This window comes from Lysinibacillus sp. OL1 (genome assembly GCF_004332175.1).
Lineage (GTDB): Bacteria > Bacillota > Bacilli > Bacillales_A > Planococcaceae > Lysinibacillus > Lysinibacillus capsici.
The window spans coordinates 1-115,343 of record NZ_SJDS01000008.1; the positions used below are offsets into that span (position 1 = coordinate 1).

Genomic DNA, 115,343 nt, shown 5'->3' on the forward strand with positions numbered 1-115,343 from the left:
ATAAACAACAATAAAAAAATAAGGTAGGATGTATCATTAAATACTATACATCCTACCTATAATTATACTATTGATTACATCGTTCCTCTATCTCTTATCATTTTTTCCACTCCTTATGCTAAATGCCCGCCCACTAAGCGATTCCGTGAAATAGCTGTACCAGCGCTGGTATAGGAGGCTGCGCGTAATAAGGCCACCACTCCATATTTTCTACGAATCGCATCCATGACATGACCAATGACCTGTCGCTGGTCCTTACGCTCATCAAATAAATCAAGCTGAATGCTACGCTCTGCCTCTAAATTTGTCAGTCTAACAGATAATTGACGCGCTGGCTCACCCGCAAAATGCTCATCTAGTAAGTCCAGACAAGTCTGATACATAACAAGGGTCTCATTGGTTGGACTTTCGATGGTTCTTGAGCGATGGAACCCCTTCGTCATCGCATTGCGACTGTAAGAGAGCCCCAAGCTAACAGTCCGCCCGACATAGCCTGCTTCTCGTGTACGTCGCATCACATCCTCACACATTTCTAGGAGTACAACCGCAATATCCTTTCGTGTGTGATAATCCTTCATGAGCATTTGGCCCTTCCCAAAGCTTAATGCCGCATTGTTCACCAATGGCTCACCTAATGTGGAGAGATCAATGCCCCATGCATGGTAATAGTATTGATTACCCATAATACCAAAGCGCTTTTCTAATTCGGCTAAATCGGCATGGGCTAATCCACCGACTGTTTGAATGCCCATCGCATTTAAATTGGCTGCCATCTGTTTCCCAATCCCCCACATATCAGATAAAGGACGCACTGGCCAAAGCTTTGTTGGGACATCGGCATAGGTCCATTTGGCAAAGCCTGTTTTTTTTGCCTCTAAATCTAATGCTAATTTAGCCATCAACATGTTTGGTCCCATGCCAATGGCGGACGGAATGCGAAACTTTTCATAGATGTCTTCCTGAATCAATTTGGCTACCTGCTCAGGCGAACCCCAAAGTTGCTCCGTGCCTGTTAGATCTATAAAGCTTTCATCCACACTATAAACATGGATCGCCTCTGGAGGGACATATTGTGCAATCAGACGCGTAATGGCCATGGACATCTCTAGAAAAAAGGACATTTTTGGTTCAAACAACTTAATATCTGGATGTTTGGGAATTTCATAACGCCGATTCCCTGTTTTAATGTTAAATTTTTCTTTCATCACTGGTGATGCAGCCAGCACAATACTACCAGGTTGTTCAAAATTACCGATGATAGCAATTGGATCTGTCAGCACATCTAGCCCTTCTAGCATGGCAATACAGCTTGCATAAAAGCACTTCATATCAATACAAAAAATATCTTTCTGTGGGAAGTCGTTGTAATTCATATCACCTCAGACTCCCGTTGGAGAATGGGCAGAAGTGCTAGAACATTGTTAATATGAAACGTACGCTTCGCTAGCCTTGTAAAACAAAAGGCGGTAAAGGAATCACCTTTAATGTGGATAATTTTCACGCGCCTTTTCGTAATGGCACCTGATTTCGCTATATACATCATGTGAACGATTTGGTGACGATGCATGGCTTTTATCAACTGTTCTTTCATGTTGAATGCTCCTTTACTGACTCTGTTTGCGTTCATGTTGAACAGAGTTTTTGATAACTAAGAACAAACGTTTGTGTTTTTATTATACGCACGTATGTTCTGAAATAGAAGTGGTAATTTTAGCTAATTTTTTTCCAGACAGAGGCTGACTGTAGCTAGGCATTTGTGTAAGTCTAGAAGTACCTAAAACATAATCTATGATGATGAATAGCTCAATTTATATGAGAAAGGATGTAAGTATCAGCTCAAATATCGATTATAACTCCCCTTCTGCAGCGTTCACTTTTGATGTCAATAAAAGTACGCTTTTTAAAAAAGACTCCCGAAATTACATTAATATTCTCGGTGTGGAACAATTAAATACATTAGAAAATACATCTTTGCTTGATATTTTTTTAAGTAAAGACAATGTCATCGAGCCACATTACCATCAAAATGCTGCAGAGCTTGTCTATTGTATTGCAGGAGCAGCAACGGTTTCTATATTGAATCCCTTTACCAAGAAAATTCAAAACTATCCTATCAAGCCTGGGCAGGTTGCGAATGTACCACAGGGCTGGTGGCATTATGAAGTAGCCACAGAAGATGACACGCATCTACTTGCTATTTTTGATGCGCCAACGCCAGAGGTCATTTTAGGCTCTGATATCTTAAAATTCACACCAGCCAATATTATGGCCCATACGTATTGTTTAGATGAAGAACAATGGAAGAAAACGATTGCACCGATTGTTCCTACGACTTATATCGGACCAGCAAAAGGCTGCAATCGTGTCCAATCAGCAACCGATCAAGCCCCTTATAAACCAACCATGCCACAGCAATATATGAAACCATGTCCATACCCTTATCCCTATCGTTACCCTCCTATGTACCCTTATGGCACCTACTATTAGCGACCTCTTATACATTTTTTATTGTAAAAGATGAATAGAATGTCATTTACTGCTACATCCTAATCTTAAATCAACCTAAGAGTTAGGAAGTGTCAGGATGACAATGATAAATGAAAATCTAGCATCGCTACGATTTAAGGAGGTTTTCAAGCTTTGGTCACAGCTTGGGATCAATCAAGGCTATATTGCTTCCAGTCATGCTTTTTTTAAGCATACGCGTGATAAAAACTTAAAAATCCTTACATTGGAATTTATTCAATGTTTAAAAGAGGAAAATAAACAGCTAACACTGCTATTAAAGGAAAACGGTGTGCTGGCACCAACAGCATCAATAGAATACAGTAAAATGAAAATAACGGATATTCGTGGGAAATCTTTCATTAATGATGGCGAAATAAGTGCTATTTTATCGATGAATATTGCCTCTTCTTTGATTGCCGTAAGCCAAGCTTTAGAGCTGGCAGTAAAGAAAACACATCTAACCAAATATAGTGAACTCCATATGCGTTATGCGCTACTTGGAGCGAGATTGATTGACCTAAGTAAGAGTAAAGGCTGGTTATTAGCCTCTACACACTAAAAAGAAGCCTCCGTTTTAATAACTAACGGAAGCTTCTTTTTTTAATCTTTATCGATTTCTCACGAACAGTAGCTTATACCATTGATTGACTAGGAATGGTAACACCGATAGGCTATAAATAAAGCCTAGCTGTGCTGGTGTTAATGGAGCTACCTCAAAGACCGTTGTAAGCATCGGCATAAATAAGACCATGTGTAAACTTAGCACACCAATGATAAAGGCGAACCACGTATATTTATTCGAAAATACACCAATCGCAAAGATGGATTGTTTGGATCGAGAATTAAAGCCATGCACTAACCTTGACAAGCATAGTGTTGTAAAGGCCATCGTGCTTGCTGTTAACGTATCGCCTGTCGATAAACCGATTTGAAACGCAATAATGGTGGAGATGGCGATTAATATGCCTTCAAGCACAACTTGTGTGGTAAATTTTTTATTTAATAAAGGAGTATGAATGTTTCTAGGCTTGTCCTTCATTGTCTTCTTATTATTTGGCTCTAAACCGATGGCAATAGCAGGCAGACTATCTGTTAATAAGTTGATGAATAGAAGATGGACAGGTGCAAAAGGAACAGGTAAGCCCAGAACCGTTGCATATAACACGACAAAAATAGCGCCTGCATTTCCAGATAATAAGAACAGAATGGCATTTTTAATATTTGTATAGATGCTACGGCCATTGGCGATTGCTTTAACAATTGTTGAAAAATTGTCATCCGTTAAAATCATGGATGAGGCATCTTTTGCAACCTCTGTGCCTGTTACGCCCATAGCCACCCCAATATCTGCTTGCTTCAAAGCAGGTCCATCATTGACACCGTCTCCTGTCATGGCAACCACATGTCCTTTATCCTGCCATGCTTTAACAATTCGAATTTTTTGGGCTGGTGTAACACGGGCATAAACAGAATAATCCTGTACTTTCTCTTGCAGCTCTTGATCAGTTAAGCCTTCGAGTGCATGTCCCTCTATAGCTTCAGCTGGATTTTGCAAAATACCAATTTGTTCGGCAATCGCGGTTGCTGTAATTTTATGGTCTCCTGTAATCATGACGGGTTTAATACCTGCCTTTATACAGCTTTCCACAGCCTCTTTCGACTCTTTTCTCGGAGGGTCCATCATCGCTACTAAGCCGACAAAGATTAAATCTCGTTCCGCTCGTGGATCGACTTTTTGTAGAGGCAATACCTCCTTATAAGCAATGGCTAACACCCTTAAACCATTCATAGAAAAATCACGATTCACCGCCTCGATTTTCTGGCGATGCTGCGGGGTTATCTCAAAAATACCTGTTGATGTTTTGATTCGTGTCACTTTTGGTAAGAGTACATCCAGAGCCCCTTTGGTAATCATGATGGGCTGCTTGTCCATCTGATTGACAGTGCTCATAAGCTTCCTCGTCGAATCAAATGGAATTTCAGCCAATCGTGGATATTGCTCACGTATCTTCAATTCATCTAACCCATACTGTTTCCCCAATTTCACGAGCGCAATTTCTGTAGGATCACCAATTTCTTTGTGGTCACGCTCGACAGCGTCACTACATAAAAGCGCTTTTACCATTAGTTCTTTTTCCACTGGATTTATTGGATTGAGCCAATCATGAGGAATTTTCTTCTGGTCCACAAAAACTTCCTGTACTACCATTTTATTTTCTGTTAAAGTACCTGTTTTATCAGAACAGATGACCGATACACTCCCCAAACTTTCCACAGCATAAAGCTTGCGGATGATCGCATTTTCCTTTGCCATCTTTTGGGTGCCAAAAGCTAATACGATGGTCACGATAGAACTTAAAGCCTCGGGGATAGCCGCCACAGCAAGAGATACAGCAAACATAAAGGATTCCACTAAGGCTCGTCCTCGGATAAGATCAATCGTAAAGATTGCTAAACAAATCAGCGTAATCCCTAAGGCTAATTTTTCACCGAATTGATCGAGACTAATTTGTAATGGCGTTTTCTTTTCCTTTGCTGTATCGAGTAAATTCGCAATTTTTCCGATTTCCGTCTGCATCCCAATTGCCGTAACCATCACGATGCCACGTCCATTGGTCACAAAACTTCCTGAGTACACCATATTTTTCTTATCCGCAATGGTGATATTCTGCTTCCGAATGGGGTCTGTACTTTTTGCCACAGCAATTGATTCGCCTGTAAGAGAGCTTTCGTTGATGTGTAAATTATGGCTTTCTAGTAGTCTTCCATCCGCATTAATATAATCTCCCGCCTCCAACATCAGAAGGTCCCCTACTACAATTTCTTCAGAAGGAATTTCTACTAGTTGATTATGACGCATGACCTTGGCAATGGGAGAGGTCAATGCTTTTAGATTATCTAATGATTGTTCGGCCTTCACATGCTGCACTGTACCTAAAATGGCATTTAAAATAACCACGATCATGATCACAATAGTACTTTCTACTTCTCCTAGTAGAAAGGAAACGAAGGCAGCAACGAGTAAAATGATGACCAATAAATCTTTGAATTGGCCCATAAAAACAGCCAACGTACTTGTCTTTTTCCCTTCCTCTAATACATTATAGCCATAGACTTGTTGCCTCTTTTGGACGTCATCATCAGTCAAACCTTGCGTGGTGACGTTCAATATCTTCATGACTTCAGCAGATGATTGTTGATGATATTCAGTCATTGAGTTCTCCTTCCATTTACAAGATTTGAAAGTCTCCTACTATTTTTCTTAAAAATAATATTCGCTCTTAAAATCTCAAACTCCTCAAATCTGTAAATTCATTAACTACAACAATCTATTCCATAGGTAATTAGAGTATGCTAAGAAACCATAGAGAATTTAATTTTGGGAAGTGTACGAAAATAGATTCATGCAAACCAATTAAAAAGGTATTGGGATGGCTTTCCCAATACCTTTCAGGGCTATCGTTCGATTATGAATGATGATGTGCTGACTGATAATCTACGTGCTGCTCCTGTCCAAGAGGTGCCCTTTTAATAGAAAAGATCGCGCAGCCTAATGCACAAAGAACTAGAATCGTACCAAAGCTAGCTAGGTGCATAACAGAACCTGTCCAAGCAAACATTGCGCCACCAACTGCTGATCCGATAGAAATACCAATTTGCAGGGCAGCTGTATTTAGGCTTTGCTGAATATCCGATGATTGAGGATCCGCCTGAATTAAGTAATTTTGTAATGGCGGTGTCAGTGCCCAGCTCAACGCACCCCATAAAACCGTAAATACTAAAAACAGTGGAAGGGCAATAATTGTATAAGGAATACTAAATAAGACAATGGCAAAGGCTGAGACAATTAAAATAATGGCTTTACTTGTGCCAATTTTATCACTCACCCATCCACCTACAGCATTTCCACTAACAGAGGCAATACCAAAAATTAAGTAACAAATACTAATCCATGAAGCTTTCATATCAAATGCCTCTACTAAAAATGGTGTTAAATAGGCGTAGAGCATGTAATGGCCCGCTAGCATAAATAAGGTAGTTAACTGTGCTGTCAGGATTTTTAAATTCGCCAGCGATTTAATTTGCGCCTTGAGTGGCACTACTTCTCCAATTGGCATTTTTTCAAGTAATAAAGCAATTAATATCATTGAAATCGTTGATAGGATACTAATACCTAAAAATATGGCTCGCCAGCCAAACGCTTCTGTAATAAAAATACCCATTGGCACACCGATCACCAACGCAGAACTTACCCCCATAAAAACAAGCCCCAGTGCTTTAGCACGATGGCGAGGCTCTACGATTTTAGTTGTAATCGTTAATGATAAAACAATCACTAACGCTGTACTCATAGCTGTGAAAATACGTGCGATTAGCACAATGATAAACGTTGTACTAAAGAAGGTCATTAGATTTCCTAACGTAAAAATAAATAAAGAAATAAGGAATAAGCGCTTGCGTTCCACCTTGGCTGTCAAGGATAGTAGGACAGGCGCAGAAATCGCATAAACAAGTGCAAAAATAGTAATTAATTGTCCCGCTGTCGCTAAAGACACATCTAAATCCTCTGCAATATTTGGCAGGATTCCACCAACAATTAATTCAACTAACCCTACTGCAAAGGTAGTCACAGCAAGAATATAAACTCTCCAATTCATCGTAATCTCCCCTTCGATACCGTTCATTTTTGTAGGAGATTGTTTTAAAACAAACTAAAAAAATCCTGACTACAAAAATGAAGCAAAGTTTTGTAGTCAGGATTTTATGGTTCCTGGTAGAGACCCTCAATCCATATTATTGAGGTTATACAGATCAAATATTTACTTTAGCTATAGTAGCACATCAAAATTTCATTGACAATAGCTTTTTTCATAGAATTCATTGCCTCTAAAAATCTTTTTGGCAAGAGAAAATTTCGATTTTCTGCTTATATTTCGACGAATTTGACCATATATATAAACATACAATAACTATTTTACGAGGTGATTGTTTGCGTATAGTAGGATTTGTCTGCTATTTTTTAATACTATTTTATGGCGTAGAATTAGTAGAAGAAGCGTTCACAAATGAAGAACCAGCAATGCAATCGCCCATGAAAAGTAAGCCATCGCCCATCAAGGAAACCGTTGAAAATTCAAGGATTTGTGTCTATTATCCCACTTATAAAAGCTGTACCGATTTACCCCAACAATAAAAAAGAGGCTACTCAATGGAGTGACCTCTTTTTTCATCATTTTGAGCCAATATGAAAATGACTAAATGGATATAGTATTAATTTCGATTCACCATATACAGCATCCTCTGAAATTAAACCATAATGGCGACTGTCACTACTTTTTAGGCGATTGTCACCAAGCACAAAATACATGCCCTCTGGCACTTCTTTTTCATTCACTAATTGTTCCAATGTAAAGTTTTCCGTAATGCGTAATTGATTAGGATCATCCGTTTGACGGTTCACATAATCTTCTTTATATGCTTTGCCATTGACGTACAATACATCATCTTTCATTTCCACTTTATCCCCTGGAAGACCAATGACACGTTTAATATATAACTCATCTTCGACAGGAGATTGGAAAACAATTTGATCAAAACGCTCGATTTTACTTGTTTTGCTTACAATAATAATATCCTTATCGTGATAAGTAGGATACATAGATGCTCCCTGTACTTTAATCGGCGCAAATAAGAATTGCTTACAGCCAAAAACAACAACAGCTGTAATGACAATAATTTTGATGTAGGATAATATTTCTTTTTTAAGATTGGATGTTTTTTCCGCTTGCATGCTCATTCCCCGATACTGTTTTTTTAATAGTATAACATTTTCTCACTATTATTGACGAATGAATCACACAAATTGTTTCCTATTCATAGAAAAATAGACAAGGCTACAAAGTAACATTGTCTAGAAATTGATATTTTACTGTTTCAACGTTATGAATGGTTAGTTTGTGTAGCAGAGTGATGCTGCTCGTTTAATAAATCTACTGCTAATACGATACCCACTGGTAATGCAAATGCTAATAAAATTGTGCCTACAATCATCACAATCACTCCTTTAACCATTTCTAATGTCAGTATACACTTAATTTTCTGATATTTCAAGAAATATCGAAAAATGATGAATAACAGCAAAAAAATCATTCAACTAGGCATGCACCCTACCTGAATGATTTTTTATCCCTTACATAAATAATTTTAAACATAATACTTGTAGGCCTCTTATTGCTGATTGGACTGGATTTTTTCGCACTTTACGTTTAGGTACATAGCTTTGCATGCAATGATTCAGCGCTGTATACCTCAGCACCTGGGTCCTCCCATTCATTCATCTCCCTCCCTTCGTGGCCAAAAAGTTTACAGCTAGTATGCGACATTTGTAAGCAACTTGCTTACTTACTTTTGTAAATGGTTTTTTAAATCTGTTTGTATTTTTTGAAGCTCTGCCTCATTCGGAATATAGTACCAAATGCGGTTAATCCTTTCACCGTCTCCCTGTTCGAACGATAACTGCTCAATATCCTTATCCATTTTTTTATAAATACTTTGCAGCTGAATAAGGTCCTTCACTGAAAAGTTCATGCGAACATTGTCGCCTAGTACATTCAACATATCAGTTGCTTTTAATAATGTTGATGGTGTGGAGGCTTTTTTCATCACCGCTTCAATGATTTGACGTTGTCGAATTTGGCGTCCAAAATCACCGCGAGGATCTTCATAACGAATACGAGAAAAAATAAGGGCCTCATTACCATCTAATGTGATTTCTCCCTTTGGATAATGGTATTCGTCAAAGGTTAAATCCATATCATTATCGATTGTTACGCCACCCAGCGTGTCAATAATTTGTAAAAAGCCCTCCATATTAATAAATACATAATAATCAATGGGTATATCTAAAAAATTTTCGACCGTATCCACAGCCATAGGGACGCCTCCAAAGGCATAGGCATGATTAATCTTATCTACCGTATCATGACCAACGATTTCTGTTCGAGTATCACGGGGTATACTAAGCATTTTCATCGTCTGCTTTTCAGGATTTACAGTGATTACAATCATGGTATCGGAACGTCCACTATCATCTTTACGTTCATCGACCCCAAGCATTAGAACCGAAAAGGGATCTTTTTTAATCACTGTTTTTTCTTCTGGTTGTGCTGCATCTGTTGTTTGAATAAGTGGTGTATTTATTTTATTCATAGTTTTTTGGATGGTAAAGTAGGCAGTACCTATAAAAATTAAAAAAATTGCTAATAGGCTACCAACAATCCACAGCCATAATTTTTTCTTGCTCTTTTTCTCTTTTGAGCGTTTCATGTTTTTTTCCATACATAAGTCCTTTCTTGCTTAACAATTTTGCCCCTCTTTTTGACGTATTAAGTTGGAAAAAAGTTTATCTAGTCTACTTATATGCATAATGAACGAAAAAAAGACGTACACTAGTATTTACTAAATTTACAACATACTATTCCCTCATTTGTCAATTATCTTCCTTTTACATTCATTGCCCTCTATCAAAATGGTGCTATCTTAATTTATTGAAAATTCATTATTGTTGATATATACTATTTTTCAGATACAACGTCTCTATAATAGAAACGTTTTTAGGAGGAATCACTCGATGTTTCAAAAAAGAAGAGAGCAGCTCGTTTCCCGTATGCAGCAACAGTCAATTGATGTAGCAGTGCTAGTGCCAGGGTCAAATATGTATTATTTTACAGGTCTTCAGTTAAAGCAAAGTGAACGCCTAACAGTAGTCGCTATTACTGCTCATCATCAATTATACTTTCTCGTTCCACAAGTAGAATTAACAAAAGTTGACTTGGGTAATGGAGGGACAATCTTATCCTATTCGGATGAGGAAGGACCGTCACAGGCCATCCAGCAACTAAAAAAAGAACTAGGAACAGCGCAGACACTTGCCGTTGAGTTTGACACCATGCACGTGAAGGAACAGAAAGCTATCGAAAACCTTACATATGACACTTTATGTGATATCGGTGAAACCATTCGTGATATACGTATGGAAAAAGATGAACACGAAATAGCCCTCATGCGTCAGGCTGTACAGATCGTCGAAGAAAGTCTTGCAGCCACATTACCGATTATTCAAGCTGGTATTTCAGAGATGGAAGTCGCAGCCCAATTAGAATATGAAATGAGACGACGTGGATCAGAGGGAACACCTTTTGGAACCATTGTTGCTTCTGGTTATCGAGGTGCACTTCCTCATGGTAGAGCGAGCACAAAGAAAATAGAGACAGGTGAATTAATTGTCATAGATTTTGGCGCGATTTATAAGGGCTATGTGGCGGATATGACTAGAACAGTTGCTTTAGGAGAAGTTTCTCCAACGCTCAAAACAATTTATAGCATTGTGAAGCAAGCAAATGAAACAGCCATAGCAGCCATAAAACCAGGTATGACAGCTCATGCCATTGATGATCTGGCAAGAGGCATTATTCGCGATGCCGGCTATGGCAATTATTTCACACACCGACTTGGCCATGGCATTGGTTTAAGTGCACATGAAGAGCCTTATATGATGCAGCGTAATCAGCTAGTGTTAAAGCCAGGCATGGCCTTTACCGTGGAGCCAGGTATCTATGTGCAGGATGTTGGTGGTGTTCGTATCGAGGATAATTTAATCGTCACAGAAAATGGTTACGAAAATTTAATGACCTATTCGAAAGAATTAATCATTTTATAAGGTTGGTGTGTACAATGATCGATATGAGGAAAATACAACAGGATATGCCGCTACTTGAACACTATATTTATCTAAACACAGCTGCTGCATCTGCCATGCCACAGCCAGTAGTGGATGAAATGACTAGCTATCTCCAAAAACAAGCAAGTATTGGTCCCTACTTGCCCTCTTTTCGTCAAGAAACGTATGCGCAAGTAGAGCGTATTCGAAAAAAAGCAGCATTGTTCATCGGCGCAACAAAAGAGGAGATTGCCTTTGTGCCAAACGGTTCAATGGCGATTAATTATGTCGCAGGTGGCTTGCAATGGAAACGGGGAGATGAGGTCATAGTGCTCGACACAGAAATGTTGAGTAACTATGTGCCTTGGCTTGCCCTTCAGCAACAAGGGGTTCAGCTGAAAGTGTTAAAAACCAATGATGAATATATGGTAGATTTATATGCACTTGAGAAACTCATCACACCACAAACAAAATTGATTGCCTTTGCCCATATGTCCAATGCTGCTGGGGCACTCCAGCCTGCCAAAGAAATATGTCAGCTCGCCCAGCAACACCATGTACTCACATTGATGAATGCCAATCAAACACTTGGTTTAACACCAATGAATGTTGCCGAACTTGGCTGTGACTTTCTAGTTGCATGTGGACGAAAATGGCTACGCGGCCCTGAAGGATCAGGTATTTTATACGTACGAGAAGCACTCATTCCAACATTGACACCTATTATGATTGGCTGGGGCAGCACCCAGTGGGATTATCAAAACAATGCCTATTCTTTTGTAGAAACCGCTAAACGTTTTGAACCAGGTTGTCCGATCATTCCAAGTATTTTCGGCTTAGGGGCAGCTATTGATTATGCGAACAATATCGGTATCCATCACATATATGATCGTGTAAAGCAGCTAACAAACTATTTAATTGAACAGCTTGCAACCATTCCAAACATTGTCTTATATGGTCCTCAAAATAGTGCTCATCGATTATCAATTACGCCGTTTAACATTGAAGGGCTGTCACCAGATGAGCTAACCAATGCTTTAGCCGAACATGGGGTCATCATTGAAGCTGGCACATTTATGGCAAATACCATTATGGAACGCAATCAAATTTCTAAAATGGCCCGTTTTTCACCACACTATTTTAATACGTTTGAAGAAATTGACAAGGCCGTATCCATCATGAAAAAAATCCAAGCAAAGGCTCAAGATAGTTAATGTCTATCTTGAGCCTCTTTTTCATGCTTATTCATGATATAATTTAAAGCTGTATTGATCGAAATACCGTTGAATATTCATCGCTCCATATTGAAGAACATTCACCATATCAGGTAACTTCTCCTCTGTTGGCTTACGATAAATAGGGCCAGCAATTGTTAAAGAGGCAATGACTTCTTTTTTACTATTAAAAAGAGGTACACCTAGCCCAAATACTGAATGAGAGTACTCTCCTGTTGAAAAGCACCAGCCTTGCTGTTGTATTTTTTCTAAATCGGCTAACATTTCAGCAGGGTCAGTAATGGTTTCAGGAGTTAATCTTTTCATCCCATGCTCCATAATCTCCTTTTTTCTCTCTTCAGGTAGATAAGCCATGATGACTTTACAAGATGCCCCGATATGTAGTGGTGTCCGCGTGCCAATCGACACTGAAAACTTAATGGTTTGAGAGCTCTCAGCTATTTCTACTGTGACACCATCTGTTCCATCCAGCCATGTTAAAAATACGGATTCTTTGATGGTATCTGCAAGGTTGATCATAATTGGTAAAACAAAGTCAGAAAGATTTAATTTATCTTTAACCATCTGGCCATATTCTAGAAAGCGAAGCCCTAATTCATATTTTTTTGTCTCAGGATTTTGAATAAGAAAGCCTTGTTTTTCGAAGGTTGCTAAAATCCGATAAATAATAGAGTGACTAATATCCATCTCTTTTGCTAGCTCACGAACACCCCATGTAGGATTTTCCTTATTAAAATATTTCAGTACCTCCAATGAGTTATCTAATGTTTTTAATGTCATTTCACACCTCAAATGTCTCTATAATAGAACCGTATTTTGATTATAAAATGAAGACGGACAATTTTCAATAAATTCAACTATTTTACAATTAGATTTTAAATGAACTATTTCATTTCAAGCAGTTCCTATGGACATTCTATCATGCAAAAAAGGAAGGCTATCCGCCAGATTCCTCTTTTTATCCGTCACATTTTGAGTTTTATCCACCAGTTTGGGCATTCTATCCACTTAGAGACATTCTATCACGCAAAAAAGGAAGGCTATCCGCCTGAATCCTCTTTTTATCCGTCACATTTTGAGTTTTATCCACCAGTTTGGACATTCTATCCACTTAGAGACATTCTATCACGCAAAAAAGGAAGGCTATCCGCCAGATTCCTATTTTTATCCGTCACATTTTGAGTTTTATCCACCAGTTTACGTACCCAATCCGCCTCAACAATGAAAAATCAACCCACCTCTTAAAAGGTAGGTTGATTTTTTTACATGGTTATTTCTGCTGGATACCCTGTACTAATTTTTCTTGAATCCGCAAGTATTGGGCAATTTCCTCATCATCTAATACTTCAAAAAGCTGTACAAAGACCTCTTTTCCGATAGATTGAGCCTTTGCTAAAGCGCTTTGACCCTCGTCTGTAATTTGTAAGCGAATGGTGCGACGGTCGGATGGATCATATAGTCTTTCTGCTAATCCAAGCTTGACCAGCTTTTCGGCAATGCTCGTCATAGCACCTTTTGTATAGCCGATTGTCTCAGCTAATTCGGCTTGTTTTTGAGGGCCTTTGACATGTAGCTCATTTAAAACTAAAATTGGTGAAATTCCTAAAGGATATGGGAACGCTTTTGTAAAACGTATAATATTCGCATTGTTCACCTGTTCAATCATATGAATCAGTTTAAAAATATTTGTCTGTTTCAAAAAAATCCTCCTCAAACGCTGAGAATTAATGAAGCATTAGTGAGCCTCCATCCACCATAATCGTTTGACCTGTAATGTATTGAGAATCGTCAGAAGCTAAGAAAACAGCTACTCGACCAATATCTTGCTCAATATCACCAAAACGGCCTAACGGGATTTTACTTCTCACCGCTTCATAATACTCTGGCTGTGCTTTTGCCCATGCTTGTACACCTGGTGAATCAGCAAGCGGACTAATGATATTGACATTAATACCAAAACGTCCCCATTCATTTGCGGCAACACGGGAAATACCACGAATGGCTTCCTTGGCAGCGGCATAAGCAGCCTGTGTTTCATGACCTTGAATGCCTGCTCCAGATGCAAAGTTAATAATATTACCCTTAGTTTCTTTTAAATGCGGTAGGGCTGCTTGCATTAAATAGAAGGTTGGATAAAAACCTGTTCCAAATGACAAATCAAGATCTGCTTGTGTAGTTTCTTCTATTGTAACTTGTTTAGCAGCATGAGCGTTATTAACTAGCACATCTAGTTTACCGTATTTTTCTACGACTGTATCAATAATTTTTGGTAATTGGTCGCGTTCCATTAGATTAGCCTGTAAAAACATAGACTTCGGAGACATTTCTTGTAATTCTTTTGCCATTGCCTCGCCTGCTTCTGCATTTAAGTCAACAATTGTAACAATCGCTCCTTCCTTTACCATAGCTTTTGCCATTCCACTACCAATACCACCTGCACCACCAGTAATGATGACCACTTTGTTTTGTAGTTTACCCATTGCAACAACATCTCCTTCTTGTTTATCTGTTAATAGTTTAACATTAAACTATTTAATTTTAAACTAAATTGTTTCCGATAAAAGAGCCTATTCTGGAGAAGGGTTCATCCAAAATAAGCTTTTCTAAAATTGATCTTTCTACATGTTTGTGCCGATTACTCTTTTCCTTCGCTCTATTTCTGATTTGATATTACACCAAATGTAGACCCTTTAATGTAGGTTTGTCCTTGTAAAGACTGCAATTGCTCTGGAGTACCAGTTACGACAGCCCCAGTTATTTTCACATCACTTTTCTCCAGGGTTCCATTTTCCCCTACTAAAGCTTGATAAACCTGGTTTGTTTTCCAATCAAAGTTCTTGCTTTTACGCAGAAGCTCAATGTTTCGAATAAAGGTCTCAACCTCATCATTTGAAGTGCGTCGGGGTTTTGGTTTGGATTGCTCTGATTGGAAGCCATAAATGTATGGATCATTGGCTGAAATCGTATTCTGTCCTTGTTTAAAAAAATCTAGTGTATCATCTGTATAGGCATCCACCCACCACCAATCTACTTGTACTTCAGAAGGTAGCTTGCTTTTAATTTCCCTAAAACTATAGGCATCATTAAAGGAAATAGCTAATTCTACTAAAGTATTTTTCTCCAATTGATGCAGTTCACTAATATTATCTTGATAATGGTCGTAGGAAATCCTTGGATGATAAAAAAACATTTCTCGGTCACCTGTGTAGTCATTAAACCGTTCGAATTGATATGTTTCAGCCAGTGATTCTGAACCTTCTATTTGGATGGGGCTAGAAATGGCCGTTCGTGTAAGCGTTCCAAATAAATTATAATCGCTTTTGATAGGCTTCCAAATATATGGCCGATGCTGCTCTCCAAGCACCTTATAGGTTGTTGTTGTTATTTTCCCTCCCAGCAAATAATCGTCATAAACCTGATTACTAATTTGGACATTGGGCGCACTTATTTCGTTAAATAAATGAATATCATCCATTACTTTTTGCGCACTATTTAACGATAAAGCCCTCAGCCCATACCATAATGCTATTAGCACAATTGGTATAACGACCAATGTAATCCCAATCATTTTGACTGTTGACCAAAACCTTGCCTTTCTCATTATTTTTTTCGTTTGTTTATCATCAAACAAAAATTCATTTTCTTCCTTATTCATCATGAACATCCTCCTTAAATCGTTCAGTAAATTCTTCCCTAGCACGTCTGACATGTGTTTTTAGTGTGTTTTCATTCTTATTCATCAGGGCTGAAATTTCCTTATACGATAATCCCAGCTCATATTTCAGGATTAATAATTCCTGATGTAAAATGGATAGTGTTTCGAGTGTATTGTGGATATCCTTTAATTTTTCTTTCTTTAGCATCTGGATCTCAGGAATATGAATAAATGAAGTCAATTGAACTTCCTCTAATTCTGTTGTGGGATGACGTGTTTCTTTTCTCTTGAGATCATAAAATTGATTGGTTGCTACACGATATAACCAGCTCATTACTTTGTCTGACTGAATTCCATTTTTATGTAATAAAAATTTATAACATGTATCTTGGACGATATCTTCTGCATCCTCATGGGCTAATCCCCGTTTTCTCAAATAACGATATAGCAGCGTTCCCGCCTGCTGTAGAAATGCATTCATTGATTGCTTTACCATGTCCACCTCCCTTCTGCCTATACAACGCAGAACTCCATGAAAAGTTTACATATTACAAAAAGTTCCCATTAAATATTTTAGTTTAATGAAAACCAACAACATTTATTTTCAAATACATACAAGCATCTTTTTAATTTGACAAGAATATACTGTAGCAGCTAGCTAAAATCACTTTCAAGAAAGGAGTTGTGGATAATGGGTGCTAAATGGATAAAGGTTTCAGTCTTTTATTTATTGATTGTTTTTGCTTTTGGCCTGTTTATGCATTATACGGTTCAACTTCAATGGAAAGCGACACATGCTCATATTGGTGTGGTAGGTTGGCTGACTACTGGATTCATTGGTTTAATTTATTCGACTTATAAAAATGCTGCGGAGACAGGTCTCGCCAAAGCACAGTTCTGGCTTTACAATCTCGGTTTACCCTTCCTTTTTGTTGGCATGATGATGGTGTATTGGGATGTACCACGCTGGTTATTTGAGCTTTTCGTGTCTGGTGGTGGAATTGCTGTAGCGCTGTCTGTCCTGTTATTCTTTATCAATGTCTTCAAATATGTAAGATAAATAGAAAAGCCCCGCTTCACAGTTGAAGTGGGGCTTTTAAGCTATTATTGTATGGAGTTCGCCTGCATTTGATACATCTTGTCATAAATTCCGCCAAGCGCTAGCAGTTCATCATGCGTGCCGTTTTCTACAATTTTTCCTCGATCAAGTACAAGAATACGATCTGCATTTTTAATGGTAGAAAGTCGATGGGCAATAATAAACGTTGTTCGTCCTTTTTTCAGGACATCCATCGCATGCTGAATAATTTCTTCCGTTTCCGTATCAATATTCGATGTCGCTTCATCCAATATTAAAATGGCTGGATCAAACGCCAGGGCGCGTGCAAATGAAATCAACTGACGTTGTCCTGAAGATAATGTGCTGCCCTTCTCAATAACTGGCTCCTCATAGCCATTTGGTAAATTAGCTAAAACACGTTCCCCCCCGACAGCATTTAAGGAAGCTTCTATTTTCTCGTGAGAGATGCGCGGATTGTTTAAGCTAACATTGGATGCAATCGTACCCGTAAATAAGTAAGGGTCCTGTAGCACAATACCCATATGTTCACGCATCGTTTGACGTGGAACAGAAGTAATATCAATGCCATCAATAGTTATCTTGCCTTTTGATGGGTCGTAGAAGCGGAATAACAAGTTCATAATGGAACTTTTCCCTGAACCTGTATGACCAACTAAGGCAATTGTTTCACCTTGATGTGCTTCAAATGACAGGTTTTTCAGCACATAGTCATTATCTTTATAGGCAAAGGAAACATCTTCGAAAACCACATTTCCTTTATATCGTGGGATGCTCTTTTCAGAAACAGGCTCACCATTCGTATCTAGCACCTCAAAGACACGTTTACCTGCAATGAGTGAACGCTCAAGCTGTGAAAACTGGTTCACAATATTCGTGATCGGATTAAATAGCTTTGTTAAGTAATCAACAAATGCATACAATGTCCCTGCTGTAATCACTTCAGTTGCTGTGAATGAGCGTGTACCAAAGTAGAAAATAAAGACCGTAAACATGATAAGTCTTAGCGTATTCACAAGGTTAAAGGATGTAGCTGAATCTAGCACCAGCAGCTTACGTTCATACGCATAATGCTCATTATTCATGTCATCAAATTCCTTCGTCATTTGCTGCTCACGACGGAACGCCTGAATAATTGTCATGCCCTGAATAGATTCGTTAATCATGGCATTAATATCTGCAATTTTTGTACGAATGACATCGTTATATTTAGAGGCAAATTTTCGATATAAAATCATCCACACATAAACAATTGGAATCATGGTTAAAGCAAGCATTGCCATTTTCCAATTTAAAATAAAGAGCGCTATATACACCCCAAAAATAGAAATGAAGCTCGTCACAAAATTGGATAGTACCTGTACATATAAATTCCGAACTGCCTCTGTATCATTTGTTACTCGCGCAACAATTTTACCTGCTGGTAAATTGTCAAAGTATTGGATTGGTAAAGTTTGAATATGTTCAAAGACATCTTTACGTAATTTTTGGATGACGCGGTTCGCGCCAATTTGTAAATAAATATACATAAAATAACGTAATATGGCTGTTGCAATGGCTAATAGTAAATAAACAATGAGCAACCATGTAATCGGTTTGATTTCTATATGACCGATTGTCATGTAATTATCAATAATATGTTTCGCAATAAACGGTCCAACAAGCTCCGTGAATACGGCAATTGTTAGGAAGAATAAGCCTAATAGTATCGGCTTTTTAAAATACATCGCATAGCGCATTAAACGTTGACTCGTACTCATGAGGCACCTCCTTCTAGCTGCTGACGGTCAAATTGCTCTTTATACCATCCTTGTTGCGCAAGAAGTTCCTCATGTGTTCCCTGCTCTACAATTTGCCCATCATCCAGTACGATGATGACATCGGCATGCTGAATACCAGACAAGCGATGTGTCGTAATAATCGTCGTTTTACCTTGACGTTCACGCTGAATATTTTCAATAATTCTTGCCTCTGTCTTCGCGTCGACAGCGGAGAGTGAATCATCCAGCATTAAAATTTCAGGATCTTTAATTAAAGCACGAGCAATAGATACACGTTGTTTTTGACCACCTGAAAGAGAGACGCCCTTTTCTCCAACAAGTGTTTCAAGGCCCATTGGTAGATTGTCTAAATCCTTTTCAAAATACGCGGCACGTATCGCCTGCTGCAACTCTGCTTGTGTTGCATCTTCTTTCCCAAATAATATATTTTCACGAATAGTTCGTGAGAATAACACATGATCTTGTGGCACATAACCAATCCAATCGAGGATCTGCTCCTTCGTTTGAGCGGTAATATCGATACCGTCAATGGAAAGCTGTCCCTGACCGATTGGGTATTCTCGCAATAATTGGCGTAGGAAGGTTGTTTTACCTGCTCCCGTTTTACCAACAATGCCAAGCGTTTGGCCTTTTTTCAAGGAAAGTGAAATCTGCTGTAGGTTTTTCACCTGACTCATCGGATATTGGAATGTTAAGGCATCAAAGCCAATCGCATTTGGTGTCGCAATCATTTGTGGATTCGGAATATTTTGAACATCTGCCTCGTAGTTCAATGTTTCCTGCACGCGATCTAGTGAGGCATTCCCCTGCTGCATAACATTGATGAGCTCACCAATTGCAAATATTGGCCAAACAGCCAATCCTAAATAAACATTAAACGTGACCAGTTGCCCAACCGTCATCGCCTCAGTTGCCACTAAATGAGCCCCGTAACCAAGTGCTACAACATAGCTAATGCCTGTTCCGACTTTTGTAATCGGGCCAAATAAAGCATTGATTTTCGCTGTATGAATATTTTTCGCATACACAACTTCACTCATATCTGCAAAATTAGCCTCATCCTTTTTTTCCTGCACATAGGCACGCACCACTCGCACTCCTGCTACAGATTCTAGCACACTATCATTTAGTTCCCCAAAAGCATCTTGTGCCTTCATATATCGCTCATGAACAATTTTCCCTAAATATTGAATGAGGATCGCCATAATAGGAACTGGTAACATAGCAAAAAATGTAAGCTTCCACGAAATCATATAGCCCATCGCAAAAATGATAAAGCCCATATAAATCGTTGAATCAATCAACGTCATAATGCCAAAACCTGCTGTCGTGGATACGGCATTCAAGTCATTTGTTGCACGCGCCATCAGGTCACCGGTACGGTTTTTTTCATAAAATGTTGGGGTCATACGTAAAAAATGCTGCATTAAATTACGACGTAAAATTTTCTCAAGGTTGATAGCTCCTTCAAATAGTCGGAATTGCCACACAAAATTTAATAAATAGCCCCCAATAATAATCCCAATAAAAATCAAGACATATTTTGTTAAAATAGCTGGTGTCATTTCTCCTGCAGTCAATAGATCTATAATAGAACCGAGTAAATAGGGAGGGACAACCTCTAATCCACTGGCAACCATTAGTAGAACAATGGCCACCGTATATTGCTTCCAGTATTTTTTAAAGAACCAGCCTAATTTACTTAACACATCAAACATACATCATAACCTTCTTTCCTCCGTGCTGTTGTGGATGACTACCCACTTTCTAGAAATTCCTTTTTGAAAATCATTCTTCTAACTGTTTTTGTCATATACATACACTCCTTTTTTGTTTGCACTACAACCTTTTTTGCACAAAAAAAGACACATACCCTAAAAGAGTAAGTGTCTCTTATAAAAGGCAGGATAATTCCATACCTAGTTCTGCAATAGTAAATAAAGCGTTAGGCACGGACAATGTATGTAACTGTGATTGAATTTGATACTGATAAAATTAACATTGTCATGCCCTCCTTTAGTTTATTTGTTATAGTGTTCTTGAAGATTATCACACTATAGAAATATTTGTCAACTATCACCCTGTTATTTTTTATCATTTTCAGGAAATAGTTAGCGCTTTAAAGCATTGAAATGCTCTAAGGAATCAAGGGGAGAACATGCTTAAAATTACAGAGTTGTCTATAACCTTACAATAATTCTACGGCACAAACATTAACCTAAAGACTGAAATCCAAGGCTAGAGATTTTGATACCCAGTAGTAGACAAGAGAATATTCTTTTTGCGTCTGTTGCACTCCTTCCATATGCTTATCTCATCATCTTTATTTAGTTAATTATTATTTAGTTATTTATTATTTAGTAGTGTCGGGTTTTCCGTCAACGGCTTCACATAAGAGGAACAAAGAATTGTCCTTATAATAAAAGATATTTCATTTTCCACATATAATATTTCGAAATATTATTTCATGCGCATCTATAACTTTCTATACATTATATACATTTTAACAATCGATTTTGGGACATAACTTGAATTGAAATATTTCTAAAATTTTTGTCTCATGATACACTTTCATTATAGTCATTTTCAGTAAGGGGTTTTTATGTTGAGGTCATTTCTAGCCGTGGGAATTGGTGGAATTCTTGGTGCCATCTGTCGATATAGTCTGAGTCTCGCCGTTCCCAATACAGAAATATTTCCATTCACAACACTGTTTATTAATTTACTGGGCTGCTTTTGCTTAGCATGGCTTTTTACTTCATTTATAAAACGCACACCTATTGTACTAGGAGTAGGTACAGGGTTTTGTGGAGCTTTTACTACCTTTTCGACATTTTCCTTAGAGACACTATTACTCCTAGAAAATAGCGAGTGGCTACAGGCTGTACTCTATGTTACAGTGAGTGTTTTAGGTGGATTAGTTTGCACATGGCTGGGAATACGACTTGCTAGGGGGCGTATTGCATGATTTTAGTTGGAATTGGTGGATTTTTTGGCGCTCTTTCTAGATTTTATTTAGGAAAATTACTTGTACATCCCTATCCATGGGCGACTTTTATGATTAATTGTACAGGCTCCTTTGCGCTTGGTTTCTTATTTGCCCTACATCTTAGTGATTGGTTATGGCAATTAATGGGCATAGGTTTTTTAGGAGCCTACACAACTTTTTCTACTTTTGGATTTGAATGTCTACAGCTTATAGAACAACAAAAATGGAGACAAGCCATTAGCTATATTGCCAGTACCTTGCTAATTGGCGTACTTTGTGCAGCTATTGGTTATCTAGTCGTATAAAAGAGGGTGAACTAGTGACACAGCCGTCAAAAGAGTTATTGGAGGAATTAGAAGTTGAAATAGAGCAAACGCTCTATGCATTGATTGACCTAGAATTAGAGGAAAATTACGCTACCATGAATACACAATTTGCGCAATTACTTGCCAAGGTTCAGACAGCCCAGTTAATTAATTACAAGCTGGATGTTCTCGTTGAACCTCAAGCTTTTGCAACTGAAACTTGTATTCTTTTACAGAGCCTCATAGAAGCAAAGGCGAGACCAAATAAAAGGCATAAACTGTTAACACATCGCATGATTTTGAAGATATGGTTACGAAAAAATCAACGATTCATGAGGGAATTTCTACCTCAAATGTTTTAGGCGCCACTTGAAATTGCCAGGGCGCCTTTTTTAAATTTGAAGTTTTTGCAACACTTCTTTTATTTTCCCCTCACTGTCAGATCAAATGTTGGTTTGAATATAAGATGATTATTCATAGCGTTGACTTCAGTAGAAGAACATTCTATTACAACATCGGAAAGACAAGAGACATATTTGGAACCTTTCCTTTTAAATGCAATATACATTAACCTAGGAATACGCCATTTTACACCTAAAATAAGCATTTTTTATATATAAAAAGGAGACGACATCTAAAAAATTAGATGTCGTTTTAATTTTCCCATATTAAATTTTTGGATTTTGATTAATTTATCTTTACCAGTTATTTTGGGGTATGGCAAGAACTTTTTCTATTTTGAGCAACTCACAAACTTGAATATAACCGTATCTTTTACGAAGAAAATAACTCTTTCGGATAACCCCTTCGTTAGATAAGTTTTTATTCTACTCCCTGTAAAATAGCCTTTAGTAAACCTGGAAAACGAGTATTTAAATCGTCATATCTAATTGAAATGAACCGTTGAGTTCCTTCTATTCTTGTGTTTATAACCCCTGACTCTCTAAGCACCTTAAAGTGATGCGAGAGGGTTGATTTTGCAACAGGAATTTCAAGATTACTACAAGATTGTTCCCCATTTGCAGCTAAACTCTTAATTATATCTAGCCTTATTTGATCACTAAGTGCATAAAGTACAGTTGATAGATTGATTTCATTAAAACTTGGATGGTAAAGCGTTCTCATATTAGTCACCTACCTAAAAATAATTATTAATTTAATAATTGCAATATATCATAGTTGGTGATATATTTCTATTGTTCGATTATATTCGAACAATAGAAATATAGGAGATTTGCTATGAAAAAAATATTAACTTTATTTTTCTTTATCATGTTTATTATCGGAACTGACACGTTTATTGTCTCTCCTTTATTACCAACACTACGTGATGTTTTTGACATTTCTATTGAAAAGTCAGGTTGGATTGTATCTGCCTATGCTTTGGGATATGCATTATTTGCGTTAATTTCTGGACCTCTTTCAGATAGCTGGAATCGCAAAAAAGTGATGCTGGTTGGCATACTTAGTTTTGGTATATTCACCTTGCTATGTGGGTATGCTACGGGCTTTTGGAGTATGTTTTTATTTCGATTTTTAGCAGGGGTTAGTGCTGCGTTTACTTCGCCTCAAGTCTGGGCAGCTATTCCCCAGTTAGTTCCATCTAACAAAATACTAAAAGCTATGGGTATAGCCACTGCAGGACTAGCTGTTTCTCAAATGTTAGGTGTGCCAATCGGTAGTTATCTAGCTACTTTCGGTTGGCCAACCCCGTTTATCATTATTGGAATTTGCTCTTTCTTTCTAGCCATTCTTATTGCGGTTTTATTGCCATCTATGCCATCAGTTCATTCACACGAGAAAGATTCTTCTATTTTAGGACGTTACCGTGCTCTACTGGGTGAATCAAGATCAAAGTTAGCTTTTCTCGGCTACTTTATTTTTCAACTAGGAAATTTTGCTGCATTCTCCTTTATCGGCACATGGCTTTCTGACAAATTTCAGCTCAGCATAGCAAGTATTGGAACTGTGTTTTTATTCCTTGGCTTAGGTAATACAATTAGCAGTTTCTTTGGAAGTAGCTTGGTTAAAAAAATGGGTATAAAAACCTCTCTCTCTTTTGGAGTAATGCTACTCGTTTTGCTTTATCTAGTCCTTCCTTTTTTACCAGGTTTACCATATATTAAAGCTGCTTATTTTTTAATTTTTCTGTGCGTAGGAATTGTTTTTCCACTTATGATGAGTTTATTGCAAACACTCTCTTTTACAGCACGCGGAACGATCGCATCACTTGCAAATGCATCAATGTATTTCGGCACAACGTTAGGATCGTTTGTAGCTGGAATGCTTTACGCAAACATCGGCGGTTTTATTGCTGTTAGTATCTTTACAGGAATTTGTTTTACTTTTTCATTGATTTTATTCATAAAAAGTGGAGTTCTACCTACTAATCAGCAAATCAATTCAAAAAATACAACTGCTTAAAAATTTATCATGCCGATACTTACTAGGATTAATAATTTACCCTATATATCTAGTTGCTGAAAATCATGCAGTTAAAATACTAATACTAAAAAGCCAACTACTTAAAGTACAAGTAGCTGACTTTTTAGTGTCTGAAATATGTTTTTTATGAGTAACTCAATATTTTGCAGTTAGGGGATGCTTATCTTGATTACGTTTATCAAGATTAATTCTTTATAAAATTGAATGCCTACTTTTCTTGTTTCGCTTCACTTTCTTTTTCTTTTATATAAAAAATTAGCACTATGTTAAAATCTAAAAGCTACTCCAAAGATAACATCCTTGAAGTAGCTCTTTATTATAACTTTCTATACTTTTCGGGTACTCTGGAAGTAAAAATAGGAACTTCTTTTCTGATTTGTGGTACTTTTTCTAAATTCAATATAGCCCGTATACCTCCAACCTCTTGATCTAATTTCTGAACGATATCTCCCCAAGGGTCTATAATTTGCGAGTTACCTGCAAATATTTCTCCTAGATTTGTCCCAGTTACATTTGATCCAACAACAAACATTTGGTTCTCAATTGCACGTGCACGAAGTAAGGTATTCCAATGTGTTTCTCTTACTAATGGCCATTCTGCTACGACGTGTAGTACTTGAATACCTTGTAATGCTAAGTCACGAATAATTTCAGGAAATCTTAAATCATAACAAGTTATTACGCCCATCTTCACTCCTTCAAGCTCAAATACTTCAACTTGATTTAGTCCACCTGTTAAAAAATTTGGCTCATCTAACATCGGAACAAGGTGTATCTTATCATACGTATGAACAATTTCACCCTTTCGATTTACAACAATTGCTCGATTAAAGATATCTCGACCTTCTAAAAAAGCAATTGAGCCCCCCACCAAATTTACATTAAACTTCTTAGCAAGTAATTGTAAAAATTCAATAGATTGATTGCCATCCACACTACATATTTCTTTTAATTCTTTCAATGCATAGCCCGTCGACCACATTTCTGGAAGAACTACAATATCTAAGTCCTCATAGTAGTTAACTTCTAACCACTGTTCAATGATATTTCTATTCTTTTCTGGGTTTCCTACTTCTAGCTCCATTTGAAATACTAAGTAATTCATATAGCTCACTCCTCAAGTCTATTTAGTAATGAAATATCTGGTTTCACTAACAACCATAAGATAGCTGCAATGAATACAGGAATTACAGTCATTCCTAATGTGATATTCCAGCCAAAATTTTCTGCTAACCAACCACATAACAATGGTGATACAAATGCTCCTAAATTTCCCCACAAATTCATCCAACCCGAAACAGAGCCTGAAAAGTTTCTTCCTAAGTCTGTAGCAGAGGCCCATGAACATACTACAGTGAAACCTAGTGATCCCAAGCACAATGATAGCCAGAATACATTCATATAAGGTGATACTGTCATAACAGCAAAGTACATTGAAATAATAAATACTATTAAACCTGATATAGCTAAAAAGGATCTTGATATTTGCTTTGAAAAACCTTTACGTACTAGGTAGTCAGAAAGAATACCACCAGTCATTACAGTTATCAATATAGCTAGCCAAGGTAGGCTCGCAGCAAATCCCATTTTACTTAGTGAAAATCCTCTATCTTCTAATAAGTAAGTAGGTAACCAAACTAAAAAGAACGTAATGATATACAAAACAACAAAATATTGCAGACCTATTGCCCAAAATCTATAATTTTTCAAAAATGTATTCCAAGGTGCTCTAGCTTTAGCCGTATTAACAATTTCTCTGCCTTCTAATATATATTCTTTTTCTTTTTCGTTAACCAATTTATGAATCTCTGGATAGTCTCTAGCTATAACCCACCATACGGCAGCTATAATAATTCCTAACAATCCAAAAATGTAAAACACAGCTTGCCAACCAAAATATTGATAGATATAAACGGTGACGATTGGAGCTATAACTGGTCCAAAATAGGAACCTGCTAATAAAGCACTAGATGCTCTTGCCTTTTCATCTCGTCTAAACCAATTTGTATTAAATACAGCGTTTGCCGGAAACATGGGTCCTTCTCCTACTCCAAATAAGAATCTCACTGCATACAGTAGACCATGAGATTTAACTAATCCAGTTAAACCAGTAAATACTGACCACCATACTAATGCAAAAGTGACCATTTTTCTTGGACCGAATTTTTCCGCCAATAAGCCCGCCGGAATTTGAACTAACGCGTAACCTAATGAGAATAATGATGCAAGCATCCCGAACTGAACTTTATCTAGACCTAAATCATCCATCATTGGCTTTGCTATTATTGATATGTTTGACCTATCCATGTAAGCGATTACACCGATGATAAAGAAAAAGAATGCTAGTCCCCATCTAACCTTTGTTGGTTTTTCTTTCAAAAAAGCGCCCCCTTACTTAATTGACAATAGTATAATGATGTTTTATTTTCCTGTTTAGCTTTGGCTGTTCAACTTCATATTCAAATTTTTCACCAAAGACAAAACCATTTTTTGTAGGTACAGTACCTGAATAAATCACGGTATGTTCTAAATCTATCTCCCCCAGCTTGTTCAGTTTTTCTAATAAAATATCCACCTCTAAAAGTGCTTCCAAAGTGTCTTCTTGATATAAAAACCTTTCACTATTAGAAGTAACATACGATCGCAAAATGATAGTATCCCAATCTTCTATTAAGTCCTTCAGTCTCCAAAAATCGGATGCTAGAGGTTTATCACATACTAATTTAGACTTTAAAATATTATCTTTTTCAACCTCTCTATCCGTATGATCACTGCCTAGAGTAAACAACCATTCTTGTCCATCATGGAATAATACATATTCAGCCTCTCCAGAAGAAAATTTGCTACCATGACATTCATTAGAAAAGTTAAGTTGTTCAATATTTTGTGGATATATCATAGGAACACTTGGTGGGGGTGCAATTCCCAATTCTTTTAATTCATCTATGTGTTCTTGGATTTTATCGACATTCCTTCCACCATAACCCACTACAATTACTTTTTTAATGTCAATTTCATGTTTTCTCACCTCACTATTGATAAGGTGTAAATTGATTGTTTTCTTCATTTAAATTGCTCCTTAATTGATTAATCACTTCTTTTTTAGTATTTTCAACGTGGCTATTTGATGCTAATAAAAGTTGATTTATATCTTGTGATTTTAAAGCTTTTATAATTTCTTTATGTTCAGTAATTGTTTCTTCAATACGTGATTTTTCAGTAATGGCTTTTAACCCAAACCATCTTATCTTATCGCCAATTTCCTCAAACCACTTTTCTATTTGCTCATTTTTAGTTAATGATACGATTTGAGCATGGAACTCCTTATCCAACTCAATAAATTTTTGCTGATCTGTTCTATTATTTTCTTGTTCTTTAACATACTCCTCTAAAGTATTTATTTGTTCTAAAGTAATCGTCCCACATATTTTTTCAAGTGCAAAACGGTCAAAAATCATCCTTATTTCCATTACTTCAATAACATCTTCTTCTGTAATTTCTTTTATAAAAGTACCTACTCGTGGCTTTGAAACTATCCATTTTTCCCTTTCTAGCAACGACAGAGATTCTCTTATAGGCGTTCTGCTTATTCCTAATTTTTCACTCAATTCTCTCTCATAGATTGCTTGTCCTGGCAATAATTCATAGTTCAAAATGGATTTCTTAATTTCCTTAAAAGCTATATCTCTAAGTGCCATACCTGTCTCTATTTTTTTCATTGGAAGCCCCCCTCGTGGTATGTGGTATACCAGAGATTTTACAACAATTCTAAAGTTCAGTCAATTTTAAATTGATATTTTATATTTTAGTTGTATTTTGCTCTATTGCGACCTTACCTTCCCAAAATCGAAAAGAATTTTTTTACGTAGTAATATATATAAAAAAACGCCATTACAATATTTCAATTGTTAATGGCGTTTTATCATACATCTTTTTTTATTTTTAAATCTATTTGATAACAAAATGCAAAAAATAATTACTGCAAATATTTAAGTACTATATTAATTTAGGGAATTTTATTTTCAACTAATTTCCATACACTTTCAAAACTCTCCTTATAAAACTCATTATCCCAGCGATCTGCAAAATATGGATTATGGAAATATACAAATGCTGTAATAATGGCAGATCCTGCTTCTTTTAATCCACTAATGGATTCTGCTTTTTGTGCTAATACTTTTAAATGCTCTTTAACAAGGATTTGAGTGCCTTCTAAGTAATCCGTATATAACCTAAACATACGTTCGTCGTCATGATAAAGCTTTTTTTTGGTAGTTGCTAGAAGCCAAAGCCAATCATGAAGTGCAGCAGCAGGACTTAGATCTTTAGGAGCTTCCCATTCTAATAATTCTTTAGAAGTAATTTTTAACCACCTAAGTGCAAGTTGCTGCATTAGGTCCTCTTTATTTTTGTAATGTTTATAAAATGCCGCATGTGTAACTCCAAGTTCTTTTGCAATATCAGAAAGAGTTGTTTTTTGTACACCCTTTCTCATAATAATGTCTTCTGCAACAGAAAAAATCTTCTCTTTTGTTAGTATTGCCATTATGGAACCCCCTAGTTTTACTAAGTTACATTATACAGTATAACAACCAAGTTACAAAATGTTGACTTTGTAACTAAACGATGTATAATAGTGGTGTTGATAGGTTACAAATTAAAATAATCGTAACCTACTTCAACTATTTAAGAGCAAAGGAGTTAATATCATGACAAAAAAAATTATTGAAACACAAGATTTACGAGTTGCACTTGTTACAGGCGGCTCTGGTGGAATTGGACAAGCTGTAGTAAAAAAACTAGCTAAAAATGGATTTGCTGTTGCTGTTCATTATTCTGGTAATAAGCTCAAAGCAGAAACTCTAGTGAATGAGATTGTAAAACAAGGTGGAAAAGCAATTAGTATTGGTGGAGATGTAGCAGATGAAAAAGCTATGCAAAAAGCTTTCGATATAATTGAAGAAAAATTTGGTGGTATTGATGTTGTAATCAATACAGCAGGTATTATGTTACTCGGTTCTATCGCTGAGTTGAACTTAGCCGATTTAGATAAAATGCACCGCACAAATATTCGAGGAGCTTTCGTAATATCCCAACAAGCTGCGCGACGAGTTCGCAAAGGTGGTGCAATTATTAATATTTCTACTTCGGTTACTCGTACACAATTTCCAACATACGGGGCTTACGTAGCAAGTAAAGCAGCGGTTGAATCAATGACAATGATATTGGCACGCGAATTACGTGGTAAAGATATCACCGTTAATGCAGTGGCTCCAGGTCCAACTGCAACATCATTATTTTTAGATGGAAAAGATAAGCAAACAATCGATAATCTTTCTAAAGCAGCACCACTTGAACGTCTTGGTACACCAGAGGACATTGCAGACACAGTAACATATTTAGCAACTTCAGGACGATGGATTAATGGACAAGTTATCTTTTCAAATGGTGGTCTTGCTTAATTTTTCACATTAGGAGGAATAAATAATGAAGAGTGAAGAACAAAAGAAAGTCATAGTTATAACAGGAGCTTCAAGTGGATTTGGTGCTCTAACTGCTAGAACACTTTCAAAAGCTGGACATATTGTCTATGCAGGTATGCGGGAAACAAATGGTCGTAATGCTCATCAAGTAACAGCGGTTATCGATTATTCGACTAAACATATGGTAAATATTAACGCAATTGAAATGGATGTGAATTCACAAAATTCTATTGATTCTGCAGTGAGAGAGATTTTAACAAAACATACTCATATCGACGTCTTAATCCATAATGCTGGACATATGGTTGTTGGTCCAGCAGAAGCGTTTACACCTGAGCAACTAGCCGAAATGTACAATATCAATGTGTTATCGACTCAACGTGTTAATCGTGCTGTGCTCCCTAACATGCGGAAACGTGGTCAAGGTCTAATTATTTGGGTGTCTAGCTCAAGTGTTAAAGGTGGAACACCACCCTACTTGGCCCCTTATTTTGCCGCAAAAGCTGGTATGGACTCATTGGCAGTTTCTTATGCTGCTGAACTTGCCCGATTTGGAATAGAAACTTCAATCGTAGTACCAGGTTCTTTTACTAGTGGAACGAATCATTTTATTAACGCTGGTCAACCACAAGACAAACAAGTACAAGCTGAATACGATGCTAAGTACAATGGTTTAATAGATCAAATAGGCGAAAAGCTAGCTGCTATTTCTCCTGAGGATGCTGATGTATCTATGGTATCTGATGAAATTGCACGTATTGTTTCTCTACCAGAAGGTGAAAGACCATACCGAGTACACATTGATCCAGTGGATGATGGCTCAGAGGAGGTCTCAATTGTTGCTGATCGTGTTAGAACAGAATTCCTCACTAGAATAGGCTTAGATGATCTACTTCAAAAAAACAAGTGAACGAGCTACTTTTTAGAAATGTAGGCCGAAATGAGATAATAGTACCAAGTAATAAGTAGAATAAACCAAAGAACGTTTGCAATACTAACGAGAGAAGGATTACCACCCTTATAATGAATGGTATATATTGAGCTTTTTAATGGTGAGCAACGAACTAGATTTTACAAAAACTGCAGTGAAGGTTTTTATAGAGTACTGCAATTTTAATGTAAAAAAGCATTCCATTATTACTTTAAAAGGGATCATTCGATAGAAAATTTCTATAATTATTATAGAAATTATCAAATAGATAAATGATAAATACTCTTTTACAATAAAGAAGCCTTTATCGAAAGGCAATTTTAAAAAGAAAGGTGTTTTAATGATGCTTAATGAAGTAGCCGGTATTAAAATTCCAGATTCTAAATTAGCAAAAGATGCACAAGATATTTTGAGGGAAAATGGAAATGATTTACTATGGAACCATTCAAATCGTGTATTTTTATTTAGTGCCATTAAGGGAAAAGAAGCAAATAAGAAGTTCGATTTAGAATTACTATATATCAGCGCATTATTCCATGATTTAGGATTAACAAAAGAGTATAGCAGTCCAGATTTACGATTTGAAGTAGATGGTGCAAATGCTGCAAGAAGCTTTTTGCAACAATATCAAGTTCCAGAAGAGTCAATTCGTCTTGTCTGGGATGCAATAGCATTGCATACAACAGTTGGTATTGCAGAACATAAAGAATCTGAAGTATCATTACTGAATTCAGGTATATCTTTAGATGTTATAGGGAAAGGTTTTGAACAATTTCCAGCTGAATTGAGAGAAGAAATTGTACAAGCATTCCCACGTAATAATTTCAAACAAGACATTATTCCAGCTTTTTATGAAGGTTTTAAGCACAAACCCGAAACTACCTATGGTAATATGAATGCTGATGTCGTTAAATTCTTTGAACCGAACTATAAACAAAAAAATTTCTGTGAATGTATATTACATTCACCTTGGAAAAATTAGCAAATCAATATTTAATTTTAAAGGTTTAGAACCTCTTTATAATATCATTTTTAATCACAGGGAGATATAAAAATTCATTTATATGTATCCCTTCTTAATAAGTTATTTAAACATTTAATTAGAAATAGTGCATAACCATTTTATTTAGTTTGTCTAGCTTTTGTCATAATGGCAAGACATACTATTAATTATTGTAGTAAAAGCATATTGGTTAATTTCCAATATATCCACTCAAGTAAAACATTGTAATAATAAAAATGTATTAAGCGGCTTGAGCTTAGAATTCTAAAGGGCTCAAGCCGCTTAATCATTTCTGTTAGCAATAGCGATTAAAACAATGAATATTGTCTTCAATCGCCAGTTTTATCCCTTCATACGACTCGTGCTTATGTAAATAATACTTCTTACACTTCAAAGTGCCCTAAAAGGATTCAATGGTTCCGTTAATAATACATCGACCAACACCTGATATACTTAGTGGCATATTGGCTGTCCACACTTCGCTTAAATTCCTTTGATTTATGTTGATTTTATAAAAAGTTTGATGCTCTCCTGAGTAGTTTTTTTATTTTTTAACCACTCTTTCTGTTGAAGCTCCTCAATTTTTCCAATGGCCCAATGTGTAGAATGTAGAAGGGACATTACTAAACTTGCACTAATTTAATATCCATAATCTTATGAATTGAATTATTTTTGCTTTATTAATTGTTCAACAAGTAGTTGAGATTTTAACCCTTCTAACCCATCCACGAGTGGTTGCTCATCATTTTGAATACAATAAATGAAATGCTTTACAGCATCTTCAAAGCCTCGTTGTTTTAATATTGTATCCCATGAAGAAGAAACGGTTGTAGAAATTACATTTCCTTCTTCGATTTCTGTTGTATTCATGTTTTTTACACGGATAATTGCTCCGTCTGTAATCAATTCTATTTGTTCTAAATTCGTTCCTGCTTTTCTATGCATAGCTGTGGAGAAAGATATATTTTGAGAGGATTCATACATATGCTGCGCATATAAAAGTTGATTTTCATCGTTCGTATGAACAGTTCCATACAACACATTAAGATCTCCATCACCCAGCCAACGTACTGTATCGACTAAGTGGAGATAATCATCTAACATTGTGAACCCATAAGAATAAGGACCCACACTATCTGTTCTGTGCTTTTCAACACGTACCCAAGCTATATTATTTGCTTTTTCCTTTGCTTTTACATACATAGGAGCAAAACGACGATTAAATCCAACCATAAGCTTTCTTCCCAATTTTCCACTTAATTCGACTAATTTTTCTGATTCCGAAATAGATGCTGCCAATGGTTTATCAACATATACATCTATTCCTTTGTAAAGTAGTTCCGAAACCACATTAAAATGTGATTCAGTGGAACTGTGTACAAACACGGCATCACACTCTTGAGCCAATGCTGGTAAGCTATCGAAATCTTTTATACGATACTGATTACAGATTACCTTTCTCTTCTCTCTACTGGGTGAAAATGCACCCGCAAATGTCCAATCTATTTCTTTAGAAAGAATTGGCAAATATGCTTTCTGAGCGATGCCACCCAGTCCTACCATTCCGATTCTAGGTTTCATCGAATTAATCATCCTTTATCATATTTTAATTTGGTATCAAAGCTATTTTAATAATTTTTCAAAGTATACATAACTCTTAATTTGGACCTGAAAATCTTGAAGAGTTTTATACTTATAATCCACACATTTAGAATAGGGCGCAATCCTTAGGTCAGTTGTTTACAATTAGTTTCTACACATCTTCAAAGCTCTCCTTTTAAAACTAATTATTCCTAAGGTCCCAACTTCTGAATAACTGGTTTAGGATCACCTGTATTTAATGAAGAGGGTAACGTTTTACTGTATTTATTTTCGGTCCCTACAGTTCAATTTACACGTAAGTGAAATAGAAAAGATTAAAATCAAATTAATCACGCATGCTATTCCCCAGTTAATTCCCTCTAACAAAATACAAAAGATGGGTATAGCCACTACAGGATTAGCTGTTTCTCAAATGCTAGGTGTGCCAATCGGTAGTTAAGTCGCCGAGTATCTATCGGTTTTGAAACTACATAGATCTGTTTTCCTATCTTGCGAGAAAAGTTATAAAAAAAGAAAGCCTAGTACAATAGAGCCAACTACATAAAGTACAAGTAGTTGGCTTTTTAGTGTCTGAAATTTGTTTTCTATGAGCATGCTAATATTTACCATAATTCTACCTTCCAGCAAGAAAATAAAATCTTAATTTTCTTTCCTAGAAGTAAAATTTTACTTTCTAAGAACAATAAAACTTATTTTTAAAGTGGGAAGCCCTCTTTAAAAATGAGGGCTTTATATGCTAGTACGTATGGTCAATGTTACAGGTGACCGTAACGCTTTTTTAATTTTATAAATTATTTTTCACCTTTTCTCTCTCAATCAACATTGTACCTTTTTCTTTTAGGTTTGTATGGAAAGAGAAAGCTTTTTCAAGAATGTGTGGAGTATGACCACCAACTTTCTCTTTTGCTTCTAAAAAGTAATCACGTAATTGTGGTCTGTACTTAGGATGTGCAATTTCGATAAGCTTTTCTGCTCTTTTCACTGGTGGAAGTCCTCGAAGATCAGCATATCCTTGTTCTGTTACAATTACGTCTACATCGTGCTCTGTATGGTCAACATGAGATACAAAAGGAACGATTGTTGAGATAGCTCCGTCTTTTGCTAGGGAAGAAGTTACAAAAATTGTAATTCTAGCGTTACGTGCAAAGTCCCCAGATCCACCAATTCCATTCATTACTTTTGTTCCGCTAACATGAGTTGAATTTACGTTTCCGTAAATATCTACTTCAATTGCTGTGTTAAATGAAATAACTCCTAGGCGACGAATAATTTCTGGATGGTTAGAAATTTCCTGAGGTCTGAACAAAACTTTATCTTTGTATTTCTCTAAATCTGCAGATAGTGAATCAACACGTTTCTTTGAAAGGGAGAATGATGTACCAGCTGCAAATTTAACTACACCAGCATCTATTAAGTCAAAGATCCCATCCTGTAATACTTCAGAAAAAACCTCGATATCTTTAAATTGAGAATTTTTCATACCATTTAGAACTGCATTAGCAACAGAACCTACTCCAGATTGTAATGGAGCTAATGATTCAGTTAAACGTCCTGCTTTTACTTCACCAGCTAAGAACTCTAATAAATTATTTGCAATTTGCTGTGTTTCTTCATTTGGCTCGAATAATGGTGAAGGAATATCTGGCTGTTCTGATAAAACAATTCCTTTCACTTTATCTGGATCAACCTTAATTCCAATTTCTCCAATTCGATCTGAAACTTTGTACATAGGAATCTCTCTACGCTCACCTTGATTCCCTAGTACAAGGATATCATGAAGTCCCTCGTACGCTTTAGGAGCAGTTGTGTTTAATTCAATGATAACATTTTCAGATTTTTCCACAAAAATAGGTGAATTTCCAACAGAACCAGTTGGAATAATATAACCTTCTTCAGTGATTGCAGCTGCTTCAATAATTGCATAATCAATTTTTCCTAATGACCCTTTTCTTATCTCTTCTGCAGTATGTGATACATGTTGATCAATATAGTATATTTCACCAGTATTGATTTTCTTACGCATTACAGGGTTACCTTGATACGGAACACGTAAGTTAATGATCCCAGCTTCAGCCATTGATTGGTCAGCAGCAGGTCCTAATGAAGCTCCAGTATATAGATTGATTTTGAAGTCTTCTGTCTCACCGCGCTTAGAAAGTGCAAGTGGAAATTCTTTCGGTTCACCAAAAAGTGTAAATCCACTCATTCCAATGTTCATTCCGTCTTCAATCCAAGAAGCTGCCTCCTCCGCAGAAACAACTTTGTCCAAAAACACTTTATTTCTGATAAATTGGCTTAAATCTTTTTCCATTAACAATCACCTCTAAATAGTTATTTAATTTGATAGTAAAAATATCAAAAATGACTATTGCATTCATGATTGTTCTTAATTGTAAAAAGGATTCCATTATTCGTCTATCATATCCTTTCTATGATAATGATAGAAAAAAACTATAATATAAAACTTCGCAAGGAATTAATGTCATCTTTGTTTGTGTGAAAATAAAGCTTTTCGATTTCACGTACTAATAACTTAATATATTCACGTGCTGCATAATTAATAAAACAGTTCTTTTTCATTACGAGATAAACAGTGCTGGTTAAAGTTGGGTTTTCAATTTTTTGAAAAAACAAATCCTCTGTATCATAAAATTCATATAATGTTCGGGATACAATACTACAACCAACTCCACTTCTAACTAAACTCAAGATAGACTTAATACTTGACGTTTCAACAATAGGCTCTATTTGCTTTCCAAGCTCATAGCTAGTTTTATCTATTATTTTTCTACATTGATGCATACTAGGAAATAAAATAAGAGGACTATCTAAAACAGAAGAAAATGAAACTTTTTGTTCATCATTACTTTGATTACCTATTAGATAAAATTCTTCATCATATAATTTAGTCACTTGCAATAAATCATTAGTATTAATTTGGAAATCAATACCGAAATCAGCTCGATTTTCTAAAACAGCCTTTTCCACTTGATCAGTCGTTTGAATGAACACTTTAATGTTAGGATATAACTGGTTAAATAGAATACACAAAGTAGATACTAAATCAGTTATTTCTCCTGGAAGCACAGCGATTCTCAATTCCCCGATTTCTACTTCCGTAAATTCTGTAATTTGTGAAAACAAACTTTGTAAGGAACCTTGAATATTTAATGCTTCTTTTTGTACAATTTCCCCTACTTGTGTAAGTTCAATTTTCTTTCCAATACGGTTAAATAGTGAATATCCAATCTCTTTTTCAAGAATCTTAATTTGATGACTTAATGTGGGTTGAGAGATTCCTAACTTTTCAGCTGCTTTTGTAAAATGTAGTTCTTTACTAACCATTAAAAAATATTCTAAATGGCGTAATTCCATCAATTTCAATCCTTTCTAATTAAACTTTATCTATTTTTACATGTTTTATGGTCAGATAATAATCTGGTATAAAGTAATTTTATTACTAAAAGAATTATTCTACAATATGGTCCGATTATTGAACATGGAGAACAATGTTCTCTTACTCAAAATTGTAAACCGAATAAAGTTTAACACGAAAAAAAGCTAACTACTTATTCTTAAGTAGTTGGCTTTTTTGTTTTATCCTATCATTTTTTATTATAGATACTTGAGAGCATGTTCTACTCTTGTTGTTTTACTATTTATTATCCCCTTATATCAAATAAAAACGAAATAAAATGAATAAATTCTCTAAATATCTCCCTTGGATTAAAGCTGATGGTATAAACCCCACCTAGAACAAACAATTGTGATTGATGTTTTGATTAACTTTTCCAAGGTGAATGTAAAATACATTCACAGAAATTCTTTGGTTTAAAGTTCGGTTTACAGAATTCAACGACATCAGATTTAATATTACCAAAGGTAGTTTCTGGTTTATGCTTAAAACCTTCATAAAAAGCTGGAATAATGTCTTGTTTGAAATTATTACGTGGGAATGCTTGTACAATTTCTTCTCTCAATTCAGCTGGAAATTGTTTAAAACCATCCCCCATAACGTCTAACCCTACACCTGAGTACAATAATGATACTTCAGATTCTTTATGTTCTGCTATTCCAATTGTCGTATGCAATGCTATTGCATCCCAGACAAGACGAATTGACTCTTCTGGAACTTGATATTGTTGCAAAAAGCTTCTTGCAGCATTTGCACCATCTACTTCAAATCGTAAATCTGGACTGCTATACTCTTTTGTTAATCCTAAATCGTGGAATAATGCACTGATATACAGTAACTCTAGATCATAATTCTTTTTTGCCTCTTTTCCCATAATGGCACCAAATAGAAATACACGGTTCGAATGATTCCAAAGTAAATCATTTCCGTAGTCTCTTAAAATATCTCGTGCATCCCTTGCTAAAATAGAATCTGGAATTTTAATACCTGCTACTTCATTAAGCATAATCTAAAACACCTTTCCAATCTAATAGTCCTCATTTTCATAAGGCCATCTTCATTTTAAAAAAGTTTACATCATTTATCTATTAAATCATTTCTATGATAATCATAGTTTTTTTCTATATTAGATATTATTTTTAAAGTAAGGTAATTACATTGGAAACTACTTGTTTTTAGCTATAAATTTTGTATCGTTAATTGATTTTACTTTTCAAAATGTGCTGACCCAAAAAAGTTAGACATATTTAGTTAAGCTACTTCTAAGACCTGAGTTTCGGTACTCCACCTGGCTTAGGTCTTTTAATTTTGCCTTCACTCGTTTGTGATTGTAATAGTGAATATAGTGATGTAATTCCTGTTCATAATGCCATGGATTCAAATTCTTGTAGATACAGGAAAACTCTTTGGAATCCCTCGCATAGCAAAGGGTCTACAAAAGACACAAAAAATTCCCATAAAAGTAAGATTGGAGTCAAACTTTTACAGGGCAGTTCGTTTCGACAATCAACCTATTTTTCCTCTGCATTCTTATAGGAATGTTTAAAAGGAAGCTTCCATCTTAATTTATTATTCACCGATAACATGCGAATCACTACTATAAAAATAACAATGACTGACAATTCAAGCGGGCTGTCCCACCCTAACCATATACAAAGGGCACATACAAATGTGAGGACAGCATGGATTTCTTCTCTTAATGCAAGCGGTGTTCTACCAGCTAACAAATCTCGAACCATCCCTCCACCAACACCAGTAAACATCGACGCTATAATAATGATACCTAGGTCGTGATGTAAGCTTTTTGCTAACAATCCGCCTTGTATTGCGAAAGAAGCTAGGCCAATTGAATCAAAGAAATAGCCCCAGCGGTTCCAATGATGAATCCAGTTCCTTTTGACAAATAAAATGGTCGTCAGCGTGACTAAAACGACTAATAAGGATTGCCGTTCCCATATATCTGACACAGGGATATCCAGTACAACATTGCGGATAATGGAACCACCATAAGACGTTGTCAGACCAAGCACAAATATGCCAATAAAAGAATAGTTGGCCTGTAACGCAACAAATGCTCCACTAATGGCGTAGGCAATAATGCCAATGATATGTAATACTGACCATGTCACATCATCCATCTCCTTTTTACTATACAAAAAAGCCCACCATAAAATAGTTGCGCATTGAGTACGCAAGCTATTTTATGGTGGGCTAATATCCTAGCAGTAGTACCTACTAATTTATCCATCTCACCATTTATCATAAAAAATATAGCTGCTGTGCCATACTAATTGACACAACGACCATAAAATTTCCTAGTTAGAATTGTAATTGATTTTTTTATTAAACTCAATATGAATTTTTGATTATAGCGTTTCATACATGACTTGGCCCATTAAAGAGATGTCATAATCTCCTAATGCAGCTACTTCAGATTGGAAATCAGGTGTATTTAAAATCTCCTTCACCATATCGATGAGCGGTTGATTTTCTGGTGTTTTTAATAACACAATATCGTAACGTTCAGTGACCATCGGTATAAAATCGACCTGAATAAGCTTGGCGATTTTTTCAATGCCAATCCCAACATCTGCACGTCCATTGGCAACTGCAGAGGCGACATCGAGGTGGCTCATTTCTTCATGGGTATAGCCTGCAATCGTGGATGGAGCGATACCGTGAATGCGCAATTGCTCATCTAACAGAGTACGAGCACCTGAGCCTTTCTCACGGTTGATGAATGTGAATGTCTTTGTTTGGAAATCTTCAAATGTGCGTATCTCCAGCGGATTCCCCTTTTGAACATAGAAACCTGCTTTACGTGATACAACATTGATGAGAACAAAGGCATGGCTGACAAAGATTTTTTTTACATAAGGAGTATTATAATCTCCTGTATCCCCATCAAACATATGTAAACTCGCAATATCACAGTCTCCGTGATACAACGCCATTACACCATTAAAACTACCTTCATGTGAGCGTAATACTTTCGTAGATCGTCGTTTCTCGATATATTTTGCTAAAATATCTAATACTAAATCTTGCCCACTCACTATAATTTTCGCGTGATTTTTAGTCGGAGTGGCTATGGAAGCCTGTGCCAAAGCTGGCATACTACCTGTTTTTCGATTTTGTATATAGGTTTGCAAGTCAGCACGATCTACCCGCATTTGTCGCCCTACGCGGAAAACTGGCAAATCACCCTTTTTCACTAAATCATAAATTGTTAATTTTGAAACCTTTAATAATTGTGCAACCTCTTCAATCGTATAGGATTGTTCTTGTGACATGTAAAAGTTCTCCTCCTATAAGCCTCTATTTTACATGGTAACGTATTTATAGCCTTATGAACATCTTGACATTTTCTACCCTTACTAACTTTCTTTTTTATTTATATCTGATTATAATTAGTTATGTCTTGTTATAACGAGTAATAAAAGGAGTATACTCATCGTGAAAAAATATTATCGTTTATTTGCGACACTGTTAGTACTAGTTGGACTATTAGCAGCCTGTGGTAACCAAGAGGCGGCAACAAACGAACCAGTTGAACTAACAATTTCTGCGGCAGCTAGTCTACAGGATGCCTTAGAAGAACTGAAAACAACTTATGAACAACAACACGATACAATCAAAATCCTCTATAACTTTGGAGGTTCAGGTGCTTTACAGCAACAAATTTTACAAGGGGCTCCTGCAGACCTTTTCTTTTCAGCAGCAAAGGATAAATTTGATGCGCTTGTAGAGAAAGAAATGATCGATCAAAAGCTAGGAACGGATCTTTTAGCCAATGATTTAGTATTAATCGTGCCTAAAAGCAATGAAAAGCAAATTCAATCCTTTGAAGATTTACAACAAGCAGGAAAAATTGCACTCGGTACGCCCGAAACGGTTCCTGCCGGACAGTATGGTGTGGACACATTAAAAAATATGCAACTGTGGGATTCACTCGAATCAAAAGTAGTGTATACAAAAGATGTACGTCAAGTACTTACTTATACAGAAACAGAAAATGTGGATGCAGGTATGGTCTATAAAACAGATGCCCTTGTCTCTGATAAGGTCAATGTCGTGGCAACTGCCGATGATGCTATGCACGCACCGATTATTTATCCTGTAGGTGTTCTAAAAGCTAGTAAACATGCACAAGAGGCGGAGGATTTTTATCACTTCTTACAAAGTGATGAAGCTATGGATGTCTTTGAAAAGTATGGATTTAAAGGGGCTCAATAAAAGATGAGTACCGATTTTTGGTCTCCACTTAGGCTTTCGATCGAAATTGCTTTTGTTGCAGGGATCATCGCTATTATAGCAGGTATTTTAATGGGTAAATGGATGGCAACCCATGATTTCAAAGGCAAAATAGTGCTAGAAACGGTATTGCTGTTACCATTGGTATTACCTCCTACAGTAGTCGGTTTCCTGCTTATCGTCATTTTCGGGAAAAATAGTATGTTAGGAGATATCATTATCTGGCTATTCGATCAACCTATCATGTTCACATGGTGGGCGGCCGTCATCGCTTCTACAATCGTTGCCTTTCCATTAATGTATCAATCAGCTAAAACTGGCTTTGCCTCTGTCGATCGAGATATTGAAAATGCAGCACGTGTGGATGGAGCGAATGAATGGCAGGTCTTTCTTTATGTGTCCATTCCCCTTGCATTAAAGGCACTTGTTTCTGGTGGGATTCTAAGCTTCACACGAGCTTTGGGTGAGTTTGGAGCGACACTTATGTTTGCGGGAAATATTCCAGGGAAAACACAAACAACACCGCTAGCAATATATATGGCCATCGATTCTGGAAACATGACCCTTGCCTGGACATGGGTTCTGTGTATGATCGCCATTTCCTTCCTTTTACTTCTTAGTATCCATATCCTGAAAGTATAAAAGAGGTAGTTGGCTCTAGCCAACTACCTCTTTTTGCTTATCCCCCACTGATCGGTGGAATAAAGGCGATTGTGTCGCCAGATTTGACAATCGTCGTATCCGTTGCAAATTCTTCATTAACCGCTGTCATGATCTGTTGTAATGATAGCTGAGGGTAGCGCATTTCCATCCACTCTTTTAACTGCGCAACTGTCACATCTGACAGCTCTACTGATAGCTTTGATTCACCTAGTGCTTCCTGTAGGTGGGCAAATAATAAAATGTTAATCACAGGTTTTCCTCCTCCTGAATGGCTGGTTTCCCTTGCGGATAGGGAACATTTTCTAATTGATCACCAATCCACTCTGTCCCGTCCTCCCAATGTTCTTTTTTCCATATGGGCACGATTTGTTTTATGCGATCAATTGCATATTCATTCGCCATGTAAGCTATTTTACGATGCGGTGATGACACAGCAATCACTACGGCAATATCGGAAATAGCTAAATGACCGACACGATGGGTGATGGCTACTTTTGCTTCTGGCCACTCTTCTTGTATTTCCTTGGCAATCTGTTCAAACATTTTAATCGCCATTGCTGGATAGGCTTGATATTCCAAATGCATCGTTTTTTTACCATTTGTCATTTCACGCACTGTACCGATGAATAATGTGATGGCTCCAGCATTTCGACTAAGGACTTTTTGTCTTACTTCCTCCACATCTATTGGTTGATCGATAACTTCAAATAACGCTGTCGTCATAGTTTTTCCCTCATTTCTGTCAACAAAAATTCCATATATTGTGATTCTTCATGAATCGAAAAAGCAGGGATTGCAAGGGATAGATCAAGCGGACAGCTTGGCCAATAAATCACACAGAGGATATTGGTTACTTGCTGTAGTAGTACTTGATCCTGTGCAGTGCGCAGCAGCACAACCTTCGGATAATGTTCATTTTTATACCCTTCAATTAGCATGATATCCAGTGGAAGGGACTCATAAATCGCTAGTATATCAGCCAATTGCCAGCTATTTTGGTGGATACTCATACGTAAAGTACCCGCCCCCTCCACTGCTGTAACAACCGCACCTGCTTGCTCATGCCGACTACTATCCTTGGAAGTTTCGATCGTCGGTACTCCACCATGTCCATGATGCTTAATGGTTCCTACCCTTAGCCCTTCCATTGTAGCCTGCTTGATCAATTGCTCCATCAATGTTGTTTTCCCACTATTTTGATAGCCAACTATCTGTAAGATTTTTCGATATTGTCCCAAGGCCACTCACTTCCTTGCAGATCTTCTAGCAAAAGGACATCCACTTGCATACCCTTTTCATAGCCTCTAGAGCCACCTGGTAAAACAATGAATGCATTGGCTGTCGCTAAAGATGAAACTGCACTCGATTTATCGAACCCAGATGGGACAGTTACGAGCTTCCCTTTTTCATATTCGATACAAGCTCGTACAAAGCGTGTAAAGGGATTTGGCTTTGTAAAATCAGCCCCTAAAATAGCTTGCTCTCTGCGTAAATGTGGTTGAGTATGCCCATATGCAGAACGTATAATCGGACGTACAAATAGCTCAAAGCCAACATAGCAGGCTGAAGGATTACCAGAAAGACCAAATAATAATTTGTCGTTGCGAGCAGCAACCGTTGTCACACTACCTGGACGCATCGCTATTTTATTAAACAATACCTTTGCATCGATCGCCTCATAAATAGCTGGTAAATAATCATAATCACCTACGGAAACGCCACCCGTTGTAATTAAAATATCTACTTCCTGTAAGGCTTTTTCTACGTTTTCAATACATAATGTAAGATCATCGCTCAACTTGCCGAAATATTTCACTTCTGCCCCAGCACGCTCAATTTGCGCCATCATCATATAGGCATTACTATTGCGAATCTTACCTGGCTGTAAAGCTTCACCTGGCTCTAGTAATTCGCTACCAGTGGCAAGCACACCAATAACTGTTTTACGATAAACAGGTACTTGCTCGTAGCCAAAAGTAGCAAGTAAGGCCATCACACCCGGGTTAATATATTGGCCTTGTTCAATGAGGACTGCGCCTTGCTGCACATCTTCCCCTTTATAGGAAATATTAGTACCTGCTTCAAAAGGTCGTTTAATCGACATGTACTTTTGGTGATTTTCTTCGAATGTTTGGGTTAATTCTAGCATGACCACTGCATCACATCCTTGCGGTATCGGGGCCCCGGTCATAATGCGGACTGCTTGATAATCGCCAACTACGTCTTCATAGACATAGCCTGCGCCAATTTCTCCAACGACTTGAAAGCGGACTGGACGCTGTGAAGATGCCTCTTGGCTATCGACGGAACGAATGGCATAGCCATCATACGGTGAACGATCAAAAGCAGGTACATCATGATCGGCTCTAATAGCTTGTGCTATAAAGCGTCCATGTGCTTGCGTTAATGACACATGCTCCTTTTTTGCTTGAAAGGCATAGTCCATTACACGATGAACGGCTTCTGCCACAGGAATTGGTTGTCTTTTTTCTACCATTTGGTACACTCCCTTAACCTAATAAACGATAATAAATGCTTTTGGCTTTCTGTATATCTTGTATACCATGTATCACAACTCGCCCATCTTGGAAAATAACGATTCGGTAATCGTCCGCTTGGCAAGATAGCAAATAAGGATTAACCTGGACTTCTCCGTGGGAACGGAGCTGATTTGCCAGCTGATCAAGCGAATAGTAAATGGGCTTTGGTGGTCGAATTTGTACCGCGTCTCGGCCACAAAGGATCTGTAATTTCGTTTGATTTTCATAGGATAGGTAAGGATAGGTCGGCTTGTCGCCACAAGATGGACAATCACCTTGCCTTATTTTCTCCACATTGATTTCATAGTGTTGATTTTGCCAAACATCAAACGTTAAGTAGCTTTTTCGTAAGGCTTTGTCATCTCCAACAAGCAGCTTGAAAACCTCTGCCACCTGATAAGCAGCAACAATTTGAACTGCTGGACTAATAATGCCAACGGTATCACAAGTCATCCCTGTATGGGGCATCACCTTTAATAAGCAATGCAAACAAGGCGTTTTACCTGGTACAACCGTGTAAGTCGCACCATAACTACCAACACAAGAGCCATATACCCAAGGAATACGATATTTTTGCGCAAGGTCATTCATGACAAAACGAACATCAAAATTATCGGTCGCATCGACCATCACATCAACATCTTCTAGTAATGGTAGCAAGGTCTCTGTACAAGCATCCATAATGCCGACATGAATTTCTACCTCTGTGTTTATTTGTTGGAGACGCTTTTTAGCTGCGATAACTTTGGGCATTTTTTCTTGTGCATCTAGCTCTGTATATAATTGCTGTCTTTGTAAATTACTCCACTCTACATAATCACGATCAATGAGTGTCAGCCTGCCAATACCTGCTCGCACAAGCGCTTCTGCACTAGCACTCCCCAATGCCCCCGCACCTATAATAAGGACGTGTTTTTGCTGAAGGGATTGTTGCCCAGTTTGTCCGATAGGGTGAAATAATTGTTGTCTAGAATATCTATTTTGCATACGTATGTGGCCTTTCTTTCTATGAATTTTCGTTTGACCTTTTCATTTATAGCATTATAATAAAAGCAATGTTTTTTAGCAAAAACGCATTTGAAGGAGGTCTTACTGTGCATCCCACACATCAGCAGCAACCAATTCAAGTTGCCATTTTAACGGTCAGTGATACACGCACAAAGGCAGATGATCATGCTGGTCAGCGTATTCAGTCCTTACTACAAAAAGCTGCATTTGAAGTTATAGACTACCAACTAACAAAGGATGAACCGCTCGATATCGCTCATCATGTTAAAAATTGGTGCAGCGATCCAACAATTAATACCATTATCGTTACTGGTGGAACAGGATTTACACCAAGAGACCAAACCTATGACACCATTCTGCCTCTGTTTGAAAAAGAAATGATGGGGTTTGGTGAATTATTTCGAATGCTCAGCTATGAAGAAATTGGCCCAAAGGCGATGTTTAGTCGTGCCACGGCAGGAAGTCTCCAGCAAACAGCCATTTATGTTTTACCAGGCTCCACAAATGCGGTGACTTTAGCTATGACGAAGCTCATAGTACCTACAGTCCAACATTTTGTTGGTGAGTTGAAGCGCTTATGAAAATTGCAGGTATAGTGTTAGCTGGCGGTCAATCCTCTCGCTATGGACAGCCAAAAATGTTTGAGAAGTTTGCTGGACTGCCATTATATAAACATAGTCTCATAGCCCTGCAAAAAAATCAGCTAAACCCTCTTATTATCGCTACAAATGCGCACTTACAACATCAGTTTGGACAGGAAAATGTCCACTGGGTTATTGAAAAGCAGCCACATCAAGGCCCTCTTTTTGCTTTGCATCATATCATGACAGCCTATCCTGATGTGGAATGGTTTTTTGTCGTAGCAAGCGATATGCCTTATATGAATGCAGAATTTATCCAAAAAATGGTAGGCTTGATTAATGACACGTATGATGCTATTGTTCCGACACAAGCGCTACGCGATCAGCCATTAGCTGCATTATATCGACGTACTGCTTTACCAAAGGCGACACAATTAACGACACAAAATAAACGGAGTATGAAAGTGCTTTTAGAGCAACTTCGTGTTTGTTATGTCCCTTTTGATGACAATAGCTCAACATTTATCAATATCAACGCACAACAAGACTGGTCACAAACAAGTAAAAAGGAGTTTAATAATGAATAATTTTACACACTGGAACGAAGAAGGTCGTCCTAAAATGGTCGATATCTCCGCAAAAGAAATCACAACACGTACAGCCATTGCGCGCAGTACGATTCTTTTATCCGATGCGGTCTATGAAGCCATCCAACAAGGTGGCATTAAAAAAGGTGATCCGACGCAAGTTGCGCAAATTGCAGGGATTATGGGCGCTAAAAAAACAGCTGATATCATTCCCATGTGCCATCCCATCATGCTACAGGGTACGGATTTCCAGTTTGACTATGAAAAAGCAGAGAATGGCTATGAGCTCCATATTCAAGCCACTGTTAAATGCAGTGGAAAAACGGGTGTTGAAATGGAAGCTCTCACTGCTGTGTCTGTCGCAGCACTAACTTTTTATGATATGTGCAAAGCCGTTGATAAGACGATGGTCATCAAAGAAACTTACCTTGTTGAAAAAACAGGTGGGAAAAGTGGCACTTTTGTGCATAAATAAACAGAAAAAATTCGGCATTATTGTGCCGATTTTTTTCTGTTTTTTACACCCTACCCCCCAATATGAGACATTTCAATTTTTGACGTTTTCCTTTTTGCCATCGTTTGTTCATTGCGTTCATCTGAATAACGATCATTTCTTGTTTCCCAAACGTTCGTTATGCACTTGATGATGGCAGCATCATCTTGCCCTGAACGTAACAATTCCCTTAAATCCGTGCCTTCTGTTGCAAATAAACAAGTGTATAATGAACCTTCTGCAGAGAGACGAGCACGTGAGCAATTGGAGCAAAATGAATCCGTTACAGATGAAATTATACCAATCTCACCTTGAGCATCTTGATACTGATAACGCGTTGCCACCTCTCCTTTATAATTGGGCGCTACTGGTTGTAACGGCGTAAACTGATGGATTTGCTCAATAATCTCTTTTTTGGACACCACATCATCCAAGCGCCAGCCGTTCGAATTCCCTACATCCATATATTCAATAAAGCGTAGAATATGCTGTTTTTCTTTAAAAAACTGCGCCATGGTAACAATATCTTGTTCGTTTTTTCCTTTTTGAACAACCATATTAATTTTTACTTGTAAGCCCGCTTCTGCAGCCTTTTCAATTCCCTCTAACACTGGCAATACCTTGCCTCTATGACCATTCATCTCGAAAAAACGCTCATCATCAAGCGAGTCTAAACTAACAGAAACTCGGGCTAAGCCTGCCTGTGCCAATGAGTGTGCATATTTTTTTAATAACGAGCCATTGGTTGTTAAAGCAATATCTTCTACACCTTTTATGCGGTGAATACGGGCAATTAATTCGGGCAAATCACGACGTAGTAAGGGTTCCCCACCTGTAATCCGTATTTTTTTCACGCCCAATGAAACAAAGATTTTTACTAATCGTTCAATTTCATCAAAACTTAATATTTTATCAGACGGTAAAAATGCGTAATCTGGACCAAATACTTCTGCTGGCATACAATAGCGACAGCGAAAATTACAACGATCTGTCACGGATATTCTTAAATCTCTTAACGGTCTGTGTAATTGGTCTTGTAGATTCGTCATCTAATCTCCTTCTTTCAATTCATTAGCTGGTAATAGGATGCGTTGTGGGTGTGTATAAATATTCAATGTCTGTTGCCGAATAAAGCCAACCGTCGTAATACCAAGCTGCTCTGCTAATTGCAATGCTAATTCTGTGGGTGCTGATTTAGACAGCACGATGGCACAGCCTATTTTGGAAACCTTTAGTAAAATCTCCGATGATATTCGTCCGCTAAAGACGATAATTTTATCTTCCATAAGGATGTTGTTGCGTAGGCAATAGCCGTAAATTTTATCCAAAGCATTATGACGTCCAATATCCATGCGACTTAGGACGATGCCATTTACATCACATAGTGCAGCATTATGCACCCCACCCGTTTTCTTAAAAATATCGGCACTATCCTGCATCGCATGCATTAAACGGAAGCAATCTTCGGTCGTTATTTGCACATGGACTTGATTCATTTTTTTCGCTACTAATGCATCGTTCGTAAACACAAAGCCTTGTCGACTCATCCCACAGCAAGACGTAATATAGCGCTTGTTTTGCGTCTGTTGGTAATAAGGATTAATATGCTTTGTTTTAATATGCACAAAACCCTCTTTCTCTTGGTGCCAAATTTCCTCAATATCCTCAAAACTACGAATCACTCGTTCAGAAGCTAAGTAGCCAATAACCATATCTTCTACATACTCGGGTGTACAGACCATCGTGACAAATTCCTGCTGATTAATTTTTACGGTAACAGCGTATTCTGAAACAATTAAATCAACCATTTCTGTCACTCGTTGTCCTTCAACACGCACAATTTTTCTTGTCATTGCTCGATCCATAAGGCATCCCCTTTATTCACTGATATGCTTTTCAAAAACAAAGACGGAAATCGCAAAATCCTCTTCAATTTTAATATCTGAAAATAAGTGAAGTAATTTGCTACCCATCAATTCTTCCATACCCTCTGGTGGCGATTGTCTATATAAATCTTGAATCATACTCGTCCTTGCAGCATGCACCATTTTCAGCCCTTCTGGTGTACTGGCAATAAATTTTTCTGTCGGAGTGATATTTCCGTATAAGGTAGATACAGCCATATTCTCGACAAAAACAGTATGAATACGTTCAGGACCTTTACCAAATACTTCCTTTCTTAACTTTCGAATCATGTCATTAAATTCGTGGATTTTTTTAGACATAGCAACGATTCTCCCATCATAATTAAACTTTTTTAGGCAAATGGTTATGTAGGCCACCCTTACAGTTTGTTAATGATATAGCAACTTTTAAAAAAATAAAAGAGAAAATACTTTTTGATAATAATTCTCATTTAATAAATTTTATGATAAATATTGTTCATTTTGAAGGAAAGGGCTATACTATTCATATCACAAATGGAATTAATTTATTTTGAACCCTATGTTACGATGTTGCATAGTGTTTTTAATAGTTGAATTCTATTGTAATTAAAAAATAAAAGTAGATTGAGTTTTTAGCAAGACCTGCTAAGAATTTTATCCACCATGAATTATTAGCATGTCTCGGACATGTAATTTCATGGTGGATTTTTTTATTTTTTCAAAACCGAGACATGGATAACATGTTATGATCTAGCAATTTACCTATTTTGAGGTAGCTTCAAGAACCATTGGGAATTACAATGATAACAAGACAATCTTTTCAACAATCACCAACTCGATTTGTTATTCCCTTTTGTCTTAAGCTGTACCATGTTATCCGATTCGTCTCAAAGTGCAAAAGGAGGAAGTTACCTTGACTCAAATTAATATTAATGGCGTACCGTATGAAGTAAAAGAAGGAGCTACAATCCTTGATACCATTAATCAACATGACATTCCGCATCCACAGATTTGTCATGTGCCCGCTGTTGACCCCATTGAAACATGTGATACATGTATCGTGGAAGTGAATGGCCAATTAGTTCGTTCCTGCTCTACAAAGGCAGTAGACGGCATGAATGTACTCCTAACTTCTGACAAAGCAAAAGCGGCACAAACAGAAGCGATGGACCGTCTACTCGAAAATCATTTACTGTATTGTACAGTTTGTGATAACAACAATGGCAATTGTGCTTTACACAACACTGCCGAAATGATGGAAATCGAGCATCAAAAATATCCCTACCAGCCAAAAGTTGAACCTCATGAAGTAGATATGTCACATCCGTTTTATCGATATGATCCTAACCAATGTATCGCTTGTGGTCAGTGCGTAGAGGTTTGTCAGAATCTACAGGTAAATGAAACATTATCCCTTGATTGGGAAGCAGAAAGACCACGTGTCATTTGGGATACGGGCGTTGCTATCAATGATTCTTCCTGTGTAAGTTGTGGTCAATGCGTAACCGTATGTCCATGTAATGCCTTAATGGAAAAATCCATGCTTGGAGAGGCTGGATTTATGACTGGCCTCAAACAGGATATGTTAGATCCGATGATCAGTTTGATTAAGGAAGTTGAACCAGGCTATAGCGGTATTTTCGCCGTTTCTGAAGTGGAAGCAGCCATGCGTAGTAAGCGCACCAAAAAAACAAAAACAGTATGTACTTTCTGTGGTGTAGGCTGCTCGTTCGAAGTTTGGACAAAGGGTCGTAAAATTTTAAAAGTACAGCCTTCCGATGGTCCAGTAAATGCGATTTCTACATGTGTCAAAGGGAAATTTGGCTGGGATTTTATCAATTCTGAGGAACGTATTACAAAACCACTCATTCGTAAAAATAATGAGTTTGTGGAATCATCGTGGGATGAAGCACTTGATTTAATTGCAACAAAACTAGGTGGCATTCAACAACAATATGGTCCAGGTTCTGTTGGCTTTATCTCCTCTTCTAAAATTACAAATGAAGAGAATTACTTAATTCAAAAAATGGCCCGTCAATTATTTGGAACAAACGATGTCGATAATTGTTCTCGTTATTGCCAATCTCCTGCAACTGATGGTTTATTACGTACAGTTGGCATGGGAGGAGATGCTGGTACGATCAAAGATATTGCTAAGGCTGGACTTGTCATTATTGTTGGGGCTAATCCAGCTGAGGGACATCCTGTTTTAGCAACACGTGTGAAACGTGCACATAAATTACATGGTCAGAAATTAATTGTTGCTGATATTCGTAAGCATGAAATGGCAGAGCGTTCCGACATCTTTATGCGTCCAAAGCAAGGTACTGACCAAGTTTGGTTAATGGCTGTTACCAAATATATCATTGATCAAGGTTGGCATGATGAAGCGTTTATTCAAGAAAACGTCCTTCATTATGATGATTTTAAACAAGTACTTGCAACCTATACACTTGATTATGCACAAGAAATGACTGGTATTAGTAAGGAAACATTGATCGAAGTAGCTGAAATGATTCGTGATGCAGATGGTACATGTGTTCTTTGGGGCATGGGGGTAACACAAAATACTGGTGGCTCCTATACATCCGCAGCGATTTCAAATTTACTTTTAGCAACTGGGAACTATCGTCGTCCAGGTGCTGGTGCCTACCCACTCCGCGGCCATAACAATGTGCAAGGTGCCTGCGATATGGGGACACTTCCAAATCTATTGCCAGGCTATCAAAGAGTCACAGATGACGAGGCACGTGCAAAATTCGAAAAAGCCTATGGTGTCCCTATTCAACCACAGCCTGGTCGAAATAATATGCAAATGTTAGATGCGATCATGGAAGGGAAAATGAAAGCGATGTATTTAGTGGGCGAAGATATGGCACTTGTTGACTGTAATGCCAACCATGTAGATGAGGTGCTCTCACAGCTTGACTTTTTCGTTGTCCAAGATTGTTTCCTATCACGCACAGCACAATATGCAGATGTGATTTTACCTGCTGCACCTTCGCTTGAAAAAGAAGGTACATTTACGAATACGGAACGTCGTGTTCAACGCCTGTATCAAGTATTACCAACACTTGGTGAGTCGAAAGCAGATTGGGAAATATTGCAAGCGGTTGCTCGTCGTTTAGGGGCAGATTGGCATTATGATCACCCAAGCGACATTTTTGATGAAATGGCGAGCCTGTCTCCCCTCTTCTCACAAGCCAACTATGATGTTCTTGAAGGCTGGGGAAGCTTCTGTTGGGGTAGCCATGATGGTAAAGATACACCATTATTATATGAAGATGGCTTTAACTTCCCTGATAAGAAGGCTCGTTTTGCTTTAAATGATTGGGTGCAGCCTGTTGAGTTTGAAGCACAATACGATTGTCATATTAATAATGGCCGTATGCTTGAACACTTCCATGAAGGAAATCTAACAAATAAATCGAAAGGTATTCAATCGAAAGTACCTGAAATTTTCGTTGAAGTATCACCAGAATTGGCGAAAGAACGAGGCATTGCAGATGGAGCCCTACTTCGTTTAGTGTCTCCATATGGTGCCTTGAAGCTAAATGCTCTTGTTACAGATCGCGTACAAGGAAACGAATTATTCTTACCAATGAACTCTGTTAGCAAAGATTCAGCCATCAACTTCCTAACTGGCCCTGCAGCAGATGTGAATACGTCAACACCAGCTTATAAACAAACAAAAGTACGAGTAGAAGTGCTAAAAGCAAAAGGTAAATCACCACTTCCTCGCACAAACCCACGCTATAAAAAGCGTCATCCTCAAAATGGTGTTGAGGTACAACGAAAATGGAATCGTCCTGGCTACGTTCACTTAACAACCATAAACGAAAGAGAGTGAGAGCATGGCTGTACCCATTACAGGCATTAAAAAACAACAATTAACAGAAGAACAACTAAAAGAACAAAAATTAGATAATCTAAAAGAACTGCTTTCTGAAAATGAAGAAGCCGTCAATCAGGTGTTTAGTATTATGGCTGAATTAAATGATATCGGTGCACTAGAAGCAGCAATGAAGCTACTTGAAGCCAAAGAGGAAGTGGCACATATTGCACTTGGACAATTAACACGTAAGCCTGTAACCAATATCATTAACAATTTAATGGGTGTTGCGGGAGCATTGACGGCGCTCAATCCTGAAACAACGACTAAGCTGATTGAAGGCTTAAATACAGGCGTAGATGAAGCAAGTAAAGCACTTGAATCGAATGAAAAGGTCAGTGCCTTTAAGCTCATGAAAATGATAAACGATCCAGATGTTAATCGTGCGCTCAATTTTGGGGTTCATTTCTTAAAGGGACTCGGCAAAGGCTTAAAAGAATAAGGTGGTTCCTAAATGTTAACAAAAGAAAATGTTGTAAACGCATTGAAACAGGTAAATGATCCTGAGCTACATCAGAGTATTGTAGATTTGAATATGGTGCGAAACATTCAAATACATGACAACCATATAGCGCTGGATATTATTTTGACCATACCAGGATGTCCGTTAAAGGCGAAAATACAGCAAGATGTGGAGGAGGCCTTACAAGCGCTTGGTGCCTCCACTGTTACCATTAGCTTTGGCGCTATGACAGACCAGGAGCGTCGCACTTTAACCGCCTCTCTACAGGCAAAGAATGTGACTGATCAAGGAATGCCAAACATGCTATTGCCTAATTCTGGTGTTCAATTCATTGCCATTACAAGTGGTAAAGGCGGTGTTGGAAAGTCTACAGTGACCATTAATTTAGCGGTTGCACTTGCTCGTCTTGGCAAACGTGTAGGTATTTTAGATGCTGATATCTATGGTTTCAGTATCCCTGCCATGATGAAGATTGATCAAAAGCCTACCATGCTTGATCAAACGGCGATTCCAGTAGAACGTAACGGCGTAAAAATAATGTCGATGGGCTTTTTTACAAATGACAACCAGCCTGTTATGTGGCGTGGTCCTATGCTCAATAAGTGGATTCGCAATTTCCTTGTCAACACGCTATGGGGAGATTTAGATTACCTCCTCATCGATTTACCACCTGGTACAGGAGATGTTGCAATTGATATGGCTGCGATGATTCCACAAGCCCAAGAAATCATCGTGACAACACCGCATCTTGCCGCTTCTCATGTTGCATCTCGTGCAGGCTTGATGGCGCAACATACGAAACACACGATTCTTGGTGTTGTTGAAAACATGGCCTATTTTGAAGGCGCTGACGGTCAAAAAAACTATCTATTTGGACAAGGCGGAGCCGAACAATTAGCAGATTTATTGCAGACCGATGTAATCGCTCAAATTCCTTTTGCTCAACCTGAGGAAAATACAGGTTCCTCGGTCTATGATGAAGTGTCGATAATCGGTGAAGTGTTTACTCATTTAGCAGAAGATCTACTCTATAAATAATTTAAAACCCTTGATTTGTTTTTACGCAAATCAAGGGTTTTTTTTCGATCACTTATAACCAGCCTTTTGTAACACCTGCATGAAATAAAAACGATACGTATTTTTTACAAATGTCTCTAGAGGTAGCCCTACATTCACTTGATATTTTGTAAATATAAAATAAAATCGTTTATCCCACTTTAGGCGTAATAACTCGCCTGCTTCTTCGCCATACTTCATCGTAAATTCTTCCATCAAAGGTTCGATCATCTCATAACAATAATCTTTTAAATGGGCCAGTGCTTCAATATCCTTATCCCTTTGAAAGCGTATAATCCAATCTACTAATTGTTCATTCATATTTGCACGCCGTCCTTTTAATAAGAGTTTCTTCCTATTAAATTATACTCCTTTTTTGGCGAATCAAAAAAAGAACGATTTTTCCAATAGATTTCACTCATCAATAGGACGATTCCAACGTAGATGATAGTGAACAGACCTCTTTTTCGTTTCTTTATCGAATACTAGTAATCTATCACCAGCTTGAATGACGTAGCTATTCTCTAATGTCCGAACAGTGGGCTGTTGTTGTTGGGAATTAATGATGCCAATATTGCGTTCCCACAATACCTGATGTTTGTTCATATCATAGAGCAATAACATGTGTTCAGCACTTTCTCGCTGTGTTTGTCGATATGAAACAAGAGCCGTTTTTTCTATGATATCTACATCCACCACTTTTGGTTGTAAATTTTCATAGACTTGAATGGCTGGCTCGGTTAGGACAGCTTGACTAAAATCGCGAATGGCCTGATAATCCTCTACGGGCTGTGGATGTGTAGCAAAATAGCCCGGCAACTCTGTCTCGATGAAAAAACGGGCAGATAGGTAATCTTGAGCTTTCGCATCCTCACTTAATGTTTTACCATCAAAGCGATAGAATTTGCCATCGACCCCTTCCAAATATAAATGGTTCTCTAGGACAGCCATTTGATGTGCATTATTGCTCAATATCGCTATTAATGACGGATGTTGCGTTCGAAAATCTTTTTCAGAAAGTAGTTCTTTGCCTGTTTCCATATCTACCAAGGATAATTGACCAAACTCATCATCACGATGATGGACAAGAACACCCCCCATAAATTCCCCAAGCAGTGTTTCTTTATAGGAAGCTGATTTTGTCCATTGCTTTTCACCTGTTTGTAAATTCACAGCTACTAGGAGATGGTGTGCGATTAAATGCGTAATTCCATTCGATGTCCCATTATTTTCTGAGCCTTGCACCATTTGAACAGCAATGCTTTGTGAATCATCTGTATAAATCGGCGAATCGGATTTGATGGGAAAGCCTCTCCCCGCTAAGCCAAAAACAATCATTAATAGATTACTGACGAATAAAAAGGCAATGAGCAAAATGCTAGAAATAACGAGTCGTTTTCGTTTCATGACGATAAACAAAAATAGTAGAAGTCCCGTACCTAGCACGATGCAGAAAAAAATATCGTGGATAAGCCAACCATTTAAACGCCATGAATAGATATATCGTTGTAGAAATTGTTCCACTTCTCTACCCCCCTCAAACAACGACTAACTAAAATCTGAATAAAGGACATAACGGTCACATTCCAAGCATTGAAATAAATAGCCTTGATGATGACCATTGTTCATTAAGGATGCAGAAAGTTCTTCTTTTGAAAAGCCGGTATAATTATCAAATTGATCCTCAATTCCTAGCTCTACTAAATCACGCCAACCAACATAGCCGATAAACGCACAATAGTCAGAGCAATGTGCCACCCAATTATTGCCCTGCCAGCTTACATAGCCAGGCGTCCGAAAGAGTACTTCCTCAGCAAACTTGGGGTTCGTAACCTGTTCATCATCCATTAAGTCTTGCTGGAAAGAACCATCATATTTTTGAGCTGCTTCCCCGCTATGGATGCAGGAAGGACAAAGATAATCTACGTCCTCAATTGCATAAATACCACCAGTATAATAGACATCCACTTCTTGCTCGCAACAATCACATACAACGATTTCATCTGTTTCAAAAATTCCAGCCTCTAGAGGGTTTGGTAGATATTTAAACGTAGGAATTTTCGTTTTGAGCTGCTGATGGTCTCTAATTTTTCTTGGCAGCAGAGGATTCACCGAATTTGGTTTATCTATGTAGGTCTGGAGAACGCCATACTTTTTTCGATCCTTTTTATCGTCTTTATTCATAATGACAGTAAATAACTGATATGCCTCAGGATACATCCTAAGTAAACAGTAAACCTCTACTAATATCCTTAATGTTTCTTCTGATTGTTGAACCTGCTTTAATTGATCTTTAAACATATGCATTTGATTAATGGTTATTGGATTGGAAGGATTAAATTTTTGTCTTAGTTCGTGCCATTCTTCCGCAATCGTCATAAAAAATAGGCCTCCTTCTCACTTGCTATTTGGCAAATGAATACTCCTTTATCATTTGACAGATTTCCACTTTATAGTTTGTGTACCATTTGTCTTTACCCAATTGTTGTGCTGTTAAATGCTTGGCATTGTCTTTCCATGCTTGGATAGCCTCTAGCGATTCCCAATAAGATACCGTTATGCCCTTTCCTTCCTCATTTCTAACACTTTCAACACGAATGAAACCAGGCTGTTGCTGTGCTAAGGCATCAATTAGGTCAGCCATCTTGCCATAGCCATCCCCATCTTGCTCAGTTCTTTGCGATGTAAAAATCACTGCATAATATGTTTCCATTTATTTCTCCTCCTCTATTACTTTTATTGTAAACCATAATGACTTTGACTAAAATCTAAATATAGGACACTGAAAGGATTGTGACAGAATGGGAATTAATCCAAACATGGCAGAAATAGCGGCACTTCTTGGTGAAACGTCAAGGGCAACCATACTTGCTAGTATGATGGACGGTCGTTTTCATACGGCTAGTGAACTAGCATATATGGCTGCCATCAAACCACAAACTGCTAGCTTTCATCTTGCTAAATTAGTAGAAGGAAAGCTGATAAAAGTTGAAAAGCAGGGACGTCATCGTTATTTTCAATTGGCTGGTGAGGACATTGCTCAATTTTTAGAGTCATTCCTAGCCATCTCTCCACCACCTGAAGTACGTTCATTAAAGCAATCGAGCCAAATCAAGTTATTACAGGATGCTAGAACTTGCTATGATCATCTTGCTGGTAAATTGGGTGTCCAATTAACGGAATCGATGCTGAAGGCAGGCTATCTTACATTGGAGGGTAAACAATTTGTCCTGACAGATGAGGGCATATTATTTTTTACGACATTCGGAATCGATTTAACTGCTTTAAAGAGAAAACGACGATCCTTTTCTCATGCCTGTTTAGATTGGAGTGAACGGCGTTATCATTTAGCTGGTGCACTAGGCTGTGAGCTATTAAATCAATTTTTCAACCTTGGTTGGCTTTTACGAGTTCCCTCTATTCGCGCCATTAAAGTGACGGAGAAAGGGAAAATAGGCTTTAAAGAGGTCTTTCATTTAGATTTGTAAAATAGGAAAGGGCACGGGGTTATCTCCTAGCCTTTTCTCCACTAAAAGTTCGGTTTACTAAATAAATGCCCATGATGATGAATAAGCCGCCAACCATTAGTGATGGTTTTAACGGTTCTTCCAATAACACCCAGCCTGTTAATACGCCAAAAAAAGGAGCTAAAAATAAATAGGCACTTGTTTTTCCTGGATCACTATTTTGCAGAAGATAATACCACCCTGCAAATTGTATGATCGAGGAAAAAATACTAAGCCACAACAGAATCAATAACGATTGTGGATTCACAATAAAAAATGGCTGTTCTAACAATGCGCTTCCTAGTAATAAGAGTAAGCCACCAAATAGCATCTGATATGCAGATAAAACCCACGTATCAAATAACACGCCCCATTTTTTCACTAACAGGGTGGCAGTAGCCCAAAAAACAGCTGATAGCAAGCCAAAAAGGATACCTACTTTCCATTCAACTTGTGCCCCCATCGTAATTATCACCCCGATTAAGCCAAACAAAACCCCGATCCATTGATAGAAACGATAGGACACTTTCATGAAAATGGTGGCAAAAATTACAACTAGTAATGGGTTTGTAAATGTTAAAATAGAAGACTCACTTGCCGTGATGGTGCGGAGACTTAAAAAAATACACCCCATCACACCTGCTGTTTGAAAGAGCCCGATCATGCATAACTTGAACCACTCACTCCTTGTACTAGGATGAGGTCTCTTCAAGATAATAACAACGATAGCCATGATTATACCAGCCAATATAAAGCGAAGTGCAGCTAATAATAAAGGCGAGGCATACGGTAAGCCTAATTTAACAATGGCAAATGATGAACCCATTAAAAAGGTCGTTACTACTAATAAAGCAATAAATTGATAATTTTTCATCCATTAGCTCCTTACCTGATAGAATAATTGTTCTACGTACATTATAATCAGGAAGTATTTCAATGCTCATCGAAGTATGGATTACAACTCAATTGAAAGATTTTATAAAATTTCGTAAGGAAGAGGATAGTATTAAAAAATCTTACCTCCAACAGCAAAGAGGTAAGAAACTATGGATTATTTATTTTGCATAAACGATCTGACGTTGTCTGCGATTTCCTCCGATTTTGTATGGTGTAAGTAATGATCCCCATCCAGTGTGATTACTTTGCCGTATACGGAATGTTTGACTTGTTCTTCATGAAGCGGTATCCAGTTCTTTTCAACTCCACCACTTTTCGCTTGGACAAATAAGAGAAGAGGTAGATCTTTAGGGAATGTAAGAGTTTTGGCTGCCGTGAAATTTTTGCTAATATGCTCTAATTCATTTGAAGTGCTTGTATTATAAAAGTTTTTGAGTGTAATCATCCTAATTTGCTCTTTTGTGTCGTCATCATACGGAAGACCTGCATAGGGATCATCTGAAAATTTTATAAGAATTCTTGCAATCCCTGATTTTTTTAGCAGCTGTAACGACTTAATTGGAAACTTCGTGTCCATACCACCCTGTGTAGGGACACTGCTATCAATCCCGACAAATCCAGTTACCTCATTCGGATATTTATTAACATAATCGAGTCCATAGATGCCTGCTATCGAATGTCCCATTAGCATATACCGATCAATCTTTAACTCCTGTAAAGCTTCATGGATTTCACTAACAATATTCTCTGTGCTTCGTTCTTTAGCTGTATCCTCACTTAAGCCATAGCCAAAGGGCTCTATTGAAACGATTTTATAATAGGGAGCTAGTTCATCTATCAATGGCTTAAAGTCGAGCGTTGGTGCTACAGTACCGAAGCCTGGTAGTAATACGATGGTTTCAGCACCCTTACCTTGAATGGTGACATTCATTTTTTCCCCATTCACGGAGACGAGCTGACCATAAGGTTCTATTTTTCCTTGCTCTATTTTGTTGCAAATCATGTTTATTGTAAAAACAATGACAAGTAGCCCCACAATGGATATACCTAGGACTGCCATTGATTTCAGTAAAACACGCATAAATTTTTTCATGTTTGATGCACGAGAGGATCCACCTTTACTCGTGCCTCCCTCCTTTACTACGATTATTCCAGCTACTTTTGAGCTGTTAGTGCAACTATAAAGGAGAGAGATGTCTGCCGAATGACGACAATATGAACACAAGATGAACAACAAAAAAATGTTACGACATCTCTATAGGAGTCGTAACATGCTCTCTTTCATTTAAGGTAATAGGTAATGTGACAATGATTGTCGTTCCATGCCCAAGCTCACTCTCGACTTCAATTTCTCCTCGATGTAGTAAAACGATTTGCTTTACGATAGCAAGCCCCATTCCACTGCCTTCATACTTGTGACTATGGGAACGATCGGCCTTGAAAAACCGTTCGAATATACGTTGTTGATCCTCTAAAGAAATCCCAATGCCTCTATCCGTTATTCGGACTATCACATGATTTGCACTTTGCTTCATGCTGATCTCAATCGTCTCATTAGGACTTGAAAATTTAATACTATTCGTAAGAATATTTGTCCATACCTGATGTAATTGATCGTAATCAGCCATGAGGCGAACAGCCTTCAACTGGAGCTCAAAATCAATATTGCGAGAGGACCATTGAGGCTGGAGGGAGACAATGACACGTCTAATTTGTTCATCTAGACTGAACGTATCGAGATGTATTGGCTGTGTCTTTGATTCTAGTAAGCTCAGCTTTAAAAGGCTATCACTCATCTTAGACATTCGATTGGCTTCCGAAATGATGATATCAAGATAACGGTTTTTCTCGTCATCCGTTACATCAACTTGTTTCAGTGCTAATGCGTAACCAGAAATGGAGGTAAGTGGAGACTGCACCTCATGGGACACATTCGATACAAAATCTCTCCTCATTTGCTCTAGCTGCTGTAACTCCTCCGCCATATCTTCAAAGCTTTTAGCCAACGTACCTAACTCCCCTGATTGCTTAATATTTAATTCGACATTGAAATCACCACCAGCAATATGTTTAGTGGCTTGTGTTAGTTTTTTGATGGGCTTGACTAAAAACATCGCTGCAACTAAAAACACAACGCTTCCTATTACTAAGGCATAAGTAGCAAAATTCAGAATCAACTTGATGGAAAAGGAGGTTGAAGGTAAAGCAATCGTTTGGATAAACATCGCTCTTGTTCCCATTTCAGTTGTTAGAGGTATGCCGACAAGTATGGATGAAATACCACTTGGAATTACTTGAATGACCTCTCCATCCAGTACAGCTTGTACTTGTTCCATTGTTACAGGGGCTAACTCATTGCCATGAAGCTTTCCGTAAGCCATAAACTGCCCTGTTTCTTCATAAATGCGAACATGATAGGATTCAAGCTGATGCATATCGCGTATAAAACGATCGGCTTCATGATATGGCAATGTGTCAAAAATTTGTACCATGTCTTGTCCAAAATTTAGTAAGGGAATTTGCAAGTTTTCATTTAATTTATCTTTAAATACCCATGTTGCCATGAAAAAAGAGATAACAGTCCCCCCAATGACAGCAACTAGAAAGATTAAAACGACGCGAGTATATAAAGATTTAATCATTCCTCAACCTCAAGCCTATAGCCCAGACCCCTTATTGTGTCGATATGAAAATCAGTGATGGTGTTGAAGCGCTCACGCAGGCGCTTAATATGTACATCGATGGTTCGATTATCTCCCGCATAATCAATCCCCCAAATTTGATCGATCAGTTGTTCTCTTGTATAGACTTGTCCAGGTGTTTCGGCAAGCTTATATAATAATTCAAATTCCTTGAGCGGTAGTGAAATAACATCTTTTCCTCTCATAATTTTATAGGTCTGACGGTCCAGCGTGATTTGACCAAGTTGAATGGTCTGCGAATGGCCAATCCTGTAGCGCTTCAAAAGTGCCTTTACACGTACAGTTAGCTCTAACGGATCAAATGGCTTTGTTAAATAATCATCCGTTCCAAGCTCAAAGCCCTTCACTTTTTCCCATGTTTCCCCTCTTGCAGTCAGCATCAGTAGAGGAAGATCCGTATTCATTTTGCGGAGCTCCTTACATAGTGTCCAGCCATCCATTGTTGGCATCATAATATCCAGTACAACAAGATCAATAGATGTTGAGCCGTAGATGGCTAATGCTTCTTTACCATCTCCTGCCTCCATTGTAGTGAACCCGTCTTTGCGCAGAAAAAGGCAAACAAGTTCACGAATGTTCGCATCATCATCCGCAACAAGTATCGTCGGCATACATTCGTTCCCCTCTTTTCGAATCTATTATTCACCCACATTATACTATATAATTTCTTTACTTCTCCCCTACCACACCTTACGATAATTGCTGTGGCCTAAAAAACCACTTCCTAAAAATAGAAAGGAAGTGGTTCTAATCAAGCAATTAACTTTGCAAACCATGCAACGTAATGAGCACCTGGAATCAATAATAACTGTGCCACAATGGTTCCTAAAAATCTGGAGAACATCATCATAACAGACATTCTTTTCAGGTCTAGATAGCTTCCTCTCTTATTGATCACATCATCTGCTAGAATGGATATTTTCGGGTCAATGAATAGGATTAATAGTATTGTTGCAATGCCATTAATTAATCCAGATGCCATAACAGCAGTAGTCTTTAATTCTGGTACTAATAATGTGGCATACAATGCAGATAAAACGCCAATCGTATAGATAGCTGTAATAACAATATTGATAACAAATAATTTAATCGGGATATCCTGTAGACGAATGCCTTTTAAATAACTAAAATTCGGTGTATGAATATGCTTCATCCCCCGTCTTACATAGTCAAATGTAAAGCCCTTTTTCAATAAAGCCGGGATTGAGCCTCTTTCCTCAGCCAAATGAACGATAGCTCTTGAAAAAATGGCTACAAAGGTGGGGATAAGTAAGATTCCTACGATTGTTCCAAGCGAAGCCGCTCCAATAATTAGTCGAAATTGATGTTCTACAAATGCCATGGCATTCTCCGTAGGTGCTGTATCAACAAGGCTCCCTGTGAATGGTTGTTGCATCATATTTGCTAACCTCGACACCATGACCATTACATTAAAAAGAGATAAAGCCGAAGCTAGTAATTTGACACGTGCTCCTGATAAACGAACTGCATATGCAAGCGTTTCAATCGCATGAATGATTAAAATAAATAAAGCAATCATGATTAATTTTTCTGTTATTAAATCCACATATGTACCTACTCTTTGCTTTCTAACGATTTAATATTGTAACGCTTATTCAATAAAATAGTTCCAATTGAAAAAATGTGCTGTCCACGCCATAAAAGGTAATTATAAAAGGCGAGAGGTTGATTTCCGTTCCGCCAGCGTACTTTCTAAGGGGTCGTCCGATTAGCCGCTTCACTCACTTGCGTTCGCTCCAGGGTCTCATCTGTGACGCTAAATCCCCAAGGAGTAACGCTGGCTCCTCTCCAATCAACCATTCTACAAAAGTGTCTTTTCCTCTTTCATACTGGCAGTAGTGATGAGTGACTACCCTCGCCATAAAGAGTAGTGAACACCTTTGTTTTATTTGAAAATTTTTTCTAAAAAAAGAAACATTTTAACGGGTTGGAGTGGAAGGCTACTTGAATCTTCTTGAATAGCGATACAGGTAACCTCTAAACGGAGCTGTGTTCGCCCAGAGGAAAGCATGTAACCTGCACGGAAATTTTTCAACACTATGAAAAAACTTACCCTACGAAAGGGTAAGTTTTTTGTTACTTCTACAGTTGCTTTACCATTAATTTTAATAAATCATCCTGTGACATCTCTTCCGTCAGCAGCGTTTCACCATCCACCCCAAGATAATCATCGGATTCCACCAAGCACGTAAAGAATCTTCTCCGAAGTCATTTTTTTTGGAGCTAGAATGATGACGAATAACGGTTTCCTCAAAAGATAAATCAAAATAATAAGTATTGGCCTTCTGATCATAGAAGTGGATTAAATCTTTTAACATAGCTCCATAACGACTGGCATATAATATTCCTTCTACAATGACAACTTCACAACGACCTTTACCATACTCTGCGATTTGACGAATTAATTCAATAGAAAGATTGCCTTCTCGATCATGCACCTTTAACATATCACGTCGGACAACATCTTGCGCAATCAAAAGTGTACCATGTCCCAGATGATGCTGAAGTTTCTTTGCAACTGTCGTTTTCCCACTACCTGAATTTCCTCGGATAATAATTAGCTTAGATGCCAATTTCCCCTTCTCCTTTTTAAGCTGCTCTCCTAGACCAAATGACAACAGGAATCAATACTAACGACAATAGCCCTCCTGCTAAGGACAACACTGCATAGCTTGAATTCGCCACTACCATACCTGATAGTGCACCACCTGATGCCCCTGCCAATGCCACAAAAACATCCATCTTCCCCTGTGTTTTTGCACGGGTAGAAGGCTCCGTCGCATCAACAATTTGAGCAGTTCCACTAATTAAGCCAAAGTTCCAACCTAATCCCAGTAAAGAAAGTGCCACAATGAGTAACACCATGGAATCGCTTGGTGCAAATGCAGCCACTACGCCAGCGAGTAGTAACGTAATACCTGAAGCTATACTCATTGCTGTACGTCCGATTTTATCAACAAGAATACCTGTGACAAGTGATGGCAGATACATAGCACCTACATGAAACCCTATCACAATACCAACCTCGGCTAATCCATGTCCATGATGTTTCATATGGACAGGTGTCATTGTCATGATGGCCACCATGACAATTTGTGTCAGGACCATAACTGTTGCTCCTACCGCTAGGCCTCTTTTATTGCTAGATATAGGCATGGATGGTGTTTGATTTTCTTTGTTCATTTTTTGCTTATGTGCCTCTATGGCTTTCGCTATTTCTAGCGGGTCAGGACGCAGCATCGTAAACAATACAAGCCCCGCCATAATAAAGGCCAAAGCTGATAATAGAAATGGACCCGCTAAAGCTGGAATACCGATAGACAGTGCTACTTTTCCCATCCATTCTACTAAATTTGGACCTAAAACAGCACCAAACGTGGTCATAAGCATGGTTGTACTAATCGCCGTAGCACGTTGCTTATTATTGGCTAAATCTGTCCCAGCGTAGCGTGCCTGTAAATTAGTTGCCGTACCAGCTCCATAGATTAATAGAGAGGCAAACAATAACAAAATACTATTCATTAAAGTAGCTAGGACTACACCTATTGCACCAAGTCCACCCACTATAAAACCTGATGATAAGCCTATGCGGCGACCATAACGCTGTGATAGTTTTCCTACAATGAAAGCCGCACCCGCAGAGCCTAACGTAAATAATGCAGAGGGTACACCCGCATAGGCATCCGTTCCAAGCATTTGTTGTGCCAGTAGAGCGCCTACCGTAATACCCGCCGCAAGTCCAGCTCCCCCAAAAATTTGGGATAAACTAACAACTATCAGTACACGCCTATATAGGTTTTTTAGTTTTTCTGGTGACTCAATATAGGACGCAATTGACTCTTGAGATTTTTCAACCATTTTTCAACCTTCTTTCTCTATGTATATCAAATAAGATTACTTGAATTAATGAAGAAGGAACCGTCTCCATCTAGACAGTTCCTTTCCTATGCTACCACCTTTTTATACCTCTATCGTATGCTCCAATTGGTGTCATGCATAAAGGACATGATATTAATGTGCATGCATAACGACATTCTTTTTCTTAGCGTAAAATAAGAAAGTAGTGGTTAAACTTAAGCTTATGATTCCGAAAACAAGTCCCATACCACTTAAACCAATTAAATCTAGCATCATACCTGTCGATAAAAGCACGATTTGAAAGACGACGGAATCAATCATGTTGCGGAATGAGAAAAAGCGTCCATGAAACTGTTTGGGTACTTGTTTTTGGAAAATTACCATTGTCGTTGGGAAAAAACAGCCAACTGAAAAGCCAAAAACGCCAAATGCCACTAAAGCGAAAAATGGAATATCTGCCAGTAATAATAGGAGCTCCATTGAGCCGATAATAAAGGCCAATGAAAAAAGCAGTGTACCCATTTGTACACGGTCAGCAATCATTTTCAAACCAGCTGCACCAAGCATAAATCCGATACCTTCCACCGTATACAATAATCCTGAAATTGTGGTAGATTGATGAATTTCAGATATTTTCATAATCACTAAATTAAAAGAGCCTAAAAATAATGTAGGAATTAACATTAAGACAAGCGTCATCAAGACGACTGGATGCTCTTTCACCATCGGTAACACTTCTTTAAAATTCCCTTTTTCTTTGTTTGTCATCGTTTCCGTAGATGCTTCATCCAATTGCAATAAACTAGTAATGACAAACATGCCTAAATAGACAATAAATGAAATAATATATAACCATTTTAACTCAAAAAAACTGAGCATAAACCCGGCAGCGGCTGTACCGATGATCCTTGAAATGGTTCTCGCATTCATTTGCCAAGCATTTAATGTAATTAAATCCTGTTCCTTCGCAATCATGGGAATAATAGATTGCAAGGCAGGCATATAAAATGCTGCTGCTATTTGCAGCGTGATTAAAAATAGAATCATCCAAATGACCGAATTAGTATAAAGTGCGATAAACATAAATAAAACACTGATAATGCGTCCGATACTCGCCATCTGGACAACCGTTTTTTTCTTCGATTGGTCAATGATACGTCCTGCCATTGGACCAACAACTAAGCCTGCTAAAATACCACAAGAAATAATTAATGATTTGTGAAAGTCAGAAGGTACTACCTCTTGCATAAAGGCTAAATTGCCAATAATGCCAGCCCATAAGCCGAGACCTACGACAAATTCACCTAATAAAATAATCCATACGTTTCGATTTCTCCACATGCTGTTCTCCTTGTTGCTATCATAAAATTTATCGTAACAAAATTTTAAATATTCGTACATAAAAATATAGAAAAATTTGCTAGATGCTACTATTCTTTCTCTTTCTAGTTTATCTTAACGAGTATACTATTTTTCCTAGAAGGAGTACTCATTCAAAAGTTTGAACTTGTCCTCAAAAGAAAAAACATCGTTTGATGGGCGTATCAAACGACGTTTTTCATTAAGAAGTTTCTAGTTTATGAACAAGTACTTTTTTTCTACGCTCAACGATTTTTTGACAAATGAATGTCACGATAAAAATGAAGCCGACTGTTGTTGCCATCATACCTGCTATAGAGGTATCCCAAAATTTCGCTAAATAATAGCCAATGACGGAAGCAGCAGCTCCAAAGAGCATACTATAGACGAACATTTGCTTAATCGTCTTGCTGATTAAATAGGAGGTAGCAGCTGGCCCAATCAACATGGCAACCACTAAAATGGCCCCTACACTATCAAAAGCTGCCACTGTTGTAAACGAAATCGATGTCATAAAGCCATAATGAAGAAAGACAACGGGAATGCCGATGGTTGCTGCATACACAGGGTCAAACGTCGCAAGCTTCATTTCTTTAAAGAATAGGAGTAGGAACGCAATATTAATGACGAGGACGAGTAAGAGCATCCATACTGCCTTAGGCATTGCCAGCCCAAGCAATGTCCATTTATCCCAAGGAACAAAAGCAATTTCTCCCATTAAAACATGCTCAACATCTAAGTGCACATTGCCTGCAAATAAGGTGATAAGGAGAACACCTGCTGCAAACAGAGATGTAAACACTACGCCTATCGCTGCGTCTTCTTGAATACCAGAAGAATGTAATAATTGCACAAGATAGGCTGTTAAAATCCCTGCAAACGCAGCACCTACCAACATCCAAAAACCATTCAACGTTTGGGTAATAAGGTAAGCCATCACGATGCCAAAGAGCACTGTATGACTGATGGCATCTGCAATCATGGACATTCTACGCAAGATGAGGAAGACACCTGCAATTCCACAAGTTACCCCAACTAACAGTCCCGTGAATACAACCCAAAATTCGATCATCCTACACCACCCTGCTTTCGAAATTGCATTTTCCTACGATATTTACTAATTTGACCAGTTGGACTTATAAAATACGATAGAAAGAATATACCTGCTGCCACTAAGACAATTATAGGACCCGTCGATAACCCTGTTCGAATCGCACTAATAAAGGTTCCTGTTATGCCAGCGATACCTCCAATCGCAGCACTTAAAATGAGCATAGTGCTCAATTTTTTTGTCCATAACTTGGCACTGGCAGCAGGAATAATTAATAAAGCTGACATTAAAATAACGCCAACAGCTTGTATACCTGTAACAATTGTCATGACAATTAAAACCGTTAATGTTGCCTTTAAAGCCTCAATTGGTAAGCCAATCCCTTTTGCATAAACAGGATCAAAGATCAGTAGCTTCCATTCCTTATAAAGCAAGAGACTAACCACAATAATGATGGTTGCACTAATAAAGAGCCACATTAAATCTGCCTTGGTCATCGTCGCTGCTTTACCGAAAATAAAATTATTCAGACCACTCTGATTCCCCAGTGGGCTACGGTTAACCACTGTTAAAAATACAACACCAACACCAAAAAATACGGTGAGGACTAATCCAATGGCAGCGTCAGCCTTCATTTTTGAAAATGACACAATCCATTGAATACAATACACAGATAATGCAGATGTAATGCCCGCTCCTAGCATTAAAATTGGCAATTCCTTTTGACCTGTTAGCAGGAACGCAAGGGCAATACCTGGTAATGCTGCATGCGCAGCAGCATCCCCAACTAGACTTTGTTTCTGTAAGAAGGAGAACGTGCCTGTGATGCCTGCTGCAATGCCAAGTAACATCGTTCCACTCAGTACCCACAATAAGTTACCGCTTAACATTATGTCCCTCCTTACACATGCTGCATCATGAAAAGTTTACCACCATATGTTTTTTGTAATTGCTCTGGTGTAAAAACATCTTCCGTTGCGCCTGATGCTAAAATCGTTTTGTTTAATAGAATCGTATAGTCAAAGTATTCTTTGACGGTTTGAAGATCGTGATGCACAACAAAAATACTTTTTCCCTGTGCCTTTAAATCCTTTAGAATATCAATAATCGTTTTTTCTGTCGCAGCATCTACTCCTGCAAATGGTTCATCTAAAAAATATATATCTGCATTTTGTGCAAGGGCTCTAGCTAGGAATACACGCTGTTGCTGGCCTCCTGAAAGCTGCCCGATGGAACGCTCTGCAAAATCCTGCATCCCAACACTTGCTAAAGCTTGTCGAGCAACAATTTTATCCTGCTTAGACGGTCTTTTAAATAGGCCTGTATGGCCATAACGCCCCATGAGCACCACATCCAACGCATTTGTTGGGAAATCCCAATCCACCGCATTACGCTGAGGCACATAGCCTACGACTAAACTCTTTGGCTCAAACACCTTCCCTAAAATTTCTACCTTTCCCACTTTATTAGGAAGCTGATTTAAAATGGCCTTTAAAAATGTGGATTTCCCTGCACCATTTGGGCCAATAATGGCAGCTAGATGACCTGTAGGCACTGTTACACAGGCATTTTCTAATACTGTTTTTTTATCATACGCAACTGATAGATTTTCCACTGTTAATGCATACATATTCTTCACCTACTTTAATGCATCGACGATCGTGTCGATGTTATGTTGATACATACCTATATACGTACCTTCTGTTGTTCCTTCAGCTCCCATAGCATCTGAGAATAATTCCCCACCGATGACAATGTCGTGGCCTTTCTCCTTAGCCCCTTCAATAACAGCTTTCATTGCCTTATCGGACACACTGGATTCTATAAAAAGAGCCTTAATCTTATTTTCTACTAAGAAATCAACCATCTCCTGGACATCCTTCACACCATACTCTGAATCCGTACTCAGTCCTTGCAAGCCACGTACTTCAAATCCCTGACTTCTGCCAAAGTAATTGAATGCATCATGAGCCGTTACTAATATTCTTTGTTGCTGTGGTATTTCATTCACACGCTTTTCTGCGTAGCTTTGTAAATCATCCAGCTTTTTCAAGTAAGCTGCTTCATTTGTTTGAAAATCTACTTTAAATTCAGGGTATTCTTCCTGAAGCTGCGTACTGATTGCCTTGACAACACCTTTCCAAAGCTCAACATCAAACCAAATATGTGGATCATGGAGCATGGCATCCGTATCACTGGCAAGCAGTTGCTTTTCATCTAATGTCTCGCCCACTGCCAAGACCGTTTTATCCTTCGCCATTTGTTCAAATATATCGAGCATTTGTCCTTCTAAATGTAAGCCATTATAAAAAATGACTTCTGCTTTATCCAATTTCGATAAATCACTTTGAGTCGCCTTGTAGAGATGGGGATCTACGCCTGGACCCATCAATGCTGATACCTGTAAATGATCACCACTGATTTCTTTAATCGCATCTGCAATCTGTCCTGTGGTTGCAACCACAATGCCGTCTTTTTCACCCTCTGTTTCTGCTGAACAGCCAAATAATAGAAATGAGAGTGATAATACCACCACACCTAACCATTGTTTCATTTTCCTACCTCAACTTTCTCTTTATTAAGCAATTGTTTGAAAAAAGTGCCTAAACTACGAAGTAACCAATAGGCGGACAAGCCGTAAATTGTTTGTCATGCCCGCCCTAGTCGTATTTAACGCCAATATCCCAACTTTTTCCATGCAATACCTTAATTTATATTCATTTTCCTGATAAGCTGGCGCCAGCTCATCCAGAAAAGGATTAACATCATACCTGCGCCTACTGAATCGGTCAGTTTCCATACGATTGCTAAAATAATTAAAATGGCCATTGGAAGAATCGTCAGCTTGAAATCACCTAAATCTTTCATTCACGCACTCTTCTTTCTTTGGAGATATTTTGTTTCCCTTAGGAAAAATATATGCTTAATACAAAGAAAATTCAACTACTTTATGAAAATTTCTTTAAAAAAATTTTTTTCTTATACAAAAATTAGTTTAGCCCAAACAAAAAAACCCCTAATTCAGACATTAGAGATTCTTTTATAAAAATACATAGATCTATGTTAATATACTTTTATTCTTCTTTTTCTAGCGGCTTTCCTATAAATTCAAATGCATAAATATGTGTTTTTGTTAATTCAATAATATCCTTGATTAAAGCTTCTTCTGATTTTTCATAGCCGCTTGCAATCCATTGCATCATCAATCCATAAAAGCCGTAGGAAGTATAATGCTTGAACATGTTCATGTTGACAGGCTGCTGATTGATCGTCTCAAATTTAAATTGCTCTTGATAAATTTTTGTGATCGTTAAGGGCATACGGGTGTGCAACCCAGGAATCGTATCTTCCACATTCAGCAGCTCGAAAAACAAACGGTGCTTATAAATGTAATGAATAATATTAAAGGATGGTGCTTTCAATTTTGTCGTGTATACCTTTTCTCCATATAGGTAGGGTTCACCTACTGCCACTTCCAGACCATTCAGCATTTGTTCTAGTAAATTCTCTGCTAGTTCAAATTTATCTTGAAAATGCACATAAAAGGTACTACGGTTATAGCCCGCTCGTTCTACAATATCCTTCACTGTAATGGCTTGAAAACCATGTTGTTTCATTAAATCGACAAACGCTTCATAAAAATGACGGCGGGTTCTTTCTTGTCTTTGTGTCCATTTTGGCAATTTTACTTCCCCCTTTTAGACATTTCAGGCACATATGTCTACTAGTTAGATATTTACTACGACATTAATGATTGTTTCCGTTTTCAGGCGTTTTACAATAAAAGTACACCGTGATTTACACAGTGTGCAAGAAAAAAGTTTGTTTAAGGGAGTGTCATGTATGGGGAAATTACAAGATAAAGTCGCAATTATTACAGGTGGTGCTTCTGGTATCGGTGCTGCAACAGCCCAATTATTTGTAGCAGAGGGAGCAAAAGTGGTGCTTGTGGACCTAAACGAGGAAAAAGGCGAAGCATTTGCAGCTGAACTACAGGCAACAGGAGCAGAAGCCATGTTTATCAAAGCAAATGTAACGGATGAACAGGAAGTAGCAGCTATTTATCAAACAACTATTGAGGCATTTGGCAAAGTCGATGTCCTTTTTAATAATGCAGGGATTGGTCGTGTTACGCCAACTGAGGAGCTTCCTTATGCGAAATGGCGTCAAACTGTAAATGTAGACTTAGATGGTGTATTTTTAATGGCGCAGGCTGCCATCAAAGAAATGCTAAAAGCGAATGGTGGTACAATCGTTAATACAGCTTCGATGTATGGTTGGGTTGGCTCGCCAGGATCAGCTGCTTATAATGCAGCAAAAGGAGGCGTGATTAATTTAACACGTTCATTAGCATTAGAATTTGCTACGCGAGGGATTCGTGTCAATGCCCTATGTCCAGGCTTTATTGATACACCAATTATCCCAGAAGAAAGTAAGGAGCCATTACGTCAGATCACACCTATGCAACGACTAGGACAACCAGAGGAAATGGCAAAAGCTGTTTTATTTATGGCATGTGACGATTCAACGTTTATGACAGGGAACACATTAACAGTAGATGGTGGCTACACAGCCCAATAACGACGTTTAAAATAATCGCTACCCGACAAAGGGCAGCGATTATTTTTTCACTAGAAAAATTTGCAGTTTTTATCCATTTCCTGCAAACTATTACTAAAGCGAGCAAGAAAGGATGAAGACAACAAATGAAAAAATTAATAGGTACATTATTATTTTCTATTCTGATTATAGCTAGTGCAGGCAATGTACAAGCTGCTGGCTTTCGAGACGTATCAAAGGATCATTATGCATATGAAGCTATTTTATGGGCAGAAGAATATGATATTGTTAATGGCTTTACAGACGGTACATTTAAACCAAATGCTACCATTACTGAACAGCAATTAGCAAAACTATTAGCCAATTTTTATGAGCTCGAAACACCTATCGACGAATTAAAAAAGCAAACGCCTTCGGCAAACTGGTCGGATGAATTCTATAACCAACTCGCAAGCTATGGGGTGCCTTTAAATGGCTATTTCGACAACCGAATCCGAGCGGCTACTGTGAAGCGTGGTGTAGTGGCACAGGCTATTGCTCATTTAGCTAGCGGTAAGAAGGGCTTAGATCAATCTATTCAATTTTTACTTGATACCTATATTTCTTCAGGGCTAAATCCACAGTATGAAGAGCGCAATTTACAAAAGTTTTATGGCGTGACAAGCAACATGACCCGTGCGCAAGTTGTCACGATGCTCTATCGTATGGACGAACGAAATTATTATGAAATTTCAGCGGATGCACAAGCCATTCATGAGAATGCCAACAACGTATCTTTAAATAATAGGGCAAAAAATGCTCAAAATCAGCTCGACAAATCATTACAGCAGGCTACTCCTAGTAAAAGCGCATGGGAAGGTGTGTATACTTACTACTATAAATGGGGTAAGGGTACAAATGAGTTTAACCGCCGTGATGCTATAATCTCCAATGCCACAAACAAGAGCTTTTCTATTGCTTTAACGGCGAATGATGGCTCCGCTTCAGGTAGTGTAAATGGCACAGCCACAATTACAAGCAATACGAAAGCCCTTATGAATACATCCTCGAATGGCAATCGTTGTGTTGTCGAGTTTGAACGTTTATCTAATAATGCCCTAAAGGTGTCCGAGATTGATTGTCGTGCTGAACGTAATGAAGGCACCAATTTTTCGGGTACCCTCAAGCAGCAATAATTTGTAACAGAGTCTGAATCATTCAGGCTCTTTTTTCATCCTTAAAAGCTTCATAGCTATGTTTGGCGATGGCAATAAAATCTTCGAGACAGGGATGCATATGCTTATCTTTATGCCATGCAATATCTGTATAAATTGGCGCTAAATCAATTGTGGACGGTACTTCCATTAATTGCCCACTTTCCAGCTCCTTCTCTACAACCATTTTAGGTAAAAATGTAATACCTAACCCTGCCATCACACATTGCTTGATTGCTTCAATACTGGCGAATTCAATCATTTGTAAGGGATTGACACCCTCTTGCTGTAGCTGTGCTTCTAAATGATTACGATAGGAGCACCCTGTTTCTGTTAACAACATCGTTTCAGTTGAAATTTGTTGAGCCGATAGAGGCTGACTAATTTCTTTGGGGGCACTCACAAAAACAAGCTGTTCCTGAATCAATCGCTCTCGCTTGAGCATGGCTGTTTCCTGATAAGTGTCCGTTATCAATGCAATATCAAGTTTACCAGCTTGTAATAAATCCTTTGCAATAGTTGTTGTATGCACAGGCTTGAAAATGATTTTCACTTGCGGGTGTGCTTGTTGAAATTGCTGTAAAATACTTGGTAGTCGATAGACACACTGACTTTCCTGTGCCCCTACCTTCAATAGGACTTGCTCCTGCTCGTTGGATATAGCTTTTTTCATTTCACGGTCTAGCTCAAGCATTTTTTTTGCATAATGCTGTAGACGCTTGCCCTCTTCTGTGAGAATAATGCGCTTGCCAAGCCGCTCAAAAAGATGAACACCTAACTCTTGTTCTAATGTTTTTATCTGAGCTGTAATACTCGATTGAGCGTAGTCAAGAAGCTGAGCTGTCTGTGTAAAGCTTAATGTTTCAGCTGCAGTAAAAAACGTTTGAAGCTGCTTAATATCCATCACTTGAACCCCTTCATCTATTTCTTCGATAGTTTTTGTTGAAACATTCATCCTTTTCGATAATAAAATCCAATATACACTAGTTTGTAGCTGAAAGAAAGAGATGGCTGCATTTACCAATAGCGCAAGTAAATATCTAACATCAAAAGAACCTTTCATCATATAAAGAGAAACGAATTTGGAGACTTCTTTCCTCCAAATTCGTTTCATTGTATTGTGCTATAAAAATAGTCAATATCATCTAAAGGCCAATAAGGTCGACTTATTGTAATTCTTTTCTAAGATGATCAGCTGCAGACAATGCTTTTAGATCTTGAAGGATCTCGCCTGGCTTGTTTCCTTCTCCTAGAATATATCCCTCAAAGGTTATCCCAACAAAATCAAAAATATGTTGAAATTGCTGAATCATTGGTAACCCCTTTATATAAGGCTCATCTCCACCAACTGCAATGACATATGCTTTTTTAGAAGACATTAATGCTTTAAAATCAGGATAATTCGGGTCTCTTAAGGTTTGTGACCATCGATCTATAAAGTTCTTCATCGCTCCTGTCATACTATACCAATAAATAGGCGTAGAAAATATAAGAATATCATGTGGAAGAATACGGTCAATGACGGCGTTATAATCATCGCTGACATCTGTGAACCCTTCCGCAGCATGACGCTTATCGATTATTGGCTGAATAACACAGTCCTTTAGATAAATTTCTTCAATCATTAGGCCTTGAGTGGCTAATTTTGTTAAAGTCTCTACATTCCCATTCGGCCGATTGCCACCGTAAATAACTGCTATTGACATTTAGAATTTCCCCGTTTCCTTGAAGTTTTTACTATTGTTCCCGTATACCTATATCTTATTATGAATTTACAATTCGATAAAGATGATTATTTCGATAAAATCAATCGAAAAAAATGATTTTAAAGGGGTTGCTCTTTTGCAAAATGGATAAAGATAGAAACATTTTTTTGCTGTATTGAGCTTCTATACCCTATTCTGTATTAAATATCTTGAGAAAAATCAAAATGTCTCTTTAGTTTTTAAGAAACGAGGATAGTGTAAAAGAGAAAAATGAATACTGCGAATGATAGTGATTGAGATATGCTAAAGTTAACAAAGTATTGCATTAATCCAAGCATTAATATTCTTGTTTTCTAAAAATTTGTCGCACATAGCAAGTTAGTAGTCACTGTTTGCTAGTTACAAGGCGTGATTGAAAAGATACTATATACACTGTCCCGTTCAAACAAAGCAGGGCAAAAATCACGATATGAACAATAAATATACATGATGAAGGAGCCTCAAATTGATGTTGTTACATACCTCTAATCGTATTAAAATGCCTTTGGGATTTTGGGAAGGATTACGTCAAGTAGGAATTGCCCCGCAAGACGTGGTTCGTAAAGCACGACTACCTATCACTATTATTAAGGAACCAGTCGTCTCTATAACCCAATATTTTTCGATGTGGCAGGCTTATTCCGATATCATTGACGACACTGCTAGAGGAATCATCAAACTAGCGACTAGCTTTGAACCAACTCATTACCCACCTACTGTCCTAGTAGCCTACCATGCACGTGATTATCGTGATGCGTTAAAGAGAATGGTACGGTACAAACAACTGTGTCCGCCTGAAAGCTTGCGTATCACTGAGGAAGGTGAGGATTGTACAATCGAACTAGATTGGGCGTATACTGAGCAACCTGGTCCACCTATGCTGGTTGGTATCACACTTGCATTTCTTCTTGAGCTCGGACGTCGGGGGACAGGTCAACCGATAGCAGCAAAGTTAGTTGAATTTTCACATCCTATGGGCGATGTACAAACGCTTGAAGAGTATTTCGGTTGCAGTATCCAAATGGGTGCAACGTGTAACCGGTTGACGATACACCGTGGGGATCTGGATCGTCCCTTTGCCTCATATAACTTAGAGTTACTGGAAATGTTGACCCCTCTTCTGGATCAATCGTTGAATGAGCACCAACATAGCAGCTCCTTCACTGAGATGGTTAAATGGATAATAAAACGTAGCTTAGCAGGAGGACGCCCTGACATACAGACAGTCGCGAGCGAGTTAGGAATGAGCGACCGTACCTTGCAGCGCAGGCTTACTAGCGAATGCACGAGCTTTAAGTTTTTGTTAACACAGGTTCGACGTGATCAGGCACGCGAGTATCTAGCAGACCCCTCGCTTGATATTAAAGATGTCGCCTTCCTGATTGGATACGAAGATCAGAACTCGTTTTACCGTGCCTTCCACCTTTGGGAAGGTGATACGCCTTCAAATTGGCGTTCTAAACATGTAGGAACAAATTAGATAAATATAAAATTTTGAAACACAATAGCAATAGTCAGACATTCAAAAAAGTTGGAGTTTTATTTTTACATCCACTTTAGAAAATCAGAATAGATAGAGGAGCAATGTAATATGGATATAGGATTGAACAATAAAACAGCTTTAGTGACCGGATCTACAAGAGGTATAGGGAAAGCAATCGCTATCGAACTAGCCAAAGAAGGTGTGAACGTACTAATAAATGGACGAAATGATGAAGAGGTACAACGCACTGTAAATGAAATTAAATTAACTTATCCATCTACTTTTCCACAAAATGCTACAGCCGATATTGCTGATATACAGCAAAGAGAAGCTTTATTTGAAAAATATCCCTGTATTGATATTTTAGTTAACAATATGGGTATCTATGAAATTATGCCATATGAAGATGTTGATGATGATACATGGGAAAAATACTTTCGTATGAATGTTCTTGCGGCAAATGGATTATCTAAATTTTACTTGCCTAAAATGTTGGAAAATAATTTTGGTCGCATTATTTTTATTGCAAGTGAAGAAGCAATTATGCCCTCGGGACAAATGCCTCAATATTGCATGACAAAAACGATGCTATTATCTTTGTCAAAAAGCCTATCTAAATTAACAATAGGAAGAGAGGTTACAATTAATACAATCATGCCAGGACCAACACTCTCCGAGAATGTGTATCAAATAATTGATGGTATGTTTCCTAATAAAGACATGAGTTTTTCTGAGAAAGAGAGAGAATTTATGATGACAAACCTACCTCAATCAGAAATCCAAAGATTTATCAAACCCATCGAAATAGGGAGAATAACTACATTTGTATGTAGTCCATTTGCATCTGCATTTAAAGGTTCACCAATTCGTATGGATGGTGGTATGGTACCGACAATTTTTTAACATTCCCCTCGTCTCCATGACGATAAATCGCATGGCTGCATATTGCTCGATGAAGGAGCAGAAGGAGCATCTGGGAAAATATATTTCCACGACGTAAAAAAGATTTACCTAATTACGGTATACAGAATGATAATAAACGACCTAATCGCTTACCGCAATTAGGTCGTTCTACCGTCTATGCTTCTACTGAGATATGCTGGAAGGTTGTCACATCAAATAATCCTGTATCTGTTAGCTTTAAAGTAGGAATAACTGGTAATGCCACAAAAGAAAACGTTAGTAAAAAATGGAAATCTAATGTTGGATTAAGCGTCTTTAATGCCCTGTGCAAGCCAGCTAGCTGCTCCTTTGCCTGCTGAGCTGGTACATCTGTCATCAAGCCACCAATGGTTAATGGCATCTCCGCTAGAATTTGGCCATCCGCAACGATCACAAAACCCCCTTGGATTTCCTGAATGCGCGTAAGCGCCAGGACCATATCCTCATCATTTGTACCTACAACAAGGGCATTATGTGAATCATGAGCTACTGTTGTGGCTACTGCTCCTTTTTGTAAGCCAAAGCCTTTGACGATTCCTAAACCTGTCGTGTGTAACTGATGATGACGTTCGATGACGGCTAGTTTCAATAAATCTTGTTCTACAGACGGGACGAAAAAACCATCCTTTACAGGTACATCCATTATTACATGATTGGTAATTAGCTGATTTGGCACAATCTCCATTACATTCGCCTTTGTACCTTTTGTGAATGCTAGTTGTAGCCTATCCTTTGTAATGGTTGGTAAATGGACAGATTGGTGGATATGAGCAGGTACAACTGGCTCTTGACGATTTGTCAGCATTTTACCATCTTCAGCCACTTTCTGCCCATTTTTCCATACGGCCTTTGCTTGCATTGTGGACAAATTCTCTACTAACACAAAATCTGCCTTATAGCCTGGTGCAAGTACACCTCGATCCAATAAACGATAGCATTCTGCGGTGTTTACGGTTGCTAACTGGATTGCTTGCAATGGTGGCATTCCTTCAGCTATTGCCATGGCGATATCATAATTGATGCTACCTTCGTCAATTAACTCATCCACATATTTATCATCTGTACAAAATCCAAAGCGACGAGCATTATGTGACTGGACAGCTGGCAATAAATCACGTAAGTTTTTCGCGGCTGAGCCCTCTCGGATTAGTACATACATCCCCTGCTCTACACGGTCAATGGCTTCCTCAGCCGTTACACATTCATGATCTGTGTGAATACCCGCAGCTCGATAGCCTGTAATTTGTTCGCTTTGTAGACCTGCACAATGCCCATCAATGACTAAATTTGCTTCCTGCGATAATAAAATTTTCTGAAGCATGTCCTCTTGTCCATTTAATACCGCTGGGAAATCCATCACCTCTGCTAATCCTCGAACCTGTTCATGTTGTAAAAATGGCGCCAAATCCTTAGCCGTTAGTGTAGCACCTGCATTTTCAAACTGTGTACCCGGTACACTGGATGGCAGCATCACAAAAATATCCATATCTGCCTTTTGTGCATCATCGAGCATAAATTGAATACCTTCTGCTCCTGCGACATTGGCGATCTCATGAGGGTCTGTCATCACTGTTGTAATCCCATGAGGAAGTAAAACGCGACTAAATTCCCCTGGTGTCAACATAGAAGACTCAATATGTATATGACCATCAATTAAACCAGGAATGACATAGCCTCCTGCCGCATCCTCTTCCTGTTTAGCGTGAAACTTATTCGTGCGATCTAGAGCAACAATCACACCATTCTTTACGACGATATCTGCTTTTTGCCATGTTAACGAAAAAACATCCGCAATTTGCGCATTTCTCAGTATAAAATCTGCCTCTAGTTTTCCTTGAGATGATAATACATTTTGTGTTAGCTGCTGTAATTTTATCGACATAACCTATACTCCTTTTTCTTTTAAGAACTATCATGCCAAAAAGATGCTAACCATTGCAACTATTTGTCGTTACATCAGTAAAAAACGACCATTGTCAATGGTCGTTTGAAAATTCTAGCTCTTTAGGTGGTTGCCCTTTTTTATTCATCAAGCGCATACGAATAGGCTCAATCTTTAATGTCACCATTTCATCCTGATTGCCAATAAAGATACTCGTAAAAAATTCAGCTAGTTTATTTTTTATCCCTTCTTCATGTACTTCCGTAAGCTTGCCTTCTATTTCTACATACGTATCACCAAAGCCACCATTTTCGTAGCCATATAAAATATGGGTATATGGGTTTTTGCGTAGCTCTTCCATTTTTTCTGAATGTTTATTCGTCACTGTATACAATACAAAATCTTCATGCTGGAATGTCATGTATCGAGAGTAAGGTTTGCCATTTTCTACAGTTGCCATTGTGCCAATCTTTTCTCGGTTTAACACTTCTAAAATTTCATCACGTACAGAAGTCATAGTATCCCATCCTTTCATATATATATCTATTTTGCCCTCTCCCAAGAAAGCTAAACCGTCTTTTTTTGAAAAATGTGAAATGACAATCTTCGAGCATATTGAAAATCTATTGTTATAATAACTGGATGGACAACAGGAATTTTCGAATGAATGAGGGTTAAAAAATGAAACAAGCTTTTTTTACGCGCTGTTTGTTTTTCATAACAGGCATTATCGTGCTTTCTTTTGGTATCACATTAACAATTAAAGGCCAACTCTTTGGAGTGGGCTCATGGGATGTACTACATATTGGTTTAACAAAAACAGTAGGCCTATCAATCGGTTCATGGTCCATTATTTTGGGACTTGCTATTTTAGCGTTTGATATGCTGATTACAAAAAAATTCCCTTTACCTGGAACGTTTATCGATATGTTTTTGGCTGGCATTTTTATTGATATTTTCAACTATTGGCTACCCGATATTGATGGTTTTTGGATGCAACTTATTTCTTACCTTACAGGGTTAGTGTTGCTAGGCTGGGGCTGTGGGATGTATATGGTGGCGAATTTAGGTATTGGACCTCGGGATACACTCATGCTGATGATGGTCCATAAGCTTGGCTGGAGTGTGACTCGCTCTCGTACAACAATGGAAGTAACAGTTGCAATCATTGGCTTCCTACTTGGCGGTCCTATAGGCATCGGTACGGTATTTATGGCATTTGGACTTGGACCAATTGTACAATTTGCCTTATCCTATAACGAAAAATTATTTATGCGATGGACAGGCGTGAAAAGCGCCGTTGTCTAAACTTTAATGACAATGCAGTTTTTGCATTGTCTTTTTTTACGGTTGAAATATACAGTCCAACTATATATAATCAAACTATATAGTCCAACTGTATATTTGAGGTGAAGATGTGAAAAAACATAAATTATTACCTTTATCCGAAACCATGCATTATATTCTACTCGCCTTACGTGAACCGCTACATGGCTATGCGATGATGCAAAAAATTGAGGAAATGAGTGCTGGTACAGTCCGAATTGCTGCAGGTACGATGTATGGAGCCATTGACAATTTATTGAATTATCATTGGATTACACCTGTTGAAACCCAGGATACAAGACGCAAGGTTTATCAAACGACAGAAGAGGGTCTAGAAATATTAGCCGCAGAGCAACAAAGATTGCAGCACATTTTATCTTTATATGAGGGAGCTGGCGAACATGATAAAGTTTAAAGTCTTTTTTGATATCGAAAAGGAAGAGCGTTGGTTAAACGAAATGTTAGCCAAGGGTTGGCTATGCTCCAACATAAACTCAGCAGGTATTTATACATTTCAGCCTACTGAAGATCTTGAACAAGTTATTCGGATTGATTGTCAGCAGGAGCTTCGCAAAGAAAAGAAAGCGACCTATAAGCAATTACATGAGGATTTTGGCTGGCGTATAGTAAAAGAAAAAGCCTATGACGGCACCTACTATTGGTTAAAAAGAAAAGATGGCAATGATGAATTATTTTCAGATCATGATTCCCACATTGCGAAATATAAACGTTTAATGAAACAAGCAAGCAACTGGGCCATACTGTCATTTATCTTCTTAATGATTTTTTATGCCAACGATAGTTACTACTCCCTTTTCAGTATAAAAAATGCGTATTTTACACCTGGTTTATGGGAGAAAGAAGGGTTTTCTTTCCTTTTTGCCTTTTTATTTGAAACACCCTTTGCTATCGGGCGCTTTATCCCACCATGGCTATTTTTAGTAACTTGTAGTATTTACATCACACTGTATTATCGTTATCGTAAATCCATATAGCAATTTTTATAGCAAATAACAAGGAGCCTCTTACGTAGTGTAAGGAGGCTCCTCATAGTGTTGAAAAACAAAACAATCAATAGAATTTTTGTGAAAGGTGAAAATGGATTTCTGTTGCAGGCTACTTGCTTTCCTGTGGGCAATAAAGTGAAGGTGTTCATTACTCTTTATGAAGAGGTGTTGTCACGCATCACTTCTCCACCTTGGAAATAAGAACTTATCCCCTCTAAGAATACAGATAATGGGCTATTTGATCGCTATGCTAGTATGAAAAAGTAAAGACATTTTGCAGAATGGTTGATTGGAGTGGAGCCAGCGTCACGCCTAGGGGATTTAGCGTCACTGAGGAGACCCTGGAGCGAGCGCAAGTGAGTGAAGCGGCTCATCGGACGCCCCCTGGAAAGGACGCTGGCGGAACGGAAATCAACCTCTCACCTTGCTAAAAGGTCTTTTTCTGCTAGTGACATGATCTTTTTCAACAACAGGAGGAGCCCCTTACGTAGTGTAAGGAGGCTCATCTTTCCTTTATGCTTCTGGTTCAGCAGTATTTTGTCCTGTTGCTTCCATCACTTCTGGTGTATCGTCCACTGTATCATCTTCCTGTACGTTTTCAGCAGCAGGTGGTGTAATCGTCACGAGTGTGTAGTCATCCTCTTGTAAAATTTCAAACGAGAACTGTTGACGAATATCTCCGACGTATAGAGAAGTCCCAATTGCAACATTTGTAACATCTATTTCAATGGTTTCTGGAATGTCAGTTGGCTTCACTTTAATACGCACTTCACGATTAGGCTGGAGCAGGAATCCGCCATCAGCAACTCCTACTGCATCCCCAATTACAGTCACTGGAATATCCACTTCTAGCTCCTCTGACATATTGATGGATTTAAAATCCACATGCTTAACATTCCCTTTTAATGCACAACGTTGTACCTCTGTCAAAACTGCATTAATCCGTTTTCCTTCAACATCTAATTGGAAAACACTTTTTGTGCCGTGTGTAGCTAACATTTTTGCAAAGGCTCTCGCATCTAACATAATCGCCGTTGATTCCATTTGAAAGCCGTAAACTACACCTGGAATGCCCCCATTTTGTCGAAGCTGTGTTAAAGAAGATTGTTGTCCCTTTTGACGTTTACTGGCAGTTAAAACCATATTCATCGAATATTTCCCCTTTCATGGAAACTAGTCTCATAAAAGGTTTTGCCTTTTCTATTGTATTTTATACATAGCAAGCAAGCGATTATTTGGTCAGCCTTGTAGTAATAATTTAAATTTTATTAGCGAAAAAACATAAAAAAACACCTCCTCTGTTCATGGAACAAAGGAAGTGTCTTTCTGTCTTAATATAGTGCTATTTTTGTATGCAATAGCTCATGTAACTCATGCAATTTTTTAATTTCATAATGTGGTTCAATATCACTCGTATTTTCAACATTGCGGATGTTAAACCAGCATGTATCAATGCCTGACAGCAATCCGCCTTTAATGTCTGATGTCAAAGAATCGCCGATTATAAGCGTTTTAGCTTTATCAAAATGCTCAATCCGCTCAAATACATAATCAAAAAAGGCAGGCATTGGTTTTTGATAGCCCGTTTGCTCGGAGATAAAGATGCCTTTAAAATATTGTGCTAAATCGGCATCCACTAGTCGTTTATTCTGTGTCAACGTTACGCCATTTGATACGACATACAAATGATAGTGATTGGCTAGTTGAGCGATGACTTCATAAGCTCCCTCTACATAATGATGTGCTTCCTGTAAGTATTTTTGGAATAACGATTCAAAGTAGACACCATCGACCTCCATCCCAAATTCCTTTAAAGCAATCGCAAATCTTGTATTATGTAGTGTATTTTTGGTCACTTCCCCACGCTCAAAAGCTCGCCACATCGATTCATTAATTTCTTTGTAACGCGCTATCATCTCGGGCGTAGTGGCTATCTTTTCCTCGCTGAACATGCGGTCAAGTGCTGCATTTTCAGCTAAATCAAAATCTAGTAATGTATCATCTACGTCAAACAATAATATCTCATATTTCGTCATGTTCATTCCCACTTTCTTTAATGCATTATGACTTTTACTCTATATCATGATAACGTTTTTTATGAAAAATAACAGTAAAATGTCCTATGACAGAATATTAGCACATGTATGCGCTTTATACACATGCTTATCCGTCCATTGAAACGAGGGAACTTTTTCGATAATGGAAAAAACGTCTAGCCCTAAAATAGCCCGTTCTGCAATTTCATATTTGAAATTATCGTTGAATATGAGACAATAGAATGCTAGAAAGGAAGATGTACGAAAGATGACGACCTTACAAAAACGAAAATGTTAGAGTAATTGCTTCCGTTGCAGGTTTTAGTATGAATTTAACAATTAAGAGGTACTGGTGATTGGTATTTTAATACAAAGCCATATTAAGGAGGTTTATAGGTTTGCAAAAGTCTAGCATATTTAATAGAATTGCGTTAGTAGTGCTGTCTATTATGGTTATCGGGGTTCTTTATTCTTTCATTTGGCATAAAGAGCGTTTTGATAGACCAATTTGGATACAAGTTGTGATGACTTTTTGCTTTTTAATGTTGAGTATAAATAACTTCAGACTAAGGAAATACGCTATGGGTTGGGTTTTTGCTGGAGTAGTAGTAGCTTTTGGAATCAGTATATTTTGGGGCACTACTGCTGTTTAATCAAGCAACACCATGTCAGTAAACTTAGATCAGCCAACGATTTCTTGTTAATTTTTATGACAAAACTTCAAATTCAGATAAAGAGTAAAACGACTGTTTAAAAAGAATGGTCTTACAAAGACAAAGGCTCAAAGCTGTGAATAACAGGCTATAGGCCTTTTTCTTTGTATTAAGGTACAAGTAAATTGTGTTTTGACAAACTTTTAAATTTAAACTGAGTAGAAAAATTATATAGTATATATCGCTAAAAAACCTCCAATGGTTATTCCAATGGAGGTCTTCAATTCATTATTTAACTGAGCCACTAATAAATGTTTTATCAGGATAATACATATTCTTTACAATTACATTTGGTCCTAAACATTTGACTGCTGGACAGTGGCAATTAATTGATTTAGAAATATTGGAATCTAACCACCGTTCGTAAATTTGAGGTAATGATTCATTTTTTATATTTCCGAAAGCCGAACCGTCATCTGAGAAATCCGTAACCGATATATCCCCTGTGAAAATATTTAAATTCATTCTTGATCGTCCATCAACATCATTTCTGATTGTTATATTATGTTCACTATTGATTCGCTTGATTAACGCTAAATCTCGCTCATCTTGACTACAAGGGTAAAATGGCAATGTACCAAACAATACCCATATGTCTTTATTTCTATAATCAAGAATTTCATTCACAACTTTTCTGTATTCCTCCAAACTAATAACTTCTAAATTTTCAGCGAAGTCACTAGCATACATAGGATGAATTTCGTGTCGCTTACATAACATTTCGTTAGCCACTTCATTATGAATTTTCTCCATATAGGGTACAGTATTACGATTTAACATTGTTTCTGCTGATACAAACATCCCTCCTTTGGAAAGTTCCCTTGCATTGTCGAAAATATTACGATATAAATTGCCTCTATATTCAATTGAAGGTTGCTTTTCCATCATAGCGAAGCCTGTTTCAACAAATTCTTTTTCATCACACCAGTTATGTGATATGTGCATAACATCTAGATAAGGAGCAATTAATTCGTAATGAGGCATAGGCAAAGTTAAATTCGAATTAATTTGCGTCTTAATTCCCCTACCCTTAGCGTATTTCAAAAGTGGTAACAAATTTTCCTTTATACCCTTTTTAGTCATTAAAGGTTCTCCACCTGTAAAACTCATTGTACGTAAAGTTTCCACCTCATCTAACTTGTGGATAATTTCTTCTGTAGGTAATGCTGGTAATTCTTTGGTTAATAATGTGTAGCCAACTGCACAATGCGAACATCTCATATTACATAAATGTGTTGTAGTAAATTCAATATTTGATAAAGTTAATTTCCCATACCTATCAATGTCATGGTAACTTTCCCATTCATCATGAGTTTTCTGTACTGTAAACATATAAAAAACTTCCTTTCCATGCTTATAATTTTCGCACAGATAAAATAATTTTTAAAGTGCATTTATTTATAAATTATCTCGGAATCGAACTTAATCTTTATTATAACTTTTTTATTATTTTGTTTACATCTGCTCTATTTCTGACAACTCTATCTTCGTATCCTCTTTTATCTTCTATACAATTAATTTTCTTGCGCCACTGTAATTACAAGGAGTTTAAATTATATGCTTTTATTTTCGATTTACAGTAAACAGGCGATGTGATTGTTACCGACTTTGGTGACACACCAGCCCTCGGCACTATTGTACATGACGAACTACCATTGATTTTTGATAAATGGATGGCAACCGACTTGGCAAAATCACTTAACTGCCACTGTCCAGCAGTCAAATGCTTAGGGCCAAATGTACTTGTAAAAAATATGTATTATCAAGATGCCGCGTTTGTGAGTGGCTCTGCTCGTGTATACGTTCATCGATAAAGAAAGAAACTCCATGTTGAACAAAGACTGATCAACATGGAGTTTCTTTTATATATGGCGTTATAGATTGTAGGTTGTCCTTATACCTGTTCTTTAAGGCATTATATATAATTGTTCGATCGTAAGTGAGGAATCCGCCTCTTGATTTTTCTTGTCTTCGGAAATGATTTTTCCTTCATAAATCAATCCACCTGTACGTAAATCAACGATAGACAACCACTGTCCATCAGAAACACGATATATTAAATAAAATTTTCCCTCTGCTATACGTAAATATGGAGCATCATTCTCATTCGTAATGCTTGAATATTGAAGGGTTAAGGGGTCTTCCCACTGTTTCTTTTCAATATGATATCGATTCAGCGTTAAACCATTGGCTGAATATACAGGAATGTATATCGTTTCTTTATGAATAAGCATTGACTTCCGATAGGGTTTTAATTCTTCTGGCATAGTCCATTCCTCTGCTTCATTCTTGGCATTATTATAGAGATATATTTGACTAGAGATAATTTCTGGCTCAGTACCTTCTTTTCGATCACTATATTTTTCTACCATATATAAATAATAATTTTCGTTTTGAGTAGTAGTATTGTTTTCATTAAAAATACGGATACTGGAAGTGCCTCTTTCTTCTGACACTAATTCTGCAAGGATGTCGTCCTTTACTAATTCCTTCTTGTTCTCATCAATCGTATAGACATGCAACTCTTCCCTACCTTTTATAAGATAGTTGGCTGATAAATAGTTTGTTGTTAATATATTTATTTTTCCATTCCCTACGTAGACGTCATTTACATTAATCCAATCATAGCTTGCTTTGACTGGTATATCGATCTTAAAGGAAGAACTATCATTTGTTTTTTTATCAAGTGTATCAATTTGAAGCGTTATAACATTGCCTCTAGCTTCTTTTCGACCATCATCTAGAAATATTGTGTAAGTCAAATGTGATTTGTCTTCATAATATTTTCTTGGATCAAATTCTTTCCCACGCATAAAATTACGGTGTTCCTCAATATATTTTCGAAGAATCATAGGTTCATTCGGTGCCATCAAATCTCTAAAAAAAGACTGACTATTGGGATTCGTGGAACCATCCTTTGATATGTACAACATATGATAAAGATCATTACTTTGATAACTTGTTTGAAGAATAAGATTTTCGATTTCTTCCTTATTTCCGCTGATCGTTTCAATTTTATAGGTTCTATCATTTTTAGAAGCCATTGCTGTTTTTTGGATATAGTAAGAACTGATAAACACCACGATGAAGAAACTAATACTGATTGTTTTCCAATATTTTTTCATTGTTATACCTCCTCTAGACCCTGTTTTTATATTTTAGTAAATGATTCGCAATCCAAATGGCACTGCCTAAAACAATCGTGCTCGTAACCAGTACCATTAAGAAAATTTCAAGTGGGTAAAAGTAATTTGTATAAACATTAACTAATAGGATTGGAGCAAAAAATACCCCAAGTGACAGTAAGCCATAAAAAATAGCGTAAAAAATCCCTTTTAAACCATAACTCCGCTCAATTAAAATCGCGGTAAATATTACTGCCACGAAAAGTAACCCAAGTGCATATACCAGAATAAACTCTGTAAAGCTAGTCGGATACAGCCACCTCCACATATTTAAAGTAGAACTAGCATAAATTGAGAAATTTGATTGGAGGTCTATTGGTATAATTTTATTCACTATTTGTTTTTCCATCAAAATTAGCAAGATTTGCAAAGCAATCAAGCCAAGAACTAAAAGCATAATCGTCGTTAATTTCGCAAAATAAATGGCGATTCTTTCAGTTGGTAACATGAATAATCTGTAAATAAATGTATTTTTACCAAACCAATCTCGATACCAAATAAAGAAAACATAGATCATCAACATGGCGATACAAAAAAAGATTGGCAGCAGAAACCATTCTGAATCAGTGAATCGATCGAAAGAAAAAGTCCCGTATTGCTCCACATACTGGTTCATGGATAACTGGTTTTCTGCCATCAACTGTTTAGCATTTTTCATATAGGTTTGTGAGATAATTCCCGCTCCTATAAGCTGGCTGAGCATGGTCAAGCCTATTAAAATCAAATACAATTTAAAAAATCGATTTACTTCAAAATTAACAAGTTTTAAATAGTTTTTCATGCTCGATATACCTCCCTCATCACATCAACCACTGATTTCCCTTCATTTTCACGTACTTCCTCCACGCTAAATTCCCTCAATACTGCACCGTCATCCATAAGGACTGCTTTATCAATCAAATGCTCAATATCACTAATTTCATGCGTTGTTATAATGACACCACGTTCTTCAATTAAATGGCTTGTAAACACCTCTGCAATCTGCTCACGAGAGAAAATATCAATGCCAGAGAATGGTTCATCCATCAGTAAATAATCGACATCAAGTGACAATCCCAGTAGCATATTCACTTTTGCTGTATTTCCTTTCGATAAGTTAGCAATACGTTCATTCGGATCAAGTTTAAAAAATTGTAATAATTCTTCTGCCCTCTGAGGATTCCAGCTTTTATAAAAATCAGCCATGAACGCAAAAGCTTCATTGATTTTCATTTGTGGCAACATCGTTATTGTGTCTGGGATGAAGGTTATTTTTTCAAAACTTTCTTTTGTGATTTTTTCTCCATCCATTAAAATTTCACCACTATTAATTGGGGTGAGCGCCATAATGGCTTTCATAATGGTCGTCTTACCTACACCATTTATTCCTATTAAACAAGTAATCTCTCCTTTTTCTGCAGTAAAAGAAATGTCTTTTAAAACCTGTTTCCTGCCGTATTTCTTGTTAATATTTTTTACTTCTATCATTTCGATTCCTCCGCTTCTCCGCTTTCGGCATCATGTTTTTTCTTTACAAGTTCCAATACTTCGGCTAAAGGCACATCGATAGATTTAATAGAGCCTAAAAATAAGTCAACCGCTTCGATAATCAATTCCTCACGGACATTTTTAAGGACTGCTTCATCTTTCGTAATGCAGCTAGGCATATTCCCCTCTGTAAAAATCAATCCTTGTTCCTCCATTTCCTTATAAGCTCGTTGTGCAGTATTTGGGTTAATCTTTAACTGATTGGCTAATTCCCTTCTGGATGGAATCTCCTGACCTGGCTCATAAAATCCCTTGGCAATTTGTTCTTTCAAATGCCGAATCACTTGGACATACACCGGGTCCCGATTATTAAAATTTATAGTCAAATAACTCAACTCCTCAAAAATTAATTCCGCGTATTAAACACTTAATACACAGTATGTAGAATGATGGGTTGCACCTATCAACATGGACATATTTTTTCTCACGTTAACACCTCATCGTATTAAGCACTTAATACACCGACAATAAAAAAATGTATTAAGCATATAATACACTTCTTGAAATGTATTATATGCTTAATACACATTTTAAGTCAACCACATTTATGGAAATATCTATCAATAATTAAAATCACAGCCAGTTCTAGCATGTACATCATGGATGCAAATATACTTTTCTTCAAACAGACGAGTGTTTTTATTTTCATTGTTAGTTAGTAATAAATGTATGTTTTCTTGTATTTACTTCTTTAGCACAAAAAATTAAATTTTATGGTCACTAGAGGTATAAGAAATAGAGGTAGGGCTATACTATTAAAGATTTCACTTCAAATCCAATGACTAGGAGGGTTAACCCGATGAGTGCGATTGATCGATAACTCAGAAGGACCATCAAAACTGAATAAGCTAAAGTACAGATTTCTTAGGAATATCTTAAGATCCTATGCGGAAGCGAGGCAGTGTGTCATGGAGCAGAAAATGTAAGTGGTAATCAGACCCGGAAGTAAATTTCCGGGTTTTTCTAATTGTAAAATCGCTATTCTATTTCAGCTAAATACATAAAAGCCATATTCAGATGAATATGGCTTTTCCTCTTATCTGATTAATTCCTTCGCAAGGAATCTATAGGTATTTAAACGACTTTCTAATGCATATTGATTGCAATTTAGCATCACTTCATCAAAGCCATAGCGTTCTTGCTCAGCGCTTAAAAAAGCAGCAATATCTTGGGGTGTCCCGACAAGATTCGCCTTGCGATTATTGTCAATCGTCAATTTATCCATTTCAGTTAATGGATAATCTTTCGCTTCTTCGGGTGACATTGTTTGAATGATTTGCCCTTTCATTAATTGAAGACGAGAAATATCAATCGGTTTAGCTAAATATTCCGCTTCTTCTAGGGTTGGGGCAACTGTTGCTGCATATGTCACAATGATTTGTGGTTTATCCATATAATAAGAAGGCGTAAAATAGGCTTTATAGGCATCAAAGATATCCTTTGACATATTGCCCGTGAAAAATTGTGCATACGAATAGCCTACTCCCAGCTGGCCAGCCTGCATTGCGCTCTGACCACTAGAACCTAGTAACCAAGCCTCTGGTAATGAAATATGAGCAGGAGCTGCAACGACTTGATCATAGACATGTTCACCTGTTTTTTGATTATTCATTAGCTTTAATATGATTTCTAGCTTATCATACTGTTCTGTGAAGCGTTGTCGTCTTCCCTCTGCCAAGGCATAGATAGCGGCATGATCACCACCAGGAGCTCTCCCCACACCAAAATCAATACGATTGGGTGCCAGCCCCGATAATGTTTTAAAGACCTCTGCTAGCTTATAGGGTGAATAATGCATCATCATGACACCACCCGTACCAATGCGAAGCCGCTGTGTTTTAGCAGCTAAAAAAGCAGCAGTTACTTCAGGAGCTGAACTCGCCAATGACTGGCTATTATGGTGTTCAGCAAGCCACATACGGTGATAGCCAAGCTCTTCACCTAGCAATGCCAGCTGTTCTGTACGTTGGAAGGCCTCTTCTGCAGAATGACCTTTTGGAATCGGCATTTGATCTAAAATACTTAATCTCATGTAAAACATCCTCTCTGTCTCTAGCTCCCCCTTTTACTGTAATACAGTTTGGATGATTTACAAAATAAAAAACCTTACTCATAAGCTAGTTGTTTCTTTTCCCAAGTGTGATAGACCATGCCAACAAGCTTTTGTTGTTGTTGCTGGTTTAATACGACTTCTTTAAATTTCATTGCCTCTAGGGAAAATTGCTGCGTTTGTTCGTTCACGACAAATTGGAGAATAGCATGTCCTTTTTCGTCTTGAAACGTAATATCACCTGATAATTCTACAACTTGCTCCCCAGTTTTTGCTTCATAATAGCGCCAGTAAGGTTCATAAAAAGCGTAATTAAACGCATTTCGAACTGTGACATCTGAAAAATTCTCCAAATAGCCTTCCTTTACGGTATCAATATACTCATGATCTGTTATATCTTTTTTTGCATTAAAGACATACCCTACAAGTACGCCCATAAACACAACACAGAGAAATACACGTATATGATTTCCTAAACTCATGTCATCACGTCCCCTTTACGTAAAAACACCATTATCTACATAATACATCAAAATAATGACTTCAAGTAGAATTTTTTTGAGTTATGTAGAAATTATCGTCATTTTAAATCGAATCACTTCATTTATTTCTATTAAAAAATAGCAGCTAGAGTGTTTACAGCCTATCCTCAGTTCGCTACTATCAGATTATTATGATAGAAAAGAGATGACCTATTGTGCCTTTTGATTTAGATTTAGATGTAAATATTTTATTAATTTTAATCCTCTTCGGTTTTTTAGCAGCCTTTATTGATTCAGTGGTTGGAGGAGGTGGGCTTATCTCATTACCAGCTCTTATGTTCGTTGGTCTTCCTCCCTCTGTTGCCGTAGCAACCAATAAATTGGCAGGTACAATGGGTTCCCTTACTAGTACAGTGACATTTTATCGCTCTGGTAAACTAGATATAAAAGCCGTCTATAAGCTATTCCCCTTCGTCTTTTTTGGCTCTATGCTGGGTGCTTGGATTGTCCACTTAATGGACCCAAGTGTACTGAAGCCATTAATGCTGATTATGCTTGCAGTCGTTGCCATTTATACCATCTTTAAAAAAGACTGGGGCAGTATGACCACCTTTAAACCATTAACTCCTAAGCGTTCTATTATTTTTGTTTTCGTGATTACACTTATTGGCTTTTATGATGGCTTTTTAGGTCCTGGGACAGGCTCGTTTCTACTCTTTGCTTTTCTCATAGTGGGCTTTGATTTTTTACAATCAGCAGGAAACGCCAAATTTTTAAATTTCGGCAGTAATGTAGCTGCCCTCCTTATGTTTATATACTTAGGACAAATAAATTATGCCTATGGACTACCAATGGGTCTTGCGCAAATTGCAGGAGCTATTGTTGGTTCAAAATTTGCCATTAAACGCGGCAGTGGCTATGTACGTAAATTATTTATCGTTGTGACCATTCTATTACTCTTGAAAAATACATATGACTATTTTTCATGATCAGCCGTTATACTAACGTATGCCAATACTATAGAAGGATCAAACTTATCTCAATTGGGGTAAGTTTTTTTCATGGTATCAACTTTTTCCCTCTCCTCGTACGTCTAGTAAATGTATACAATTTGACAATGTTAAAAAAGGAGCTTCTTTGGACATGAGAACAAGAAATGCATTTCAACATGAAGAGGTGTTTGTCCAATTCATTCGAGAACAAAAAGAGCGTTTTTATTTGCTCGCGTATAGCTATACAAAAAATGAACAGGACGCACTAGATGTTGTACAAGACAGTATCCAAAAAGCCATGCTTTCATTAGATCGACTTGAAAATGTGACCTATATGAAAAGCTGGTTTTATAAAATAGTTGTCCGTACAGCCATAGATTTTTTACGTAAGCATAAACGCTTACAAGTGACAGATGATGATACATTACAATATTTAACACCTGCTCAAGAGGATGTTTATGAGAATGTTGACTTGGAGCATGCGTTGGATGAACTCCCGCAAATGTATCGAGAGGTTGTCATTCTCCATTATTTCGAGGATTTAAAACTCACTGACGTGGCGAACATCCTCGACATTAAGTTGAGTACAGCCAAATCGCGTCTTTATAAAGCATTAAAACTATTGAAAATCCAATTGGAAGATGTGAAGGGAGAAACTGCACATGGATAAAAAATTACAGGAGTTAGAAAAACAATATATGAAAGTCCCGATTCCAAAAGAGCTAGACTTCGTGGTTGAAAAAGCACTTAAGCAAGGTCGAAAAAAGAAAAAAAATCGTACACCTCAATGGGTCCTTGGATCTGCCGCTGCAGCCATGCTATTTACAGCTGGTTTAAATGTAAGTCCTGCAATGGCACGCACACTCTCAGAAATTCCCGTGGTTGGTAGTGTGATAAAAGTATTGACTTGGACAGAATATGAAGTGGCTGAAGATAATTATGATGCCAACATTAAAGTACCTTCTATTGAAAACTTAGAAAATCAAGATCTGGCGAATACATTAAATGAAAAATATCGTGCAGAAGGTAAGACACTTTACGATGAATTTATGGCAGAAGTGGGCGATTTAAAATTAAATGGCGGTGGTCATTTAGGTATTGATAGTGGCTACGAAATCAAAACTGATAACGAACAAATTTTGTCGATTGGCCGTTATGTAGTGAATACCGTTGCTTCTTCTTCAACGGTGATGGAATACGATACGATCGATAAAGAAAACGAAATTTTAATTACTTTACCTATGCTCTTTAAAGATCAACACTATATTGAAACAATTAGTGAAAATATTAAAGAACAAATGCGTACACAAATAGCTGAATCGAATCAAGATAAAGTTTATTGGGTAAAGGGTGCTGGCCTTGCCGATGAAGCGTTAATGGAGGAATTTACAACTATTAAACCTGATCAGCAATTCTACATTTCTGATAAAGGCAAGCTTGTGATTTCCTTTGATAAATATGAAGTGGCACCTGGCTATATGGGCGTTGTAGAGTTTGAAATCCCAACAGATGTCTTAAAAGACGATCTTGTAAGCACAAAATATATTCATTAATTTAGCTTACTTTTCCTATGACGAGGTATTGGATGATGGTGTCATCCAATACCTCGTTTTTTCATGAAACCATACCATTTTCTGCTTATAAAGCCGACTTTTTTTGTCAAAGCTAATATGTATCAATCAATGTTAGAGGGTTTTCAACATGAAAAGTGTAGGATCAATCAGTATTTTACATGTCATCTTCCTATCAATGACTGTTATTGGCTTAAAAAATCATGTAACCATTATTCCTCCACTACTAGATGTGGCCAAAAGAGATGGCTGGCTATCCGTATTGTTTGCTGGAGGAATTATTTTCTTTTGGCTATTTTTATTAGTATATATTCAATCAAAATCTAATCAGGAGCCCATCCGAGATTGGCTCGATTCAAAAATAGGGAAAATTGGCTCTACTATTGTTATTTATACAGTTGCTATTTTTTTAATGATTATCGCAGCTTTTACAATGGTTGAAACACTGCAATGGATTAATACTACATTTTTACCACAAACCCCTGTGATCATCTTACTTTTTATCTATACCATTCTGTGTATTCTTCTTGTGACGACTAGCTTACAGACGCTCGTTATTTTAAACGTTTTTGTATTATTCGGAGTAGTTATCTTTGGCTTTTTCGTTGCCTTTACGAACATGCAGGTGAAAGATTATGAATTATTACGTCCATTTTTTGAACATGGATTCCAGCCTGTCTTGCGAGGCATGATTTTCCCTGCATCAGGGTTTATTGAGCTTTTAATGTTGCTATTTTTACAGCATCAATTTAAGGAACGTATTCGCTGGTACCACTTTGCTATTATGCTGGCCATTTTAGTAGGACTGACATTAGGACCTTTAATTGGAGCCATTACAGAATTTGGACCGAATGAAGCGGCTAAGCAACGCTATCCTGCCTACGAAGAATGGGGATTAGTGACAATTGGTCGCTATATCGAGCATCTTGACTTTTTCTCCATTTATCAATGGCTGACAGGAACCTTTATTCGTGTTAGTTTCCTTTTGTACATTGTGGTAGATTTATTGAAGATGACAGGAGATCCGAAGCGTATATGGCAAATGCTCGCTCCTCCCTTCTTTATTCTTTGTTTACCATTAATCATGCTAAATGAAAGCCTTTTTTTAAAGGTAAAAGGACATTATATTCTTGCAGCCACTTTTATTTTTTTCTTTTTACTGTCAATATTTTTCGTAGTCGTAGCTTTCTTGTCGGATAAATCTTCTAAAAAGGGGAAAACTGAAAAACAAGATAGGAAAAGTGGTGAATCATAATGCCTCAGCAAGAACAAGCGCTAGATCTTAGTACGCTCAGAAAATTATTTCAAAAATCAGCAGATATTCAATTTCAGGAATATATGTTTAATCAGCAGAAAGTACACTTTATTACGTGTGATGCTATGATTGATCAACAAATGCTTAATGAAGTGATTATTCAACGTATTCAATATTTATATGATCATTTGGATGAGGTTCCCTTTGAAGAGAATATCGCAAGGCATCTTCATGTTCCAAGTATTCAAAAAGTACAAGACAAGGAACAGCTAATAACTTTTGTCTATAGTGGCTTCTTGTTGTTGTATTTTGACGAAGACAATCTTTTATATGCAAGCAATATTGCCCAAAAGCCGAATCGCCAGCCTGAAGAAACGCGCATGGAGGTTCTTGTTAAAGGGCCAAGAGATAATTTCATTGAAGATATTCGCGTCAATATCGCACTCATAAGAAAACGTTTGCCGACCAATTCATTTTGTGTGGAAAAAGTGGAGCTTGGGAAACGATCAAAAACTACGGTAGCCATTCTTTATTTTGATGATATTGTGGATATGGATATTTTACATGGCATCAAAAAGCAGCTTGCTGCTGTTGATACAGATATTGTTTTTAGTGGCGATTTATTGATGGAACGGGTGAATAAAAATTCCAAGCTTTTTCCGAAGTTTGATTATACGGGACGACCTGATTATGCGGTTCAGGCCTTAGCGAGAGGACGTTTTATTATTTTTGTAGATGGCGTCGCCTATGCTATCATTACCCCTGTCAATTTGTTTCTCTTACTGAAATCAGCTGAGGATAATGAATATCCTATTATTTTCAGTTCACTCGAACGATTATTAAGAATATTCGGTATTCTAATCGGATTACTACTCCCTGCATTTTGGCTTGCCTTGACAACCTATCACCAAAACCAATTGCCGCTTCAACTACTCGCAACCGTCGTGCAAGCGAAGGCTGGCTTACCGCTCCCCTCTTCGCTTGAAATGTTACTCATGTTGCTGATGTTTGAATTATTTCGTGAAGCAGGCTTGCGTCTCCCTTCCGTTATTGGTGGGACCATCAGTGTTGTAGGTGGATTAATTATTGGGGATGCAGCCATTCGAGCAGGTGTAACGAGTCCTGAAATGATCGTTGTCATCGCTATTTCTACCATTGCTTCCTTCACATTAGTGAATCAGTCACTTGTTACTTCAGTTAGCATATTACGCGTTGCCTTTATCTTTGCTAGTGCCTTTTTCGGGTTATTTGGCTTCTTTGTTTCTTTATACCTGACACTGCTTTATTTAAGTAATATTCGAATTTACGGCTACTCTTACATGAACCTAGCAACAGATCTAAATTGGGCAACCATTAAAAAATCCATCTTTCGATTATCACCCAAAGGCTATACAGAGCGGAACAAAGCGCTTGCTCCTCAAGATTATACACGAACTTCAAAAGGGCATGAGAACAAAGATTCTCCAAATAAAAACAAATAGCATCCCTATCGATTGTGAAGGGATGCTATTTTTATTCGCTCAACTATTTTGGACTCTTTCTTTGATAAGGTCCAGTACACTTTCCCAATGACCTTTCATTTCTTCTCGTACTATTTGATCAGAAAGATGTTCTTGATGAAAGCTAATGGTTGTTTTATTACGCTCTTTGGGTAAAATACGGATTTGTACGGTAGATGGTTTTGACCACTCTTCCTTTTGCCAAGTCAATCGAAGCTGCTCTAATGGTTTAACAATCCTGATTTCGCCTGTCCCTGTCTTTGAATGGAATTTGTACCCAGGTTCGAATATAACTGAAGTGTCTTCCCCCAGCCATGTACGTACTCCTTCTGTTGTCGTAATCAATGCCCATGCTTGCTCCTGCGAAATTGGAAATGTCCTTCTAAGCCCGATTTGAAAACCCACACTTTTCGTTTGACCGATGATTCTCTCGTTATCCATTGCTTCACCCCTATTTTATGACCTTTATTGTGAACTGTAATGTTCTATTCGATTTACCTGCTAAACATTCCTTCTATGATTCATAAATGAATGTTCCATTTTCCATATTAAAGATTTGACCTGTTACCCTATGCATATTCGATGGCATTACCTTCAATCGATTCCCTCTTTCCACATAAACCTTCACTATGCATGTCAGTGTCCTTTGGCTACCACATAAGCAGTAGGACAAGTAACTAAGGGAAGCAACCAAAAAAGGGAAATTGTTTTAAAAAACAATCTCCCCCTCCTTCATTTACGTCAATTCCACAAACTCTTTCTGAACGCTTTGTTCTGTTTGTCCCTTGCGAAATTGAATATGATGAAGCTTTGCAAAAATCCCATTTTGAGCCACTAGCTCATCATAGGTACCATCCTCTTCAATGCCCTTCGGTGTCACAACTAATACGCGATCGGCATTGCGAATAGTTGCCAGTCGATGGGCAATAACTAGTGTTGTACGATTTTCAGCAAGCTCTGTTAACGATTGCTGAATAATCATTTCTGTTTCTGTATCTAAGGCAGAGGTTGCCTCGTCCAAAATTAAGATAGGCGGGTTCTTTAGGAACATACGAGCAATCGCTAGTCGTTGCTTTTGTCCTCCTGATAATTTTAAGCCACGTTCACCTATTTGTGTATCATAGCCATCGGGTAGCTCAGCAATAAATGCCTCTAGATGTGCTTTTTTCGCTGCCTCTCGAATTTCCGCTTCACTTGCATCTAATTTTCCATAGGCAATGTTTTCACGAATCGTACCTGTAAATAAAAAGACGTCCTGCTGTACGATACCAATTTGAGCACGTAATGACGCTTGTGTCATATGACGTATATCGATACCATCAATCGTAATAGCGCCTTTTGTCACCTCATAAAATCGAGGAATCAATGAGCAGATTGTAGTTTTACCAGCACCCGAAGGCCCTACAAAGGCAATGGTTTGGCCAGCTTTTACATCAAATGATATATCATGTAAAACCTGTTTGGATGCATCATAATTAAAATGAACGTGATTGAAGGCAATATTTCCATCTAAATGTTTGATAACCTTTGCATCCTCACGATCTTGAATTTCTGGCTCCTGTTCAATTAATTCACGGAAGCGCTTAAAGCCAGCCATTCCTTTCGGATAAAGCTCTAATAAAGCACTAATTTTATCAATTGGTTTAATCAGGACATTCGTATATAAAACAAAGCTCACTAGCTCCCCATAAGATAATTTCCCATTAAAGCTTAGCCAAGCGCCGACCACTAACACCATTAATGTAAGGAGGCGCGTCATCATGTAAATACTGGAGTGTGTCCCTGCCATAATTTTATAGGCATATAATTTAGCCGTACGGAAAAATCCATTTTGCTCCTTAAAGCGTTTAATTTCAAAATCTTCATTTGTAAAGGATTTCACAACACGGACACCAGACACACTATCCTCTACACGTCCGTTCACATCAGCAATTTTGCCATACATCGTTTTCCAAGCATTGTTCATTTTTATATTACTAAATGTCACAAGCCATGTTAAAAATGGCACCATAATCGCTGCAATCAAAGCGAGTGTTGGATTGACATTAAACATAATGGCAAAGGCCCCAACAAAGGTCATGATCGCAATAAAGAGATCCTCTGGTCCATGATGGGCAAACTCACCTATATCAAACAAATCATTGGTAATGCGACTCATAATATGACCTGTTTTCGTATTATCAAAGAATCGGAAAGATTGCCTTTGTACATGCGTAAATAATTCCTGACGCATATCCGTTTCGATATTTATGCCTAGTTTATGCCCTAAATAGTTAACGATAAAGTTCAATAATGTACTAATGGCATAAACAAGCAGTAATAGGACACTTATTTTCACGATCATGCCCCAATCCCCTGTTGGCAATAACTCATCGATAAACCATTGAACAGCCAATGGAAACGCAAGCTCTAAGATTGCTACAATAATGGCACTCGAAAAATCGATGACAAACAATCGTTTATGTGGCTTGTAGTAGGAAAAAAATTTTCTATACATGTTTGTCTCCTCTCTAAGTTGTAAAAATTTTGCCTATCTTTTAATAGTACCATTTGTGCAAACGTAACGGAAAAGTATTTTTTCTCCATAGCAGTATATTTTTATTTACTTTTAAAATGTTGCATGTTACTATGTTAGTAAGAATTGAATAGCTTTTGACTTTATTGTCAAAGGGGAGTAGCTAGCAGATGCGATCGAAGCATCTGATTCACATTCGTCATTACATGGTATATTACCATCGGGTGTGATGGCATTTTTTGTCACACAGAACACTTTCTGTGCAACGAACAGTTAATTGCTTAGCAAGACCTTTGCCTATTTTTTAGGCAGGGGTCTTTTTCTTTTGCTTAAAATAGGGAAAGAATAAGTTAGCAAGCCATTCATTTCTGTTCAACAATTAAAGGAGGCAATAAATTTGGAGGCAATATTTTTAGAATACGCATGGGTACTTGTCGTATTAATTGTACTAGAAGGTTTGTTAGCAGCAGACAACGCCGTCGTAATGGCTGTTATGGTTAAGCATTTACCAAAGGCACAACAACAAAAAGCTTTATTGTATGGATTGGTGGGGGCATTTGTTTTCCGTTTTGCCGCATTATTCCTTATTACAACGCTCGTTAATTTCTGGCAGATTCAAGCAATAGGTGCAGCTTATCTACTGTTTATGTCTATTAAGCATATTTATGATTCGCGGAAAGCATCTCAAAACTCCGAAGAAATTCAAGAGCCGAAAAAACAATCTGGCTTCTGGATGACGGTTGTAAAAGTAGAACTTGCTGATATCGCATTTGCTGTGGATTCTATTCTTGCGGCGGTTGCCATTGCTGTCACACTTCCACATATCGGTGATTTTGATATTGGCGGTATTAACGCAGGTCAGTTCGCAGTGATGTTCTTAGGTGGTATTATTGGTGTCATCATGATGCGTTTCGCAGCTCGTTGGTTTGTAAAGGTTCTCGACAAATTCCCATCACTTGAAACAGCTGCTTTCCTAATTGTCGGCTGGGTTGGTGTAAAATTAGCTGTATTAACATTAGCACATGAAAAATTGGGTGTGATTCCACACGAATTCCCCCACTCCACTCTTTGGAAAGCTATTTTCTGGATTGTCTTAATTGCTATCGCATTAGGTGGCTACCTAATCGGTGTCAAAAATCAAAAGAAACAAGAACAATAATAATGAAAAATCGCTTCGATTACGATCGGGGCGATTTTTTTATTTTCTTAAAAGTATAAAAGAAGGTATTTTCTAATTGAGAACGAATATCAATTATTTTTCACATGAATTGCTTTAAAAATTAAATTTTTTGTATGTTACGGCTTCTACGCTGTATACTAGTAAAGAAGTCATTTACTGCAAAAGGAGGAAAACTTTTATGTTATCTGAAAAACTACACACAGCTCTTAATGAACAAATGAATTTTGAATTCTACTCTGCGCATGCCTATATGGCAATGGCAGCCTATTGCACAGATCAAGATTATGATGGCTTCGCTAACTTCTTTTTAGTACAAGCAGAAGAAGAACGCTTCCATGCCATGAAATTTTATAATTTCTTAAGTGATATGGGCTACCGCGCAACAATTCAAGGTTTTGAAAGCCCAGGCAATCATTTCGAATCCATTTTAGATGCCTTTAAAACGGCTCTATCACACGAAAAAGAAGTAACACGCCGTATTTACAATTTATCAGACATTGCTTTAGATGAACGTGAGCATGCGACAATGGCCTTCTTAAAATGGTTCATCGACGAGCAAGTAGAAGAAGAATCTACATTTGATACATTAATTCGTAAAATCGAGCGTATCGAAACTGACTCAAACGCAATCTTTATGCTTGATGCAGAATTGGCGACTCGTACTTTTACACCAGATACAGAAGCATGATAGTTCTTATAAAAAAATCTGCCATGAAGGCAGATTTTTTTAGGTAACTATCTTGCTTGTGGGATTTTCAAAAGATGCAATAAAAGAGAAACGTTGAAAAATCAACGTTTCTCAGGTTCTTTATGGTTCTCTTACCACTCCATCAAAGGCAGCTTGATAGATTTGATAGATATCTTCACGCCCTAATGGCATTGGACTTCGAGCTAAAATGCGAGTTTGTTTTGTAGCATCCTCTGTTAGCTGTTCAAGTGCTGATGCAGGGATATTAAATCCTTGTAATGTTGAGGGAATTTTCACATCTTGAACGAGTTGTTGTAAGGCATCAACACATTTATAGGAAGCCTCTTCTTGCGATAAATAGGATGATGATATTCCCATGGCATCTAAAATATCTTTCATTCGTTTTTCACAGCTTTGACGAATATACCCCATGACATATGGTAATAGTACTGCATTGGAATCACCATGAGCTATATGGAACTGACCTCCCAGGGGATAGGCTAAGGCATGGACGCCTGCTACACCGGCATTGAAAAAGGCTAATCCTGCTAAATAGCTGCCATAACTCATATCTGTGCGCGCTTGCTTGTCTTGTCCATTATGGACAGCTGTTCGGATTGACTGGCTAATTAATCGGATAGCTTGTAGTGCAAGTGCATCCGTTACTGCATTCGCATTTACGGATACGTAGGCTTCTATCGCATGAGTTAACGCGTCTACCCCAGTCGCTGCTGTCACCTTTGATGGTAAGGAAATCGTTAAGGCAGGATCTACAATCGCTACATCCGCTAATAAATAATCATGTGTCACAACATCCTTGGTTGTATCCAGTGATAACACAGAAATATTTGTTACCTCCGAGCCTGTCCCAGAAGTGGTAGGAATTAAGATTTTAGGTAACCCTTTATTATCTAATGTTTTCGTTCCTGTTAGGTTTAAATAATCTGCAACTTTTCCATCATGTTTTGCTAATACGGCGGCAAGCTTTGCTAAATCTAGTGCACTGCCCCCACCTACACCAATCACCAAATCAAATGGATGCTTTCTCGTAAAATCAACCAGTTTTTCGCCAATTGCAAGCGGAGGCTCTGGTGCAATATCCGTATAAATGGTTGTGGTATAGCCTTTCTCCATTAAAGGCTTTTCCACATTGTCCGTTAGACCTATTTCTTTTAATAATGGATCGGTCACGATTAAAATATTGTGAGCATTAAACTTCTTTACCTCTAGCAGAAGCTGACTCAAACAGCCCCAGCCAGTATAGCTAGCAGGCGTAAAGGTTAATTTATGCATGGCTTCTCTACTCCTATCTATTCATAATAGCCTTCCGTCGATTTTCTAAATGATTTAAATTGAATAGGATCATGGCCAAACCATACCTGTGAATTTGTTTCATTTGCTAGTCTTCGAATCCGTTCCACAGTTGTATTATAACCTACAGAATCGTAGATAATGCCTGGTGGCTTGACAGGAGGGCCAAAGCTTTCTGCCGTATAAATGGCATCTGAAGCTAAAATAATACCACCTGTGTCAGGCATTTGAATATGCAAACCTAGCATTCCCCAAGCATGACCACTACCAAAATTTAATACTTGTATCCCTTCAGCTAGTTTTACATGATCCTCGCCACGTTTGATTAAGCGCCATTGTAGATTGTTTTTAATCCACATATCAATGTCACCCCAAACATAGGCACCGTCTTTCACGTTTCTAGCATATGTTTGTAATGTGCCATTAAACTCATCTTCCTGTACAATAATTGTGGCATTTGTAAAGAGTTCTAAGCACCCTGCATGGTCGAGATGCAAATGGGAAGCAACAACATACTTGATATCCTCTGGACGAACATTTAATTCTTCTAGACGATGATGTAAATAGCATTCTTCTGGCATATTAATAGGAAATGCTTTTTGCGTAAATTCACCCCATCGCCCTTCTGGACCCATTGAGTTTGGATTGCATGCTGTATCAAATAGAATTTTACCTTCTGGATGATCAATCAATACTGTATAAACAGGGAATTCAACAAATTCATTTGGCTGGTTTGGATGATCGATGGTTGCGGGATTGTGCATCGCAATCATATAATTTTTATCCATTCGCATCGTACCATTGTCCATCACATACAATTTTGGATGTTGTTTAATCATTTTCATTTTCCCATCTCCATTCGTGATTATTGGTTATTCCAAATTACTAGCTTCATTTCCGTCATTTCTTCTAACGCATATTTAATGCCTTCACGGCCTGTGCCGCTTTCCTTTACACCACCATATGGCATGTGATCTACTCGATAAGTAGGTACATCATTAATGATGACTCCACCAACGTGCAATGCTTTTGTAGCCTGAAAAGCTGTCTGAATAGAAGGAGTGAAGATGCCTGCCTGTAGGCCATAGTGAGAATCATTGATAGCCGCTATCCCTTCATCAATGGTGGATACCGTATTAACGATAACAACAGGTGCAAAAATTTCTTCACAGGATACACGACTCTGTGGCTGAACATTATATAAAACAGTGGGCAATAAAATATGATTGTCAATGTGACCACCTGTAATTACTTGTGCCCCTTCAGCTACTGCCTCTTCAATCCATTGATAAGCACGCTGTTGTTCAGCTTGTGAAATCATCATAGCAAGATCTGTTTGATTATCCATTGGATCACCAATTGTAAGCTGCTCTATTTTTTCCTTCAGCCGTATTAAAAATTCCTCCACCATACTTTCCATGACATAGATACGTTGTAAAGAAATGCAGACTTGACCTTGGTTGGAAAAGGCCCCCATCACAATGCGATCCATAATACGCTCTAGCTGTACCCCTTCGTCTATAATTACGCCTGCATTGGAACCTAATTCTAAGGTTACTTTCTTCAAGCCTGCTCGATTGCGTAGAGAAATCCCTACCGCTGGACTTCCTGTAAACGTTATCATCTTAACATTTGGATGTGCTAAAAATGCATCGCCTACTAATTTACCTTGACCAGTTACAAGATTAAAGGCACCTGCTGGTAAATTTGTTTGCGCCAATAATTTTGCCAAAAAATGGGCAGATAATGCTGTTTGTGTGGCAGGTTTCAATACAATCGTATTGCCAGCAGCTAATGCAGGTCCAACTTTGTGTGCTACTAGATTTTGCGGAAAGTTAAATGGTGTAATCGCTGCCACAACACCGATTGGCTCTCTTAATGTATAAGCAAAGCGCCCCTCTCCATTTTTTGATGCATCCATTGGAACCATTTCACCAGTAAGTCGCTTTGCTTCTTCTGCCGCAAATTTATAGGTTTCAACTGTGCGATCAATTTCAGCGTAAGCATACTTTAACGGTTTAGCTGATTCCATTGCAATGATACTTGCTGCTTCATCTCTATTTTCTGCAAAAAGGGTGGATAACTGCTCTAATATCTCTGCTCGTTGAAAAGCAGTTAATGCAGCCATTTGAGGAGCTGCAGCATGCGCACTTTCAATGGCCTCCTGTACATCTTTTTCAGTGGCCATCGCAAAGTGTGCCAATACCTCTTGTGAATAGGGAGCATGGATCTCCATCCATTCAGCAGTTATCTTCCATTCTCCATTAATCCATAAGCCCTTTTTCAATCGTAATTCACTCCTTTCTTTTTATGGTTACGTATTCATTTCAGAAAATAAAGAAATGAATACGTAACCATTTTGGTGTAAAAAATAAACTGATGGTCTATCAGTTTATTTTACACGTTGTATTTCTTGGGAAAATCTTAACAGACTCTGTTTGTCTAATGCAAGTACTTTTTTTCTCCATTACCTCAAATAATTTTTCGATAGCAATAAAACCTAAGTTCTCTTCTGATGTTAAACCTACTGTTGTTAAGGCAATAGAGTTATGTTTACTAAGCTCGACATTATCAATACCAATGATATTAAAATCTCTCGGAACCTGAAAACCTCTCTCTAAACAAAGATTCAATATTTCAATGGCAATGGCATCCGTAGCAGCACAAATAGCTGTTGGTCTTTTTTCGAGTTGTAAAAGCTCTGCAAACGCACGTTCAATATCCATTTTATTGGTGTTCGTTAAAAAAGTAGGCACTAATTTTGCATCTAGCCCATAATCCTGTAAAGCTTGTTCAAATCCCAGATAGCGTCCATAGAAGGTACTCATTTGATGTGGACCCCCTATCCAACATAAAGAGTCATGCCCTAATGATAGGACATGCTTGGTCGCAAGGTAACCTGCTTGAACATTATCAATTTCTACAAAATGTCTATTCTCTTTATGCTTACGGTTAAACATAATAAATGGAATAGCTAGTTTTTCTAGTTTATAAAATAAATCATCTTGATACAACATAGAAGACAATATAATTGCGTCTGCTTTCGTTTCTAAAACAGCATTGTAGATTGAATTAAGATTATCCTCTGTGCCAAAATAGACATTCACTTTATAGCCACGTGCATTAACATAATTCACGATGGCTGTAGTTGTATCAACAAAAAAAGGGTTGTGTAAGGGCCCCGAAATCAATGTAATAATGCCTGTTTTTTTCTGAACAAGCGATCTTGCTATATCATTTGGCACATAGTTTAGTTCCTCTATCGCCTGCATTACTTTTTCAATTGTTTTTGGCTTTACAAGCTCTGGTGTATTCAATACTCTAGATACAGTTGTTTGTGAGACACCAGCATGCTTCGCCACATCTTTTGAAGATACCAAAAAAACCACCCATTTCATCATTGTGAAGCTATATTATATCATCTATAGAATAATGATTATAGTGATGATTTCTTCTCTACCTTAACGCTTTCGCTCATATGGCTTTGCAGCTTCACTCGCTTTAAAGTTATAAACAGGTTTAATAACTTTGACAATATCTACAGTTTCCCCAATCGCAGAAGTAATTTCTGTCATCGGCTTATAGGCCATTGGTGCCTCATCCAATGTTTCTTCATTGACTGATGTTGTCCAAATCCCCTGCATCGTATCTTTAAAATCGGCCATATTCAAAGCTTTTTTCGCTGCGCGTCGTGAAAACATGCGTCCTGCTCCATGGGGGGCTGAATAATTCCATTCCGCATTGCCTTTCCCTATACAAATCAGAGATCCATCCCGCATATTCATTGGAATAACTAGCTTTTCATCTTTATTTGCACGAACAGCCCCTTTGCGAAGCGTCATCGTTTCTGTATCGATATAGTTATGAATCGTATCAAACGTATCCGTAAAATGCCAATCCATCTGTTTAGCTATGGTTTCTGCAATGGTCCAACGATTCATCCGTGCAAATTGCTGTGCAATCTTCATATCATGGATATAATCATGGAAAGCTTTACCCTCTAAATATGACAAGTCTTTCGGAACGAACGGTGTTTGTTCTTTATAGGCTTGTATCATGGATTGAATCTCTTGTTGTCGTCCTTGCTGTTTCATTGCTTCTATTTTTTCTGTCAAATCTTCTCGACGTAAATTTTCATAAGCTCTTTTTTGATGCCAATTAGCAACCTTTGCCCCTACATAGCGTGACCCCGTATGGATGAGCAAATAGTGCTGATCATCTTCATCTTTGGCAAGCTCAATAAAATGGTTGCCTCCCCCAAGTGTACCTAATGACAAGTTCGTATAGTCATCTTTCAAGCCGCTCGCTCGAAATTGTTTACCTTCAAACTCTACAAAATGTCGGCTTGGCGATACTTCTTTATGAATATCCTGCCCACTGGGTACATATGTGCGAATGATGGCATCGAGTTGAGCAAAATCAACTGTTGTTACGTCAAGTTGTGCTACAAATACACCACACCCCACATCAATGCCGACAAGATTGGGTACAACACGGTCTTGCAATTGGATGGTCGTGCCAATGACACATCCTTTACCCGCATGATAATCTGGCATAATACGTACTTTAGTGCCTGCCATAAAAGCCTGGTCTGTTAGTTCTTGAATCTGATCAACAGCTGTTTGTAATGCTGTTTGCGCAAAGATTTTTGCATTCGTGAAGCGTCCATTTATTTCAATCAAGTGTATCCCTCCTTACTACTTATACGTAAAACTGGAATGATTTGTTTCATATCATAAAGAAAACGTTCTAAAAGCATGCTACTTTTAGAACGTTTGGTGAAAACCTAATCTTCATATTGTACAACTAATTTTTTAGGTATTTCGGGTATATCATTTGATTTTACATCTTCTTCCCTTAAGTCAAGCAGTTGCATGGGATATTTTTCTTGCACCTCAAAAGGTATTGCAATACTTTCCATTTTATTATTCATTTGACTTCTTGCGAGTAAGCCATTGTTTGATAAATCAATGGCTAAAATAGCCTGCACAGTTTCCTCAAGCATGGCAATATCCTTCGATTTCAACGGCATTTGCTCATTCATTAAAAATGGTTGAAGATGCTCTTTTATATAACCCTGTGCTTCGATTAAGCAAGAAAATTCATTTAATTTTTCAGCATAGCGCTTTAACTGACGCTTATCTTTTGCACGCTGTTGATTTAGTTTCTGTACTTTTTGTTCAATACGGCTCATGCGTACTTTCACTAAATCAATCAAAAAAGGCTGTGTATCTCGAATCGCCTGTAGCATTGAAACCTCTGCTTGTTGTACCTTGGCATATTGGGCGACACAAACCTCTTGCTGCTCATTGAGTTTTTGAACACGCTCTTTGAAAAATTCATTTTGCGTATGTTGGCCAAAGAAAGCTTTCATAAGACCTTTACCATGAATTTTTTTATGTTGTGCATCTAAACGCTCATATTCGCGTAAATACTCACTGTGCATGTTGCGGTATTCACGCAACACTTGTTGATAGTGCACAGCAATTTCAGTAAATTCTTCCACCTTGGAATCGTGTAAATAATCATGTTGCGCTATCGTTTGTAATAGCTGATACAGTGTTTGAACCTGTTTAAACGTGTTCGCTACCTGTTCATATTCTTGCTCATATTCTTTGACAATTGCTAAGTCACGTTGATAGCGAGAATATTCATATTGGGTATCGCCTGCGTATTTTTCAATATTCTCTACAGCAGATTGAAATGGATCTCGTTGTGGAATTACAGTTAATTCGAAGCGGAATCGTTCAAGCCATTGTAAGAAGCGAATTAGGATGGCATATGTTTTTTTATCACTATTTTCAGCCACACGATGAATGTGAGCAATTAATTGATCATACTGACTTTTTTGCCAAAGCTCATGACTGTCTGTTTGTTTGGCTACTAGTGCATTAATTGCTGAAATCCCTATAAAATCACTCATCAAATGACCAATACGTTGTTGTTCAGAGTCCATAAATGCTGTGGCATGTTCCTCATCATCGATGCCGTTGATGACACATAAAGGTTCAACACCTTTATTCTTTAACGTTTCAATTAAGAGAAGTTCAGCATCCATTGCCATTGAACCAGCGCGTAACACCCAGAAAATTTCATCAACACGGTTCATAAGCGCCTCTGAAAAATAAGCCATTTCTCCTCCGCCTGCTTCTAATGACACAGAATCAATTATTGTCACGGATTTTAATAAATCATTTTTCAAATAGACTTCTAGGTAATCTAAGTGTTCACGTAAAATCTGGGAAGCAAACGTATCGCCAGTTGTTAGTAGCTCTAATTTACTGAGATCAAATACAGCGACAACACCATCTAAAAAATAAGCTTTAATCTCTTCTTGCTCGCCGTAGCGTATAAACGTATTTACACTTGTTGGATGCTGATCATCTACCGATAATATTTCGCGTCCTAGAAGTCCATTCACAAGTGTTGTTTTGCCCACCCGCTCTTTTCCAACTATTAAAATCATCGTCTGGTTATTGGCATCTTGAATGATTCGATTTAAATGTTTTGCTGTATCTTTCACATATGTATTTTGGACGATGATGCCATACAAGTGTCGTAGTTGGTCAACAAATTGCGGCAAAATATTATTCGCTGAGGTTGTATTTTCGATTGGCGTATTGTCAATGTTCGTCATCCTCAAAACCTCTTTTCGTATGTATCTATAAGACCATTATAAATGAAACTATGGCTTTTCTAATACACGGATTGATAAAAAGAGGACAATATACTTATACGTTTATACGACAAATAGGAATTCATCCTTACACCTATTTCCTGTCTGCTTCATATATGATTGCTACACAGACTAAAGGGAATAGTCCCATCTATGAGTTTAGAAGTATTAGGCTTGGAGATTTCTCTCCAAGGTTGCTGAATAGCTGACCTTTGTCCTATTCCTCCAAACCAGCCATACGAGCATAAACAGCTCCAAGTAATGGCATTCCACCTTGGGCACCTAATTTCTCTACAGATAAGGAGGCAGCGATATTAGCAAAATATACAGCCTCATCCAACGATTGCCCTTCTACTAAAGCATAGGCTAAAGCACCATTAAAGGTATCACCTGCGCCCGTTGTATCCACGACTGTTGTCATATAACCTGGAACATGAATTGGATAGGAGCCATCGAAATAACGTGCACCATCACTTCCTAGCGTCACGATTAATTTATTAGGATATTTTTCTAAAACTTGTTCCACTGGCTCGTTAAAAATTTCAGCACATTCTGTCTCGTTAGGTGTTAAATAGGTAATATCGTCCATCCACTGCACATCAAAATTGGCTGCTGGAGCAGGGTTCAACAGTATCGGAACACCCGCTTCTTTACATAAATGAATGGCATGGGCTGTCGTCTCTTTAGGGATTTCAAGCTGTATAATTACCAAGTTACTTTTTTGTATCAACTCTTTTGAAGCTTCAAGATGGGATATGCTTAGGTCATAATTAGCTCCAGGTACGACAACAATTCGATTATCGTTATTGTAAATAAGTATATTAGCAATGCCTGTAGGAGCAGTGGTGCTTTTTACAATGGCGTTTGTCTGAATCTGCTCTTGCTGTAAAGCAGCATGTAATGTCTCACCAAAATGATCATTCCCTAAACAGCCAACCATCGCCACCTCACTGCCAAGACGAGCTGCGGCAACTGCTTGATTAGCCCCTTTTCCTCCTGGAACTGTTTGAAACGAGTTACCTAGAATGGTTTCCCCCTGCTTTGGAAAAGCATTCATTTGTACAACTAAATCCATATTTAAACTTCCTATAACTGTAATCATGGAATTCCACCTTTCATCTTTTGATCAAACAAAAAAACAACTGAAATGAGTAGTATCATTTCAGTAGCTTAACAATATAAAAATTCGTATGAATTAAAAATTTCCGAAATGCCTATCGACTGTTTTAGGGATGCTTTCAAAAGCTAGCTGGATTTGTCCTTTAATATACAAATATTTTTATAATGATAACATAGTGCCACCTTCGCATTTGATGTTTCCTTTATTATAAATAATTTCATATAGGAAATGCACTACAAACACAAAAAAACTGAAGACAACATCAAATTTGTCTTCAGTCACATCCATTAATAGGCTACTCGCTTCGCCTCATATGCGGCGATGTGGTCCTCATATTTAAAGGTTAAGGCGATTTCATCCCAACCATTCAGTAACGTTTCTTTATAGTACGGGTCAATTGTAAAATGATAAACTGTACCATCTTCACCTGTTACGGTTTGCTCTGCAAGATTTACTTCCATACTATAGGGCTTTGCTAAGCCTTTTGCTAAAATAGCATCACATTCCGATTCTGTTAGCTTAATCGGTAAGATACCGTTTTTGAAGCAGTTATTATGAAAAATATCTGCAAAAGAAGGTGCCATCACAACGTTAAAACCGTAATCTAAAATTGCCCATGGTGCATGTTCACGAGAGGAGCCACAGCCGAAATTATCTTGCGCCACTAGAATTTTAGATTCTTTAAATTCAGGTTTATTTAATACAAAGTCAGCTATTTCATTGCCTTGTGCATCGAAACGCCAATGGTAAAATAAAAACTGTCCAAAACCTGTGCGCTCAATACGTTTTAGAAATTCTTTTGAAATAATTTGATCGGTATCAACATTTTTTCGATCAAGTGGTGTGATGACACTATTTACGATATTAATTGGTTCCATTTTTCAATCATCCCTTCCCGAGTAAAGCAAGACTTACACTGTTTCCTTCACAAATTCACGTACATCGACGAAGTGACCTGCAATCGCAGCGGCTGCTGCCATTGGTGGTGACACTAAATGTGTACGAGCTCCTGCGCCCTGACGTCCTTCAAAGTTGCGGTTTGAGGTAGAGGCACAGCGTTCTCCAGCTGGTACGACGTCATCATTCATCGCAAGGCACATCGAGCAACCAGACTCACGCCATTCAAAGCCAGCATCCAAAAAGATTTTATCTAAACCTTCTGCCTCAGCTTGTTTTTTCGTTGTATGTGAGCCTGGGACAACGATGGCTGTGACCTTGTCATGCACCTTACGTCCTTTGATGACATCAGCAGCTGCACGCAAATCACTAATGCGTGAGTTTGTGCAGGAGCCAATGAAGACATGCTGGATGTCAATGGATGTTAATGGCTGGCCTTCCTCTAAGCCCATATAGGCAAGTGCTTTTTGAAGTGCCGCCTTGTCTGATTCATCCTCATAATCTGCTTGTGTTGGAACATGCCCAGAAACACCAGTACCCATCGATGGGTTTGTTCCCCACGTAATGATTGGTTCAATTTCTTCAGCTTTTATAATACGAACCGTATCGTACGTTGCATCTTCGTCTGAAGCAAGACTTAACCAGTAAGCGGCTGCTTCTTCCAATTTTTCTCCCTGCGGTGCATATTTGCGTCCACGAATATAATCGACTGTTGTTTGGTCAGGTGAGATAAGCCCTGCTTTTGCGCCTGCCTCAATTGACATATTACAAATCGTCATGCGTTCTTCCATAGATAGTTTGTGGATAGCCTCTCCAGTGAATTCCACAATATGTCCTGTACCAACACCTATTCCGAACTTGGCAATGATGGCTAGAATAATATCCTTTGCCGCTACCCCAACTGGTAGCTCCCCTTCGACACGAATCTCCATCGTTTTCGGCTTATTTTGCCATAATGTTTGCGTCGATAATACATGCTCCACCTCTGATGTTCCAATACCAAATGCAATGGCCCCAAAGGCACCGTGAGTCGATGTATGAGAATCCCCACAAACAATGGTTTTACCAGGCTGTGTTAATCCAAGCTCTGGCCCAATCACATGGACAATCCCTTGGTCAGGGTGACCCATGCCTGCTAACTCAACGCCAAATTCCTCAGCATTTTTAGCTAATGTTTCGATTTGATTGCGCGCAATGGGATCATGGATAGTTGGTAAATTTTTTGTTGGTACGTTATGATCCATTGTCGCAAAGCTTAAATCAGGACGACGCACTTTACGTCCGTTCATGCGTAACCCTTCAAAAGCTTGCGGAGATGTTACTTCATGAATTAAATGAAGATCAATATATAACAGGTCCGGTTTGCCCTCTTCCTGATAAACAACATGTTTATCCCAAATCTTTTCAATTATATTTTTACCCATTGTCTTCACCTATTTCTTTAAATATATGTTGTCATAATACTTTGTGATACAAAGCTAGTATCAATTTCGTTAATTACCTTATCTGTCCATTCATTAGTTGATAAAATACGACTGCCGTCACGAGCAAGATCTGCTGTAAAGTAGCCATCATCAAATACTGCACTTACCGCGCGTTCAATTTCTGCTGCTTCTTCTTTTAAGCCAAATGAATATTGCAGCATCATCGCTACGGATAAAATGGTTGCAGCAGGATTTGCTACACCTTGCCCTGCAATTTCTGGTGCGGAGCCATGTACTGGTTCATATAAGCCAAAATTATCACCACGAATGGATGCGGATGGTAAAACACCTAGAGAACCAGTAATAACAGATGCTTCATCACTTAAAATATCACCAAACATATTTTCAGTAACGACTACATCATAGTGTCCAGGATTTGTAATCAGTTTCATTGCGACAGAGTCTACTAGGTTATGTTCTACGATTACATCTGGATACTCTTTTTTCTTTGCTTCTACAACTTCACGCCATAAGCGACTTGTTTCAAGCACATTCGCCTTGTCAACAGAGCATAATTTGCCACCACGTAAACGTGCTAGTTCAAAGGCATTTTCAACGATACGCTCTACCTCTGCTTTAGAGTAAACCGTTGTATCAATTGCGCCATTTTCAGTACGCATACGTGGTTCCCCGAAGTATACGCCGCCTGTTAGTTCACGTACAATCATTAAATCAACGTTCTCAGCCACTTCACGCTTTAATGGTGAAGCATCTAGTAAACTCGGGAACGCCTTTACTGGACGTAGATTGGCAAATAAATCGAAGTGTTTCCGAATTCGCAGTAACCCTTTCTCTGGGCGCAATTCAGGAGGGTTTTGATCCCACTTTGGACCACCTACAGCTCCTAATAAAATCGCATCACTATTTTCACACATCTCGATTGTTTCATCCGGTAATGGATTATTATGCTGGTCGATCGCAGCACCACCAATTGTTGCATATCCTAAATGAAATGTATGATTAAATCGTTTACCAATCACCTGTAATACACGTACAGCAGAAGCAACAACCTCTGGCCCAATTCCATCACCGGGAAGTACTGTAATTTTTCTCTCCATCGTCAAAACACCTTTCTTTGTATAGCGTATTCGCTAATTTAGTAAAGACGCTCACCTACCTTTTATCGAGGTGAGCGTAGTCATTACGTCTAAGCGTAATTTTTGATTAATTGATACAATACGCCATGACATCATTGCATCCGACTTGTGAATGGTACTTCATACAATTCACTACCTCAGAAACCTATACAGGATGTGCGCGAAGGCTTGCTTGTATTAAATGACGGTTAATAGCATTTAAATAAGCTTTTGCCGATGCTTCTAAAACATCTTGAGAGGAATTACGGCCTGTAGTCGAAACCTCATCATAGCGAATATTAATAACCGCTTCACCCAGTGCATCTCGTCCTTTGCCAACCGAGGTCACACGGTAATCAATGACATGTACAGCTCCAGGTACAAGTTGCTCCAGTGTATTAAAAATGGCTTCTACTGAACCAGAGCCAGTAGCTACAACGGTTTTCTCTAGTCCCTCAGGTGTAAGCACAATGGCTGTCGCTGTAGGAATATTTTCAGTACCATATTGCACCTGCACCATTTTCAACTCAAAGAGTGGTACATCTTCTACTTGAACTTGCTGCTCAGTAAGAAGAGTGAGTAAATCTTCCTCTGTAATTTCTTTTTTACGATCAGCCAATTTTTTAAATTCCACAAATGCTTTGTTCAACTTTTCATCAGAAAGATGGAAGCCCATTGTTTCCGCACGATCACGGAAGGCTGCACGACCAGAATGTTTCCCGAGAACTAATGGTATTTCACCTTCGCCGATTAAAGAAGGTGAAATAATTTCATAGGTTTCTGGATTTTTTAAGACACCATCTTGATGGATACCCGATTCGTGTGCAAATGCATTTCTTCCTACAATCGCTTTATTTGGCTGAATCACAACATTTGTCAATTTACTGACTAATTGAGACGTACGTTTAATTTCTTGCAACTGAATGCCCGTTTGCACCTGATAAATGTCCTTGCGAATATGAAGTGCTACAGCAATTTCCTC

At 37.9% G+C, this 115,343-nt stretch carries 116 protein-coding genes, 3 pseudogenes and 1 riboswitch (1 of these 120 running past the window's edge); of the genes and pseudogenes, 39 read left to right on the plus strand and 80 right to left on the minus strand.

The window, feature by feature from the left end; translation table 11 throughout:
* Positions 1-113: 113 nt before the first annotated feature.
* Together EW028_RS14770 and EW028_RS14775 are read right to left on the minus strand one after the other, a co-directional pair.
* Positions 114-1,373: a Y-family DNA polymerase gene (locus EW028_RS14770; protein ID WP_131521427.1), complete on the minus strand. Its 1,260-nt coding sequence runs from the start codon at positions 1,371-1,373 to the stop codon at positions 114-116.
* The gene (locus EW028_RS14775) at positions 1,370-1,591 is read right to left on the minus strand and encodes a transcriptional regulator (RefSeq protein WP_048392481.1); all 222 of its coding nucleotides are present in this window, start codon (positions 1,589-1,591) and stop codon (positions 1,370-1,372) included. Before EW028_RS14775 ends, EW028_RS14770 begins: the two co-directional genes overlap by 4 nt.
* A gap of 239 nt (positions 1,592-1,830) precedes the next feature.
* Here EW028_RS14775 and EW028_RS14780 point away from each other — a divergent pair, with 239 nt between their 5' ends.
* Positions 1,831-2,487 (plus strand): cupin domain-containing protein, encoded by a 657-nt coding sequence (locus EW028_RS14780; protein WP_349679724.1) that lies wholly within the window; start codon positions 1,831-1,833, stop codon positions 2,485-2,487.
* 97 nt (positions 2,488-2,584) lie between these two features.
* Positions 2,585-3,067 carry a DUF3231 family protein gene (locus tag EW028_RS14785; protein WP_048392480.1) on the plus strand — a complete coding sequence of 161 codons (483 nt, stop codon included), beginning with the start codon at positions 2,585-2,587 and terminating at the stop codon, positions 3,065-3,067.
* A 48-nt stretch (positions 3,068-3,115) separates the two neighbouring features.
* Here the strand turns inward: EW028_RS14785 and EW028_RS14790 are convergent, their stop codons facing one another.
* Together EW028_RS14790 and EW028_RS14795 are read right to left on the minus strand one after the other, a co-directional pair.
* Positions 3,116-5,722 (minus strand): cation-translocating P-type ATPase, encoded by a 2,607-nt coding sequence (locus EW028_RS14790; protein WP_131521428.1) that lies wholly within the window; start codon positions 5,720-5,722, stop codon positions 3,116-3,118.
* 253 nt (positions 5,723-5,975) lie between these two features.
* Positions 5,976-7,166 carry an MFS transporter gene (locus EW028_RS14795; RefSeq protein ID WP_131521429.1) on the minus strand — a complete coding sequence of 397 codons (1,191 nt, stop codon included), beginning with the start codon at positions 7,164-7,166 and terminating at the stop codon, positions 5,976-5,978.
* Between the two features lie 73 nt (positions 7,167-7,239).
* Positions 7,240-7,339, minus strand: a riboswitch (purine riboswitch).
* A gap of 159 nt (positions 7,340-7,498) precedes the next feature.
* Here EW028_RS14795 and EW028_RS14800 point away from each other — a divergent pair.
* Positions 7,499-7,702: a hypothetical protein gene (locus tag EW028_RS14800; protein WP_036218669.1), complete on the plus strand. Its 204-nt coding sequence runs from the start codon at positions 7,499-7,501 to the stop codon at positions 7,700-7,702.
* A 36-nt stretch (positions 7,703-7,738) separates the two neighbouring features.
* Here EW028_RS14800 and lepB read toward each other — a convergent pair whose 3' ends face one another.
* From lepB to EW028_RS14815, 4 genes are all read right to left on the minus strand, one after another.
* Positions 7,739-8,299 carry a signal peptidase I gene (gene lepB, locus EW028_RS14805; RefSeq protein WP_048392477.1) on the minus strand — a complete coding sequence of 187 codons (561 nt, stop codon included), beginning with the start codon at positions 8,297-8,299 and terminating at the stop codon, positions 7,739-7,741.
* Between the two features lie 149 nt (positions 8,300-8,448).
* Complete coding sequence (locus EW028_RS14810) at positions 8,449-8,559, minus strand: hypothetical protein (RefSeq protein WP_004230560.1); 111 nt, start codon at positions 8,557-8,559, stop codon at positions 8,449-8,451.
* Between the two features lie 139 nt (positions 8,560-8,698).
* A complete protein-coding gene (locus tag EW028_RS25340) occupies positions 8,699-8,842 on the minus strand; it encodes a hypothetical protein (protein WP_155483397.1) in 144 nt (47 codons plus the stop codon).
* 68 nt (positions 8,843-8,910) lie between these two features.
* Positions 8,911-9,846, minus strand: coding sequence for an LCP family glycopolymer transferase (locus EW028_RS14815; protein WP_054550408.1), 936 nt, complete (start codon positions 9,844-9,846; stop codon positions 8,911-8,913).
* Positions 9,847-10,138: 292 nt separating this feature from the next.
* Here EW028_RS14815 and EW028_RS14820 point away from each other — a divergent pair, with 292 nt between their 5' ends.
* Positions 10,139-11,227 (plus strand): M24 family metallopeptidase, encoded by a 1,089-nt coding sequence (locus EW028_RS14820; protein WP_131521430.1) that lies wholly within the window; start codon positions 10,139-10,141, stop codon positions 11,225-11,227.
* Between the two features lie 14 nt (positions 11,228-11,241).
* On the plus strand, positions 11,242-12,441 hold the full coding sequence (locus tag EW028_RS14825) for an aminotransferase class V-fold PLP-dependent enzyme (protein WP_131521431.1): 1,200 nt from the start codon (positions 11,242-11,244) through the stop codon (positions 12,439-12,441).
* Between the two features lie 27 nt (positions 12,442-12,468).
* Here the strand turns inward: EW028_RS14825 and EW028_RS14830 are convergent, their stop codons facing one another.
* The 5 genes from EW028_RS14830 to EW028_RS14850 form a co-directional block, all read right to left on the minus strand.
* Complete coding sequence (locus EW028_RS14830) at positions 12,469-13,242, minus strand: IclR family transcriptional regulator (RefSeq protein ID WP_131521432.1); 774 nt, start codon at positions 13,240-13,242, stop codon at positions 12,469-12,471.
* Between the two features lie 490 nt (positions 13,243-13,732).
* Positions 13,733-14,161, minus strand: a complete 429-nt coding sequence (locus EW028_RS14835) for a MarR family winged helix-turn-helix transcriptional regulator (RefSeq protein WP_004230567.1) — start codon at positions 14,159-14,161, stop codon at positions 13,733-13,735.
* A gap of 25 nt (positions 14,162-14,186) precedes the next feature.
* Positions 14,187-14,942 carry an SDR family NAD(P)-dependent oxidoreductase gene (locus EW028_RS14840; RefSeq protein ID WP_036077242.1) on the minus strand — a complete coding sequence of 252 codons (756 nt, stop codon included), beginning with the start codon at positions 14,940-14,942 and terminating at the stop codon, positions 14,187-14,189.
* A gap of 173 nt (positions 14,943-15,115) precedes the next feature.
* Complete coding sequence (locus tag EW028_RS14845) at positions 15,116-16,117, minus strand: anti sigma factor C-terminal domain-containing protein (RefSeq protein WP_131521579.1); 1,002 nt, start codon at positions 16,115-16,117, stop codon at positions 15,116-15,118.
* Positions 16,110-16,613, minus strand: coding sequence for an RNA polymerase sigma factor (locus EW028_RS14850; RefSeq protein WP_131521433.1), 504 nt, complete (start codon positions 16,611-16,613; stop codon positions 16,110-16,112). Before EW028_RS14850 ends, EW028_RS14845 begins: the two co-directional genes overlap by 8 nt.
* A gap of 195 nt (positions 16,614-16,808) precedes the next feature.
* Between EW028_RS14850 and EW028_RS14855 the strand changes: the two genes are divergently transcribed.
* Entirely contained in the window at positions 16,809-17,177 is a 369-nt protein-coding gene (locus EW028_RS14855; protein ID WP_048392470.1) for a hypothetical protein, read from the plus strand.
* Between the two features lie 44 nt (positions 17,178-17,221).
* On the opposite strand, the gene EW028_RS14860 is transcribed toward EW028_RS14855, so the two are convergent.
* Both EW028_RS14860 and EW028_RS14865 read right to left on the minus strand, forming a co-directional pair.
* The gene (locus tag EW028_RS14860) at positions 17,222-18,955 is read right to left on the minus strand and encodes an ABC transporter ATP-binding protein (RefSeq protein ID WP_131521434.1); all 1,734 of its coding nucleotides are present in this window, start codon (positions 18,953-18,955) and stop codon (positions 17,222-17,224) included.
* A complete protein-coding gene (locus EW028_RS14865) occupies positions 18,952-20,694 on the minus strand; it encodes an ABC transporter ATP-binding protein (protein ID WP_115673309.1) in 1,743 nt (580 codons plus the stop codon). Before EW028_RS14865 ends, EW028_RS14860 begins: the two co-directional genes overlap by 4 nt.
* 884 nt (positions 20,695-21,578) lie before the next feature.
* Here EW028_RS14865 and crcB (EW028_RS14870) point away from each other — a divergent pair.
* Genes crcB (EW028_RS14870) through EW028_RS14880 form a run of 3 tightly spaced genes read left to right on the plus strand, consistent with a single transcriptional unit; the run spans position 21,579 to position 22,632 of the window.
* Positions 21,579-21,944 (plus strand): fluoride efflux transporter CrcB, encoded by a 366-nt coding sequence (gene crcB / locus EW028_RS14870; protein ID WP_131521435.1) that lies wholly within the window; start codon positions 21,579-21,581, stop codon positions 21,942-21,944.
* Positions 21,941-22,270: a fluoride efflux transporter CrcB gene (gene crcB / locus EW028_RS14875; protein WP_131521436.1), complete on the plus strand. Its 330-nt coding sequence runs from the start codon at positions 21,941-21,943 to the stop codon at positions 22,268-22,270. The genes crcB (EW028_RS14870) and crcB (EW028_RS14875) overlap by 4 nt, the downstream gene beginning before the upstream one ends.
* 14 nt (positions 22,271-22,284) lie before the next feature.
* Positions 22,285-22,632 carry a hypothetical protein gene (locus tag EW028_RS14880; RefSeq protein ID WP_048392463.1) on the plus strand — a complete coding sequence of 116 codons (348 nt, stop codon included), beginning with the start codon at positions 22,285-22,287 and terminating at the stop codon, positions 22,630-22,632.
* Positions 22,633-23,092: 460 nt separating this feature from the next.
* Here the strand turns inward: EW028_RS14880 and EW028_RS14885 are convergent, their stop codons facing one another.
* Positions 23,093-23,395: an ArsR/SmtB family transcription factor gene (locus EW028_RS14885; RefSeq protein ID WP_131521437.1), complete on the minus strand. Its 303-nt coding sequence runs from the start codon at positions 23,393-23,395 to the stop codon at positions 23,093-23,095.
* 114 nt (positions 23,396-23,509) lie between these two features.
* On the opposite strand from EW028_RS14885, the gene EW028_RS14890 reads away from it, so the two are divergent.
* On the plus strand, positions 23,510-24,694 hold the full coding sequence (locus EW028_RS14890) for an MFS transporter (RefSeq protein WP_131521438.1): 1,185 nt from the start codon (positions 23,510-23,512) through the stop codon (positions 24,692-24,694).
* A gap of 337 nt (positions 24,695-25,031) precedes the next feature.
* On the opposite strand, the gene EW028_RS14895 is transcribed toward EW028_RS14890, so the two are convergent.
* The 5 genes from EW028_RS14895 to EW028_RS14915 form a co-directional block, all read right to left on the minus strand.
* Positions 25,032-25,820 (minus strand): carbon-nitrogen family hydrolase, encoded by a 789-nt coding sequence (locus tag EW028_RS14895; RefSeq protein ID WP_131521439.1) that lies wholly within the window; start codon positions 25,818-25,820, stop codon positions 25,032-25,034.
* A 5-nt stretch (positions 25,821-25,825) separates the two neighbouring features.
* Complete coding sequence (locus tag EW028_RS14900) at positions 25,826-27,094, minus strand: MFS transporter (protein ID WP_131521440.1); 1,269 nt, start codon at positions 27,092-27,094, stop codon at positions 25,826-25,828.
* Positions 27,095-27,110: 16 nt separating this feature from the next.
* A complete protein-coding gene (locus EW028_RS14905; protein ID WP_131521441.1) occupies positions 27,111-27,782 on the minus strand; it encodes a DUF2848 family protein in 672 nt (223 codons plus the stop codon).
* Entirely contained in the window at positions 27,748-28,434 is a 687-nt protein-coding gene (locus tag EW028_RS14910; RefSeq protein ID WP_131521442.1) for a GntR family transcriptional regulator, read from the minus strand. Before EW028_RS14910 ends, EW028_RS14905 begins: the two co-directional genes overlap by 35 nt.
* A gap of 287 nt (positions 28,435-28,721) precedes the next feature.
* Positions 28,722-29,261, minus strand: coding sequence for a TetR/AcrR family transcriptional regulator (locus tag EW028_RS14915; RefSeq protein WP_131521443.1), 540 nt, complete (start codon positions 29,259-29,261; stop codon positions 28,722-28,724).
* A 163-nt stretch (positions 29,262-29,424) separates the two neighbouring features.
* On the opposite strand from EW028_RS14915, the gene EW028_RS14920 reads away from it, so the two are divergent.
* The 3 genes from EW028_RS14920 to EW028_RS14930 all read left to right on the plus strand — a co-directional run bounded on the left by EW028_RS14920 (position 29,425) and on the right by EW028_RS14930 (position 32,111).
* Positions 29,425-30,177 (plus strand): SDR family oxidoreductase, encoded by a 753-nt coding sequence (locus EW028_RS14920; protein WP_131521444.1) that lies wholly within the window; start codon positions 29,425-29,427, stop codon positions 30,175-30,177.
* Positions 30,178-30,202: 25 nt separating this feature from the next.
* On the plus strand, positions 30,203-31,108 hold the full coding sequence (locus EW028_RS14925; RefSeq protein ID WP_131521445.1) for an SDR family oxidoreductase: 906 nt from the start codon (positions 30,203-30,205) through the stop codon (positions 31,106-31,108).
* 364 nt (positions 31,109-31,472) lie between these two features.
* On the plus strand, positions 31,473-32,111 hold the full coding sequence (locus EW028_RS14930) for an HD domain-containing protein (RefSeq protein WP_131521446.1): 639 nt from the start codon (positions 31,473-31,475) through the stop codon (positions 32,109-32,111).
* Between the two features lie 687 nt (positions 32,112-32,798).
* On the opposite strand, the gene EW028_RS14935 is transcribed toward EW028_RS14930, so the two are convergent.
* The 7 genes and pseudogenes from EW028_RS14935 to EW028_RS14970 all read right to left on the minus strand — a co-directional run bounded on the left by EW028_RS14935 (position 32,799) and on the right by EW028_RS14970 (position 40,442).
* Positions 32,799-33,713, minus strand: a complete 915-nt coding sequence (locus EW028_RS14935; protein WP_131521447.1) for a Gfo/Idh/MocA family protein — start codon at positions 33,711-33,713, stop codon at positions 32,799-32,801.
* A gap of 805 nt (positions 33,714-34,518) precedes the next feature.
* Complete coding sequence (scpC, locus tag EW028_RS14940; RefSeq protein WP_131521448.1) at positions 34,519-36,045, minus strand: succinyl-CoA:acetate CoA-transferase ScpC; 1,527 nt, start codon at positions 36,043-36,045, stop codon at positions 34,519-34,521.
* Positions 36,046-36,185: 140 nt separating this feature from the next.
* Entirely contained in the window at positions 36,186-37,109 is a 924-nt protein-coding gene (locus EW028_RS14945; RefSeq protein ID WP_131521449.1) for a LysR family transcriptional regulator, read from the minus strand.
* 407 nt (positions 37,110-37,516) lie between these two features.
* Positions 37,517-38,155, minus strand: coding sequence for an HD domain-containing protein (locus EW028_RS14950; RefSeq protein ID WP_131521450.1), 639 nt, complete (start codon positions 38,153-38,155; stop codon positions 37,517-37,519).
* A 231-nt stretch (positions 38,156-38,386) separates the two neighbouring features.
* Positions 38,387-38,549: pseudogene (locus tag EW028_RS14955) on the minus strand (IS3 family transposase); the annotation flags it as partial.
* Between the two features lie 111 nt (positions 38,550-38,660).
* Positions 38,661-39,287: a trimeric intracellular cation channel family protein gene (locus tag EW028_RS14960; RefSeq protein WP_227744964.1), complete on the minus strand. Its 627-nt coding sequence runs from the start codon at positions 39,285-39,287 to the stop codon at positions 38,661-38,663.
* Between the two features lie 228 nt (positions 39,288-39,515).
* Entirely contained in the window at positions 39,516-40,442 is a 927-nt protein-coding gene (locus tag EW028_RS14970) for a helix-turn-helix transcriptional regulator (protein WP_131521452.1), read from the minus strand.
* Positions 40,443-40,605: 163 nt separating this feature from the next.
* Between EW028_RS14970 and modA the strand changes: the two genes are divergently transcribed.
* Positions 40,606-41,385: a molybdate ABC transporter substrate-binding protein gene (gene modA / locus EW028_RS14975; protein ID WP_131521453.1), complete on the plus strand. Its 780-nt coding sequence runs from the start codon at positions 40,606-40,608 to the stop codon at positions 41,383-41,385.
* 3 nt (positions 41,386-41,388) lie between these two features.
* Positions 41,389-42,045 (plus strand): molybdate ABC transporter permease subunit, encoded by a 657-nt coding sequence (gene modB / locus EW028_RS14980; RefSeq protein WP_054550421.1) that lies wholly within the window; start codon positions 41,389-41,391, stop codon positions 42,043-42,045.
* Between the two features lie 37 nt (positions 42,046-42,082).
* Here the strand turns inward: modB and moaD are convergent, their stop codons facing one another.
* Genes moaD through EW028_RS15005 form a run of 5 tightly spaced genes read right to left on the minus strand, consistent with a single transcriptional unit; the run spans position 42,083 to position 45,593 of the window.
* Positions 42,083-42,316: a molybdopterin converting factor subunit 1 gene (moaD, locus tag EW028_RS14985; protein WP_131521454.1), complete on the minus strand. Its 234-nt coding sequence runs from the start codon at positions 42,314-42,316 to the stop codon at positions 42,083-42,085.
* Complete coding sequence (locus EW028_RS14990) at positions 42,313-42,789, minus strand: molybdenum cofactor biosynthesis protein MoaE (protein ID WP_048392456.1); 477 nt, start codon at positions 42,787-42,789, stop codon at positions 42,313-42,315. Before EW028_RS14990 ends, moaD begins: the two co-directional genes overlap by 4 nt.
* Complete coding sequence (mobB, locus tag EW028_RS14995) at positions 42,786-43,304, minus strand: molybdopterin-guanine dinucleotide biosynthesis protein B (protein ID WP_131521455.1); 519 nt, start codon at positions 43,302-43,304, stop codon at positions 42,786-42,788. The genes EW028_RS14990 and mobB overlap by 4 nt, the downstream gene beginning before the upstream one ends.
* Positions 43,274-44,563: a molybdopterin molybdotransferase MoeA gene (locus EW028_RS15000; protein ID WP_131521456.1), complete on the minus strand. Its 1,290-nt coding sequence runs from the start codon at positions 44,561-44,563 to the stop codon at positions 43,274-43,276. Before EW028_RS15000 ends, mobB begins: the two co-directional genes overlap by 31 nt.
* A gap of 13 nt (positions 44,564-44,576) precedes the next feature.
* Positions 44,577-45,593: a thiazole biosynthesis adenylyltransferase ThiF gene (locus tag EW028_RS15005; protein ID WP_131521457.1), complete on the minus strand. Its 1,017-nt coding sequence runs from the start codon at positions 45,591-45,593 to the stop codon at positions 44,577-44,579.
* A gap of 107 nt (positions 45,594-45,700) precedes the next feature.
* Between EW028_RS15005 and EW028_RS15010 the strand changes: the two genes are divergently transcribed.
* From EW028_RS15010 to moaC, 3 genes are read left to right on the plus strand one after another with little or no spacing between them, the layout of a single operon-like run.
* Entirely contained in the window at positions 45,701-46,195 is a 495-nt protein-coding gene (locus EW028_RS15010; RefSeq protein WP_131521458.1) for a MogA/MoaB family molybdenum cofactor biosynthesis protein, read from the plus strand.
* Positions 46,192-46,782, plus strand: coding sequence for a molybdenum cofactor guanylyltransferase (gene mobA, locus EW028_RS15015; RefSeq protein ID WP_131521459.1), 591 nt, complete (start codon positions 46,192-46,194; stop codon positions 46,780-46,782). The genes EW028_RS15010 and mobA overlap by 4 nt, the downstream gene beginning before the upstream one ends.
* Positions 46,775-47,257, plus strand: a complete 483-nt coding sequence (moaC, locus tag EW028_RS15020) for a cyclic pyranopterin monophosphate synthase MoaC (RefSeq protein ID WP_048392450.1) — start codon at positions 46,775-46,777, stop codon at positions 47,255-47,257. Before mobA ends, moaC begins: the two co-directional genes overlap by 8 nt.
* A gap of 50 nt (positions 47,258-47,307) precedes the next feature.
* On the opposite strand, the gene moaA is transcribed toward moaC, so the two are convergent.
* Genes moaA through EW028_RS15035 form a run of 3 tightly spaced genes read right to left on the minus strand, consistent with a single transcriptional unit; the run spans position 47,308 to position 49,500 of the window.
* Entirely contained in the window at positions 47,308-48,324 is a 1,017-nt protein-coding gene (gene moaA / locus EW028_RS15025) for a GTP 3',8-cyclase MoaA (RefSeq protein WP_131521460.1), read from the minus strand.
* Positions 48,325-49,140, minus strand: coding sequence for a formate dehydrogenase accessory sulfurtransferase FdhD (gene fdhD / locus EW028_RS15030; protein ID WP_131521461.1), 816 nt, complete (start codon positions 49,138-49,140; stop codon positions 48,325-48,327).
* Between the two features lie 12 nt (positions 49,141-49,152).
* Positions 49,153-49,500 (minus strand): Na-translocating system protein MpsC family protein, encoded by a 348-nt coding sequence (locus tag EW028_RS15035; RefSeq protein ID WP_004230595.1) that lies wholly within the window; start codon positions 49,498-49,500, stop codon positions 49,153-49,155.
* A 574-nt stretch (positions 49,501-50,074) separates the two neighbouring features.
* Here EW028_RS15035 and fdhF point away from each other — a divergent pair.
* From fdhF to EW028_RS15050, 3 genes are read left to right on the plus strand one after another with little or no spacing between them, the layout of a single operon-like run.
* Positions 50,075-53,011 carry a formate dehydrogenase subunit alpha gene (gene fdhF, locus EW028_RS15040; protein ID WP_131521462.1) on the plus strand — a complete coding sequence of 979 codons (2,937 nt, stop codon included), beginning with the start codon at positions 50,075-50,077 and terminating at the stop codon, positions 53,009-53,011.
* A gap of 4 nt (positions 53,012-53,015) precedes the next feature.
* Positions 53,016-53,495: a helical membrane plugin domain-containing protein gene (locus EW028_RS15045; RefSeq protein ID WP_131521463.1), complete on the plus strand. Its 480-nt coding sequence runs from the start codon at positions 53,016-53,018 to the stop codon at positions 53,493-53,495.
* A gap of 12 nt (positions 53,496-53,507) precedes the next feature.
* Positions 53,508-54,554 carry an Mrp/NBP35 family ATP-binding protein gene (locus tag EW028_RS15050; RefSeq protein ID WP_131521464.1) on the plus strand — a complete coding sequence of 349 codons (1,047 nt, stop codon included), beginning with the start codon at positions 53,508-53,510 and terminating at the stop codon, positions 54,552-54,554.
* Between the two features lie 48 nt (positions 54,555-54,602).
* Here EW028_RS15050 and EW028_RS15055 read toward each other — a convergent pair whose 3' ends face one another.
* From EW028_RS15055 to EW028_RS15070, 4 genes are all read right to left on the minus strand, one after another.
* Entirely contained in the window at positions 54,603-54,893 is a 291-nt protein-coding gene (locus tag EW028_RS15055; protein ID WP_048392436.1) for a hypothetical protein, read from the minus strand.
* 93 nt (positions 54,894-54,986) lie between these two features.
* Positions 54,987-56,096 (minus strand): PA2928 family protein, encoded by a 1,110-nt coding sequence (locus tag EW028_RS15060; protein WP_131521465.1) that lies wholly within the window; start codon positions 56,094-56,096, stop codon positions 54,987-54,989.
* 24 nt (positions 56,097-56,120) lie between these two features.
* Entirely contained in the window at positions 56,121-56,951 is an 831-nt protein-coding gene (locus EW028_RS15065) for a CbrC family protein (protein ID WP_131521466.1), read from the minus strand.
* A 25-nt stretch (positions 56,952-56,976) separates the two neighbouring features.
* The gene (locus EW028_RS15070) at positions 56,977-57,285 is read right to left on the minus strand and encodes an antibiotic biosynthesis monooxygenase family protein (protein WP_131521467.1); all 309 of its coding nucleotides are present in this window, start codon (positions 57,283-57,285) and stop codon (positions 56,977-56,979) included.
* An 88-nt stretch (positions 57,286-57,373) separates the two neighbouring features.
* On the opposite strand from EW028_RS15070, the gene EW028_RS15075 reads away from it, so the two are divergent.
* A complete protein-coding gene (locus tag EW028_RS15075; RefSeq protein WP_066037762.1) occupies positions 57,374-58,060 on the plus strand; it encodes an ArsR/SmtB family transcription factor in 687 nt (228 codons plus the stop codon).
* A gap of 19 nt (positions 58,061-58,079) precedes the next feature.
* On the opposite strand, the gene EW028_RS15080 is transcribed toward EW028_RS15075, so the two are convergent.
* The 14 genes and pseudogenes from EW028_RS15080 to EW028_RS15140 form a co-directional block, all read right to left on the minus strand.
* A complete protein-coding gene (locus EW028_RS15080; RefSeq protein ID WP_131521468.1) occupies positions 58,080-58,952 on the minus strand; it encodes a DMT family transporter in 873 nt (290 codons plus the stop codon).
* A gap of 177 nt (positions 58,953-59,129) precedes the next feature.
* A complete protein-coding gene (locus tag EW028_RS15085; protein ID WP_131521469.1) occupies positions 59,130-60,068 on the minus strand; it encodes an alpha/beta hydrolase in 939 nt (312 codons plus the stop codon).
* A 151-nt stretch (positions 60,069-60,219) separates the two neighbouring features.
* Positions 60,220-61,617: a sensor histidine kinase gene (locus tag EW028_RS15090; protein ID WP_131521470.1), complete on the minus strand. Its 1,398-nt coding sequence runs from the start codon at positions 61,615-61,617 to the stop codon at positions 60,220-60,222.
* A complete protein-coding gene (locus EW028_RS15095) occupies positions 61,614-62,288 on the minus strand; it encodes a response regulator transcription factor (RefSeq protein WP_131521471.1) in 675 nt (224 codons plus the stop codon). The genes EW028_RS15090 and EW028_RS15095 overlap by 4 nt, the downstream gene beginning before the upstream one ends.
* Before the next feature lie 140 nt (positions 62,289-62,428).
* Positions 62,429-63,217: a lipid II flippase Amj family protein gene (locus EW028_RS15100; RefSeq protein WP_131521580.1), complete on the minus strand. Its 789-nt coding sequence runs from the start codon at positions 63,215-63,217 to the stop codon at positions 62,429-62,431.
* Between the two features lie 563 nt (positions 63,218-63,780).
* Positions 63,781-64,271: pseudogene (locus tag EW028_RS15105) on the minus strand (kinase).
* Positions 64,272-64,287: 16 nt separating this feature from the next.
* Entirely contained in the window at positions 64,288-65,556 is a 1,269-nt protein-coding gene (locus EW028_RS15110) for an MFS transporter (protein WP_131521472.1), read from the minus strand.
* Positions 65,557-65,709: 153 nt separating this feature from the next.
* A complete protein-coding gene (locus EW028_RS15115) occupies positions 65,710-66,897 on the minus strand; it encodes an MFS transporter (RefSeq protein ID WP_036077291.1) in 1,188 nt (395 codons plus the stop codon).
* A gap of 220 nt (positions 66,898-67,117) precedes the next feature.
* Complete coding sequence (locus tag EW028_RS15120; protein WP_048392426.1) at positions 67,118-67,987, minus strand: metal ABC transporter permease; 870 nt, start codon at positions 67,985-67,987, stop codon at positions 67,118-67,120.
* Positions 67,984-68,856, minus strand: coding sequence for a metal ABC transporter permease (locus EW028_RS15125; RefSeq protein WP_131521473.1), 873 nt, complete (start codon positions 68,854-68,856; stop codon positions 67,984-67,986). Before EW028_RS15125 ends, EW028_RS15120 begins: the two co-directional genes overlap by 4 nt.
* Positions 68,857-68,867: 11 nt before the next feature.
* Positions 68,868-69,596, minus strand: a complete 729-nt coding sequence (locus tag EW028_RS15130; RefSeq protein WP_048392425.1) for a metal ABC transporter ATP-binding protein — start codon at positions 69,594-69,596, stop codon at positions 68,868-68,870.
* A 9-nt stretch (positions 69,597-69,605) separates the two neighbouring features.
* Complete coding sequence (locus EW028_RS15135) at positions 69,606-70,520, minus strand: metal ABC transporter solute-binding protein, Zn/Mn family (protein ID WP_131521474.1); 915 nt, start codon at positions 70,518-70,520, stop codon at positions 69,606-69,608.
* Between the two features lie 152 nt (positions 70,521-70,672).
* Complete coding sequence (locus EW028_RS25345) at positions 70,673-70,834, minus strand: hypothetical protein (protein ID WP_004230657.1); 162 nt, start codon at positions 70,832-70,834, stop codon at positions 70,673-70,675.
* A 206-nt stretch (positions 70,835-71,040) separates the two neighbouring features.
* A complete protein-coding gene (locus EW028_RS15140; protein WP_066037768.1) occupies positions 71,041-71,649 on the minus strand; it encodes a TetR/AcrR family transcriptional regulator in 609 nt (202 codons plus the stop codon).
* Between the two features lie 160 nt (positions 71,650-71,809).
* Between EW028_RS15140 and EW028_RS15145 the strand changes: the two genes are divergently transcribed.
* Together EW028_RS15145 and EW028_RS15150 are read left to right on the plus strand one after the other, a co-directional pair.
* Positions 71,810-72,547: an SDR family NAD(P)-dependent oxidoreductase gene (locus tag EW028_RS15145; protein WP_131521475.1), complete on the plus strand. Its 738-nt coding sequence runs from the start codon at positions 71,810-71,812 to the stop codon at positions 72,545-72,547.
* A 125-nt stretch (positions 72,548-72,672) separates the two neighbouring features.
* Positions 72,673-73,701, plus strand: a complete 1,029-nt coding sequence (locus EW028_RS15150; RefSeq protein ID WP_066037769.1) for an S-layer homology domain-containing protein — start codon at positions 72,673-72,675, stop codon at positions 73,699-73,701.
* Positions 73,702-73,723: 22 nt separating this feature from the next.
* On the opposite strand, the gene EW028_RS15155 is transcribed toward EW028_RS15150, so the two are convergent.
* Both EW028_RS15155 and EW028_RS15160 read right to left on the minus strand, forming a co-directional pair.
* On the minus strand, positions 73,724-74,623 hold the full coding sequence (locus EW028_RS15155) for a LysR family transcriptional regulator (protein ID WP_131521581.1): 900 nt from the start codon (positions 74,621-74,623) through the stop codon (positions 73,724-73,726).
* A gap of 262 nt (positions 74,624-74,885) precedes the next feature.
* Entirely contained in the window at positions 74,886-75,425 is a 540-nt protein-coding gene (locus EW028_RS15160) for a flavodoxin family protein (RefSeq protein ID WP_131521476.1), read from the minus strand.
* Between the two features lie 508 nt (positions 75,426-75,933).
* Here EW028_RS15160 and EW028_RS15165 point away from each other — a divergent pair.
* The gene (locus EW028_RS15165; protein WP_131521582.1) at positions 75,934-76,944 is read left to right on the plus strand and encodes an AraC family transcriptional regulator; all 1,011 of its coding nucleotides are present in this window, start codon (positions 75,934-75,936) and stop codon (positions 76,942-76,944) included.
* A gap of 111 nt (positions 76,945-77,055) precedes the next feature.
* On the plus strand, positions 77,056-77,850 hold the full coding sequence (locus EW028_RS15170) for an SDR family NAD(P)-dependent oxidoreductase (protein WP_131521477.1): 795 nt from the start codon (positions 77,056-77,058) through the stop codon (positions 77,848-77,850).
* 175 nt (positions 77,851-78,025) lie between these two features.
* Here the strand turns inward: EW028_RS15170 and ade are convergent, their stop codons facing one another.
* Positions 78,026-79,771: an adenine deaminase gene (gene ade / locus EW028_RS15175; RefSeq protein ID WP_131521478.1), complete on the minus strand. Its 1,746-nt coding sequence runs from the start codon at positions 79,769-79,771 to the stop codon at positions 78,026-78,028.
* Between the two features lie 94 nt (positions 79,772-79,865).
* A complete protein-coding gene (locus EW028_RS15180) occupies positions 79,866-80,288 on the minus strand; it encodes a pyridoxamine 5'-phosphate oxidase family protein (protein ID WP_048392416.1) in 423 nt (140 codons plus the stop codon).
* A 164-nt stretch (positions 80,289-80,452) separates the two neighbouring features.
* Between EW028_RS15180 and EW028_RS15185 the strand changes: the two genes are divergently transcribed.
* The 4 genes from EW028_RS15185 to EW028_RS25350 all read left to right on the plus strand — a co-directional run bounded on the left by EW028_RS15185 (position 80,453) and on the right by EW028_RS25350 (position 82,305).
* Positions 80,453-81,079: a YczE/YyaS/YitT family protein gene (locus EW028_RS15185; RefSeq protein ID WP_004230690.1), complete on the plus strand. Its 627-nt coding sequence runs from the start codon at positions 80,453-80,455 to the stop codon at positions 81,077-81,079.
* 145 nt (positions 81,080-81,224) lie between these two features.
* A complete protein-coding gene (locus EW028_RS15190; protein WP_193767394.1) occupies positions 81,225-81,512 on the plus strand; it encodes a PadR family transcriptional regulator in 288 nt (95 codons plus the stop codon).
* Positions 81,499-82,092 (plus strand): DUF2812 domain-containing protein, encoded by a 594-nt coding sequence (locus tag EW028_RS15195; RefSeq protein ID WP_131521480.1) that lies wholly within the window; start codon positions 81,499-81,501, stop codon positions 82,090-82,092. Before EW028_RS15190 ends, EW028_RS15195 begins: the two co-directional genes overlap by 14 nt.
* A 57-nt stretch (positions 82,093-82,149) precedes the next feature.
* Positions 82,150-82,305 carry a hypothetical protein gene (locus EW028_RS25350; protein ID WP_193767392.1) on the plus strand — a complete coding sequence of 52 codons (156 nt, stop codon included), beginning with the start codon at positions 82,150-82,152 and terminating at the stop codon, positions 82,303-82,305.
* 312 nt (positions 82,306-82,617) lie between these two features.
* Here the strand turns inward: EW028_RS25350 and EW028_RS15200 are convergent, their stop codons facing one another.
* A complete protein-coding gene (locus tag EW028_RS15200) occupies positions 82,618-83,253 on the minus strand; it encodes a 50S ribosomal protein L25/general stress protein Ctc (protein ID WP_048392414.1) in 636 nt (211 codons plus the stop codon).
* A gap of 182 nt (positions 83,254-83,435) precedes the next feature.
* A complete protein-coding gene (locus EW028_RS15205) occupies positions 83,436-84,140 on the minus strand; it encodes a YjjG family noncanonical pyrimidine nucleotidase (RefSeq protein ID WP_131521481.1) in 705 nt (234 codons plus the stop codon).
* 398 nt (positions 84,141-84,538) lie between these two features.
* Here EW028_RS15205 and EW028_RS15210 point away from each other — a divergent pair, with 398 nt between their 5' ends.
* A complete protein-coding gene (locus EW028_RS15210) occupies positions 84,539-84,793 on the plus strand; it encodes a hypothetical protein (RefSeq protein WP_131521482.1) in 255 nt (84 codons plus the stop codon).
* 288 nt (positions 84,794-85,081) lie between these two features.
* On the opposite strand, the gene yfkAB is transcribed toward EW028_RS15210, so the two are convergent.
* Positions 85,082-86,185 carry a radical SAM/CxCxxxxC motif protein YfkAB gene (gene yfkAB, locus EW028_RS15215; RefSeq protein WP_131521483.1) on the minus strand — a complete coding sequence of 368 codons (1,104 nt, stop codon included), beginning with the start codon at positions 86,183-86,185 and terminating at the stop codon, positions 85,082-85,084.
* A 251-nt stretch (positions 86,186-86,436) separates the two neighbouring features.
* On the opposite strand from yfkAB, the pseudogene EW028_RS15220 reads away from it, so the two are divergent.
* Positions 86,437-86,667: pseudogene (locus EW028_RS15220) on the plus strand (radical SAM/CxCxxxxC motif protein YfkAB); the annotation flags it as partial.
* 93 nt (positions 86,668-86,760) lie between these two features.
* Here the strand turns inward: EW028_RS15220 and EW028_RS15225 are convergent.
* The 6 genes from EW028_RS15225 to EW028_RS15250 all read right to left on the minus strand — a co-directional run bounded on the left by EW028_RS15225 (position 86,761) and on the right by EW028_RS15250 (position 92,097).
* Positions 86,761-87,978, minus strand: a complete 1,218-nt coding sequence (locus tag EW028_RS15225) for a hypothetical protein (RefSeq protein WP_131521484.1) — start codon at positions 87,976-87,978, stop codon at positions 86,761-86,763.
* 13 nt (positions 87,979-87,991) lie between these two features.
* The gene (locus EW028_RS15230) at positions 87,992-88,819 is read right to left on the minus strand and encodes a hypothetical protein (RefSeq protein WP_131521485.1); all 828 of its coding nucleotides are present in this window, start codon (positions 88,817-88,819) and stop codon (positions 87,992-87,994) included.
* On the minus strand, positions 88,816-89,505 hold the full coding sequence (locus tag EW028_RS15235; protein WP_131521486.1) for an ABC transporter ATP-binding protein: 690 nt from the start codon (positions 89,503-89,505) through the stop codon (positions 88,816-88,818). The genes EW028_RS15230 and EW028_RS15235 overlap by 4 nt, the downstream gene beginning before the upstream one ends.
* A complete protein-coding gene (locus EW028_RS15240; protein ID WP_004230719.1) occupies positions 89,502-89,891 on the minus strand; it encodes a GntR family transcriptional regulator in 390 nt (129 codons plus the stop codon). The genes EW028_RS15235 and EW028_RS15240 overlap by 4 nt, the downstream gene beginning before the upstream one ends.
* Before the next feature lie 710 nt (positions 89,892-90,601).
* Positions 90,602-91,597 (minus strand): LLM class flavin-dependent oxidoreductase, encoded by a 996-nt coding sequence (locus EW028_RS15245; RefSeq protein ID WP_131521487.1) that lies wholly within the window; start codon positions 91,595-91,597, stop codon positions 90,602-90,604.
* 74 nt (positions 91,598-91,671) lie between these two features.
* Positions 91,672-92,097 carry a hypothetical protein gene (locus tag EW028_RS15250; RefSeq protein WP_048392403.1) on the minus strand — a complete coding sequence of 142 codons (426 nt, stop codon included), beginning with the start codon at positions 92,095-92,097 and terminating at the stop codon, positions 91,672-91,674.
* Positions 92,098-92,312: 215 nt separating this feature from the next.
* Here EW028_RS15250 and EW028_RS15255 point away from each other — a divergent pair, with 215 nt between their 5' ends.
* From EW028_RS15255 to EW028_RS15275, 5 genes are all read left to right on the plus strand, one after another.
* Positions 92,313-93,086, plus strand: a complete 774-nt coding sequence (locus EW028_RS15255; protein WP_131521488.1) for a sulfite exporter TauE/SafE family protein — start codon at positions 92,313-92,315, stop codon at positions 93,084-93,086.
* A 154-nt stretch (positions 93,087-93,240) separates the two neighbouring features.
* Positions 93,241-93,759, plus strand: coding sequence for an RNA polymerase sigma factor SigV (locus EW028_RS15260; protein ID WP_131521489.1), 519 nt, complete (start codon positions 93,241-93,243; stop codon positions 93,757-93,759).
* The gene (gene rsiV, locus EW028_RS15265) at positions 93,752-94,642 is read left to right on the plus strand and encodes an anti-sigma-V factor RsiV (protein WP_131521490.1); all 891 of its coding nucleotides are present in this window, start codon (positions 93,752-93,754) and stop codon (positions 94,640-94,642) included. The genes EW028_RS15260 and rsiV overlap by 8 nt, the downstream gene beginning before the upstream one ends.
* Positions 94,643-94,790: 148 nt before the next feature.
* Positions 94,791-95,915, plus strand: coding sequence for a GerAB/ArcD/ProY family transporter (locus EW028_RS15270; RefSeq protein WP_131521491.1), 1,125 nt, complete (start codon positions 94,791-94,793; stop codon positions 95,913-95,915).
* Positions 95,915-97,396, plus strand: a complete 1,482-nt coding sequence (locus EW028_RS15275) for a spore germination protein (protein ID WP_131521492.1) — start codon at positions 95,915-95,917, stop codon at positions 97,394-97,396. Before EW028_RS15270 ends, EW028_RS15275 begins: the two co-directional genes overlap by 1 nt.
* Before the next feature lie 39 nt (positions 97,397-97,435).
* On the opposite strand, the gene EW028_RS15280 is transcribed toward EW028_RS15275, so the two are convergent.
* On the minus strand, positions 97,436-97,855 hold the full coding sequence (locus EW028_RS15280; protein WP_131521493.1) for an SRPBCC family protein: 420 nt from the start codon (positions 97,853-97,855) through the stop codon (positions 97,436-97,438).
* 295 nt (positions 97,856-98,150) lie between these two features.
* Positions 98,151-99,911 (minus strand): ABC transporter ATP-binding protein, encoded by a 1,761-nt coding sequence (locus EW028_RS15285; RefSeq protein WP_131521494.1) that lies wholly within the window; start codon positions 99,909-99,911, stop codon positions 98,151-98,153.
* Positions 99,912-100,326: 415 nt separating this feature from the next.
* Here EW028_RS15285 and EW028_RS15290 point away from each other — a divergent pair, with 415 nt between their 5' ends.
* Both EW028_RS15290 and EW028_RS15295 read left to right on the plus strand, forming a co-directional pair.
* Positions 100,327-101,088, plus strand: coding sequence for a TerC family protein (locus EW028_RS15290; protein WP_016994674.1), 762 nt, complete (start codon positions 100,327-100,329; stop codon positions 101,086-101,088).
* A 199-nt stretch (positions 101,089-101,287) separates the two neighbouring features.
* The gene (locus EW028_RS15295) at positions 101,288-101,797 is read left to right on the plus strand and encodes a ferritin (protein ID WP_048392396.1); all 510 of its coding nucleotides are present in this window, start codon (positions 101,288-101,290) and stop codon (positions 101,795-101,797) included.
* Between the two features lie 120 nt (positions 101,798-101,917).
* Here EW028_RS15295 and EW028_RS15300 read toward each other — a convergent pair whose 3' ends face one another.
* The 11 genes from EW028_RS15300 to EW028_RS15350 all read right to left on the minus strand — a co-directional run.
* Positions 101,918-103,090 carry an iron-containing alcohol dehydrogenase gene (locus tag EW028_RS15300; RefSeq protein ID WP_131521495.1) on the minus strand — a complete coding sequence of 391 codons (1,173 nt, stop codon included), beginning with the start codon at positions 103,088-103,090 and terminating at the stop codon, positions 101,918-101,920.
* Between the two features lie 17 nt (positions 103,091-103,107).
* A complete protein-coding gene (gene ahlS, locus EW028_RS15305) occupies positions 103,108-103,953 on the minus strand; it encodes an AhlS family quorum-quenching N-acyl homoserine lactonase (protein ID WP_115673339.1) in 846 nt (281 codons plus the stop codon).
* Positions 103,954-103,973: 20 nt separating this feature from the next.
* The gene (locus EW028_RS15310) at positions 103,974-105,395 is read right to left on the minus strand and encodes an aldehyde dehydrogenase family protein (protein ID WP_131521496.1); all 1,422 of its coding nucleotides are present in this window, start codon (positions 105,393-105,395) and stop codon (positions 103,974-103,976) included.
* Positions 105,396-105,495: 100 nt separating this feature from the next.
* The gene (locus tag EW028_RS15315) at positions 105,496-106,497 is read right to left on the minus strand and encodes a LacI family DNA-binding transcriptional regulator (RefSeq protein WP_227744966.1); all 1,002 of its coding nucleotides are present in this window, start codon (positions 106,495-106,497) and stop codon (positions 105,496-105,498) included.
* 72 nt (positions 106,498-106,569) lie between these two features.
* Positions 106,570-107,790, minus strand: a complete 1,221-nt coding sequence (locus tag EW028_RS15320) for an RtcB family protein (RefSeq protein ID WP_131521498.1) — start codon at positions 107,788-107,790, stop codon at positions 106,570-106,572.
* 104 nt (positions 107,791-107,894) lie between these two features.
* Positions 107,895-109,745 carry a dynamin family protein gene (locus EW028_RS15325; RefSeq protein WP_131521499.1) on the minus strand — a complete coding sequence of 617 codons (1,851 nt, stop codon included), beginning with the start codon at positions 109,743-109,745 and terminating at the stop codon, positions 107,895-107,897.
* A 256-nt stretch (positions 109,746-110,001) separates the two neighbouring features.
* Entirely contained in the window at positions 110,002-110,886 is an 885-nt protein-coding gene (gene rbsK, locus EW028_RS15330) for a ribokinase (RefSeq protein WP_131521500.1), read from the minus strand.
* A gap of 305 nt (positions 110,887-111,191) precedes the next feature.
* Positions 111,192-111,782, minus strand: a complete 591-nt coding sequence (gene leuD / locus EW028_RS15335) for a 3-isopropylmalate dehydratase small subunit (RefSeq protein WP_131521501.1) — start codon at positions 111,780-111,782, stop codon at positions 111,192-111,194.
* A 33-nt stretch (positions 111,783-111,815) separates the two neighbouring features.
* Complete coding sequence (gene leuC / locus EW028_RS15340; protein WP_131521502.1) at positions 111,816-113,225, minus strand: 3-isopropylmalate dehydratase large subunit; 1,410 nt, start codon at positions 113,223-113,225, stop codon at positions 111,816-111,818.
* Between the two features lie 17 nt (positions 113,226-113,242).
* The gene (leuB, locus tag EW028_RS15345; protein ID WP_004231422.1) at positions 113,243-114,343 is read right to left on the minus strand and encodes a 3-isopropylmalate dehydrogenase; all 1,101 of its coding nucleotides are present in this window, start codon (positions 114,341-114,343) and stop codon (positions 113,243-113,245) included.
* Between the two features lie 184 nt (positions 114,344-114,527).
* A protein-coding gene (locus EW028_RS15350) for a 2-isopropylmalate synthase (RefSeq protein ID WP_131521503.1) crosses the window boundary here: on the minus strand, positions 114,528-115,343 show its 3' portion. 720 nt of this gene lie beyond the right edge of the window; only the last 816 of its 1,536 coding nucleotides appear in the window; its start codon lies beyond the right edge, outside the window — the gene reads right to left on this strand; the stop codon is at positions 114,528-114,530.

Bases quoted from the DNA above. Each gene is read 5' to 3' on its own strand.
- EW028_RS14770 (WP_131521427.1), bottom strand. From the start codon at position 1,373: ATGAATTACAACGACTTCCCACAGAAAGATATTTTTTGTATTGATATG.
- EW028_RS14775 (WP_048392481.1), bottom strand. From the start codon at position 1,591: ATGAAAGAACAGTTGATAAAAGCCATGCATCGTCACCAAATCGTTCAC.
- EW028_RS14785 (WP_048392480.1), top strand. From the start codon at position 2,585: ATGACAATGATAAATGAAAATCTAGCATCGCTACGATTTAAGGAGGTT.
- EW028_RS14790 (WP_131521428.1), bottom strand. From the start codon at position 5,722: ATGACTGAATATCATCAACAATCATCTGCTGAAGTCATGAAGATATTG.
- EW028_RS14795 (WP_131521429.1), bottom strand. From the start codon at position 7,166: ATGAATTGGAGAGTTTATATTCTTGCTGTGACTACCTTTGCAGTAGGG.
- lepB (WP_048392477.1), bottom strand. From the start codon at position 8,299: ATGCAAGCGGAAAAAACATCCAATCTTAAAAAAGAAATATTATCCTAC.
- EW028_RS14810 (WP_004230560.1), bottom strand. From the start codon at position 8,559: ATGATTGTAGGCACAATTTTATTAGCATTTGCATTACCAGTGGGTATC.
- EW028_RS25340 (WP_155483397.1), bottom strand. From the start codon at position 8,842: ATGAATGGGAGGACCCAGGTGCTGAGGTATACAGCGCTGAATCATTGC.
- EW028_RS14815 (WP_054550408.1), bottom strand. From the start codon at position 9,846: ATGGAAAAAAACATGAAACGCTCAAAAGAGAAAAAGAGCAAGAAAAAA.
- EW028_RS14820 (WP_131521430.1), top strand. From the start codon at position 10,139: ATGTTTCAAAAAAGAAGAGAGCAGCTCGTTTCCCGTATGCAGCAACAG.
- EW028_RS14825 (WP_131521431.1), top strand. From the start codon at position 11,242: ATGATCGATATGAGGAAAATACAACAGGATATGCCGCTACTTGAACAC.
- EW028_RS14830 (WP_131521432.1), bottom strand. From the start codon at position 13,242: ATGACATTAAAAACATTAGATAACTCATTGGAGGTACTGAAATATTTT.
- EW028_RS14840 (WP_036077242.1), bottom strand. From the start codon at position 14,942: ATGGGTAAACTACAAAACAAAGTGGTCATCATTACTGGTGGTGCAGGT.
- EW028_RS14845 (WP_131521579.1), bottom strand. From the start codon at position 16,117: ATGAATAAGGAAGAAAATGAATTTTTGTTTGATGATAAACAAACGAAA.
- EW028_RS14850 (WP_131521433.1), bottom strand. From the start codon at position 16,613: ATGGTAAAGCAATCAATGAATGCATTTCTACAGCAGGCGGGAACGCTG.
- EW028_RS14855 (WP_048392470.1), top strand. From the start codon at position 16,809: ATGGGTGCTAAATGGATAAAGGTTTCAGTCTTTTATTTATTGATTGTT.
- EW028_RS14860 (WP_131521434.1), bottom strand. From the start codon at position 18,955: ATGAGTACGAGTCAACGTTTAATGCGCTATGCGATGTATTTTAAAAAG.
- EW028_RS14865 (WP_115673309.1), bottom strand. From the start codon at position 20,694: ATGTTTGATGTGTTAAGTAAATTAGGCTGGTTCTTTAAAAAATACTGG.
- crcB (WP_131521435.1), top strand. From the start codon at position 21,579: ATGTTGAGGTCATTTCTAGCCGTGGGAATTGGTGGAATTCTTGGTGCC.
- crcB (WP_131521436.1), top strand. From the start codon at position 21,941: ATGATTTTAGTTGGAATTGGTGGATTTTTTGGCGCTCTTTCTAGATTT.
- EW028_RS14885 (WP_131521437.1), bottom strand. From the start codon at position 23,395: ATGAGAACGCTTTACCATCCAAGTTTTAATGAAATCAATCTATCAACT.
- EW028_RS14890 (WP_131521438.1), top strand. From the start codon at position 23,510: ATGAAAAAAATATTAACTTTATTTTTCTTTATCATGTTTATTATCGGA.
- EW028_RS14895 (WP_131521439.1), bottom strand. From the start codon at position 25,820: ATGAATTACTTAGTATTTCAAATGGAGCTAGAAGTAGGAAACCCAGAA.
- EW028_RS14905 (WP_131521441.1), bottom strand. From the start codon at position 27,782: ATGAAGAAAACAATCAATTTACACCTTATCAATAGTGAGGTGAGAAAA.
- EW028_RS14910 (WP_131521442.1), bottom strand. From the start codon at position 28,434: ATGAAAAAAATAGAGACAGGTATGGCACTTAGAGATATAGCTTTTAAG.
- EW028_RS14915 (WP_131521443.1), bottom strand. From the start codon at position 29,261: ATGGCAATACTAACAAAAGAGAAGATTTTTTCTGTTGCAGAAGACATT.
- EW028_RS14920 (WP_131521444.1), top strand. From the start codon at position 29,425: ATGACAAAAAAAATTATTGAAACACAAGATTTACGAGTTGCACTTGTT.
- EW028_RS14925 (WP_131521445.1), top strand. From the start codon at position 30,203: ATGAAGAGTGAAGAACAAAAGAAAGTCATAGTTATAACAGGAGCTTCA.
- EW028_RS14930 (WP_131521446.1), top strand. From the start codon at position 31,473: ATGCTTAATGAAGTAGCCGGTATTAAAATTCCAGATTCTAAATTAGCA.
- EW028_RS14935 (WP_131521447.1), bottom strand. From the start codon at position 33,713: ATGAAACCTAGAATCGGAATGGTAGGACTGGGTGGCATCGCTCAGAAA.
- scpC (WP_131521448.1), bottom strand. From the start codon at position 36,045: ATGGAAAAAGATTTAAGCCAATTTATCAGAAATAAAGTGTTTTTGGAC.
- EW028_RS14945 (WP_131521449.1), bottom strand. From the start codon at position 37,109: ATGGAATTACGCCATTTAGAATATTTTTTAATGGTTAGTAAAGAACTA.
- EW028_RS14950 (WP_131521450.1), bottom strand. From the start codon at position 38,155: ATGCTTAATGAAGTAGCAGGTATTAAAATTCCAGATTCTATTTTAGCA.
- EW028_RS14960 (WP_227744964.1), bottom strand. From the start codon at position 39,287: ATGGATGATGTGACATGGTCAGTATTACATATCATTGGCATTATTGCC.
- EW028_RS14970 (WP_131521452.1), bottom strand. From the start codon at position 40,442: ATGTCACAAGAACAATCCTATACGATTGAAGAGGTTGCACAATTATTA.
- modB (WP_054550421.1), top strand. From the start codon at position 41,389: ATGAGTACCGATTTTTGGTCTCCACTTAGGCTTTCGATCGAAATTGCT.
- EW028_RS14990 (WP_048392456.1), bottom strand. From the start codon at position 42,789: ATGACGACAGCGTTATTTGAAGTTATCGATCAACCAATAGATGTGGAG.
- EW028_RS15000 (WP_131521456.1), bottom strand. From the start codon at position 44,563: ATGGTAGAAAAAAGACAACCAATTCCTGTGGCAGAAGCCGTTCATCGT.
- EW028_RS15005 (WP_131521457.1), bottom strand. From the start codon at position 45,593: ATGCAAAATAGATATTCTAGACAACAATTATTTCACCCTATCGGACAA.
- mobA (WP_131521459.1), top strand. From the start codon at position 46,192: ATGAAAATTGCAGGTATAGTGTTAGCTGGCGGTCAATCCTCTCGCTAT.
- moaC (WP_048392450.1), top strand. From the start codon at position 46,775: ATGAATAATTTTACACACTGGAACGAAGAAGGTCGTCCTAAAATGGTC.
- moaA (WP_131521460.1), bottom strand. From the start codon at position 48,324: ATGACGAATCTACAAGACCAATTACACAGACCGTTAAGAGATTTAAGA.
- fdhD (WP_131521461.1), bottom strand. From the start codon at position 49,140: ATGGATCGAGCAATGACAAGAAAAATTGTGCGTGTTGAAGGACAACGA.
- EW028_RS15035 (WP_004230595.1), bottom strand. From the start codon at position 49,500: ATGTCTAAAAAAATCCACGAATTTAATGACATGATTCGAAAGTTAAGA.
- EW028_RS15045 (WP_131521463.1), top strand. From the start codon at position 53,016: ATGGCTGTACCCATTACAGGCATTAAAAAACAACAATTAACAGAAGAA.
- EW028_RS15050 (WP_131521464.1), top strand. From the start codon at position 53,508: ATGTTAACAAAAGAAAATGTTGTAAACGCATTGAAACAGGTAAATGAT.
- EW028_RS15055 (WP_048392436.1), bottom strand. From the start codon at position 54,893: ATGAATGAACAATTAGTAGATTGGATTATACGCTTTCAAAGGGATAAG.
- EW028_RS15065 (WP_131521466.1), bottom strand. From the start codon at position 56,951: ATGACGATTGCGGAAGAATGGCACGAACTAAGACAAAAATTTAATCCT.
- EW028_RS15070 (WP_131521467.1), bottom strand. From the start codon at position 57,285: ATGGAAACATATTATGCAGTGATTTTTACATCGCAAAGAACTGAGCAA.
- EW028_RS15075 (WP_066037762.1), top strand. From the start codon at position 57,374: ATGGGAATTAATCCAAACATGGCAGAAATAGCGGCACTTCTTGGTGAA.
- EW028_RS15080 (WP_131521468.1), bottom strand. From the start codon at position 58,952: ATGAAAAATTATCAATTTATTGCTTTATTAGTAGTAACGACCTTTTTA.
- EW028_RS15085 (WP_131521469.1), bottom strand. From the start codon at position 60,068: ATGAAAAAATTTATGCGTGTTTTACTGAAATCAATGGCAGTCCTAGGT.
- EW028_RS15090 (WP_131521470.1), bottom strand. From the start codon at position 61,617: ATGATTAAATCTTTATATACTCGCGTCGTTTTAATCTTTCTAGTTGCT.
- EW028_RS15095 (WP_131521471.1), bottom strand. From the start codon at position 62,288: ATGCCGACGATACTTGTTGCGGATGATGATGCGAACATTCGTGAACTT.
- EW028_RS15100 (WP_131521580.1), bottom strand. From the start codon at position 63,217: ATGATTGCTTTATTTATTTTAATCATTCATGCGATTGAAACGCTTGCA.
- EW028_RS15110 (WP_131521472.1), bottom strand. From the start codon at position 65,556: ATGGTTGAAAAATCTCAAGAGTCAATTGCGTCCTATATTGAGTCACCA.
- EW028_RS15115 (WP_036077291.1), bottom strand. From the start codon at position 66,897: ATGTGGAGAAATCGAAACGTATGGATTATTTTATTAGGTGAATTTGTC.
- EW028_RS15120 (WP_048392426.1), bottom strand. From the start codon at position 67,987: ATGATCGAATTTTGGGTTGTATTCACGGGACTGTTAGTTGGGGTAACT.
- EW028_RS15125 (WP_131521473.1), bottom strand. From the start codon at position 68,856: ATGTTAAGCGGTAACTTATTGTGGGTACTGAGTGGAACGATGTTACTT.
- EW028_RS15130 (WP_048392425.1), bottom strand. From the start codon at position 69,596: ATGTATGCATTAACAGTGGAAAATCTATCAGTTGCGTATGATAAAAAA.
- EW028_RS15135 (WP_131521474.1), bottom strand. From the start codon at position 70,520: ATGAAACAATGGTTAGGTGTGGTGGTATTATCACTCTCATTTCTATTA.
- EW028_RS25345 (WP_004230657.1), bottom strand. From the start codon at position 70,834: ATGAAAGATTTAGGTGATTTCAAGCTGACGATTCTTCCAATGGCCATT.
- EW028_RS15145 (WP_131521475.1), top strand. From the start codon at position 71,810: ATGGGGAAATTACAAGATAAAGTCGCAATTATTACAGGTGGTGCTTCT.
- EW028_RS15150 (WP_066037769.1), top strand. From the start codon at position 72,673: ATGAAAAAATTAATAGGTACATTATTATTTTCTATTCTGATTATAGCT.
- EW028_RS15155 (WP_131521581.1), bottom strand. From the start codon at position 74,623: ATGGATATTAAGCAGCTTCAAACGTTTTTTACTGCAGCTGAAACATTA.
- EW028_RS15160 (WP_131521476.1), bottom strand. From the start codon at position 75,425: ATGTCAATAGCAGTTATTTACGGTGGCAATCGGCCGAATGGGAATGTA.
- EW028_RS15165 (WP_131521582.1), top strand. From the start codon at position 75,934: ATGTTGTTACATACCTCTAATCGTATTAAAATGCCTTTGGGATTTTGG.
- EW028_RS15170 (WP_131521477.1), top strand. From the start codon at position 77,056: ATGGATATAGGATTGAACAATAAAACAGCTTTAGTGACCGGATCTACA.
- ade (WP_131521478.1), bottom strand. From the start codon at position 79,771: ATGTCGATAAAATTACAGCAGCTAACACAAAATGTATTATCATCTCAA.
- EW028_RS15180 (WP_048392416.1), bottom strand. From the start codon at position 80,288: ATGACTTCTGTACGTGATGAAATTTTAGAAGTGTTAAACCGAGAAAAG.
- EW028_RS15185 (WP_004230690.1), top strand. From the start codon at position 80,453: ATGAAACAAGCTTTTTTTACGCGCTGTTTGTTTTTCATAACAGGCATT.
- EW028_RS15190 (WP_193767394.1), top strand. From the start codon at position 81,225: ATGCATTATATTCTACTCGCCTTACGTGAACCGCTACATGGCTATGCG.
- EW028_RS15195 (WP_131521480.1), top strand. From the start codon at position 81,499: ATGATAAAGTTTAAAGTCTTTTTTGATATCGAAAAGGAAGAGCGTTGG.
- EW028_RS15200 (WP_048392414.1), bottom strand. From the start codon at position 83,253: ATGAATATGGTTTTAACTGCCAGTAAACGTCAAAAGGGACAACAATCT.
- EW028_RS15205 (WP_131521481.1), bottom strand. From the start codon at position 84,140: ATGACGAAATATGAGATATTATTGTTTGACGTAGATGATACATTACTA.
- yfkAB (WP_131521483.1), bottom strand. From the start codon at position 86,185: ATGTTTACAGTACAGAAAACTCATGATGAATGGGAAAGTTACCATGAC.
- EW028_RS15225 (WP_131521484.1), bottom strand. From the start codon at position 87,978: ATGAAAAAATATTGGAAAACAATCAGTATTAGTTTCTTCATCGTGGTG.
- EW028_RS15230 (WP_131521485.1), bottom strand. From the start codon at position 88,819: ATGAAAAACTATTTAAAACTTGTTAATTTTGAAGTAAATCGATTTTTT.
- EW028_RS15235 (WP_131521486.1), bottom strand. From the start codon at position 89,505: ATGATAGAAGTAAAAAATATTAACAAGAAATACGGCAGGAAACAGGTT.
- EW028_RS15245 (WP_131521487.1), bottom strand. From the start codon at position 91,597: ATGAGATTAAGTATTTTAGATCAAATGCCGATTCCAAAAGGTCATTCT.
- EW028_RS15250 (WP_048392403.1), bottom strand. From the start codon at position 92,097: ATGAGTTTAGGAAATCATATACGTGTATTTCTCTGTGTTGTGTTTATG.
- EW028_RS15260 (WP_131521489.1), top strand. From the start codon at position 93,241: ATGAGAACAAGAAATGCATTTCAACATGAAGAGGTGTTTGTCCAATTC.
- rsiV (WP_131521490.1), top strand. From the start codon at position 93,752: ATGGATAAAAAATTACAGGAGTTAGAAAAACAATATATGAAAGTCCCG.
- EW028_RS15270 (WP_131521491.1), top strand. From the start codon at position 94,791: ATGAAAAGTGTAGGATCAATCAGTATTTTACATGTCATCTTCCTATCA.
- EW028_RS15275 (WP_131521492.1), top strand. From the start codon at position 95,915: ATGCCTCAGCAAGAACAAGCGCTAGATCTTAGTACGCTCAGAAAATTA.
- EW028_RS15280 (WP_131521493.1), bottom strand. From the start codon at position 97,855: ATGGATAACGAGAGAATCATCGGTCAAACGAAAAGTGTGGGTTTTCAA.
- EW028_RS15285 (WP_131521494.1), bottom strand. From the start codon at position 99,911: ATGTATAGAAAATTTTTTTCCTACTACAAGCCACATAAACGATTGTTT.
- EW028_RS15295 (WP_048392396.1), top strand. From the start codon at position 101,288: ATGTTATCTGAAAAACTACACACAGCTCTTAATGAACAAATGAATTTT.
- EW028_RS15300 (WP_131521495.1), bottom strand. From the start codon at position 103,090: ATGCATAAATTAACCTTTACGCCTGCTAGCTATACTGGCTGGGGCTGT.
- ahlS (WP_115673339.1), bottom strand. From the start codon at position 103,953: ATGAAAATGATTAAACAACATCCAAAATTGTATGTGATGGACAATGGT.
- EW028_RS15325 (WP_131521499.1), bottom strand. From the start codon at position 109,745: ATGACGAACATTGACAATACGCCAATCGAAAATACAACCTCAGCGAAT.
- rbsK (WP_131521500.1), bottom strand. From the start codon at position 110,886: ATGATTACAGTTATAGGAAGTTTAAATATGGATTTAGTTGTACAAATG.
- leuD (WP_131521501.1), bottom strand. From the start codon at position 111,782: ATGGAACCAATTAATATCGTAAATAGTGTCATCACACCACTTGATCGA.
- leuC (WP_131521502.1), bottom strand. From the start codon at position 113,225: ATGGGTAAAAATATAATTGAAAAGATTTGGGATAAACATGTTGTTTAT.
- leuB (WP_004231422.1), bottom strand. From the start codon at position 114,343: ATGGAGAGAAAAATTACAGTACTTCCCGGTGATGGAATTGGGCCAGAG.